111 protein-coding genes (2 of these 111 running past the window's edge) are annotated in these 111,010 nt (G+C 69.8%); 43 read left to right on the top strand and 68 right to left on the bottom strand.

Features of this window, described 5'->3' with window-relative positions:
• The 3 genes in view from ACU6RU_RS12805 to ACU6RU_RS12795 are tightly spaced (each overlapping or abutting the next) and all read right to left on the bottom strand, a layout consistent with a single transcriptional unit that may run on beyond the window.
• Positions 1–1,281, bottom strand: the beginning of a protein-coding gene (locus tag ACU6RU_RS12805; protein WP_446726727.1) for an ATP-binding protein. It extends 2,079 nt beyond the left edge of the window; 1,281 of the gene's 3,360 nt are visible here — the first part of the coding sequence; its start codon is at positions 1,279–1,281; its stop codon lies off the left edge, out of view.
• Positions 1,278–2,027 carry a DUF4194 domain-containing protein gene (locus tag ACU6RU_RS12800; RefSeq protein WP_446726726.1) on the bottom strand — a complete coding sequence of 250 codons (750 nt, stop codon included), beginning with the start codon at positions 2,025–2,027 and terminating at the stop codon, positions 1,278–1,280. Before ACU6RU_RS12800 ends, ACU6RU_RS12805 begins: the two co-directional genes overlap by 4 nt.
• Positions 2,020–3,492 carry a DUF3375 domain-containing protein gene (locus tag ACU6RU_RS12795; RefSeq protein WP_446726725.1) on the bottom strand — a complete coding sequence of 491 codons (1,473 nt, stop codon included), beginning with the start codon at positions 3,490–3,492 and terminating at the stop codon, positions 2,020–2,022. Before ACU6RU_RS12795 ends, ACU6RU_RS12800 begins: the two co-directional genes overlap by 8 nt.
• 318 nt (positions 3,493–3,810) lie before the next feature.
• On the opposite strand from ACU6RU_RS12795, the gene ACU6RU_RS12790 reads away from it, so the two are divergent.
• A complete protein-coding gene (locus ACU6RU_RS12790) occupies positions 3,811–4,698 on the top strand; it encodes a hypothetical protein (RefSeq protein ID WP_446726724.1) in 888 nt (295 codons plus the stop codon).
• A 312-nt stretch (positions 4,699–5,010) separates the two neighbouring features.
• Here ACU6RU_RS12790 and ACU6RU_RS12785 read toward each other — a convergent pair whose 3' ends face one another.
• Positions 5,011–5,664 carry a hypothetical protein gene (locus ACU6RU_RS12785; RefSeq protein WP_147374375.1) on the bottom strand — a complete coding sequence of 218 codons (654 nt, stop codon included), beginning with the start codon at positions 5,662–5,664 and terminating at the stop codon, positions 5,011–5,013.
• Positions 5,665–6,482: 818 nt separating this feature from the next.
• Here ACU6RU_RS12785 and ACU6RU_RS12780 point away from each other — a divergent pair.
• Positions 6,483–6,674: a hypothetical protein gene (locus ACU6RU_RS12780; protein ID WP_120263896.1), complete on the top strand. Its 192-nt coding sequence runs from the start codon at positions 6,483–6,485 to the stop codon at positions 6,672–6,674.
• Between the two features lie 24 nt (positions 6,675–6,698).
• On the opposite strand, the gene ACU6RU_RS12775 is transcribed toward ACU6RU_RS12780, so the two are convergent.
• From ACU6RU_RS12775 to ACU6RU_RS12755, 5 genes are all read right to left on the bottom strand, one after another.
• Positions 6,699–7,190 carry a GNAT family N-acetyltransferase gene (locus ACU6RU_RS12775; RefSeq protein WP_446726723.1) on the bottom strand — a complete coding sequence of 164 codons (492 nt, stop codon included), beginning with the start codon at positions 7,188–7,190 and terminating at the stop codon, positions 6,699–6,701.
• Positions 7,191–7,364: 174 nt separating this feature from the next.
• Complete coding sequence (locus ACU6RU_RS12770; RefSeq protein ID WP_446726722.1) at positions 7,365–8,036, bottom strand: HAD hydrolase-like protein; 672 nt, start codon at positions 8,034–8,036, stop codon at positions 7,365–7,367.
• A gap of 10 nt (positions 8,037–8,046) precedes the next feature.
• Positions 8,047–8,751, bottom strand: a complete 705-nt coding sequence (locus ACU6RU_RS12765) for an ABC transporter ATP-binding protein (protein WP_446726721.1) — start codon at positions 8,749–8,751, stop codon at positions 8,047–8,049.
• Positions 8,748–9,890: an ABC transporter permease gene (locus tag ACU6RU_RS12760; RefSeq protein WP_446726798.1), complete on the bottom strand. Its 1,143-nt coding sequence runs from the start codon at positions 9,888–9,890 to the stop codon at positions 8,748–8,750. Before ACU6RU_RS12760 ends, ACU6RU_RS12765 begins: the two co-directional genes overlap by 4 nt.
• A 90-nt stretch (positions 9,891–9,980) precedes the next feature.
• The gene (locus ACU6RU_RS12755; protein WP_446726720.1) at positions 9,981–10,562 is read right to left on the bottom strand and encodes a TetR/AcrR family transcriptional regulator; all 582 of its coding nucleotides are present in this window, start codon (positions 10,560–10,562) and stop codon (positions 9,981–9,983) included.
• Between the two features lie 90 nt (positions 10,563–10,652).
• Between ACU6RU_RS12755 and ACU6RU_RS12750 the strand changes: the two genes are divergently transcribed.
• A complete protein-coding gene (locus tag ACU6RU_RS12750) occupies positions 10,653–11,525 on the top strand; it encodes an aldo/keto reductase (RefSeq protein WP_446726719.1) in 873 nt (290 codons plus the stop codon).
• Between the two features lie 33 nt (positions 11,526–11,558).
• Here ACU6RU_RS12750 and nucS read toward each other — a convergent pair whose 3' ends face one another.
• The 3 genes from nucS to ACU6RU_RS12735 all read right to left on the bottom strand — a co-directional run bounded on the left by nucS (position 11,559) and on the right by ACU6RU_RS12735 (position 13,689).
• Positions 11,559–12,257, bottom strand: coding sequence for an endonuclease NucS (gene nucS, locus ACU6RU_RS12745; RefSeq protein WP_289330551.1), 699 nt, complete (start codon positions 12,255–12,257; stop codon positions 11,559–11,561).
• A 9-nt stretch (positions 12,258–12,266) separates the two neighbouring features.
• On the bottom strand, positions 12,267–12,572 hold the full coding sequence (locus tag ACU6RU_RS12740; RefSeq protein ID WP_446726718.1) for a GNAT family N-acetyltransferase: 306 nt from the start codon (positions 12,570–12,572) through the stop codon (positions 12,267–12,269).
• Between the two features lie 343 nt (positions 12,573–12,915).
• The gene (locus ACU6RU_RS12735; RefSeq protein WP_446726717.1) at positions 12,916–13,689 is read right to left on the bottom strand and encodes a CPBP family intramembrane glutamic endopeptidase; all 774 of its coding nucleotides are present in this window, start codon (positions 13,687–13,689) and stop codon (positions 12,916–12,918) included.
• Positions 13,690–13,753: 64 nt separating this feature from the next.
• On the opposite strand from ACU6RU_RS12735, the gene ACU6RU_RS12730 reads away from it, so the two are divergent.
• Entirely contained in the window at positions 13,754–14,344 is a 591-nt protein-coding gene (locus tag ACU6RU_RS12730; RefSeq protein ID WP_446726716.1) for a TetR/AcrR family transcriptional regulator, read from the top strand.
• 447 nt (positions 14,345–14,791) lie between these two features.
• On the opposite strand, the gene ACU6RU_RS12725 is transcribed toward ACU6RU_RS12730, so the two are convergent.
• Complete coding sequence (locus tag ACU6RU_RS12725) at positions 14,792–15,166, bottom strand: HIT family protein (RefSeq protein ID WP_289330555.1); 375 nt, start codon at positions 15,164–15,166, stop codon at positions 14,792–14,794.
• A 129-nt stretch (positions 15,167–15,295) separates the two neighbouring features.
• Positions 15,296–16,555 carry an MFS transporter gene (locus ACU6RU_RS12720; RefSeq protein ID WP_446726715.1) on the bottom strand — a complete coding sequence of 420 codons (1,260 nt, stop codon included), beginning with the start codon at positions 16,553–16,555 and terminating at the stop codon, positions 15,296–15,298.
• A 56-nt stretch (positions 16,556–16,611) separates the two neighbouring features.
• Here ACU6RU_RS12720 and ACU6RU_RS12715 point away from each other — a divergent pair, with 56 nt between their 5' ends.
• The 7 genes from ACU6RU_RS12715 (at position 16,612) to mnhG (ending at position 23,917) form a co-directional block, all read left to right on the top strand.
• Positions 16,612–17,670, top strand: coding sequence for a LacI family DNA-binding transcriptional regulator (locus ACU6RU_RS12715; protein WP_446726714.1), 1,059 nt, complete (start codon positions 16,612–16,614; stop codon positions 17,668–17,670).
• A 72-nt stretch (positions 17,671–17,742) separates the two neighbouring features.
• Entirely contained in the window at positions 17,743–20,655 is a 2,913-nt protein-coding gene (locus tag ACU6RU_RS12710) for a Na+/H+ antiporter subunit A (protein ID WP_446726713.1), read from the top strand.
• On the top strand, positions 20,652–21,173 hold the full coding sequence (locus tag ACU6RU_RS12705) for a Na(+)/H(+) antiporter subunit C (protein WP_120263884.1): 522 nt from the start codon (positions 20,652–20,654) through the stop codon (positions 21,171–21,173). Before ACU6RU_RS12710 ends, ACU6RU_RS12705 begins: the two co-directional genes overlap by 4 nt.
• On the top strand, positions 21,170–22,735 hold the full coding sequence (locus tag ACU6RU_RS12700) for a Na+/H+ antiporter subunit D (protein WP_120263883.1): 1,566 nt from the start codon (positions 21,170–21,172) through the stop codon (positions 22,733–22,735). Before ACU6RU_RS12705 ends, ACU6RU_RS12700 begins: the two co-directional genes overlap by 4 nt.
• Before the next feature lie 2 nt (positions 22,736–22,737).
• Positions 22,738–23,301 (top strand): Na+/H+ antiporter subunit E, encoded by a 564-nt coding sequence (locus ACU6RU_RS12695; protein ID WP_434543673.1) that lies wholly within the window; start codon positions 22,738–22,740, stop codon positions 23,299–23,301.
• Complete coding sequence (locus ACU6RU_RS12690) at positions 23,298–23,570, top strand: monovalent cation/H+ antiporter complex subunit F (RefSeq protein WP_112615609.1); 273 nt, start codon at positions 23,298–23,300, stop codon at positions 23,568–23,570. Before ACU6RU_RS12695 ends, ACU6RU_RS12690 begins: the two co-directional genes overlap by 4 nt.
• Positions 23,567–23,917, top strand: a complete 351-nt coding sequence (gene mnhG, locus ACU6RU_RS12685) for a monovalent cation/H(+) antiporter subunit G (protein ID WP_446726712.1) — start codon at positions 23,567–23,569, stop codon at positions 23,915–23,917. The genes ACU6RU_RS12690 and mnhG overlap by 4 nt, the downstream gene beginning before the upstream one ends.
• Before the next feature lie 16 nt (positions 23,918–23,933).
• On the opposite strand, the gene ACU6RU_RS12680 is transcribed toward mnhG, so the two are convergent.
• A complete protein-coding gene (locus ACU6RU_RS12680; protein ID WP_446726711.1) occupies positions 23,934–24,518 on the bottom strand; it encodes a TetR/AcrR family transcriptional regulator in 585 nt (194 codons plus the stop codon).
• Positions 24,519–24,525: 7 nt separating this feature from the next.
• A complete protein-coding gene (locus tag ACU6RU_RS12675; protein ID WP_289330560.1) occupies positions 24,526–25,065 on the bottom strand; it encodes a hypothetical protein in 540 nt (179 codons plus the stop codon).
• Positions 25,066–25,173: 108 nt separating this feature from the next.
• Here ACU6RU_RS12675 and ACU6RU_RS12670 point away from each other — a divergent pair, with 108 nt between their 5' ends.
• The gene (locus tag ACU6RU_RS12670) at positions 25,174–26,472 is read left to right on the top strand and encodes a PP2C family protein-serine/threonine phosphatase (RefSeq protein WP_446726710.1); all 1,299 of its coding nucleotides are present in this window, start codon (positions 25,174–25,176) and stop codon (positions 26,470–26,472) included.
• Between the two features lie 15 nt (positions 26,473–26,487).
• Here the strand turns inward: ACU6RU_RS12670 and ACU6RU_RS12665 are convergent, their stop codons facing one another.
• Together ACU6RU_RS12665 and ACU6RU_RS12660 are read right to left on the bottom strand one after the other, a co-directional pair.
• Positions 26,488–27,501 (bottom strand): glycoside hydrolase family 6 protein, encoded by a 1,014-nt coding sequence (locus ACU6RU_RS12665; RefSeq protein WP_446726709.1) that lies wholly within the window; start codon positions 27,499–27,501, stop codon positions 26,488–26,490.
• A gap of 162 nt (positions 27,502–27,663) precedes the next feature.
• Positions 27,664–28,332, bottom strand: a complete 669-nt coding sequence (locus tag ACU6RU_RS12660; protein ID WP_120263875.1) for a GntR family transcriptional regulator — start codon at positions 28,330–28,332, stop codon at positions 27,664–27,666.
• A 73-nt stretch (positions 28,333–28,405) separates the two neighbouring features.
• Between ACU6RU_RS12660 and ACU6RU_RS12655 the strand changes: the two genes are divergently transcribed.
• Positions 28,406–29,554, top strand: a complete 1,149-nt coding sequence (locus ACU6RU_RS12655; RefSeq protein WP_289330564.1) for a mandelate racemase/muconate lactonizing enzyme family protein — start codon at positions 28,406–28,408, stop codon at positions 29,552–29,554.
• A gap of 24 nt (positions 29,555–29,578) precedes the next feature.
• Here the strand turns inward: ACU6RU_RS12655 and ACU6RU_RS12650 are convergent, their stop codons facing one another.
• From ACU6RU_RS12650 to ACU6RU_RS12615, 8 genes are all read right to left on the bottom strand, one after another.
• Entirely contained in the window at positions 29,579–30,244 is a 666-nt protein-coding gene (locus ACU6RU_RS12650; protein WP_446726708.1) for an HAD family hydrolase, read from the bottom strand.
• A gap of 57 nt (positions 30,245–30,301) precedes the next feature.
• On the bottom strand, positions 30,302–32,245 hold the full coding sequence (locus ACU6RU_RS12645; RefSeq protein ID WP_446726707.1) for a YhgE/Pip family protein: 1,944 nt from the start codon (positions 32,243–32,245) through the stop codon (positions 30,302–30,304).
• Complete coding sequence (locus ACU6RU_RS12640; RefSeq protein ID WP_120263871.1) at positions 32,242–32,907, bottom strand: hypothetical protein; 666 nt, start codon at positions 32,905–32,907, stop codon at positions 32,242–32,244. The genes ACU6RU_RS12645 and ACU6RU_RS12640 overlap by 4 nt, the downstream gene beginning before the upstream one ends.
• A complete protein-coding gene (locus ACU6RU_RS12635) occupies positions 32,907–33,545 on the bottom strand; it encodes a TetR/AcrR family transcriptional regulator (protein WP_120263870.1) in 639 nt (212 codons plus the stop codon). The genes ACU6RU_RS12640 and ACU6RU_RS12635 overlap by 1 nt, the downstream gene beginning before the upstream one ends.
• A gap of 60 nt (positions 33,546–33,605) precedes the next feature.
• Positions 33,606–35,039 (bottom strand): argininosuccinate synthase, encoded by a 1,434-nt coding sequence (gene argG, locus ACU6RU_RS12630; RefSeq protein ID WP_446726706.1) that lies wholly within the window; start codon positions 35,037–35,039, stop codon positions 33,606–33,608.
• A 156-nt stretch (positions 35,040–35,195) separates the two neighbouring features.
• Positions 35,196–36,047: a MetQ/NlpA family ABC transporter substrate-binding protein gene (locus ACU6RU_RS12625; protein ID WP_446726705.1), complete on the bottom strand. Its 852-nt coding sequence runs from the start codon at positions 36,045–36,047 to the stop codon at positions 35,196–35,198.
• A 95-nt stretch (positions 36,048–36,142) separates the two neighbouring features.
• The gene (locus tag ACU6RU_RS12620) at positions 36,143–36,886 is read right to left on the bottom strand and encodes a methionine ABC transporter permease (protein WP_446726704.1); all 744 of its coding nucleotides are present in this window, start codon (positions 36,884–36,886) and stop codon (positions 36,143–36,145) included.
• On the bottom strand, positions 36,883–37,869 hold the full coding sequence (locus ACU6RU_RS12615; protein ID WP_289330571.1) for a methionine ABC transporter ATP-binding protein: 987 nt from the start codon (positions 37,867–37,869) through the stop codon (positions 36,883–36,885). The genes ACU6RU_RS12620 and ACU6RU_RS12615 overlap by 4 nt, the downstream gene beginning before the upstream one ends.
• A 275-nt stretch (positions 37,870–38,144) precedes the next feature.
• On the opposite strand from ACU6RU_RS12615, the gene ACU6RU_RS12610 reads away from it, so the two are divergent.
• The gene (locus ACU6RU_RS12610) at positions 38,145–39,353 is read left to right on the top strand and encodes an MFS transporter (RefSeq protein WP_446726703.1); all 1,209 of its coding nucleotides are present in this window, start codon (positions 38,145–38,147) and stop codon (positions 39,351–39,353) included.
• A 44-nt stretch (positions 39,354–39,397) separates the two neighbouring features.
• Here the strand turns inward: ACU6RU_RS12610 and ACU6RU_RS12605 are convergent, their stop codons facing one another.
• Together ACU6RU_RS12605 and ACU6RU_RS12600 are read right to left on the bottom strand one after the other, a co-directional pair.
• A complete protein-coding gene (locus ACU6RU_RS12605) occupies positions 39,398–40,270 on the bottom strand; it encodes a helix-turn-helix transcriptional regulator (RefSeq protein ID WP_446726702.1) in 873 nt (290 codons plus the stop codon).
• A 175-nt stretch (positions 40,271–40,445) separates the two neighbouring features.
• Positions 40,446–41,114 carry a peptidylprolyl isomerase gene (locus ACU6RU_RS12600; RefSeq protein ID WP_120263864.1) on the bottom strand — a complete coding sequence of 223 codons (669 nt, stop codon included), beginning with the start codon at positions 41,112–41,114 and terminating at the stop codon, positions 40,446–40,448.
• A gap of 158 nt (positions 41,115–41,272) precedes the next feature.
• Between ACU6RU_RS12600 and ACU6RU_RS12595 the strand changes: the two genes are divergently transcribed.
• Entirely contained in the window at positions 41,273–41,719 is a 447-nt protein-coding gene (locus ACU6RU_RS12595) for a hypothetical protein (RefSeq protein ID WP_120264470.1), read from the top strand.
• Here the strand turns inward: ACU6RU_RS12595 and ACU6RU_RS12590 are convergent.
• From ACU6RU_RS12590 to ACU6RU_RS12580, 3 genes are all read right to left on the bottom strand, one after another.
• On the bottom strand, positions 41,664–42,371 hold the full coding sequence (locus ACU6RU_RS12590) for a phosphatase PAP2 family protein (protein WP_446726701.1): 708 nt from the start codon (positions 42,369–42,371) through the stop codon (positions 41,664–41,666). The genes ACU6RU_RS12595 and ACU6RU_RS12590 overlap by 56 nt on opposite strands.
• Positions 42,372–42,452: 81 nt before the next feature.
• Entirely contained in the window at positions 42,453–43,136 is a 684-nt protein-coding gene (locus ACU6RU_RS12585) for a hypothetical protein (protein ID WP_289330575.1), read from the bottom strand.
• Positions 43,133–44,041, bottom strand: coding sequence for a helix-turn-helix transcriptional regulator (locus tag ACU6RU_RS12580; RefSeq protein WP_446726700.1), 909 nt, complete (start codon positions 44,039–44,041; stop codon positions 43,133–43,135). The genes ACU6RU_RS12585 and ACU6RU_RS12580 overlap by 4 nt, the downstream gene beginning before the upstream one ends.
• 85 nt (positions 44,042–44,126) lie before the next feature.
• Here ACU6RU_RS12580 and ACU6RU_RS12575 point away from each other — a divergent pair, with 85 nt between their 5' ends.
• Positions 44,127–44,981, top strand: coding sequence for an aldo/keto reductase (locus ACU6RU_RS12575; protein WP_301114749.1), 855 nt, complete (start codon positions 44,127–44,129; stop codon positions 44,979–44,981).
• Between the two features lie 264 nt (positions 44,982–45,245).
• Here ACU6RU_RS12575 and ACU6RU_RS12570 read toward each other — a convergent pair whose 3' ends face one another.
• From ACU6RU_RS12570 to ACU6RU_RS12560, 3 genes are all read right to left on the bottom strand, one after another.
• Entirely contained in the window at positions 45,246–45,569 is a 324-nt protein-coding gene (locus tag ACU6RU_RS12570; protein ID WP_446726699.1) for a hypothetical protein, read from the bottom strand.
• 202 nt (positions 45,570–45,771) lie between these two features.
• Complete coding sequence (locus ACU6RU_RS12565; protein ID WP_446726698.1) at positions 45,772–47,574, bottom strand: alpha/beta fold hydrolase; 1,803 nt, start codon at positions 47,572–47,574, stop codon at positions 45,772–45,774.
• Positions 47,571–48,170, bottom strand: a complete 600-nt coding sequence (locus ACU6RU_RS12560; RefSeq protein WP_446726697.1) for a TetR/AcrR family transcriptional regulator — start codon at positions 48,168–48,170, stop codon at positions 47,571–47,573. Before ACU6RU_RS12560 ends, ACU6RU_RS12565 begins: the two co-directional genes overlap by 4 nt.
• Positions 48,171–48,525: 355 nt before the next feature.
• On the opposite strand from ACU6RU_RS12560, the gene ACU6RU_RS12555 reads away from it, so the two are divergent.
• Positions 48,526–49,017, top strand: a complete 492-nt coding sequence (locus tag ACU6RU_RS12555; protein ID WP_446726696.1) for an FBP domain-containing protein — start codon at positions 48,526–48,528, stop codon at positions 49,015–49,017.
• Between the two features lie 44 nt (positions 49,018–49,061).
• On the opposite strand, the gene ACU6RU_RS12550 is transcribed toward ACU6RU_RS12555, so the two are convergent.
• Entirely contained in the window at positions 49,062–49,325 is a 264-nt protein-coding gene (locus ACU6RU_RS12550) for a helix-turn-helix domain-containing protein (RefSeq protein ID WP_120264468.1), read from the bottom strand.
• A gap of 58 nt (positions 49,326–49,383) precedes the next feature.
• Between ACU6RU_RS12550 and map the strand changes: the two genes are divergently transcribed.
• A complete protein-coding gene (gene map / locus ACU6RU_RS12545) occupies positions 49,384–50,154 on the top strand; it encodes a type I methionyl aminopeptidase (protein ID WP_446726695.1) in 771 nt (256 codons plus the stop codon).
• Here map and ACU6RU_RS12540 read toward each other — a convergent pair.
• A complete protein-coding gene (locus ACU6RU_RS12540) occupies positions 50,138–50,854 on the bottom strand; it encodes a Pr6Pr family membrane protein (RefSeq protein WP_446726694.1) in 717 nt (238 codons plus the stop codon). The genes map and ACU6RU_RS12540 overlap by 17 nt on opposite strands.
• A 181-nt stretch (positions 50,855–51,035) precedes the next feature.
• Here ACU6RU_RS12540 and ACU6RU_RS12535 point away from each other — a divergent pair, with 181 nt between their 5' ends.
• Positions 51,036–51,782, top strand: a complete 747-nt coding sequence (locus ACU6RU_RS12535) for a GNAT family N-acetyltransferase (protein WP_446726693.1) — start codon at positions 51,036–51,038, stop codon at positions 51,780–51,782.
• A 145-nt stretch (positions 51,783–51,927) separates the two neighbouring features.
• Positions 51,928–53,307: an HNH endonuclease gene (locus tag ACU6RU_RS12530; RefSeq protein ID WP_446726692.1), complete on the top strand. Its 1,380-nt coding sequence runs from the start codon at positions 51,928–51,930 to the stop codon at positions 53,305–53,307.
• A 287-nt stretch (positions 53,308–53,594) separates the two neighbouring features.
• Here ACU6RU_RS12530 and ACU6RU_RS12525 read toward each other — a convergent pair whose 3' ends face one another.
• The gene (locus ACU6RU_RS12525) at positions 53,595–54,227 is read right to left on the bottom strand and encodes a LysE family translocator (protein WP_289330583.1); all 633 of its coding nucleotides are present in this window, start codon (positions 54,225–54,227) and stop codon (positions 53,595–53,597) included.
• Positions 54,228–54,252: 25 nt separating this feature from the next.
• Positions 54,253–55,260, bottom strand: coding sequence for a LacI family DNA-binding transcriptional regulator (locus tag ACU6RU_RS12520; RefSeq protein ID WP_289330584.1), 1,008 nt, complete (start codon positions 55,258–55,260; stop codon positions 54,253–54,255).
• 178 nt (positions 55,261–55,438) lie between these two features.
• Here ACU6RU_RS12520 and mmsA point away from each other — a divergent pair, with 178 nt between their 5' ends.
• The 8 genes from mmsA (at position 55,439) to ACU6RU_RS12480 (ending at position 65,454) form a co-directional block, all read left to right on the top strand.
• Entirely contained in the window at positions 55,439–56,962 is a 1,524-nt protein-coding gene (gene mmsA / locus ACU6RU_RS12515) for a multiple monosaccharide ABC transporter ATP-binding protein (RefSeq protein WP_446726797.1), read from the top strand.
• On the top strand, positions 56,959–58,302 hold the full coding sequence (gene mmsB / locus ACU6RU_RS12510) for a multiple monosaccharide ABC transporter permease (protein WP_120263850.1): 1,344 nt from the start codon (positions 56,959–56,961) through the stop codon (positions 58,300–58,302). Before mmsA ends, mmsB begins: the two co-directional genes overlap by 4 nt.
• A gap of 50 nt (positions 58,303–58,352) precedes the next feature.
• Positions 58,353–59,471 (top strand): substrate-binding domain-containing protein, encoded by a 1,119-nt coding sequence (locus ACU6RU_RS12505; protein ID WP_446726691.1) that lies wholly within the window; start codon positions 58,353–58,355, stop codon positions 59,469–59,471.
• A 180-nt stretch (positions 59,472–59,651) separates the two neighbouring features.
• Positions 59,652–60,665, top strand: a complete 1,014-nt coding sequence (locus tag ACU6RU_RS12500) for an amino acid ABC transporter permease (protein ID WP_289330587.1) — start codon at positions 59,652–59,654, stop codon at positions 60,663–60,665.
• Complete coding sequence (locus ACU6RU_RS12495; RefSeq protein WP_120263847.1) at positions 60,662–61,429, top strand: amino acid ABC transporter ATP-binding protein; 768 nt, start codon at positions 60,662–60,664, stop codon at positions 61,427–61,429. Before ACU6RU_RS12500 ends, ACU6RU_RS12495 begins: the two co-directional genes overlap by 4 nt.
• A 51-nt stretch (positions 61,430–61,480) precedes the next feature.
• Entirely contained in the window at positions 61,481–62,473 is a 993-nt protein-coding gene (locus ACU6RU_RS12490; RefSeq protein ID WP_446726690.1) for an ABC transporter substrate-binding protein, read from the top strand.
• 47 nt (positions 62,474–62,520) lie between these two features.
• Positions 62,521–63,627, top strand: a complete 1,107-nt coding sequence (locus tag ACU6RU_RS12485) for a GNAT family N-acetyltransferase (protein WP_446726689.1) — start codon at positions 62,521–62,523, stop codon at positions 63,625–63,627.
• Between the two features lie 192 nt (positions 63,628–63,819).
• Positions 63,820–65,454, top strand: coding sequence for a molybdopterin-dependent oxidoreductase (locus ACU6RU_RS12480; protein ID WP_446726688.1), 1,635 nt, complete (start codon positions 63,820–63,822; stop codon positions 65,452–65,454).
• Positions 65,455–65,555: 101 nt separating this feature from the next.
• Here the strand turns inward: ACU6RU_RS12480 and ACU6RU_RS12475 are convergent, their stop codons facing one another.
• The 5 genes from ACU6RU_RS12475 to ACU6RU_RS12455 all read right to left on the bottom strand — a co-directional run bounded on the left by ACU6RU_RS12475 (position 65,556) and on the right by ACU6RU_RS12455 (position 71,957).
• Entirely contained in the window at positions 65,556–67,454 is a 1,899-nt protein-coding gene (locus ACU6RU_RS12475) for an FAD/NAD(P)-binding protein (RefSeq protein ID WP_446726687.1), read from the bottom strand.
• Positions 67,451–68,776 (bottom strand): NtaA/DmoA family FMN-dependent monooxygenase, encoded by a 1,326-nt coding sequence (locus ACU6RU_RS12470; RefSeq protein WP_446726686.1) that lies wholly within the window; start codon positions 68,774–68,776, stop codon positions 67,451–67,453. The genes ACU6RU_RS12475 and ACU6RU_RS12470 overlap by 4 nt, the downstream gene beginning before the upstream one ends.
• A complete protein-coding gene (locus tag ACU6RU_RS12465) occupies positions 68,773–69,975 on the bottom strand; it encodes an LLM class flavin-dependent oxidoreductase (protein ID WP_446726685.1) in 1,203 nt (400 codons plus the stop codon). Before ACU6RU_RS12465 ends, ACU6RU_RS12470 begins: the two co-directional genes overlap by 4 nt.
• 102 nt (positions 69,976–70,077) lie before the next feature.
• The gene (locus tag ACU6RU_RS12460; protein ID WP_446726684.1) at positions 70,078–70,641 is read right to left on the bottom strand and encodes a dihydrofolate reductase family protein; all 564 of its coding nucleotides are present in this window, start codon (positions 70,639–70,641) and stop codon (positions 70,078–70,080) included.
• On the bottom strand, positions 70,638–71,957 hold the full coding sequence (locus ACU6RU_RS12455; RefSeq protein ID WP_446726683.1) for a hypothetical protein: 1,320 nt from the start codon (positions 71,955–71,957) through the stop codon (positions 70,638–70,640). Before ACU6RU_RS12455 ends, ACU6RU_RS12460 begins: the two co-directional genes overlap by 4 nt.
• A gap of 107 nt (positions 71,958–72,064) precedes the next feature.
• On the opposite strand from ACU6RU_RS12455, the gene ACU6RU_RS12450 reads away from it, so the two are divergent.
• Entirely contained in the window at positions 72,065–72,853 is a 789-nt protein-coding gene (locus ACU6RU_RS12450) for an inositol monophosphatase family protein (RefSeq protein ID WP_446726682.1), read from the top strand.
• Here the strand turns inward: ACU6RU_RS12450 and ACU6RU_RS12445 are convergent.
• Positions 72,843–73,823, bottom strand: a complete 981-nt coding sequence (locus tag ACU6RU_RS12445; protein ID WP_120263839.1) for a cation transporter — start codon at positions 73,821–73,823, stop codon at positions 72,843–72,845. The genes ACU6RU_RS12450 and ACU6RU_RS12445 overlap by 11 nt on opposite strands.
• Positions 73,820–74,317 (bottom strand): transporter substrate-binding domain-containing protein, encoded by a 498-nt coding sequence (locus tag ACU6RU_RS12440; RefSeq protein WP_289330597.1) that lies wholly within the window; start codon positions 74,315–74,317, stop codon positions 73,820–73,822. The genes ACU6RU_RS12445 and ACU6RU_RS12440 overlap by 4 nt, the downstream gene beginning before the upstream one ends.
• A 142-nt stretch (positions 74,318–74,459) precedes the next feature.
• On the opposite strand from ACU6RU_RS12440, the gene ACU6RU_RS12435 reads away from it, so the two are divergent.
• Together ACU6RU_RS12435 and ACU6RU_RS12430 are read left to right on the top strand one after the other, a co-directional pair.
• Positions 74,460–75,746 carry an adenylosuccinate synthase gene (locus ACU6RU_RS12435; protein WP_120263838.1) on the top strand — a complete coding sequence of 429 codons (1,287 nt, stop codon included), beginning with the start codon at positions 74,460–74,462 and terminating at the stop codon, positions 75,744–75,746.
• Between the two features lies 1 nt (position 75,747).
• Complete coding sequence (locus ACU6RU_RS12430) at positions 75,748–76,923, top strand: lactonase family protein (RefSeq protein WP_446726681.1); 1,176 nt, start codon at positions 75,748–75,750, stop codon at positions 76,921–76,923.
• A 34-nt stretch (positions 76,924–76,957) separates the two neighbouring features.
• Here ACU6RU_RS12430 and ACU6RU_RS12425 read toward each other — a convergent pair whose 3' ends face one another.
• Positions 76,958–78,106 carry an AI-2E family transporter gene (locus ACU6RU_RS12425; RefSeq protein WP_120264463.1) on the bottom strand — a complete coding sequence of 383 codons (1,149 nt, stop codon included), beginning with the start codon at positions 78,104–78,106 and terminating at the stop codon, positions 76,958–76,960.
• Positions 78,107–78,194: 88 nt separating this feature from the next.
• On the opposite strand from ACU6RU_RS12425, the gene ACU6RU_RS12420 reads away from it, so the two are divergent.
• Positions 78,195–78,491, top strand: coding sequence for a chorismate mutase (locus ACU6RU_RS12420; protein WP_120263837.1), 297 nt, complete (start codon positions 78,195–78,197; stop codon positions 78,489–78,491).
• Between the two features lie 3 nt (positions 78,492–78,494).
• Here ACU6RU_RS12420 and ACU6RU_RS12415 read toward each other — a convergent pair whose 3' ends face one another.
• The gene (locus ACU6RU_RS12415) at positions 78,495–79,019 is read right to left on the bottom strand and encodes a TetR/AcrR family transcriptional regulator (RefSeq protein ID WP_446726680.1); all 525 of its coding nucleotides are present in this window, start codon (positions 79,017–79,019) and stop codon (positions 78,495–78,497) included.
• Positions 79,003–79,659, bottom strand: coding sequence for a GNAT family N-acetyltransferase (locus tag ACU6RU_RS12410; protein WP_220700906.1), 657 nt, complete (start codon positions 79,657–79,659; stop codon positions 79,003–79,005). Before ACU6RU_RS12410 ends, ACU6RU_RS12415 begins: the two co-directional genes overlap by 17 nt.
• A 374-nt stretch (positions 79,660–80,033) precedes the next feature.
• Between ACU6RU_RS12410 and ACU6RU_RS12405 the strand changes: the two genes are divergently transcribed.
• From ACU6RU_RS12405 to ACU6RU_RS12395, 3 genes are all read left to right on the top strand, one after another.
• Entirely contained in the window at positions 80,034–81,332 is a 1,299-nt protein-coding gene (locus tag ACU6RU_RS12405; RefSeq protein WP_120263835.1) for a quaternary amine ABC transporter ATP-binding protein, read from the top strand.
• The gene (locus ACU6RU_RS12400; protein WP_120263834.1) at positions 81,332–82,255 is read left to right on the top strand and encodes an ABC transporter permease; all 924 of its coding nucleotides are present in this window, start codon (positions 81,332–81,334) and stop codon (positions 82,253–82,255) included. The genes ACU6RU_RS12405 and ACU6RU_RS12400 overlap by 1 nt, the downstream gene beginning before the upstream one ends.
• Positions 82,256–82,326: 71 nt before the next feature.
• Complete coding sequence (locus ACU6RU_RS12395) at positions 82,327–83,238, top strand: glycine betaine ABC transporter substrate-binding protein (RefSeq protein ID WP_120263833.1); 912 nt, start codon at positions 82,327–82,329, stop codon at positions 83,236–83,238.
• Positions 83,239–83,288: 50 nt separating this feature from the next.
• On the opposite strand, the gene ACU6RU_RS12390 is transcribed toward ACU6RU_RS12395, so the two are convergent.
• The 5 genes from ACU6RU_RS12390 to ACU6RU_RS12370 form a co-directional block, all read right to left on the bottom strand.
• The gene (locus ACU6RU_RS12390) at positions 83,289–84,023 is read right to left on the bottom strand and encodes a hypothetical protein (RefSeq protein WP_446726679.1); all 735 of its coding nucleotides are present in this window, start codon (positions 84,021–84,023) and stop codon (positions 83,289–83,291) included.
• Between the two features lie 28 nt (positions 84,024–84,051).
• Complete coding sequence (locus ACU6RU_RS12385; protein ID WP_446726678.1) at positions 84,052–84,894, bottom strand: hypothetical protein; 843 nt, start codon at positions 84,892–84,894, stop codon at positions 84,052–84,054.
• A gap of 70 nt (positions 84,895–84,964) precedes the next feature.
• Positions 84,965–85,123 (bottom strand): hypothetical protein, encoded by a 159-nt coding sequence (locus tag ACU6RU_RS12380; RefSeq protein WP_183045387.1) that lies wholly within the window; start codon positions 85,121–85,123, stop codon positions 84,965–84,967.
• Positions 85,124–85,130: 7 nt separating this feature from the next.
• Positions 85,131–87,452 (bottom strand): phosphoribosylformylglycinamidine synthase subunit PurL, encoded by a 2,322-nt coding sequence (gene purL, locus ACU6RU_RS12375; protein WP_259455289.1) that lies wholly within the window; start codon positions 87,450–87,452, stop codon positions 85,131–85,133.
• A gap of 138 nt (positions 87,453–87,590) precedes the next feature.
• The gene (locus tag ACU6RU_RS12370) at positions 87,591–89,345 is read right to left on the bottom strand and encodes an alkaline phosphatase family protein (RefSeq protein ID WP_446726677.1); all 1,755 of its coding nucleotides are present in this window, start codon (positions 89,343–89,345) and stop codon (positions 87,591–87,593) included.
• A gap of 47 nt (positions 89,346–89,392) precedes the next feature.
• Between ACU6RU_RS12370 and ACU6RU_RS12365 the strand changes: the two genes are divergently transcribed.
• The gene (locus ACU6RU_RS12365; RefSeq protein ID WP_289330602.1) at positions 89,393–90,043 is read left to right on the top strand and encodes a hypothetical protein; all 651 of its coding nucleotides are present in this window, start codon (positions 89,393–89,395) and stop codon (positions 90,041–90,043) included.
• On the opposite strand, the gene ACU6RU_RS12360 is transcribed toward ACU6RU_RS12365, so the two are convergent.
• The 3 genes from ACU6RU_RS12360 to ACU6RU_RS12350 are packed head-to-tail and all read right to left on the bottom strand — an operon-like array spanning position 89,979 to position 91,421.
• Complete coding sequence (locus tag ACU6RU_RS12360) at positions 89,979–90,566, bottom strand: DUF1349 domain-containing protein (RefSeq protein ID WP_446726676.1); 588 nt, start codon at positions 90,564–90,566, stop codon at positions 89,979–89,981. The genes ACU6RU_RS12365 and ACU6RU_RS12360 overlap by 65 nt on opposite strands.
• A 15-nt stretch (positions 90,567–90,581) precedes the next feature.
• Positions 90,582–90,974 (bottom strand): ester cyclase, encoded by a 393-nt coding sequence (locus tag ACU6RU_RS12355; protein ID WP_120263828.1) that lies wholly within the window; start codon positions 90,972–90,974, stop codon positions 90,582–90,584.
• A 24-nt stretch (positions 90,975–90,998) separates the two neighbouring features.
• Positions 90,999–91,421, bottom strand: coding sequence for a VOC family protein (locus ACU6RU_RS12350; protein ID WP_289330604.1), 423 nt, complete (start codon positions 91,419–91,421; stop codon positions 90,999–91,001).
• Positions 91,422–91,516: 95 nt separating this feature from the next.
• On the opposite strand from ACU6RU_RS12350, the gene ACU6RU_RS12345 reads away from it, so the two are divergent.
• On the top strand, positions 91,517–92,719 hold the full coding sequence (locus ACU6RU_RS12345; RefSeq protein ID WP_289330605.1) for a hypothetical protein: 1,203 nt from the start codon (positions 91,517–91,519) through the stop codon (positions 92,717–92,719).
• Positions 92,720–92,826: 107 nt separating this feature from the next.
• On the top strand, positions 92,827–93,651 hold the full coding sequence (locus tag ACU6RU_RS12340) for a response regulator transcription factor (protein WP_446726675.1): 825 nt from the start codon (positions 92,827–92,829) through the stop codon (positions 93,649–93,651).
• Positions 93,652–93,660: 9 nt separating this feature from the next.
• Here ACU6RU_RS12340 and ACU6RU_RS12335 read toward each other — a convergent pair whose 3' ends face one another.
• From ACU6RU_RS12335 to ACU6RU_RS12300, 8 genes are all read right to left on the bottom strand, one after another.
• Positions 93,661–94,185: a GNAT family N-acetyltransferase gene (locus tag ACU6RU_RS12335; RefSeq protein ID WP_446726674.1), complete on the bottom strand. Its 525-nt coding sequence runs from the start codon at positions 94,183–94,185 to the stop codon at positions 93,661–93,663.
• A gap of 23 nt (positions 94,186–94,208) precedes the next feature.
• Complete coding sequence (locus ACU6RU_RS12330) at positions 94,209–94,883, bottom strand: response regulator (RefSeq protein WP_120263824.1); 675 nt, start codon at positions 94,881–94,883, stop codon at positions 94,209–94,211.
• Positions 94,880–97,399 carry an ATP-binding protein gene (locus ACU6RU_RS12325; RefSeq protein WP_446726673.1) on the bottom strand — a complete coding sequence of 840 codons (2,520 nt, stop codon included), beginning with the start codon at positions 97,397–97,399 and terminating at the stop codon, positions 94,880–94,882. The genes ACU6RU_RS12330 and ACU6RU_RS12325 overlap by 4 nt, the downstream gene beginning before the upstream one ends.
• Before the next feature lie 173 nt (positions 97,400–97,572).
• Positions 97,573–98,181, bottom strand: coding sequence for a potassium-transporting ATPase subunit KdpC (gene kdpC / locus ACU6RU_RS12320; RefSeq protein WP_289330610.1), 609 nt, complete (start codon positions 98,179–98,181; stop codon positions 97,573–97,575).
• A gap of 20 nt (positions 98,182–98,201) precedes the next feature.
• Entirely contained in the window at positions 98,202–100,379 is a 2,178-nt protein-coding gene (gene kdpB, locus ACU6RU_RS12315; protein WP_446726672.1) for a potassium-transporting ATPase subunit KdpB, read from the bottom strand.
• Positions 100,379–102,061 carry a potassium-transporting ATPase subunit KdpA gene (kdpA, locus tag ACU6RU_RS12310; protein WP_446726671.1) on the bottom strand — a complete coding sequence of 561 codons (1,683 nt, stop codon included), beginning with the start codon at positions 102,059–102,061 and terminating at the stop codon, positions 100,379–100,381. Before kdpA ends, kdpB begins: the two co-directional genes overlap by 1 nt.
• Before the next feature lies 1 nt (position 102,062).
• Positions 102,063–102,149 carry a K(+)-transporting ATPase subunit F gene (gene kdpF / locus ACU6RU_RS12305; protein ID WP_064955215.1) on the bottom strand — a complete coding sequence of 29 codons (87 nt, stop codon included), beginning with the start codon at positions 102,147–102,149 and terminating at the stop codon, positions 102,063–102,065.
• Between the two features lie 194 nt (positions 102,150–102,343).
• Positions 102,344–102,559, bottom strand: a complete 216-nt coding sequence (locus ACU6RU_RS12300; RefSeq protein WP_120263819.1) for a hypothetical protein — start codon at positions 102,557–102,559, stop codon at positions 102,344–102,346.
• Positions 102,560–102,632: 73 nt separating this feature from the next.
• On the opposite strand from ACU6RU_RS12300, the gene ACU6RU_RS12295 reads away from it, so the two are divergent.
• The 4 genes from ACU6RU_RS12295 to ACU6RU_RS12280 all read left to right on the top strand — a co-directional run bounded on the left by ACU6RU_RS12295 (position 102,633) and on the right by ACU6RU_RS12280 (position 105,576).
• Positions 102,633–102,968 carry a TraR/DksA family transcriptional regulator gene (locus ACU6RU_RS12295; protein WP_103841693.1) on the top strand — a complete coding sequence of 112 codons (336 nt, stop codon included), beginning with the start codon at positions 102,633–102,635 and terminating at the stop codon, positions 102,966–102,968.
• Between the two features lie 163 nt (positions 102,969–103,131).
• Positions 103,132–103,497: an ArsR/SmtB family transcription factor gene (locus ACU6RU_RS12290; protein WP_120263818.1), complete on the top strand. Its 366-nt coding sequence runs from the start codon at positions 103,132–103,134 to the stop codon at positions 103,495–103,497.
• A 62-nt stretch (positions 103,498–103,559) separates the two neighbouring features.
• Entirely contained in the window at positions 103,560–104,537 is a 978-nt protein-coding gene (locus ACU6RU_RS12285; protein WP_446726670.1) for an SRPBCC family protein, read from the top strand.
• Between the two features lie 4 nt (positions 104,538–104,541).
• Positions 104,542–105,576: a DUF1266 domain-containing protein gene (locus ACU6RU_RS12280; protein ID WP_446726669.1), complete on the top strand. Its 1,035-nt coding sequence runs from the start codon at positions 104,542–104,544 to the stop codon at positions 105,574–105,576.
• A 39-nt stretch (positions 105,577–105,615) separates the two neighbouring features.
• Here ACU6RU_RS12280 and sufU read toward each other — a convergent pair whose 3' ends face one another.
• Both sufU and ACU6RU_RS12270 read right to left on the bottom strand, forming a co-directional pair.
• The gene (gene sufU, locus ACU6RU_RS12275; protein ID WP_446726668.1) at positions 105,616–106,074 is read right to left on the bottom strand and encodes a Fe-S cluster assembly sulfur transfer protein SufU; all 459 of its coding nucleotides are present in this window, start codon (positions 106,072–106,074) and stop codon (positions 105,616–105,618) included.
• Entirely contained in the window at positions 106,071–107,399 is a 1,329-nt protein-coding gene (locus ACU6RU_RS12270) for an aminotransferase class V-fold PLP-dependent enzyme (RefSeq protein WP_446726667.1), read from the bottom strand. The genes sufU and ACU6RU_RS12270 overlap by 4 nt, the downstream gene beginning before the upstream one ends.
• Positions 107,400–107,561: 162 nt before the next feature.
• Here ACU6RU_RS12270 and ACU6RU_RS12265 point away from each other — a divergent pair, with 162 nt between their 5' ends.
• On the top strand, positions 107,562–108,503 hold the full coding sequence (locus tag ACU6RU_RS12265; protein ID WP_446726666.1) for a hypothetical protein: 942 nt from the start codon (positions 107,562–107,564) through the stop codon (positions 108,501–108,503).
• Positions 108,504–108,639: 136 nt separating this feature from the next.
• On the opposite strand, the gene ACU6RU_RS12260 is transcribed toward ACU6RU_RS12265, so the two are convergent.
• Together ACU6RU_RS12260 and ACU6RU_RS12255 are read right to left on the bottom strand one after the other, a co-directional pair.
• Positions 108,640–110,703, bottom strand: a complete 2,064-nt coding sequence (locus ACU6RU_RS12260) for an APC family permease (protein ID WP_446726665.1) — start codon at positions 110,701–110,703, stop codon at positions 108,640–108,642.
• A gap of 82 nt (positions 110,704–110,785) precedes the next feature.
• A protein-coding gene (locus ACU6RU_RS12255; RefSeq protein WP_446726664.1) for a hypothetical protein crosses the window boundary here: on the bottom strand, positions 110,786–111,010 show its 3' end. The gene runs 531 nt beyond the window's last position; the window shows 225 of its 756 coding nt (coding positions 532–756); the start codon falls outside the window, past its right edge — the gene reads right to left on this strand; its stop codon occupies positions 110,786–110,788.

Genomic DNA, 111,010 nt, shown 5'->3' with positions numbered 1-111,010 from the left:
GGAGTCGGCGAGCTCTGCGCGGGCGCGGGAGATGAACGCCGTGAACTCGTCGCGGTTCGACAGTTCGACGCCCAGACTCTTGACGGCGGTGTCGAACACCTCGCGGTGTCGCCGGACGTCGGCGAGCCGTCGCTCCACCTCGCGCAGTTCGCGCTGCGCCGTGGCCAGGCGATCGCCGCCGGAGAGCCGGAGCACGTCGATCAGGCCGTCGCGTTCGGCCTCGGCGCCGTCTGCGAGAGCACGCTTCTCACGCAGCGTGACCTCGGCCGCGGTCTTGCGCTCGCGCAGCTCGGTCTCGACCTCGCGCAGCATCCCCAGGCGTCTGTCCGCGCGCCAGAGTGTGGCGAGTGAACCGGCATCCGAGAAGGAGCCGACCTCGTCGATCAGGTTCACGCGCTCGGTCGCGGCGGCCATCTTCGCCCGCAACTGCGGGATGGGCGTGAGCGCGGTGACCTGCTGCCGGGCCGTCAGCATGCGCATGCGGGTGCTCTCGAGTCCGTCGAAGTGCGCGACGACGGCGTCGGCGGTCTCCATCGTCTCGGGCTCTTCGAGCACGAGACGCTTATAGAGGTCGTCGACGGTCGTGATCTGCTGTCCCGCCTGAATACGGGCGAGCAGGCTCACCGCCTTCGCTCCGGCCCCCGCGGCGCCGATGCCCAGCACGGCGTGAAGGCGGGCAGAGAATTCACGGTCGGTCCCGACGGGATCCAGACCGACGCCGCGCACGGCGGCATCCGACAGACGCTGCGCGGCGGCCGTCTCGAGTGCCCGCAGGTCGAAGTCACGATCCGTCGTCGCCCGCACGCGCACGGTGTCTTCGAGTACGCGCGCACCCGCGGGGATGTACCACGCGCGAACTGCCGTGAAGCGGGAGCCGTCGTGATCGATCCACGTCATCGCGACCGCGGTCCACGTGTCTTCGCCGTCGCCGCGGAGAACGGTCATCTTCGTGCCGTCCTCGGTGCGTGACTCGTCGATCTTGCCGCGGCCGTACGAGAGGATGTTGCGCTGCTCCGAGCCACGCGGACGCCCCGTGACGCCGCCGTTCGAGGCGCCGTTGAAGGGCGTGGTGTGGGGCATCATGAGCGCGATGTACGCATCCATCAGCGTCGACTTGCCCGACCCCGAACCACCGCACAAGAGCGTGGCTCCGGGCGAGAAGCGCACCCGGTGAGCCCCGTCGTATCCACCCCAGTTGATGAGCTGAAGGTCTTCGGCGAGCCACTGCTGGCCGCGGGATGCCGCCGGGATGAGCCCGAACAGCGTCTCGAGCATCGTCATAGCTCTTCCTCCTGGGGCTCGTCGTCTGCCTCGTCGTCGTCGTCGTTCTCGTCACCGCGGACGGCTGCGCCGGCGTCGTTCCGTTCCGGCCGGTCGCGTAGCCAATCGCGCAGCTCGCGCAGCTTCTCGGCGCTGAGCACGATCTCCACCAGCGGACTGATGCGGAAGCGGCCCGTCGTCTCCTCGTCGACGATGCCGTCACGGGAGAGGCGGTCCATCGCCTTGCGGATCAGTCGCTGTCGTTTGGCGGTGTCGCCGTCGGCATCCGCGAAATAGCTCATCACGGTCTGTTCGACGTCCTCGATGTCGACCCGGGCAGCCGGCTCACCCGCCGCCGACTCCCGCTGGTACACCGTGCGCAGGTGCACCAGGACGAGGGTCTCCGATCGCGTGTATGCCGCATCGCGAAGCAGGATCGGAACATCGAGCTCGTCAGAGCGGACCTGTTGCTTATAGGCGACGCCGCGATCATGGTCGATCACGAGCCGCACGAAGAGGTCGTTCAGGCGCGACTCGATGAGCTGCTGATTGTCGAGGACGGTCGTCCACTCTTCGCGGTTGCGGTCGGCGAGCACGAAGCGGCGTTGCAGCAGGTGGACGAGCGCACGGCGCACGGCGGGATCGAGGACCCCGCGATCGCCGGGGAAGAGCTCGCCGAGATCGTCTTCCATCGGTGCGGGCTCGACGAATGCGCCGTCGCCCGGGGCCTCGTCTTGGGCTGCGCCGAGGGTGGCGGTGTCAGTCATCGTCGGACTCCTTCGAGGTGCGGGCGGTCACGGATCCGAAGGCGAAGCGCCGGGTGGTTCCGTCGGGGCGACGCGCCTCGACCACCGAAAGGTCTTCGCCCTCGCGCATGCCGTTGCGGTGGGCGATCTCGAGAAGGCCCACCAGGTCGACCGGGCGGCGGACGTCGTCGTCCGCGGCGAGGAAGGCCTCACCCAGGTCGAACTCCTCGCCGAGTCCGGCGACGAGAGCCTCGAGCTCCGCATAGCGCGGACCGCCCCAGGCCCGCGTATCGGCATCCAGCATCTCCGCGTCTTCGTCGGACGCTGTCAGCGGTGCCGGCGCACGCGGTGGGCGGATGTCGGTCGTCGACTGCCGCAGGTGGCGGATGTCGGCCGTCGGCAGGCTGCGGATCATGTCGACGGGTGCCTCGGATGACGTGCTGTGCGTCCAGGCCTGCAGACCGGCCATGACATCGCGCAGCAGGTCGTCGACGTGGCGATCACGGATGGGGTCATGCGTGCGCACCTGCCCCGTGATGACCCGCGACGCGCGCCGCTGCGCGGTCAGGACCTCTTCGACGCCGAGCTCGACCCGTCGGCCGATCGCGTCGAGCTCGGCTCGCTGCTCGGCATCCATCAGGCGCGAGAAGGGTTGTGTGAGCAGCGTGTGCAGCTGGTCGGTGAGGCTGTCGATGCGCTCGGGATCGCCGATCAGTCGGAGTGCACCGGCGAAGGCCCGGCCCTCGGGGGTGGACTGCATGACGTACTGCCCGCGCTGCAGGTACTCGCGCAGCACCTCGCCGGTGGGCCGCACGTCGCGCCGGAGGTCGGCGATGACATCGCGCTGCATGGCCTTGATCGACTCGGCGACACGCGTGAAGTCGGCGGGGAGTTCTCGGGCCAGGTGCAGCACGTTCTCGGCCTCTTCGAGAAGCTGCTCATCATCGATGGGTTCGGACTCGCCGACCTGGAGGCGTGCGATCTCGGCGTCGAGGGCGTCGCGTTCGCGGATGAGGCGGGCGAGGCGCACCTCAGGGTCGGTTTCGGCGTGGTCGGAGAGCCGCTCGACGGCTTCCAGGAGCGTGCGGACGCGGGAGTTCGAGACGCGGGTGCGTCCGCCGGTGGTGCGTCCGGTGATTTCCAGCGCGCCCACCGCGTGGGCCGTCAGCCGGTAGACCTCGACGTCGCCGTCGATCTGGGGGACGAGCCATCCCACCCGCACCCAGTAGCGACAGATCTCGCGCGCCGTGCCCGCCGGTAGTTCGCGTTCGTTCTCGTCGTATCCGGCCCCACGCAGCTCGTCGAGGATCTCGGCGACCTCGGCATGCGCATCCGAGATCTCGACGGACGGCCGGTCGACGGAGAAGACGAGGGAGAGCGTCGCGACCACGAAGGGCGCGTAGCGGCCGTGGAGGAGGTCGAGCGTGGGGGTGCGGAACGCCGACAACGCACGCACATATGCGGCCTCAGCGCGAGAACTTCCCATTCATACAACAGTATCCGGCGCGCCGACACCTAGCTGTCGCGTCAGATCCCGTCGAGCGTGGGCGGGAGAGCGAACACGAGCTCGTCGATCTCCTGAGTTTGGCGACGAAGACAGATCGAGGCTTGACCTTCAAAGAACCGGTTGGAGTCGGACCTTCGTCGTACCCCCGGGGCGGGCCCGAAAGGTGGTGCCGTCATAACCCTTCCTCTGACCGAAAACCAGCATGGATCAGACGCGTGTTGGGCGCTGACCCGTGCGATTACTCCGCGCCCTCGCGTCCGCGTGCGCGTGGCCGTGGTCGACGCCTATGGCGACACCTTGAACAGTTACATCGACCGGGCTGTGGGCAAGCACGCACCCGCGCAGCCGTGGGCGATCTACCTTGCGGGCGCTGATCAGCGCTTCCGATTCCTCGCGTTCGACCTCGACGCGCACGGAGACGCTGCAGCGCCCCTGCGCGATCTCGACGTACTCACGGGATACCTCGCGGACGCTGGCATCCCGTTCCTGGTCTGCGCGTCCGGTCCTGCCGGCGGCCGACACATCTGGATCGGCCTGGCCGACTCGATCGACGCCGACACCGTGGCCACGCTCAACCGTCTCGTCAAGCACCTCTGCCCGAGCCTCGACCTCTCACCGCTTTCCAACCCCCGCACCGGCTGCGTGCGCCCTCCAGGAGCGCCCCACCGCGATGGAGGGGCATCCGTGCCACTCACCGGCTCCCTCGACGTCCTGACGGCCCCCCGGACCTCTGCCGCCGCGATTCGTGACCTCACCAGCCACCTGGCGGCCCTCGTCGACGACGCCGAGCCGGCAGACTCCGACCGGGCACGCCCCAGCGGCCCTATCCCGGTCGACGCCCACCGCCGCCTGTACCTGCCAGGCCAGCGCCGCGAGCTCCCCGCCGTCAGCGCTGCGGCCCTCCGGGAGCTCCCGGCCGGCGCCGATGCCTCAGCGCAGCTGTGCCGCGTTCTCGTCGGCGCGGCCGCCGCCAGGTGGCACCACGCCGACGTCGCCGCGCTCGTCGACGACGCAGCCGGCCTCGAGCACGTGCGCACACGCGCGACCCCCCCGCGGCCGCGCCCCGCGTCGACGAGGCGTACAGGCCGCGATCCTCGCCCGGCAATGGGACAAGGCCGTACGGTACGTCGCTACCAGCGCACGTCAGATCGGCCTGCACACAGTGGGGAGGGCCGAGCTCGTTGATCGGCAGTCGAGCCGGCGTTGCCGGCACAGCATGGACCGTGGCGCCGCGCTATTGCGCGCCTGGCTCTTGCCCGTGAAGTCTCAGGATGACCGAGCTTTCAGAGTCAGCCTGCGCGTAGATCACGAATTCCCGATCTTGAGCGTGAGCTGTGGCCCACCTGAGCACATCATGGAAGCTACCGGCGTGCTCGAGCAGCCATTCGTCGCTGGCCCCGTCCCGCGACCAGAAGTCAACTCGATAGATCGGCCCGCCCACGACCTGCGACGCGTAGCGAGGGTCCACGCTTCGTGCTTTCAAAGAGCTCATGCGACTCAGATGGTCTTCCAAACGGTCTTAGTCTGGGAGCCGACCGTCGACAGCTGCCCCCCGACCTCGAAGTACCAGGTCGCGGTTGCCCTCCAGAACCCGGTTCCGCGGCCACCATTTTCTCCCTGCTTGGGTGTGTAGAACGTCTTACCCGTCCCATTGACGACCACGTTCTGCGTTAGTGAGCTGGATGCTCGGCTGGAGAACGACAAGTTCGAGGTGTTGTTGGCAGAGTTCGAGGGGGCGAAGTAGAGCGAGCCAGCATGCTTGATGTCTACAGTCGCAGGTGCGTTGCCAGTGCCACTGCACCAGATCTCCGTCTTGAAGATGGCGCCACCAGCTCCGGCCGAGTAATGAGGATCGCGGACGGCATTCGTGCTCGTCGTTCCCGCGCAGGTGACGCTGAAGCCAGTGGCACCTGCCCGCGTGATGGAGACTTCGAAATTGCCGTCGGCGTCGGCGGGGGTGACTACGGTCGTCTCGAGGGATTCGAGCGACGTGTCCATTCCCCGCTGTTCGTGGATCTGCTGGACCTCGTGCTCGATGGTGTCTTCGTCGATTCCCGATGCCGCCGTCGCCGCTCCTGCGGGGAGGCTCAGGGCGATCGCTGCCGAGACTGCGACCGCGAGAATTGTCCTAGATCTTGTTGCGATTCTCATGCGTCCTTCTTTTCCATCTCCAGGCATCGAACGTCTTTGGCTCAATGATGCTCATTGTGCCAAAATGCTCGTTCAGCCGTAAGTAGAAATTCGTGGTCTAGTCTGGTAGCCGCCATGTGTAGGAGGTCTTGGCTGGTCGCTCGGCGGCTTCCTTGTTCGTGGCCGAGGGCCTCACCACGCACCGCCGCACCGTCGGCGAGGCCACCCGCAACGGCAATGCCCGGGCGCACGAGATCGGCGGAAGCGAGAGTCGCACCAGCAAGAAAACCTGGCGCTACCCCACCGCCCTCGACGCGGCGTACTTCACCCCGCTCGCCGCATGGGCTACAGCCTCAGCGACGTCAAGCAGATCGTCACCGCCGCTACGACCGACTGGTAAACCCCACTATTGCTACTACTGCCGGTGTTACCTCCATCCGCGCTCCCCGGGGGTAACACCGGTGGGCCCGCGTCGACGACCCGTGCCTCAGTCGACGGCGCTCCGCGCCGCGGCAGTCCCCAAGCGCCACCAAATACCCCCAGTTGGTGGGGCATGGTGCGGCCGCTCCCCCCCCGCCCCCAATGTGCACAGCCCAGCTGTCGCGGGGCTGGCCTGCACACAGTGGGGACGGCCGAGCTCGTCGACGAACCGGCGGAGGGCAGGGCCGAGCTCTGCGAGCTCGGTGGTCGAGCCGGCGTTGCCGGCACAGCATGGGCCGCTACGCGGCCCGTTTTTTCGCCGTGAAGCCTTCAGCACTACGTGCCTTCACGGCAAAACAACAAAGGGAGAGAGAACACAGACATGGGCAACCAAGCACTCATCTCTGATCGTCGGGATCATGCTGACGAGCGTCGGTGACATCAGTTTCTGGCGCAGCGTCGTCACCGCGGCTGAGTCGACCGCGTCCTACGAGTCGAGTGCGGCGGTCTTGTGGCCCGTCGGGCTGGTGTCGATCGGCGCTGGGGTCCTCTCGCTCACTGCCACCGCGCTCGTGAAAGCCCTCGCAGGACCGCGCATACTCAGGAAGTGACCGGCCCGTCATCGAGCTGTCAGGTCAGACCCCGTCGAGCGTGGGCGGTAGAGCGAACACGAGCTCGTCGATCTCTGCGCCACGGGCGGGTGCGTAGGCGCGCTGTCGGCGGATCTCGCTGAAGCCGTTCTTGGTGAGAACGGCGATGGATGCCGCGTTGTCCGCGGCGACTCGTGCATAGAGCGGACGCTCGGCCTCGCGGGCGATGAGCAGCCGCAGCGCGGCGGAGGCGACGCCGCGACCTCGCGCGTGGCGGGTGATCCAGAAGGTGACCTCGCGGTCGCCGTCGACGGTGAAGGCCGCGGCGGTTCCGGCGAAGCCGCCGTCGTCGGTCACGACGAGCATCGAGACCCGGTCGTCGGCGCGGTGGCGCTCGAGCCACGCATCGAACGCAGCACGGTCGGAGGGGTCGTCGGTGGTGAACGCGGCCTGCGAGACGGCATCCGGGTCGCGCATCATCTCGAAGACGGCATCCGCGTCGTCGTCTTCGAAGGGGCGGAGATCCACGTGAGTCACACCGGCACGCTACGCGGATGAAATCCGTCTCATTTACGGGTATCGGTGCGGCGCGAGAATCAGTACAGTTGTCCCGTCACGCATCGCGTGACGTATCCGGGGGGATCCGTCGACGCCCGGGCGCTGCATTTCTGGCACGCAGCCCGGGCGTCGAATGGGGGAGTTCCCCGATGCTCACTCTGCAGGCAGCAGCTGCGCCCGCAGGTCGTCGATGTCGGCCGCCACGGCGATCGCGCCGTCGGCCTCGTCTGGCGTGCTGAAGCCCCACGACACGAAGATGACCGGCACGTCGTTCGCGGCGCCGCCTTCGACGTCGTGGTGGCGGTCTCCGATGAGGACGGGCCGCGAGACGTCGACGCCGTCGGCGGTCAGGCGCCGGAGAGCCTCCGCCACGATGTCCGACTTCGAGCTCAGCGTCTTCTCGTCGCTCGTCGCCCCGACGATCTCACGCAGCCGGCGCGCGAGACCGAAGTGCTCCATGAGCGCCCGCACCTGGATCTCGGGCTTGGAGCTCGCCGTCGACTGCGGCACGCCCGCCTCATCCAGCTCGACCATGAGGTCGGCGACGCCGGGGTAGAGGCGTGCTCCCGTCGTGTAGCCGTCGGCCTTGCCGAGCACGCGGTAGAACGACACCGCCTCGGTCGCCTTCTCCGGCGACATCCCGAGGTTCGTCTGGAAAGACTCGTGCATCGGCGGGCCGATCCAGTGGATGAGCTCGTCGTGCGTCGGTGCCGGGTGGCCGAAGTGGGCGAGCGTGATCGTGAGGCGGCGGAGGATGCCCTCGGAAGCGTCGACGACCGTGCCGTCGATGTCCCACAGGACGCAGGAGAACGGCGATCGGGTCATAGGTCCCACCCTATGTGCGCGATGACACGGAGTACGGCGTGAGGGTGCCGTCGACCATCTCCAGAACGCGGTCGCAGTGCTCGAGGACGTCATGGTCGTGGGTCACCATGACGACGGCCACATCGGAGCGATGCGCCTGATCGGCGAGAAGCTGAACGACCTCGTGACTGCGCGCGCGGTCGAGCGCCGCGGTCGGTTCGTCCACGAGCAGAAGCGCCGGGGAGTTGACGAGCGCGCGGGCGATGCCGACCCGCTGCCGCTCACCGCCGGAGAGCTGACCGGGGCGGTGGTTCGCCCGATGGCTCATGCCGACCGCCTCGAGGAGCGCTGCGGGGTCGACCGAGGAGTTGCCGGCGATCCGTCCCGCGAGGCGGAGCTGATCGGCCGCGGAGAGGGCGGGGATGAGGTTGCCCGACTGGAACACGAAGCCGATCGTGTTGCGGCGGAAACGCGCGGCCGCGTTGTTGCCCAACGTCGCGAGGTCGGTGCCCTTCACCCGAACGGTGCCCGAGTCGGCGGTCGTCAGGGCGCCGGCCACCGCGAGCAGCGACGACTTGCCCGAGCCGGACGGTCCGACGATGGCCACGAACTCGCCGGAGGGCACGGTGAGCGAGACGCCGTCGAGGGCGCGGATGCGGGTGTCGCCGTCTCCTCGTTCGAGGGTGACATCGCGGATGTCGAGAGCGGCGGTACGTGTGCGGGTGGTGGTGGTCATCGCTGTCCTCCGAGGGCGGTGAGGGGGTCGACGCGGGAGATGCGGAGCACCGCCGCGGCGGCGCCGATGAGGCCGAGCACGATGGTCAGTACGCTGGCGATCGCGATCGGTCCCGCTTCGAGGTCGAAGGGCATCGCGTCGGGCATGAGGGCGCCGAGTCCGACACCGGCGCCGATGCCGATCGCCGTGAACCCGACGAGAAGGATGGCGGCCTGGGCCATGCTGTCGCGCAGGAGGTATGCCCGGGAGGCGCCGACGGCGCGCAGGATCGCGATCTCGCCGGTGCGCTGGATCGTCCACACCGTGAAGAACGCGCCGACGACGAGCGCGCAGATGGCGTAGAGGAACACCTGGATCATCATCAGGGTGAGGGTCTCGGCCTCGTATCCGGGGGAGGCGTTGAACGCTTCGGTGCGCGACATCGACATCGTGCCGGCGGCCGCGTCGATGGCCGTGAGGTCGGTCGCTGCGGGCGCTTCGAGCGCGACCACGCTGGAGTATTCGTAGTCGAGAGTCGCGATCTGGTCGGCCGTCGGGGCTCCGGGCTGCGCGGTGTTGGACGCGATCAGACGCCAGGTGTCGATCGGAAGGTAGGCGACGTCGACGTGCCCGAAGGTCGCTTGACCCTCGGTGAAGCCGACGACGGTGAGCTCGAGTCCGATGCGGTCGAGCGTGACGACGGTGCCGAGCTCGACGCCCTCGCCCTCTAGAGACTCGGAGACGACGATGCCGCCGAGCTCATCGCTCACCGAGGCGCCGCTCGACACGGACGGGTCGAGGAAGCCCCCCGGCTCGATGCCGAAGAGGGTGAGGTCGATCTGCTCGTCGTCGCCGGTCGTGCCGTTGACGATGCTGACGCCCATGGGCTCCGCCTCGTCGACACCGTCGGCGCCGCGCCAGGTGTCGAGCTGCTCGCCGTCGACCAGCGAACGGCTGAAGGCGTTGTCGGTGATCGTGCCTTCGTCGAAGGCGAAGGCGGTGGCGCGCATCGACTTGAGGCCGGAGACTCCGTCATTCACAAGACCGGAAGAGAGGCCCGAGAGCAGCACGACGAGCACGGCGATCAGAGCGATCACGACACCCATCAGTGTGAACCGGCCTCGGGCGAACCGCAGTTCGCGCACAGCGAGGAACATCATCACGTCCTAAGGGGAGGAAGGTGGCGGGCGCCACCGAACCGACACACTGTCGGCATCTTCCTGACAGTGTGTCACTAACTTCGGACGAGGTCAAATGTCGCCGTGCACGCCTCCATCGAGAACCGCGATCACGCCCGCGATCACATCGTCGGCATCGGCCCCGTGTTCGACGAGCTGCATGCCGGCGTTGATCACTCCCTGCACGAGAGCCGCCTGGGTCGCGGCATCCGGAATCCGGAGCTCTTCGAGAAGGTGGCGAAGCGGCGCGGTGAGCGCGTCGTGCATCGCCATGATCGCCTCGACGTTCTTCGGCGAGATGTCGGTCTGTTGCAGTCCTGTGGCGAGCGTGTGCTTTCCGTCGGCCGTCATCCGGATCGTCGCGGTGACGTAGGCGTGGAGGCGATCGCGGCCCGGTCCGGCGACATCCATCGCGGTCTGGAGCTCGGCACCCCACTCGTCGAACGCCTGCATCGCGATCGCGGCGAGGAGGTCGTCCTTCGACGGGAAGTACTCGTAGAAGCTCGAGCGGGAGAGCCCGGCCCTCTCGCAGACGGATCGGGGCGTGATCGCGGCGACGCCGGCCTCTGCGATGATCGCCTTCGCCGAGGCGAGGAGCGCCTCATGTTGCGCGACGCGGTGTTCCGCGACGGTCGGGGCGGTGATCTTCGGCACGGCCCCATTATGGTTCTCGTCGATAAGACCCGCCCGGCCCGGTCGCCGTGTGGCGGGAATGTCTCGCCCGCTTCGCGCGCTGACATCTCCATGACGACATCCAGCACGTCCTCAGCCCGCGCTTCCGGAACTTTCCGCATCGGCGGCGACCTCGAGGTCAACCGCCTCGGCTACGGCACGATGCAGCTCACCGGCCCCGGCGTCTGGGGCCCACCGAAGGACCACGACGAGGCGATCCGCGTTCTCAAGCGCGCCGTCGACCTCGGCGTGAACTTCTTCGACACCGCCGACTCGTACGGCCCCTACGTCGCAGAGGAGCTCCTCAAGGAGGCCCTCCACCCCTACGGCGACGACGTCGTGATCGCCACGAAGGCGGGGCTCACGCGCACCGGACCCGACGAATGGCCGCCGCTCGGACGCCCCGAGTACCTCCGTCAGGAAGCCGAGATGAGCCTCCGCCGCCTCGGTCTGGAGCGCATCGACCTCTTCCAGCTGCACCGCATCGACCCGCAGGTTCCGCTCGAGGACCAGGTCGGCGAACTGAAGAAGCTCCAGGACGAAGGCAAGATCCGCCACATCGGGCTCTCCGAGGTCACTGTCGATCAGGTGAAGGCGGCGCAGCAGATCGCGACGATCGTCTCGGTGCAGAACCTCTACAACCTGCAGAAGCGGGATGCCGAAGAGCTGCTCGATTGGTCGACGGAGCAGGGCATCGGCTTCATTCCGTGGTTCCCGCTCGCCACCGGCGGTCTCACCGGCGCAGACTCGCCTCTCAGCGAGCTCGCCGAGCGCAAGCAGGCATCCCCGGCCCAGATCGCGCTCGCCTGGCTGCTGAAGCGCTCGCCGGTGATGCTGCCGATCCCCGGCACCTCCAGCGTCGCCCACCTCGAGGACAACCTCCGCGGCGCCGAGATCGAGCTCACCGACGACGAGTTCGACGAGCTCTCGAAGCTCGGAGCCTGACGGGCTCGGGCTGAGAGGCTCGGGCGCGCCGCGTCAGAACAAGCGCGGCGCGCCCGACTCGATGCCCTTCATGGCGTCATAGTCGAGCGTGACGCAGCGGATGCCGCGATCGGTGGCGAGCACCTTCGCCTGCGGCTTGATCTCCTGCGCCGCGAAGACCCCCGTGACGGGCGCAAGATGCGGGTCGCGGCCGAGCAGCTCGAGGTAGCGCGTCAGCTGCTCGACACCGTCGATGTCACCGCGGCGTTTCACTTCGACGGCGATCGTGCCACCGGCGGGATCGCGCAGCAGCAGATCGACCGGACCGATCGCCGTCGGGAACTCGCGGCGGACGAGCGTCAGATCTTCGCCGATGACCTCGACCTGTTCCGCGAGCAGACGCTGCAAGTCGGCCTCGACGCCGTCCTTGATGAGACCGGGGTCGACCCCCAGCTCGTGAGACGAGTCGTGTATCACCTCGTAGAGGCGCACGACGAGGGTGTCGCCCGACTTCGCGTGCGTCACCCGCCACTGCTCGACGACCTGCTCCTCGACATCCGGGTCATCCTCGGGCGTCTCGACCGTGAGCGTGCAGGGCGGGCTCATCCAGTTCAGCGGCTTGTACGAGCCGCCGTCGGAGTGCACCAGCAGGCTGCCGTCGCCTTTGTGCACCAGCAGCCGGGTAGCCAGCGGAAGGTGAGCATTGAGGCGCCCCGTGTACTGAACGGAGCAGCGGGCGATGACGAGACGCACCCGTCGAGCCTAAGCGCTATCGCCGGGCGTCGTCGGCCTCGGCCCTCGTTCGAGCGGTGTCGTGGTCGGCGGGCCGTGGACGGAGAGCTCGTAGATGATCTCCAGACCATCCTCGTCATCCCACTGCTCGCCTCGCTCGACGAACCCGTAACCGTCGATCAGGGCTCGGGACGCGCCGTTGTCGGGACTGATCGTCGCGCGTACGGTTCGCACGTCGGGGTGGGTGCGAGCAACGTCCAGAAGGATCTCGAGCGCCTGCCTCGCATATCCGCGGCGACGCAGCGCGGGGTCGACCCGATAGCCGACCTCGACCATTCCGCTCTCATCAGGCGGCCGTGGAAGCCGGCGACGCCGACGGCCGCGCCGAGGTGGGGATCGATGATGAGCCGGGTGATCCACGGAGCGTCACCGGGCGCGTTCCTGACCTGCGCGCTGCGGTACCGCCAGAGCCAGTCGCATTCCGGGCCTGTGAGGAACGGGTTGGCGTAGATCGGCTCGAGGCCCGCTGAGTCGCCCGAACCGAGGGCATGGAGCACCTGGTCGGGGACCATGTCGAGGTGGACGGCGGTGCCGGGGTCCGGGTGATGCCAGGGCTGTGTGGAGATCGTCATTGCGGATGATCCTGGCAGAGCAACGCCGCGGGCGCGCGCCCGCGTGTTCAGCCGAGATGCGCGGCGACGGTCGGGATGAGAATCGGCGCGTTCACGGCTGCGTGGAGCACCATGCAGGCGACGAGGTTGCGGCGCCAGAGGTACAGCACGTAGATCGCTACGGTCCCGCTCGCGTGGTACAGCAACCACTCGGGACCGAAGGTGAGCAGATGCGGCAGGACGAAGAAAGGAAGCGTCGTGGCGACGGCGACCCACCGACGTCCGGTCAGCTCGGTCAACCGTTCGAGCGGATAGCCGCGGTACAGGATCTCTTCGCAGACGGCGGCGCTCAGGATCATCGCGACGACCGCCAGGATCGGGAGCGCTGCGATGGTGGCGGAGCCGGAGTCGGGCGCGCTCTGCGGGCGGATCAGCTGTGCGAGCCAGCTCCACGCCATGGCGCCGCCGAAGAGGATGAGCGCCCACTCGAGGTCTTTGCCGGTAGGCCGCACGATGCGCAGCGACGGCAGCCTGCGCCGTTCGACACCGAACACCCACGCGAGGACGAGCGCCGTCGCGAGCGTGTTCCAGAAGATCGCGGCCGCCGGCCCGGCGAGACCGATCGCTGCGAGCGGGGGACGCGGGTCGACTCCCGCCGCGCGCAGGACCTGTGGCAGCCACATCGGCGACCACGCGAGACCGATGCCGACCAGGACGGTCGTCCAGGCGAGCGCGCGGGGGCGCGGCGGTTGCGGTCGCGGCTGGGGCTTCGGCTGGGGTCGGGGCTTTGCCGGCGTTTTTGCGTCGGCCGGTGCCGCGGCGGGGTTCGATTCCGATTCCACGAAATCAGAGTAGCGACTCTAGAGTGATCGCTCTAGTAATGATTCGAGGGCTATGGTGGCTCCCGTGCCACGCCGTCGCGATCCCGAACGCTTCGAGGAGCGGCGTGCGCTGATCCTGGATGCCGCGGCGGCCGAGTTCGCGGCATCCGGATACGCGGCCGCCACCACCGCATCGATCTACCGTCGCGCCGGAGTGTCGTCGGGCACGCTGTTCCACTACTTCCCGACGAAGCTCGACCTCCTCCTCGGGGTACTGGAGCTGGGGCGCGCAGAGACGGTCCGAGCGCTCGCGGAGATTGCGGAGGCTGCCGCGGGCACGGACGCCGTACTGGCCTACGCCGCGCACGTCGAGGCGGAGCTCGCCGATGAGCTGTACCCCGGTCTGGTCCGCGCAATCGGCGACGTCGAGCGGCTCGAACCCGTGCGCGCAGCTCTCGCGGCCGAGACCGCGGCGATCGACGACTTCCTTGCGCGGAACCTCGTCCGCGCGCTCGACGAGGACCCCGCGACGTGCGCCGGCCAGGCCCGCGCGATCCGCTGGCTGCTCGATGGTGCGGCAGCCGACGCGCTCGCCGCGCCCGTCCCGCCCGGATCTCTCGTCGACGCGGTCCGCGCCCTGCTCGATGGCATGGGGGTGCTGCGGCCGAGGTCTTGAGCTGGCCGCGCCCCCAATCCGCGGGTTGTCCCGTCCTGCGTGGGTTGTGCCGTCGTCCGCCGGTTGTCCCGTCGTCAGGTTCAACTGCCGTTGAAGCCCCCGCAGGCCGTCGGCGAGCACGGTTGAGCCTGTCGGCGGGACGGCGCAGCTCCGAAAGCGGCCCGCAGCATCACATTGCAGGGGGCTCGGCCGTCTGCCTGGTCTGCCGCGTCGGCATGAGCCTCGGAGCTCGGGCATCAGCGGTGCCGTCACCAGGCTCAGCGGACGCGAGGGCGCCGCAGGCCGTCAGCGAGCACGGCTGAGCCTGTCGACGGGACAGGGTCGCTCCGCTCACGCGACCCCCGCGCGTCGTCGCGCCCGGATCCTCCGTCCTCTCGACAGGCTGCGCGGCTGTCGCGGCATCGTAAACCGACCCTGAGAACGGGCCGAGCCTGTCGACGGGACCCGTCAGTAGTGGCCCCTGCCGATCACGGCGTGCCGCACCCCGCCGCGCGGATCGGCGACGTCGTCGGCGAACCGGGGAATGACGTGGATGTGAGCGTGGAAAACCGTCTGCCCCGCGGCGACACCGTCGTTGAACCCGACGTTGTAGCCATCGGGGTGGTGACTCTCGTCGAGCTGCAGCTTGATCAGGCTGATGAGGCGCATCGCGTCGCGGAGCTCGTCCGCGGTCGCGTCGAACCAGCTCGCGATCGGCCGCTTCGGAATGACGAGCGTGTGCCCGGGCGACACCGGGTTGGCGTCGCGTATCGCGAAGACGAGATCGGCCTCGGCGACCCGGTCCGCCACGGGCACCATCTCGAACACCGAGCGCGACGTCATCCGTCCACTCAACCGGATCGGCGGTGAAGCTGCCAGCCCACCCGGCCGCACGGTCAACCGAGGTCCCAGTTCGGCCGGGAAAGGCGGCGGGATACCCGGCCCAAGTGGGACCTCGCGGCGCGGGACGGGTCAGTGGCGGCCGGCGCCGACCTTCGCTCCGGGAAGGGGCTTCGCCGCGGACGAGGCGAGGCCCGAGGCTGCGACGAGCACCACCAGGATGAACAGCGTCGGCAGCAGGCCGATGTGGTCGCTGATGAACCCGAGGACGGGTGGCCCGCACAGGAACGCGACGTAACCGATGGTCGCTGCGGCGCTCACTCGCGCGGCCGCGCGGGCCGGGTCGTCGGCGGCGGCCGACATGCCGAGCGGGAAGCCGAGCGACGCCCCGATGCCCCACAGTGCGGCGCCGACGAAGACGAGCGGCAGGTTCGGGGCCAGGATGAACAGCAGGATGCCGGCTGTCGCGGCCACCGCGAGCACGCGCAGCGTCGCGACGCGGCCGAAGCGGTCGACGAGGGGTCCACCGAAGACGCGGACGACGGTCATCGACACGCTGAAGACGGTGAGGGCCGCGGCGCCGATGGCGGCGGTTCCGCCCTCGTGCTCGACCACGCCGAGCGCTAGCCAGTCGTTGGCGCCGCCCTCGGCGAAGGCCATGCCCAGCATGATGATGCCGAGGGTGTAGGTCCGCGGCTCGCGCCAGGCCGACAGCGAGACCGCGAGGCGCTGACGCCAGCCGGGCGCGGGGCCGTCGACGGATGCCGCCTCCGGCGATGCGGTGTCGGCGGCGACGGCATCGGTGACCGCGCGACGCGGCACGTTCGCGATCGCGACGATCGCGAGCACGACGATGAATGCGGCGATGGTGACGGCGTGGACGGCGACACCGATGCGCAGGCTCGCGGCAATGGCGCCGAGCCCGGCGCCGATCACGGTTCCGAAGCTGAAGAACGCGTGAAACAGCGGCAGGATCGTCTTGCCCGACTGCGTCTCGATGGCGGCGCCGTCGACGTTCATCATGACGTCGAGGCATCCGTTGCCGAACCCGAAGAGCGCGAGGCCGACGATGAGCATCGCGTACGACTGGAAGAAGCCGCTGCCGAGCCCGAGGATCGCCAGCCCGATCGACAGGACGATCAGCACGCCGAACATGCCGGTGCGCGTACCGAGCCGCGCGATGATGACCGAGCTGGCCGAGAGCCCGAGGATCGAGGCGATCCCCATCGCGAGCAGGGCGAGGCCGATCTCGCGGTTCTCGATGCCGAGGTCCGCTTTGATCGTCGGCACGCGCGCCGCCCAGGTGGCGATGCTCAGGCCGCTCGCGGCGAAGATCGCGAAGACGGCGTTGCGCCAGCGCAGGTAAACGGAACGGGAGAGCACGTCGGTCACGGGGTCAGCGTACCGAATCGATTCGATGTCGCACCACGGCCAGGTACGATCAGGGCGTGAACGCTCGTCGGCCCACCATCTCGGATGTCGCGCACGCGGCCGGGGTCTCGCCGTCGACGGCATCCGTCGTCTTCAGCGGCAAGACTCCCGTCAGCGACGCGACCCGGGCGAAGGTCCTCGCAGCCGCCGCCGAGCTCGGATACCTCGGCCCTGATCCGCGCGCGGCGTCGCTCCGGCGTGGCCGCAGCGGCATCATCGGCGTCGTCAGCGGCGGGCGGCTCGGGAGCGTCTTCGGCGATCCCGTCATGCGCACCACGATGGACGCGCTCGCCGACGCGGTCGCCCCGATCGGTGCCGGATTGCTGCTGCTGCGCGAGGGCAGTGTCGTCGCGGGCGAGCCGACGCTCATGACGGCGCCCATCGACGCGGCCGTGCTGATCGGATGCAGCGCGCTGCTGCGCGATCACCTCGCGAGCGTTCGCGCCCGCGGCATCCCGGTCGTCGTCATCGAGGGCGATGGGGGAGAGGGGGTGCCCCGCATCGCGCTCGACAACCGCGAGGCCCAGCGCCTGGCCGCGGAGCACGTGCAGGGCCTCGGTCATACGAACGTCGTCGCGGTGACGATGCCGGTGCGCTGGGGGTCGGAGTCGGGCTGGCTCTCGCACGACGACGAGCGCACGGCGTCGGTCGATGTGGTGGCCGACCGGCTCGCCGGATTCCGCGATGTGTTCCCGGATGCTGCCGCCTACGCAGCCGTCGACAGCTCGATCGACGCCGGTGCCGCGGTCGGTCGCGCCCTCTTCGCGGGCGGCGAACCCCACCCGACGGCCATCGTCGCGCAGAGCGACCTGCTCGCCGTGGGCGTGCTCCGCGCGGCAGAGGAAGCCGGACTGCGCGTACCCGACGATGTCAGCATCACGGGATTCGACGGCATCGTCGTCGATGGACTCGCGCCCTACGAGCTCACCACCCTCGTGCAGCCCGCGTGGCAGAAGGGACGGGCCGCAGGCGAAGCCGTGGCCGCGCTGCTCGGAGGCGACACGCCCGACTCGCAGTGGTTCACCAGTACGTTCCGTCTCGGGAACACGACCGGGCCCGTGGCTGTCAAGTATTAGTTCGCGGGGAGCGGACCGTCATCCTGTCGGTAAGATGGATGACACGACCCCCCCACGCCCAGAGGAGGCCTTTTGCTGATCTTCCTCGGTGCGTTCGCGGTTCTTCCGTTGGTTCTGCCGTGGTTGATCAAGCGGATCGGCGCCCGCGCATTCTTCGTCGCGGCCCTGCTGCCCATTGCCGCATTCATCGATGCCGCCCGGCGTGGCCCTGAGGTTCTGAGCGGCGGCATTCCGTTCGAGTCATACGCCTGGATCCCTCAGCTCGACATCGCCCTGTCGATGCGGATGGACACACTGGCATGGATCATGACCCTCATCGTGACCGGTGTCGGCGCGCTCGTGATGATCTACTGCCGCTGGTACTTCGACGGCAAGAAGGTGGGCGTCGGGCAGTTCGCCGCCGTGCTGCTGGCCTTCGCGGGTGCCATGTACGGTCTCGTCCTCACCGACGACATCGTCGTGCTGGTGATGTTCTGGGAGATCACCAGTGTTCTGTCGTATCTGCTGATCGGCTTCTACAACGCTCGTGGTGCGAGCCGTCGCGCGGCGCTGCAGGCCCTGCTCGTCACGACCCTCGGCGGTCTCGTGATGTTGATCGGCGTCGTGATGCTGGTCGTCCTCTACGGCACGACGAGCCTCAGCACGATCGTCGCCTCACCGGCGCCCGAGGGGGCCCTCCTCAACATCGCGATCGCGCTGACCCTCGTCGGCGCGCTGAGCAAGTCGGCCATCTTCCCCTTCCACTTCTGGCTGCCCGGTGCGATGGCAGCCCCCACGCCCGTCAGTGCCTATCTGCACGCGGCTGCGATGGTGAAGGCCGGCATCTACCTCATCGCCCGCCTCGCGCCTGCGTTCGCGCACGAAGACCCCTGGCGCCCCATGGTCATCGGCCTCGGCGTGTTCACGATGCTGCTCGGCGGTCTGCAGGCTCTGCGCGAGTCCGACCTCAAGCGCATCCTCGCGTTCGGGACGGTGAGCCAGCTCGGCATGCTGACGGTCGTGCTCGGCTATGGAGAGCGCAACTCCGCCCTCGCGGGACTGGCCCTGCTCGTCGGTCATGCCCTCTTCAAGTCGTCGTTGTTCCTGGTCGTCGGCGTCATCGACCGGCAGCTGTCGACCCGCGACATCCGTGAGCTCTCGGGAGTGGGCCGACAGGCGCCCACCCTCGCGGTCTTCTCGATCATCGCGATCGGCTCGATGGTCGGCGTCGCGCCGACAGTGGGCTTCGTCGCGAAAGAGGCGGCGCTCACGTCGCTGCTCGAGGGCGGCACCGACCCCGTCGCGCTCGCGCCGCTGATCGGCATCTTGCTCGGCTCCCTTCTCACCACGGCCTACGGCGCCCGCTTCGTGTGGGGCGCGTTCTTCACGAAGAAGGATGCCGCCGGCGAGACCCTTCCCCGCACCGAATGGCCCGACCCCCCGATCGGCTTCCTCGCGGCGCCGGTGCTGCTGAGCGGCCTGACGATCGTCGGCGGCGTCGCGGCTCCCTTGCTCGACGCCGCGTTCTCGGGCTACGCCGACACGATGCCCGAGGTGGCGGGCGCCGACGGCTACGACTACCACCTGGCTCTGTGGCACGGTCTCGAACCCGCCCTGTTCCTGTCGGTCGGCAGCATCCTCGCCGGTCTCGTGCTGTTCTGGTTCGTCGGGCGGCGCGACGGCACGCAGCGTCGCTGGCTCCCCTTCACCGCCGTCGACGCCTACAACGGAACGGTTCGCGCGATCGTGCGGACCTCGGTCTGGACGACGTCGCTCACCCAGCGCGGGTCGCTCCCGGTCTACGTGGGGACGATCTTCGTCGTGTTCGTCGCGGCCGAGGGAACGGCGCTGATCGCGCACGGCGGCTGGCAGGCCGACCTCGCCGCCTGGCACTCGCCGATGCAGGTCTTCGTCGCACCCGTCATGATCATCGCGGGCATCATCGCCGTGCGCGCCCGCAAGCGCTACACCGGCGTCGTGCTCGTGTCGGTGACGGGACTCGGCATGGTCGCGCTCTTCGCGTCGGCGGGCGCACCCGACCTCGCGCTGACGCAGATCCTGGTCGAGACAGTGACGCTCATCGCCTTCGCCCTGGTGCTGCGCCGCATCCCGTCGCGGATGGGCGACCACAACGCCTCGGTCTGGCCGATCGGGCGCGCGCTGCTCGGCATCGGCGTCGGCGCGACGATGGCGCTCGTGGCGATCGTCGCGACCAGCGCGCGGGTCGCCGAGCCGATCTCCACCGCCTTCCCCGAGCTCGCCTACGAGATCGGTCACGGAAAGAACGTCGTCAACGTCACCCTGGTCGATCTGCGCGGGTGGGACACGATGGGCGAGCTGTCGGTGCTGATCCTGGCGGCGACCGGCGTGGCCTCGCTCGTCTTCGTGACGCACCGCTCCGACACGCTCTCGCGCGCGATCTCGTCGCTGCCCACCGGGGCTCTGCGCACCCGCCGTCCGCTCGTCGAGACGTCGGAGGGGCCGCGTCCCCGCGCAGGGTCGGGATCGTCGCGCCAGGCCTGGCTCGTGGGCGGGCAGAAGCTTCGACCCGAGACGCGTTCGATCATGCTCGAGGTGATCGTCCGCATCCTGTTCCACACGATCATCGTCGTCTCGCTGTACCTGCTGTTCGCCGGCCACAACCTGCCCGGCGGCGGGTTCGCCGGTGGACTCGTCGCGGGCATGGCGCTCGTCATGCGATACGTCGCGGGCGGACCGTACGAGCTCGGCGCTGCGGCACCGACGGATGCCGGGCGGCTGCTGGGCGTCGGGATGGCCCTCGCGGTCGGCACCGCGGTCGTGCCGCTCTTCTTCGGCGCACCGGCTCTCACGAGCACATTCTGGGAAGCCGAGCTGCCCGTCCTCGGCCATGTCGAGTTCGTCACCTCGACGATCTTCGACGTCGGTGTGTACCTCGTCGTCATCGGGCTCGTCCTCGACGTGCTCCGCTCACTGGGCGCTGAAGTCGACCGTCAGCGCAAGGAACGAGAGGAGCTCGCCCGATGAACGTCTCGCTGGTCCTGATCATCATCATGGGCGTGCTCTTCGCCGCCGGCGTGTACGCGATGCTCGAGCGCAGCCTCACCCGCGTGCTGATCGGCTTCCTGCTGCTCGGCAATGCGGCGAACCTGTTCCTCCTCATCGTCATGGGGGCGCCCGGCATCGCCCCGTTCTACGGGTCCGCCGACGACCCCGCCGAGTTCAGCGACCCGCTGCCCCAGGCGCTCACGCTCACCGCGATCGTCATCACCTTCGCCGTGTCGGCGTTCCTGCTCGCCCTGATCTACCGGTCGTGGCAGCTCGGCCAGGCAGACACGGTCGAGGACGACGAGGCCGATCTCGCCGTGCGCGATCGCGTCGCAGAGGACGACGAGGCGATGGAGCAGGAGATCACCGACGAGGACGACGACGCCACGACCGACTTCGTCGGCGACCAGACCTCGCCCATCACCGTGCTGCACTCGCGCGACTTCGACGCGCTGCGCGACGACGCGCCCACCGATCGCCCCGGAGGAGACCGATGAGCGCCCTGGTTCCCCTCCTCGTGACGCTGCCCCTGCTGGGGGCCGCCGTCGCCCTGATCTTCGGCCGCCGCCGCCGCATCCAGGTCGGTGTCTCGATCGTCACCCTCACCGCGACGCTCGTGATCGCCGCAGTGCTCCTGAACGTCATCAACGCCACCGGGGTGCCCATCGCGGTGTCGGTCGGCGGGTGGCCGATTCCGTTCGGCATCGTGCTCTACGTCGACCGGCTGGCCGCGCTGCTGGTGGTCGTCTCGAGCGTCGTTCTGCTCGCGGTGCTGCTCTTCTCGGTCGGCCAGGGTGCCGCCGACGGCGACGACGAGACGCCGGTCTCGATCTTTCACCCGTCGTACCTCATCCTCTCCGCGGGAATCTTCAACGCGTTCATCGCCGGCGACCTGTTCAACCTGTACGTCGGGTTCGAGATCCTGCTCGTCGCCTCGTACGTGCTCATCACCCTCGGTTCGACCGAGTCGCGCATCCGCACCGGCGTCGTCTACATCGTGGTCTCGCTCGTGTCGTCGATCCTGTTCCTGTCGGCGATTGCTGCGATCTACGGCGCGCTGGGCACGGTGAACATGGTGCAGCTGTCGCAGCGGATGACCGAGCTGCCTCAAGAGACGCAGCTCGTCCTGCATCTGATGCTGCTGCTCGCGTTCAGCATCAAGGCTGCCGTCTTCCCGCTGTCGTTCTGGCTGCCCGACTCGTACCCGACCGCCCCCGCTCCGGTCACCGCGGTGTTCGCGGGACTGCTGACGAAGGTCGGCGTCTACGCGATCATCCGCACCGAGACCGAGATCTTCCAGGACAACGACGTCAATACGCTGCTGCTGATCGTCGCCCTCGCGACGATGATCGTCGGGGTGCTGGGCGCGGTCGCGCAGGCCGAGCTCAAACGCATCCTGTCGTTCACCCTCGTGAGCCATATCGGCTACATGATCTTCGGCCTCGCCATCGCGACGCCGGCGGCCGTCGGTGCGACGATCTACTACATCGTCCACCACATCGTCGTGCAGACGACCCTCTTCCTCGCGGTGGGACTCGTCGAGCGCCGAGCGGGGTCGACCTCGATCCTGAAGGTCAAGGGCCTCATGCGGGCCGCCCCGTTGCTGGCGGTGCTCTACTTCATCCCGGCGATCAACCTCGGGGGCCTGCCGCCGTTCTCGGGCTTCATCGGCAAGTACGCCCTCTTCGACGCGGCCGCCGACGAAGGCAGCCCGCTCATGTACGTGCTGATCGTCGCGGGCATCATCACCTCGCTCCTCACCCTCTACGCGCTGATGCGCGCGTGGAACCTCTCGTTCTGGCGCGAGAAGGACGAGGCCGGCGAGGGCGAGAGTGAGACCGACTCGCGCATCGCGTACCTCGGGGATGCGGAGGGTGCCGATGTGCAGACCGAGAAGCGTGTCATCCCGCGCATCATGACCACGGCGACCGCCGGAATGGTCGCTGTCACGGTCGCCCTGACGGTGTTCGCCGGGCCGCTGTACGACCTGTGCGCCGCCATCGGAGAATCTCTCCTGCAGCCGGTCACGATCAGTCAGCTCGAGCAGGAGGTGCAGTGATGATGGGCGAGGCGAAGCGCAGCGCCGCGACGGCACTGTGGCGACAGCTGCCCTTCTTCGTCTGGCTGGTCGCCCTGTGGATGCTGCTGTGGGGTCAGTTCACCGTGCTCGCGGCCCTGACCGGCATCGTGGTGGCACTGTTCGTCACACGTGTGTTCCGGCTGCCCCCGGTCGAGCTGTCGGGGCGGGTGAACCTGTGGTGGGGCGTGGTCTTCTTCCTCGAGTTCCTCCTGTCTCTCGTCAAGGGATCGCTGCTGGTCGCGTGGCAGGTCGTCGACCCGCGGCGGCAGCCGGGCGCTGCGATCATCGCCGTGCCGCTCCGCACCGACGACGACCTGATCATGACGCACGTGGCGGTGACGGCATCCCTCATCCCCGGCTCGCTCATCATCGACATCGACCGCGACCGTCGCATCCTCTACGTGCACGCCATCGGCATCCGCTCGCAGGAGCAGCTCGAGAACCAGCGACGCGAGATCCAGCACTGGGAAGAGCGCATCGTCCGCGCCGTCGGATCGAAGGAGCAGGCTCACCAGCTGTCGGACCTGCGGAGGGAGCGCTCGTGACCTGGCTCATCGTCCTCATCTCGGCCGTGTTCGCCGTGTCGGCCCTGCTGACGCTGTGGCGCATCATCGTGGGCCCGTCGATCCTCGACCGCGCGGTCGCATCGGATGTCCTGCTGACCCTCGTGATCTGCGCACTCGGCGCCGAGATGGCGATCAACCATCACACCCGTACCCTGCCCGTGCTGCTGATCGTCGCCGCGGTCGGCGTGTTCGGTTCGATCTCGATCGCGCGGTTCGTCGCGCGGAAGGACAACACGGACGCATCATGAGCATCACCGACATCATCGCTCTCGTGCTCGTCCTCATCGGGGCGCTCCTCTGCCTCACCGCCGCGATCGGCCTGCTGCGTTTCCGCGACGTGCCGACCCGTCTGCACGCCGCCACGAAGCCGCAGGTTCTCGGCTTCATCCTGATCTGCATCGCCGTCGGAGTCTCGCTGCAGTCGTGGCCGGTCGTCGCCTTCCTCATTCCGGTGGCGCTGATCCAGCTCGCCACCGCGCCGCTGTCGGCGCACATGGTCGGTCGACAGGCGTACCGGAACAAGAAGCTCGACCGCGCTTCGCTCTTCGTCGACGAGTTCGCCGACGCCCCGGCGCCGAGCGACACCCGCGACTGACGCCTCGGACCGGGCCCTAGCCCGCGAGCGAGTCGAGGTGGCGCGACAGCACCTGCTCGGCTTCGACAGCGGCGTCGCTCGACGAGGTCCAGACGAGGTGCAGCGCCAGCCCGTCGAGGAGAGCGTGCAGACGTTGCGATTCGAGGTGCGGGTCGAGGTCGCGTGCGAGCTCGGCGGCCTCGGTGAGGTCGTCGATGACGGCGCCGCAGACGCGACGGACACCCTCGTGCAGCTCGCGGGCGTGGCCCTGTAGGTCGTTATCGGTGAGGGCGAGCCGGCTCAGCTGAAGCTGGACCAGAAGCTCGGTGCGTCGCACATCGTCGAGCGGCAGCAGCTCGCGCATCGCTTGCATCGCGCGCTCGCGGCCGTGGCCTGTGACGGCGAGCAGGCGGGTCGCGACGTCCTGCTGCAGGCGTTCGAAGCAGAACCGGCGCAGTTCGTCCTGGGTCGGGAACGCTCGTCGCAAGGATGCCGTCGCGATTCCGGCCTCGTCGGCCACCCGCCGAACCGACAGCGCCCCCACGCCATCGCGCGCGAGGACACGGAAGGCGGCTGCGGCGATCTCGTCGTTACGGTCGTTGTGGTCGATGAGGCGCGGCATGACCTCATCATCCCGCAGCGGCGGGAGCTCGTTTGGGCCACACGGAGTAGCTGATGGCCCACAGCAGGTCGATGCCCACGATCAGGCCGAGGATCGGGAAGAAGCCGAGCAGCTCCGCGGTGCGCTCGGCGTCGCCGACCAGCAGGATGAGCCCGCCGAGGATCGCCGCCGCGATCGCGGATGCGAGCAGCGTGCGCGGGACGTCCTTCCAGCAGGCGACGGCATACGCGGCGCCGTAGAGAACCGGACGCGGTTCGGCGCCTCGGAAGCGCGTGGCGACCTTCGCGTCCGCCCACGCGATCATGCGGTGGCCGTATGCCACCGAGATGCCGATGTAGAGCGCGGCGAGGCCGTGGTGCCACGACGCCGTTCCGCCCCCCAGCAGGTCGACGGCGACGAGGAGCAGCAGGATCAGGTCGATCAGAGGTGCGGCCAGCAGCAGTGCGGCGCCGAGCTTCGGTCGATTGTAGGCGTAGCGGGCGACGAGGCCCGCGACGATCGCGACCCAGAATCCCACCTCGCAGGCGATGATGGCGGCCAGGATCATGGTCGAGTCCTCTCGAGTGGGGGATGTCGCTATGTTAGCACGCGCGTGCTAGCAAAAATCGCGTGACTCGGTGACCCGGAGCGGGCCTGAGTCGTATTGACTGGAGGCATGACGCACGCCCCGCCTGACACCCGGGTCTCCCTTGCGGAGACGGCGCCGGTGGTCGTGGCGACCGTGCACCGGTCATGGGAGAACCCCGCACGGCAAGCCATCGTCGCCGCGTTCGTCGTCGGAGCGGCCATCGCGAGCGCGGCCGTGCCCTGGCTCCCGGTGACGGACCCGACGAGGATGCGGCAGGGAGCCGCTCTCGCGGTCGTGCTGCTGGTCCTGGGCGCTCTGATGGCGCGGTGGCCCGTGCTGCGGCGCGCGGAGCTGCTCATCCCTATCGGCGACTTCGTCGCGATCGGCCTGCTGCGTTTCGGCACGGGCGACACGCAATCCGTGTTCCTCGCGATCGTCGTGCTCCCGGTGATCTGGATCGCCGCCGGGCCCGGGCGCTGGCGCATCCTCGTCCCCCTCGTCGGCGTGTGCGTCACGCTGCTGCTGCCGCTCGTGCTCGCGCCGGGCCAGGCGCTCACCGCGAGCGAGCTCGTCCGGCTGATCATCGCCGTGCTCGTCTACGCGGCAGCGGGCGCCGTCGTCAACGAGCTGTCGCGCCGCTCGCTGCAGAAGCTCACCGCGTCGCAGTGGCACCGGCGTCTGGCCGAGGCCGAGGTGTCGCAGGCCGCGGTCGTGCAACGGTCGTTGCAGCCGGTCGACGGCTCGGACCTCCCGCCGCGCTTCCGCGTCGCCGGGGTCTGCGTGCCGGCCCGGACGGTCGGCGGTGATTTCTACGACTGGTACGCCACGCCCGACGGCGGCACGGCCTTCACTCTCGGCGACGTCATGGGCAAGGGCGTCGGCCCCGGGATGATCGCCGCCGCGGTCCGCACGGTCATCCGCAGCAACGTCGACGATCCCGACCCCGCCGCAGCTCTGCGCCGCGCCGCCGTCGGCCTGAACACGGGACCCACCGACACGATCGGCACCCAGTTCACGACGTGCTTCCATCCGCGGATCAGCCCGGATGGGATGCTGCGCTGGGTCGATGCCGGGCATGGCCTCACGATCGTCCGCAGCGCCGGCGGCACGAGCGTCTTCCTCCGTTCAGGTCAGCTCCCTATCGGTGTCGGCACCGGATGGAGTAGCGATGAGGTCGCGCTGCGGCCCGGCGACAGCGTCATCAGCGTCAGCGATGGCGTCCTCGACCTCTTCGGCGGGTCTTTGGACTCGATCGACCGCTACCGCGACTTCGTCACCGGTCGGGACGACATCGACGTCGTGGTCAGCGAGCTCGCCGCCCGTGCCACACAGAGCGAGCAGGAGGATGACGTCACGGTGATCGCGGTCACCTGGGGTGCGGCCTGAGGCCGCCACCGATGCTCAGAACGCGCGGTTGCGCACCAGCTCGAGCGCGGCCTCCTCGTACCAGCTGCCCGCCGCGGGCCCGCCGTTGCAGGTTCCGTCACTCTCTCCGGGTCGTTTGATCCAGAGCAGGGCGTCGAGCCCGGAGCCGTCCGTGCCGACGCTCGGCGGGGTGCCGAGACCGACTCCGGTGGGGTTGCACCACGTGCCCTGCCATCCGCGGCCGTTGCGCGACGTGTCGATGACGTACCGCGGGGCCCCGCCCAGAAGCGCACGCAGACGCTCCGCGTACCGTTGCTCGTCGGCGGTCGGCGAGAAGTTCGACACGTTGGTGGAGAACCCTCGGCCATCGAGCACCCCGGCGTCGCGCAACCGCTGGGCCATCGTCTCGGGCGGTATCCAGTTCGCGTTCCCCGCGTCGATGTACGCGGCGACGCCGGCGGCAGTGAGGGCGCGGACCGCGTCGCGGATCAGCGTCGTCCGGGGTCCCTGGCCTGCGCAGTCACCGAGCATCGCCAGGGCGTCGGGTTCAACGATCACGGCAGCGGCCGTCCCGCGCAGCGTCTGCGCGATGAGCTGCGCCCAGCCCGCATAGCGCTCGACCGTGAGGCCGCCTTGGGAGTAGGCGGCACAGTCCCGAGCCGGGATCGCGTACATGACGAACGTCGCCACCTTGTTCTGCGCGGCCGCCGCGGCGGTCTCCGCCCGGAGCACCTGCACAAGCTCGGCATCGCTGTACCACTCACCGAGCCAGGTCGCGGTGGGTCTGCTCGCGATCACGTCGAAGGCGTCGGCCACCGCCGTGCGCCCTTGAGCCCGCGCGTCCGCCGCGGCCCGGGCCGCGGCCGAATCGGTGGGCAGCGCCGCCCCGCGCGCGAGCGGGTTCGGGCCGGCGGCAGGCGTGACCGCTGGTTCCGCGGCCCGATGAGCCTCGGTGTGAGCGCTCGCGGGCGCCGCATGCGCGACTCCGGCGGCGACCGCGAGAGCGAACACCGCGGCGAGTGCCGATGGGATCCGTGGAACGCTGCGCATGATCGACCCTCCTTTCGACGGTGCCCCGAGAGTACCGGGATGAGGTGCGTTCGTCAGCGGCCTTGCGCGACCTCCGCTCGGATGATGTCGGCCTTACGGTGCGCCGGGTCCTCGCTCCCGCCGGTCAGCCTCTCGCCCGATCACGCCCGCCCGGTCCACGGGTCACGGATGACGTGAGGCCGAGGGGTCTCCGAAGTGCGTGCGGATGTGCTCGCTGATGGCGCGTCGGCCCGCGTCCTGGTCGCCTGCGATCAGGGCGTCGAGCAGTACGCGGTGCTGCGCACCCACGGCGTGAGGATCGGCGTAGTACGAGGCATCGCGGCGGAAGTAGGCGCGGACGCGAGGCTGGATCGTCCGCCAGATCTGCAGGCAGTGCTGTTGCCCCGAGAGGACGACGATGGCCTCGTGGAATCGGGCGTCCTCGTCGGCGAGCCTTCCCAGGTCGCCGGCGCCCGCCGCGTCGTCCATGCTCGCGACGATGGCGGCCAGCGCTGCGGCATCCTCGTCCGTGCACACCTCCATCGCCTTCGCGAAGGCGAAGCGCTCGAGGGCCAGGCGAACGGGCACGAGGACGTTCTCGATCTCCTCCTGTGACACCCCGAGCACCTCGGTGCCGCGATAGGGGTAGGAGACGACGAGCCCCTCCTGTTCGAGCTGCCGCAGCGCCTCGCGGATGGGTGCGCGGCTGGTGCCGAGCTGACTCGCGAGCTCGAGCTCGGTGAGCCGATGACCGGGTTCGAGATCTCCCGACGTGATGGCTTCCCGCAGCACCTCGGCCACCTGCTCGCGACGCGAAGCGGTGGGGATCGGCGGAAGGGATGGGGTGGGCACCAGGCAACGGTAGCAATTACGATGGTTGTCGACAATCGACAACCATCGCGTCAGTGGTGAGAGAGGCGAACCCATGAAGATCACGGAGATCAAGACGTGTGGACTCCGCGGAGCGACCCCGGAGGGCGGATGGACGCATGAGCACGGTCCCGACGACGTCATCCACACCCTGATCGCCATTCACACCGACGAGGGCGTGATCGGTGTCGGCAGCTGCTACTCGAGCGAGTCTCTCGTGCGGGCGGCTCTCGAACTCCTCTCGCCGCTCCTGGTCGGCGCGGACCCCCGCGAGCCGGAGCGGGTGAGTCAGACCCTGAACGCGCACACATTCTGGATGGGGAGAGGCGGCGCGGTCGCGCACGCGATCAGCGGCATCGACATCGCCCTGTGGGACATCCTGGGTCAGGTGGCAGGGCTGCCGGTCGGGAAGCTGCTGGGCGGCGTCTACCGATCGAGGGTGCGTCCTTACGCGTCGTTGCTGGTGGACGACCCGGCTCCGCTGCGCGACAAGCTGCACGAGATCGCCGCCGGCGGGTTCACCGCGTTCAAGATCGGCTGGGGCGGGTTCGGGCGTCGTGACAGCCGATACGACGAGGATGTCGTCGCCGCGGCGCGCGACGCGATCGGGGCGGATGCCCTGCTCGCCGTTGACGCGGGTGGCTCGGACGGATTCTGGGCGGGGCGCTCGGCATGGGCGATCCGCACCTCGGCGATGCTCGCCGACCACGATGTCGCGTGGTTCGAGGAAGCACTCGCGCCCGACGATATCGAAGGGTACAGCGCTCTCCGCGCGCGATCCGGCGTGCCGATCGCCGGCGGGGAGGTTCTCACGCGGCGGCAGGACTTCGCGCGATGCCTGCGGGCCGGAGCGTTCGACATCGTGCAGCCCGACACGACGAAGAGCGGCGGGCTCAGCGAATCGCGCCGCGTCGCTTGGCTGGCGGAGGAGTTCGGCGTGCAGCTCATCCCGCACGGGTGGAACACAGCGGTCGGGCTGAGCGCGGATCTGCATCTCGCGTCCGCCGTCGCCGGCACCGACCTCGTGGAGTATCGCACGGGCTCCGCCTACATCGACGGGCTGCTGGAGGCGCCTCCCCAGCTCGACGCCGATGGCATGCTCACGGTGCCCGACGCCCCCGGCCTCGGCATCCGGCTCTCGCAGGAATCCCTCGATCGGTGGGGCACGCGACCCGATCTGCTGCGGCCGAGCGCGGGCCGGTGAGCCGCGGGTCACGTTGCCGGTGCGTCAGGTTGTCGGGGCGTCGAGGATGATCGCGCGCATCCCGGCGCTCGTCGCTCCGTCCGCGCCGACGCTGCTGTCCTCGATTGCGAGACAGCGCGCGGCAGGGACCGCGACGAGGGATGCCGCGCGGCGGTAGAGGTCGGGATACGGCTTCGGGCGGTCGCGCGGCGTCCATCCCACCAGCGGCACCCCCGTCAGCAGGGGGAGCGCGCAGGAGACGGTGTACTGCAGCCGCTCCTGCGCGCTGTTGCTGACGACGGCGAGCGGGATCCTGGCGTCGATGAGCTCGCGGGCGAGGGCGTAGATCGGATCGATGGGCTGCAGGCTCTCATCGAACGCCGATCGCAGGCGGCGCCAGTACTCGCGATACACGACCTCCGTCGGAGGCAGCGAGGGATTCGTCGGCCGGAGCGTGGCGAGGCGCTGCTCGAAGCTCAGCCCGTCCGTGGCCGCACCCGGAGCCGGGCTCAGGGCGAGCTCGTCTGCGAGGGCGCGCCACACGCGGTCGCAGATCGGCTCGGAGTCGACGAGGGTGCCGTCGCAGTCGAAAAGCACCGCATCGACCTTCTGCCGACGGACGCGATCGAGCACGGACGCGGCCACGTCGTCGATGCCCGTCCCATCTGAGGTCAGGCGCCCACGCGCGGTTTCAGTGCGGGCCTTGGCCATGCCACCACTCCTTCGAAGAAATGTCGATTGTCGACATTCTACCGAGGCGGCTGGAGCTCACCCGATGAGGCTCGGCTGCAGGTCGCGCAGGGTGCGTCCGTGCGTCATCCGGGCCACGCCGATCGCGGCGAGCACCAGTGCGCCCACCATCCACGTGAACAGCACCGCGAGGTCGAGGCTCACCCGACTGAGGTCGCCGCCGTACATCCACTGCCGCATGCCGTCGACGACGTAACCCATCGGCAGAACGTGGTGCAGGGCCGCGAGAGGTGCCGGCAGGGTCTGCCAGGGGAACGTGCCGCCCGCCGTGACGAGCTGGAGCACCATCAGCACGAGACCGATGAACTGTCCCACCGACCCCAACCACACGTTGAGCGCGAGGATGATCGCGGCGTAGGTGAACGACGCGGTGATGAGCATCCCCAGGGTCCCTACGGGGCTCGAGAAGTTGAACCCGAGCGCGATCGACAGCACGCCGAAGAGGACGATCATGCCGATGCCGCCGAGCATCGCGGGAGTCAGCCACCCCGCGAGGGTCACGCGCAGCGGCGACCGCAGCGCGGTCACGGCTCGGCGCGACACCGGCTTGACGATGAGGAACAGCGCGTAGATGCCGATCCACCCGGCGAGGGCCGCGAAGAAGGGGGCCAAGCCCGCGCCGTAGTCACCGGCCTTCGCGATGTTCCCGGAATCGACCGCGACCGGGTCGGCGATCGTCTGCGCCTGCTGGTCGCGCAGCTCGGGCGACGAATCGGGCAGCTGGGCGACACCCGAGCTCAACCCGTCGCGCAGTGTCACGAGCCCGCCGTCGAGGGTGCCGAGTCCCGTCGCGAGTTGACGTGCGCCATCGTCGAGCTGAGCCGCACCGGTCGCGGCCTCGTCGGTCGCGGCGGCGAGCTGACCGGCGCCCGACGAGACGGATGCCGCGCCGTCGGCCGCCTGCGCTGCTCCACTCGCGAGCTGCGCCGCGCCCGAGCTCACCTGCGCGGCGCCTGCGGCCAGCCGGTCGATCTGACCGGTGGCCTCGTCGACGCGCGTCACGCCCGACTGCAGGCGCTCGCCGATCGGGTCGAGGCGGGCGAGGACCTCCGCGATCTGCGCCTGGTCGAGCCCGCGGTCTGCGAGCAGCGCGGCGATATCGGTGCGCACCTGCGGAAGCTGACCCGCTGCGTCGTCGACGACCGACCGCACGCGGTCGGCGTAGCCGGCGAGCTCGGCGGTGCCGTCCGAAACTTGAGCCGCGCCGGAAGCCAGATCGGACGAGCCCTGAGCGAGTGTGCGCGTGCCGTCCGCGAGCTGCGACGCGCCACCGGCGAGCTGGTTCGCCCCGTCGCGCAGCTGCGCGGCGCCGCTCGAGAGTCGCCCGGTGCCGTCGGCGAGCTGGTTCGCGCCGTCGAGGGCCTGACCCGCACCGTCGACGAGCTGATTCGCGCCGTCGGTGGCGTTCTGCAGCTGCACGCGGATGTCCGCGATGCCGGTGAGCAGGCGCGACGCGGCCTCACGCCCCACGAGCTCGGCGACCGATGAGCGGATCCGTTCGACCGCCTGCGAACCGATCGATGAAGCGAGGTAGTTGTTCGCGTCGTTGGTGGCGAGCACGAGAGTCGCCTGTCGCGGCTCATCCCCCGCTGCGCTCGTCAGGGCGAGCGAGAAGTCTTCGGGGAGGGTGACGGAGAAGTCGACCTCGCCGGTGCGCAGCGCTTCCTGCGCGTCGGCGGCATCCATCTGCTTCCAGCCGAAGTCGCGGCCGTCGACGAGCTTGTCGGCCACCTCGGTGCCGTAGTTGACCGTCCCGCCGCCGTCGCTCGCGGGGGCGCCCGCGTCGAGGTCGACCAGGGCGACCGGGATGTCGGCGAACTTGCCGTAGGGGTCCTGGTTGGCCCACAGGTAGAGGCCGCCGTACAGGACCGGAACGAGCATGAGCGCGATCAGGGCGACCACCGACATCCGGGTGGCCGTCAGCCGTCGCAGCTCGGCGCTGATCAGAGCGGGGATCTTCATCGGGAGGCCTTCGGACGGGTGCCGCGCAGTCGGATGCCGCTGGGCACCAGCCGTCGGTGCGGCGCGAGGGGATCTGTTTCGGTGAGGAGGGTCGCGGCCGCTTGGCCTGCGATCACGAGCACGGCCAGGCCGCGACCGGCGAACTCGCGGGCGAGCGTCCACCAGGCGTGCGGGTCGCCGCCGTGACGGTCGGGCGAGACGAGCACGATGCCCTCGACCCCCGGGCGCAGGACCGCGAGCTCGAGCAGCATCCGGATGCGGTCGGTCGCGGGCACATCGCCGATGGGGACGCGTGAGTACGAGCGGAGGTCGTGCTCGTCGAGCCATCGCCGAGCCGAGATCGGGTCGGCGAGGCGGCCGGCGAACATCAGCTCTTCGCCGACGACGCCGACCGTGGAGATGTTCGGAGGCGGGTCGCTGACGTCGGGGGCGTCGATGAGCGCGGTCTTGTGTCGCAGGGTGCGTGACGCGCGGGCGCCGTCGAGCAGCACGGTTCCGCCGTCGGGGCGCATCCGTCCGCTCGCGATGAGGCCCAGCACGGTCGGGCGCTGCTCGGTCTCGGCGATCGCGAGCGTGGCGCGGCCGGTGCGGAACGACAGGCTCGTGGGCGGAAGGGCCAGGTCTTTGCGGCCCTTCGCCACGTCGCGCAGTTCGACGCGCATCAGGACGCCGCTCCCACGACGTCCGAGTGGGCGTCGATGAGGGCGGCGGCGTCGCGCCACGAGAGCCCGGCGATCGAGAGCACCGCCCTGACGACGAGCGAATGCGCCTCGGGCGACGATGCGTCGAGGCGGACGATGACCGTTCGGGCGGTCTCCTCGATGAGGCGGGCGAGGGTCGGGGCGGCGACATCCGTGCGGAGGGTGCCCTCGTCCTGCCCACGACGCACCAGATTCATCAGCGCGCGGCGGAGCGGGGCGAGCGCGGCGGCGGAGTCTTCCACGTGCCGCTCGTCGAGGGCGACGGCCGCGGCGACCTGCACGTGCGACGCCTCGCCCCAGAGCCGACCCGTCAAGCGGGCGAGCGCGACAGGCACGGACTCGGTGTCGAGTCGCAGCCCCGGGTCGGTCGCGATCGCGTTGAAGCGCTGCGCCCCCGACGCGACGAGCTCGCGCACGAGCGCGTCGCGATCGTCGAAATGGCCGTAGAGCGCGCGACGGCTGAGGCCGGCGGCCCGGGCGATCGCGTCGACGGAAGCGCTCGGGTCGAGCGCCAGCGTGCGCGCGGCGGCGGAGAGGAGTCCGGCGCGGTTCGCGGCGGCATCCTTCCGCGGACGACGGGGGGAGACGGTGTCGGTCACCCGTCGATGATACGAACTTGCACACGTATGTGCAAGTAAGGCTGCGGCAGTGCGGTCGTGTCAGTCGGCGCCGAAGTCGAACGAGGCGGACTCGCCCGCGGCATCCACTCGATCGGCCAGATCCTGGTCGGTCTGCTCGACGTTGCCGGTGATCTCAGCCGCACCGCCGCGCTCGAGGTCGCCCACGAGCTCGGCCGTCGGACCCCCGATGAGGCCGATGCCGGCGTAGTGCTCGAGCCGCGAGCGCGAGTCGGCGATGTCGAGGTTGCGCATCGTGAGCTGACCGATGCGGTCGGTCGGGCCGAAGGCCGAATCGCCGACGCGCTCCATCGAGAGCTTCTCGGGCGAGTACGACAGGTTGCGGCTCTCGGTGTTCAGGATGGTGTAATCCTCGCCGCGGCGCAGGCGCAGCGTGACGGTGCCGCTGATCGCGGAGCCGACCCAGCGCTGGATCGACTCGCGCAGCATGAACGACTGCGGCTCGAGCCAGCGGCCCTCGTACATGAGGCGTCCGAGGCGGCGACCCTGCTCGTGGTAAGTGGCGAGGGTGTCTTCGTTCAGGATGCCGTTGACCAGCCGCTCGTACGCGATGAACAGCAGGGCCATGCCCGGCGCCTCGTAGATGCCGCGGCTCTTCGCCTCGATGATGCGGTTCTCGATCTGGTCGCTCATGCCGAGGCCGTGGCGGCCGCCGATCGCGTTCGCCTCCATCACGAGCTGGACGATGTCGGAGTACTCGACGCCGTTGACGGCGACGGGACGTCCGGCTTCGAAGGTGACCGAGACGTCCTCGGTCTCGATCTCGACGGCCGGGTCCCAGAAGCGCACACCCATGATCGGCTCGACGATCTCGAGCGAGACGTCGAGGTGCTCGAGGGTCTTGGCCTCGTGAGTGGCGCCCCAGATGTTGGCGTCGGTCGAATAGGCCTTCTCGACCGAATCGCGGTACGGGAAGCCGTGCGCGACGAGCCATTCGCTCATCTCGGTGCGGCCGCCCAGCTCGGTGACGAAGTCGGCGTCGAGCCACGGCTTGTAGATGCGCAGCGCCGGGTTGGCGAGCAAGCCGTAGCGGTAGAACCGCTCGATGTCGTTGCCCTTGTACGTGGAGCCGTCGCCCCAGATGTCGACGCCGTCCTCCTTCATGGCGCGCACGAGCATCGTGCCGGTTACGGCACGGCCGATCGGCGTCGTGTTGAAGTAGGTGCGACCGCCCGAACGGATGTGGAACGCGCCGCAGGCGAGGGCGACGAGGCCCTCCTCGACCATCATCGGCTTGCAGTCGATCAGACGCGAGCCCTCGGCGCCGTACTGCAGCGCGCGGCCGGGGATCGACGCGATGTCGTCTTCGTCGTACTGACCGAGGTCGCCGGTGTAGGTGAAGGGGACGGCGCCCTTGTCACGCATCCACGCGACCGCGACGGAGGTGTCGAGACCCCCCGAGAAGGCGATGCCGACGCGCTCGCCGACGGGCAGGGACTGGAGGACCTTCGACATGGGGACAATCCTACTGAGCGGGGGCGTGCCCGTTGTGCCCCGAGCGGGGCGGGGGGAGGACGGACGTGCGCGAACTCCTCAGATCCGGCGGGATCGGCCGCGGTTGGGCCGGGAGGGGGGGAGCGGGCGGCCGGATCTGAGGAGTTGCTGCAGGCGTCAGCCCTTCGTGACGGGGACGACGAGGCCGCCCCAGGTCTCGTTCTCGAAGTCTGCGGTCTCGGATGAGGTCAGCAGCTCGTACAGCGCGACGATCCGGGGGTCGTCCTTCAGGTCGGGACGCGTGGCCAGCACGTTGTAGTACGGGCTGCCCTCGCCCTCGGTGAGGATCGCCTGGTCGGCGGTGAGGCCCGCGGGAAGCGCGAAGCTGATCGTGACGAACGCCGCATCGACGTCCGGCACGGCCTGCGGCAGCGTCGCGTTCTCGATCTCCTGGAACTCGAAGTCGCGCGGGTTGTCGGTGATGCCGGTCAGGTCGACGACGTCGTCGGAGACCTCGATCAGACCCTCCTGCGCGAGCAGCTTGAGCGCACGGCCCTCGTTCGTCGGGTCGTTGGGGATCGCGATGGTCGCGCCGTCGTCGAGATCGTCGAGGCTGTCGACCTTGCTGGAGTAGAACGCGGCCGAAGGCAGGTAGGCCTCGCCGACGCTGATGAGGTCGGAGCCGGTGTTGGTGTTGAAGTTCTCGAGGAACGTCGAGTTCTGGAACAGGTTCGCGTCGATCGAACCGTCGACGAGCGCGGTGTTGGGCGTGTTGTAGTCGGTGAACGGGACGAACTCGATCGTCAGCCCCAGCTCCGCGGCGCCGTTCTCGGCGATGTGGTTGAGGATGTCGCCGGCAGGCGTCTGCAGCGCGCCGACCTTGAGCGTGCCGAGGCCGTCACCCTCTGCGCCGCCCGACTCGGATGCCGGCGAGCCCGCGCATCCCGCCAGGATGAGGGCCGCGGAGGCGACGGCGGCCAGGACGAGCGGGGTGCGGGCGATGCGGATGCCACGGATGCTGCGGGACATGGAGGGTTCCTCTCGGGAAGACGGTGCGTTGCGGATGTGTGTCGCGTTGCGGGGTGACGGGGCGGGTCGTGCGGTGCCGAGGCCGGGCGCCCGGGTCAGGCGCGGCCGCGGGCGTCGGCCCGCTGCATCCGGGCGCTCGATGCGGTTCTGCGGGTGCGTGGCGTGCGCCGGGCGAGGCGCCGGGCGCCCCAGCTCGCGAGGCCCTGCAGCACCATGACGATCGCGAAGATCACGACGATGACGCTGACGATGTGGATCCAGCTGTACTGCTGGTAGCCGTAGCGGATCGCGACGTCGCCGAGCCCGCCTCCGGCGACGGTGCCGACCATCGCCGAGAAGTTGATGATCGAGGTGACGGTCGTCGACAGGCCGAGCAGCATCGCGGGGGCCGCCTCGGGCAGCAGCACCTTCGTCACGAGCTGCCAGCGGCTCGCTCCGAGGGATGCCGCGACCTCCAGCAAGCCGTCGTCCACCTCCTTGATCGCGATCTCGACCATGCGGGCGAAGAACGGGATGGCGACGACCGACAGCGGCACGATCGCCGCGGTCGGTCCGATGAAGGTTCCGACGATGAGGCGGGTGAAGGGGATCAGCGCGACCATCAGGATGATGAACGGCACCGATCGGCCGAGGTTGACGATGAAGTCGAGCACGCGGTTGACGACGATGCCGACCCGTCGTGAGCCGAACGGGGTCGCGAGGAAGCGTCCCTGCTCGGTGCCGACGAGCACGACGCCGAGCGGCAGGCCGATGACGATCGTCGCGAGCAGCGCGACGCCCACCATGTAGAGCGTCTGGCCGCTGGCGACCAGCAGCAGATTGAGCAGTTGCTCGTTCACGCGGCATCCCCTCCCTGCAGGACGTCGACGATGAGACCCTGGCCGTGCAGGTCGGCGATGACGGCGGATGCCGCGGCCGCGGGCACCTCGAGCCGGGTGCGGCCGGCCTGCGTGCCGGCGATCTGCTCGACGAGCGCGCCGAGGAGGGACACGTCGACGTCGTGATCGCGGGCGATCCTCGCGATGACAGGACGATCCGCGGTGCCCCCGGCGAAGGTGATGTCGATGACCGTCGCGCTCGGATCGGCCCCGGCGGGGATCGGCCCGAGCGGGAAGAGCTGCGAGGTGAGCCGCGAGCCGGGCGTGCGGATGACGTCGGTCAGGCGACCGCTCTCGACGATGCGCCCGTGCTCGAGGAGGGCTGCCGAATCGCACGTCGACTTCACGACATCCATCTCGTGGGTGATGAGGAGCACGGTCAGCCCGAGCTCCGCGTTGATGCGGCGGTAGAGGTCGAGGATCGACGTCGTCGTCTCGGGGTCGAGGGCGCTCGTCGCCTCGTCGGAGAGCAGCACGCTCGGGCCGCTCGCGAGGGCGCGGGCGATGCCGACGCGCTGCTGCTGCCCGCCCGACAGCTCGTGCACGGCGGCGTCGCCCCGGTGACCGAGGCCGACGAGGTCGAGCATCTCCTGCGCGCGGTCGCGCCGCCGGGCCCGGGGGCTGCCGTCGAGTTCGAGGGCGAGCTCGACGTTGCCGCGCACCGACCGGCTGCCGAGGAGGTTGAAGCGCTGGAACACCATGCCGATCCGGCGGCGTGCCGTGCGCAGGCTGTTCGGGTCGAGGGCGGTCAGATCGACCCCATCGACGACCACCCGGCCTGTATCCGGGCGCTCGATGAGATTGACCATGCGGGCGAGCGTGCTCTTTCCCGCGCCGGACTGGCCGACGATGCCGTAGATCTCCCCGGAGGGGATCTGCAGTGAGACGTCGTCGACGGCGGTCAATCCGCCGTAGCTCTTCGATACGTGCTCGAGCGCGATCACGGTCGGGCCTTTCGGAGGTCATCGCCGTCGGGTCGTCGGCGTCACCCCCGAGTTTCGCGTTCGCGCGCACCTCGACGAATTCTCGTTACCCCAGATGTCGTCGACGGTTGCGCGAGAACGCACCGCCGCCGCGAGAACGCACCCTGAACGGTGCGTTCTCGCGGCAAGGGTGCGTTCTCGGGGCCGCGCCGCCACACGCGGGCACCGGCCGGACGGTCGGATGCCGCGGACGTTCGGTCGGGCGCCGAGCCGGAGGAGCGAGGAGCATCGGAAGCATGACCTCGACCACACCCATCCCGCTGACCCACGAGAACGCCGCGCCCATGAGATATGGCGGCCTCATCGTCGTCATGCTCATGGGCTTCCTCGTGGTCACCGCGGAGTTCCTCCCCAACGGCGTGCTCACCGAGATGGCCGCGGGTCTCGGGGTGACGCCCGGGCAGGCGGGTCAGACGGTGACGGTCACCGCGCTCGCCGGGCTCATCGTGGCCCCGACGGTCGGCCTCGTCTTCCCCCGCATGGATCGACGGACTCTGCTTGTGTGGGCCGCGGCGGCGGCATCCGTGTCGAGCATCGTCGTCGCGCTCTCACCGCACCTCATTACGATCCTCGTCGCACGCTTCTTCCTCGGCGCCTCGATCAGCGCCTTCTGGTCGATGTCGATCACGGTCGCCGCCCGCCTCGCGGGCCCAGACCGCATCGGTCGGGCGATGATGTTCACCTCCGCTGGAGTGTCGCTCGCGACCGTGGCCGGTGTGCCGCTCGGCGTGCTCCTGAGCGAGGCCCTCGACTGGCGCATCGCGTTCGCCGTCGTGGGGGTGGCGACGGCTGCCGTCGCGTTGGCCGTGCGCCTCACCCTGCCTGCCGTGCCGGCCGCGGCGACGTCCAGTCTGCGGCTGCTCGTCGACTCGCTCCGGCGCACCGGTGTCGCAGCGGGCATGATCGGCCATGTCCTGGTGGTGCTGGGACACTTCCTGGCGTACACCTTCATCCGGCTGGCGCTGGAGCGGGTTCCGGATGTCGGCGCCGAGACGATCGTGCTGTTGCTGGCGGTGTTCGGCGCGGGCGGGCTCATCGGGAACCTCGCGATCGGGTTGCTCGTCGACCGCGCGTTCCGCGTGCTCGCCGTGACGGCGCCCGTCGTCATCGCCGCCGCGATCGCTCTCCTGGTGCTGCTGCCCGGGTCGATTCCGGTCGTCATCGTCGCCGTGTTCGCGTGGGGGTTCTTCTTCGCGTCGTGGCTCATCATCGTGAACACGTGGGCGGGTCACCGGATGCCCGACCGGCTCGAGGCCGGCGGCAGCCTCACCGTGACCGGCTTCCAGCTCGCGATCATGCTCGCGGCGGGCCTCGGCGGGCTGCTGGTCGATCTCGCCGGTGTCGTCGCCGTCGATATCGTGGCCCTGTCGCTGCTCACGGTCGGCGCGGTGCTGTTCGGCTGGGTCGTCCGGACCCACGAGGCCGACCGGATGCGGCACGCCTGACGAGACGTCGACCGGCCGGGTGCCTCGCGGGGGCGGCGTGGTCGTCAGCGCAACGCCGCCGCCGACGCCCGGGCGCGCCACAGCGAGGGCGCCATCCCGGTGTGGCGGCGGAAAGCGCGGCTGAAGCCTTCGTCCGAGCCGTAGCCCAGGGCGCGTGAGGTCTCCGAGACGGACGCACCCGACTCGAGCATGTCCTTGGCGTGCTGCATCCGGATCTCGGCGACGTAGCCCGCGGGAGAGCGTCCGTAAGCGCGCCGGAACCGTGCGGCGAACACTGTCCGCGACATGGCGCTGAGGCTCGCGAGCTGGTCGATGGTCCAGTCGTGACCGGGGTCGGCGGCGACGGCCTCGGCGGCGCGGCTGAGGAACGGGTCGACTGTCGGTGCGGGCCAGGCCGAGGCGCCGGCGGTGTGCGCCGCCCACGCCCGGATGGCCGAGAGCAGCACGGTCTTGACCATCATCCGGCAGATCACCGCGTCGCCGGATCGCGCCGAGGTGGTACCCGCGCCGAGGTGGCTGACGAGTGCGGCCGCCGCAGGCTCGAGTGCGACGAAACCGTCGACGAAGACGAACGGAGGCAGCGGCGTCACGGCAGCGAGCGAGACGTCGGCCGGGACGACGGTGAGTTGCGCGCCCGACTGCGAGGTCAGTGAGATCGGACGACATCCGAGGCTCACGAAGGCGTCGCCGGCGAGGAGCGTTCGCGCCCCGGAAGCGGCGGCGGCATCGCCCGAGAGCCCGGCGACCGTGCAGCTCGTGCCGGATGCGGGATCCCCGGTGATCTCGCCCGATCGCACATAGACCAGCGTGGCTTCGCCGGTGCCGAGGTGCAGCGACCCGTCGGGGGCGAGGTGCGTTCGGCGGGCCGTGCCCGGACGGATCTCGAGGGATGCCAGGGCCTGCTCGAGCGCGATCACGCTTCCGACAACGCCATCCCCCGCGGCCCCATTCCGCCGCGCGTCCCCGGGCGCCCCCGCGCGCTCGCGCGCGAGAACGCACCGGCGCCGCGAGCACGCACCCGGCGCGGTGCGCTCTCGCCGAGAGGGTGCGTCCTCGCCCCGCCGCCCGCCGCCGCCGCCGCCCGCCTCGGGCTCAGCCGAGCGTGACGCCGGTGATCGTGACCGGAGTCGCGGGCGCGCCGTCGGCAGCGCCGCCCTCGGCACCGGCCGCGGCCACCTCGCGCACGACGGCGAGGCCCGCCTCGTCGAGCGTGCCGAAGACGGTGTACTTGGCGGGCAGCGGGGTGTCCTCGTACACGAGGAAGAACTGCGAGCCGTTCGTGTTCGGTCCGGCGTTGGCCATCGCGACCGTTCCGGCCGGGTAGGTCTCGCTGCCGTCGAGCTCGTCGGCGTAGTTGTATCCGGGGCCACCGCGGCCGGTTCCCGACGGGTCGCCGCACTGCAGCACGAAGATCCCCGAGGTGGTGAGGCGGTGGCAGGGCGAGTCGTTGTAGTACCCCTGCTCGGCGAGCGACACGAAGCTGCCCACCGTGCAGGGCGTGCGCTCGGCATCCAGGGTCATGGGGATGTCGCCGGCCGACGTCTGCAGGACGGCCGACACCTGACCCGTCACCTCCGACTCGGCGGGCGGGAGCTGCACGTCGCGCACGCCGCCAGCAGCCTCGACGTAGGCGCAGGCGCCCTCCGGGACGGTCTCGGCGGTCGGCATCGTGTCGGGCTCGGCTGGCGTGGGCGACGATGCGCATCCGGCGAGAGCGAGAGCCGACAGGACGAGGAGGGCGGAACCGAGGCGAGCGCGCATGATCAGAGCCTACGGTCTCGGATGCCGCCTGCCGGGCACCGGAATCGACGCGATTCGGTAGCGGGAGCGAGGCCCGGATGCCGGACCTGGCCAGCACGCGCTGCGAGTGGCACGATCGGACCGTGATGCTCGCGTCGCGGGCCGCGGAAGGGGTGGCGATGGGTGACAACACGGCGGGCGGTGCCGGGTTCTCCGACGAGGAGAAGGCCGCGATGAAGCAGCGGGCCGAGGAGCTGCGTTCGACGAAGGGGCTGAAGGGCGCCGCGAAGCTCGCGAAGGAGCTCGAGGCGTGCATGGAGGCGATCGACGCGCTCGCGGGGATCGACGGCGAGGTCGCCCGCATGGTCCACCGGATCGTCTCGGAGGAGGCATCCGACCTCGACCCGAAGACGTTCTACGGATTCCCCGCCTATGCGCGCGCCGGCAAGGTCGTCATCTTCGTGCAGCCCAAGTCGAAGTTCGACACCCGCTATCCGACGCTGAACTTCGACGAGACGGCCTCGCTCGATGACGGGGCGATGTGGCCGACGTCGTTCGCGATCGTCGAGGTCACTCCCGAGGTCGAGCGTCGCGTGCGGGATCTGGTTCGCGCTGCGATCGACTGAGCTCCGATCGACTGAGCCCCGGGGTCGGCGAGAGCGGGATCGCCCGCGGCTCTCGCGTCGCCGCGATCGCGACGACCGTCAGCAGGGCGGGCACGGCGAGGCCGAGCAACGAGCCGGCAGCGACGTCGTGCAGATAGTGGGCGCCCTCGAACAACCGTCCCGAGAGGACGATGAGTGCTGCGGCAACGGCCGTCCACGTCGCCCATGCCCGGCGCGCGGCGACAGCGATGACCCAGACCGCCCCCATCGCGAGCACGGCGTGGTTCGAGGGGAAGGCGTAGTCCGTGGGGTCGCAGACGGTCAGCGCGGTCCAGCGGGTGCACGGGCGGGCCTGCATGAGCGCCACCTTGACCATCTCGCTGGTGGCGTAGGCGATGACCACTCCGCCGGCCGCGGCGATCGAGATGATGCGGCGTCGCGAGCCGCCCCGCAGTGCGACCGCCAGTGATACGACCGTGCCGACGGCGAGGAGCGCCAGGAAGCCGTCCGAGAGGTAGGCGGTCGCCGGCAGCGCGAGTCCGACGGTCATCGCCTCGCGCGTCACCAGGACGCTGAGGCTCGCGCCCCACCAGGGAATGACCAGCGCGGCCGTTGCGACCAGGGCGACAGCGGACACAGGCAGTATCGAGGAACGGGGTACGGCGGTGCTCACCTCAGCCACGCTAGGAAACGCCGCGTCGCGCGGCATCCGCTTTCAGGCGGTCTCGCATCCTCCCCGAGGTGTATTCCTCGCTCAGGAGAGCAGCGCCTCCGCTCGCAGGGTGAGCGCGATCGCGACGAGCGTCGACAGCAGTCCGGAGGCCAGCAGCAGACCCGGATGCGCGAGCCCGATCACGATCTGGCGCGTACGCGGCGCATCGGCGAGGAAGTGCTCGGGGATGCGGTGGCGCGTGGGCACCGCTGACCAGCCCCGCAATCGCACGAGGTAGCCCGCATAGCGGATGATCAGCACGCAGTACAGCAGGACGGTCACCGGCGGAACGATGCGCGCGAAGAGGTCGGCTGCGGTGAGCCAGGCCGTCTCGATGTTCGTGCCGCTCTCGTCGGCGAGCTGAACGGCGATCGCGCCGCCGATCACGACCGAGCCCAACCAGAACACGAAAGCGCTGAAGAGAGCGAGGAAGCGTGCGAAGAAGTGGGTCAGGATCGACGGTTCGTACTCCAGGTGCGATCTCGGGGTCTGCGACAGCACGATGAGCGTCGCTACCAGCGGCGGAAGCGCCGCGGTGAGGGTGAGGGTCGCGCGCAGCCAGTGCGGTCCGCCGAGGAGGTCGCACACGATGAGCAGGACCACCACGGCCATCATCCACACCAGGCCGAGCGCTGTCGGGTGCGAGGTCACGAACGAGGGATGATGCTCCTCCAGCCGGGCCCCGGCTCGCTCGACGAGGCGCCGTCCCCGATCATTCGTCGTCACGGGTGGATGCTATCGCCGGTGACGCCCGGTGACGGCGACGTGGTGGCGTCGGAAGCCTTCGATGTGGCGCTCCAGCTTGCAAGGAGACGGAGGCGGTCGGCTGTTTCCGATCCTGGTTCGGCGCCGTAGATGATCAGGTTCTGACCGGGGTCGGCCGGCAGCGGAATGGATTCGAATGTCAGGCGGAGATCGCCGACGACGGGATGCCGGATGGATTTGACGCCGGCGTCGTGAGTGCGGACGTCATGGGATCGCCACAGTGCCCGGAACTCGGGGCTGTCGCGGTTGAGGTCGTCGATGAGGTGTTGCAGGTCTCGGTTCAGCGGATCGGTGCCGAGTTCACGCCGCAGGTTCGCGACCAGATTCGCCGCGGCGGTGCCCCACTCGATGAAGAACTCTTGCGCGCCCGGGTTGAGGAACGTGTAGCGCGCGATGTTCGGGGTGTCGTTCGGTGCATCGTCGTAGAGGGGCGAGTAGGTCGCGCGTCCGAGGGTGTTCGCGGCGATGAGGTCGCGGGTGACGGTCCCCACGAACGCGGGTGATTCGCCGCTGAGGCCGTCGAGGATGCGCTGCACGGCGGGTCGCACGAGAGACCGAATGGGGCGCGAGACGGTTCGCAGAGAGGCGGTGGTGCCGGTCAGGTGGAACAGGTGATCGCGTTCAGTGCGCGTGAGTTGCAGCGCGCGGGCGACGGCGTCGAGCACGGACTCGGAAACGAGGCCCACCGCTCCGCGTTCGAGCTTGGTGTAGTAGTCGACGCTCACCCCGGCGAGGATCGCCACTTCTTCCCGCCGAAGTCCCGCGACCCGACGGTTCCCGCCATACGCGGGGAGCTTGGCTTGCTCGGGCGTGATCCGTGCCCGCCGCGACACGAGGAACTCGCGTAACTCGCTTCCGGTATCCATGTTCCGAGGCTACGACCGGCCCGGAACATGAGGGTGGTTCTGGGAGGGCCTGTATCGCCCCGCGCCCCGGCCTTTGACTGACCTCATGGCCACCATCCCCAACGTCACGCTGAACAATGGCGTCGAGATGCCCTCGCTGGGCTTCGGCGTCTACCAGATCCCCGCCGAAGACACCGAGCGCGCCGTCATCGACGCGATCCACGCGGGTTACCGCCTGATCGACACCGCAGCCAGCTACGGCAACGAGGAAGCTGTCGGCCGCGGCATCGCCGCCAGCGGCATCCCCCGGGAAGAACTCTTCATCACGACGAAGCTCTGGATCCAGAAACGCGGCGAGCACGGCACCTTCGAAGCGTTCGAAGCCTCGATGATCAAGCTCGGCCTCGACTACCTCGACCTGTACCTGATCCATCAGCCCTTCGGTGACTATTACGGCGAATGGCGAGCCATGGAACAGCTGCACCACGACAGCCGTGTTCGCGCGATCGGTGTCTCCAACTTCGCTCCCGACCGGCTCGTCGACCTCATCCAGTTCAGCGATACCGTGCCCGCGGTGAATCAGATGGAGACGAACCCCTTCCATCAGCAGTCCGACTACCGGGAACTTCTCACCAGCGAAGGTGTCGTGCTCCAAGCGTGGGCGCCTTTCGCAGAAGGGAGGAACGGCCTGTTCACCAATCCGGTGCTGACCGAGATCGGTGAGCAGTACGACAGATCACCCGCGCAGGTCGTCCTGCGCTGGTTGCTCCAGCGCGGCGTCGCGTCGCTCGCGAAGTCGGTCAAGCCCGAACGAATGCGGCAGAACATCGACGTCCTCAGCTTCGATCTCGCCGCCGAGGACATGGAGCGCATTGCGACACTCGACGCCGGTCAGTCGCAGTTCTTCTCCCACGCCGACCCCGAGATGGTCCGCTGGCTCGCCGGACGCGCCGAGCGCTGAGAACGATCTGTCAGACCCGTTCGGCTTGGAGGAGTGTCTGCAGCAGTGATCGTGCTCGTGCGTGTCTGCTGCGAGCGAACCGGCGTGGTCCTTCACCAACTGAGCGACCCGCTCGTCGTTCGTCACAGCGGGTTCAGGCGCCCCCGTCAATGCAACTCTCCCGTGCAGTCGGTGTCACTGCCGACACCACCGTCGCCGGGGAGGATGTACTCGTCCGCGCCAGCGAAGATCACATTCTGCGCCGCCCCGAAGAATGGCGCGAAGTCACCGGCTCTCGACGTAGTTCATCTCGCCGTTGAAGAGCTCGATCGAGCAGGAGACCTCACGGCCGGTGTCGGTGACGTACGAGATGGGGATCTCGAAATCGGGGATCATTCGCGGGTCGGTGCCGGCTGTGGACGCGAGTGCGATCCCCGGGAGGGCGAGCACGGGCACCGCCACCCACGACAGGCGACGGACACGCCGTCGCCGCGTCGCGTGAACACGAGCCGCGACCCCCACGCGCTCGATTTCAGCTGCGACCATTCCGTCCGTTGATGCGCGGTGCGGGGCACTTGCCCGCAGCAGGTCATCGATCGATGTGTCCATGGCGTCCTCCTAGATGCTCACCACGTACATGGCCGGCACTCGTCCGAACGTTGCACGACAGCGGAAAGTCAGAGCAGAAGGAGTCGAGCAGGCTGGTGGTGTCGCCCGGTGGCCGCGCGACGGCACCGTCAGAGCGTAGAGCCACCAATACCCAGCGAGTGGAAGTGAGGCCCCCGTACCGCCAACGAGCCCGGCCGGCACTTCAGCGTTTCCGCAGGTGCGCGACGAGCTCCCCGGCGTGGGTCAGCTGCGGGTGGTGCCCGGCATGCGCGATCTCGATCATCTCGACGTTCGGCTGTGAGCGCAGTCGGTCGATCATGGCCGACGTCAGCGGGTCGTTGCTGCCCGTGATGATCCGGACGGGGCCATCGAAGCGGAGGAGTGCCGCGACCAGTTCACCGCGCCACTGCTGCGACCGCGCACGGCCGAGATGGTCGGCGACCGAAGCAGCGGAACGGCGGCGAAGATCCGTCGCACTGGAGACGAGCACCGCGGCGCTGGTCGTCGATCCCGTCAGCCGGCGCGAGAGCCGACTCGGCGTCACGTGTTTCAGATAGGCGCGCGACAACCATTTCGGGAGGGACGCTGTTCCCTTCGCCTCCTGCAAGAAGAACGGCGCCACGAGCGTCAGCGATGACACGCCAGCACGCCAACGGTCCGCTGCGACGACCGCAGCAGCCGCGCCGATCGAGTGGCCCACGATATGGGTGTCGCGCCCCGCGAGGACTGCGGGCAGCCATCGCTCCCAATCGTCGATCCCGGAGCCGCCGCTGAGGCCCAGCCCCGGGAGATCTACCGCGCGAGCGCCGATGGTGCGCGCCACCTCGGCCCACGTGTCGGCGTTGAGGGGGAGACCGGGGAAGATCACCCGAGGGGAGTCCGGCGCTCCGAGCTCGAACGTCCGCGTGCGGTCGTAGACGGTGAATCGCCGGTCGGCGGAAACCGCCTGGCCGAAGCGGCCCGCCGCAAGATGGTCGACCCACCGCTCGAGAGAAGACCCGACGTCGGGCATCCGGATGCTGTGCCGCGCCGCGAGATGCTTCGCCGAGTCGGTTGGGTAGTGGTCGGAGGAGAGGAACGTCAGAGTCTCGGGATCGACGCCGCTGATGCTGCGCGGGAGCTTCTTGATGATCGACGTCGGAACGCGCAGTCGTGGGACGCGCGCACCGAGGTGGCGACCGGCGTCCGTGAGCAGGTCCGCGAGAGGCGGCGTGTCGTCGTCGAGCACCCAGTACGACTGCCCGCTCGCCGCAGCATCGACAGCCGCGGCAGCCATGAACGCGGCCAGATAGTCGACGGTCACAACCGGAAGGAACGTCTCGCTGTCGCCGGGCAGCGCGGCCGAGATGCCATCCCAGAGCTGCCTGATCGTCGTTGCGAGGCCGATCAGCTGATCCGATTCCCCTGTCACGCTGTCGCCGATAACACTGGAGGGGTTCACGACCGTCCACGGGATGCCGTGGTCGTTGGCGCGAGCCTGGAAGATCGCGTCCGGTTCCACCTTCGAAGCCTCGTACGCGCCGAGTTCCCGATAGATGGTGGTGCGGTGGTCGTCGCTCCATGGCACCGACGACGGGTCCTGCCCCCCGACGCGGTAGCCCGAGATGTGCACGATCCGGCGGAGACCGGAGATCTCGGCACCAAGGTCGACCACCTTCTCGACGATGCCGACGTTCGCTCGTCGCGCCTCATCCGCGCTCATCCCGAAGCGATACGACCCGGCGCAGTTGTGGATCTCGGTCACGTCGGCAAGTGACGACGCGCCGGCGGAGACGATCTGGTCCGAGTCGAAGTCGACGATCGCCGTGCGGATGCCGCTCGTCACACCTCTCGCAGTGAGCCACTGCCCGACCCGGGCCGCTGATCCGGCGCTCCGCACGCCTGCGGTGACCGTTGCCCCCGCTGCTGCCAGGGTGGCCGTGAGGTGTCTTCCGATCAAGCCGGATGCCCCGAGGACGAGCGCATGGCGAGGGGCCGGGACGAGAGCCGGTCCGGCGGCCGTCACCGCGCGACCGCAGTCGACCGAAGGCGCTGATCGATGAGCTGGCTCACGATGTCAGCGGCCGCGGCGAGGGGCTCAGTGCTTCGCAAAGCCCGGGCCACGATGACAGCTCCCTCGATGGTCGACACGATGACGGTCGCGAGCGAACGAGCCGCGTCGGCGCCGAGTCCGCCGTTCTCGAGAAGGCGTGCAACGGGAGTGATCCAGGATTCGAAGGCGGTTGCGCACGCCTGACGCAGCCGGTCGCTGTTGGCGCCCATCTCCAGGGTGACGACGGAGACCGGGCACCCGAGCTGGAAGTCGCTCTCCACGACGATCGACGCGAGGGCTTCGATCGTCGATCGTGCGGCGGCTGCGGGGCCACCGGCTGTCGCCGCAGCTTCAGCGATGAGAGTTTCGAACTGCGCCCTGGCGAGGTCGACCGCTGCTGCCCCGAGCGCTTCCTTACCCTCCGGGAAGTGGAAGTAGACCGATCCGCGGGGCGCGCCCGCGTGGTCGATCACGGCGTTGAGACCGGTTCCGCTGTAACCGTTGGTCTGAATGAGCTCGAGCATCGAAGCTGCGAGTCGGGCCTTGGTGAGGTCTCCTTTGGATGGCATACGTTCAATATAGACCGATCTACATATTTTGGTGTGCGCACCGCGGATGAGCCGGCGACTCCCCAGCGGGTAAGGAGTAGCCTGGGCGTGTGAGTACCGTCCGTCTGCCGATGCCCTCTGGGCGTGAGGGGGTCTCCGGCGCGCACAGCGCCGGCGGCACAGGCGCGGCATCCTTCGTCTTCCTCGCCGGTTGATCCGGCGCGCGTCGCGTCGACCCATGTCCGCGATGCGCTCTCCCGGTCCCGGGCGACGACTCCGTCGTTCCGGGATGATCCGCTCACGACCGTCCGCTCGCCGTTTCTTCCTGGCGTGATGCGACGGTGGTGCGCGAACGCGTACTCAGACAGGACCCTTCATGTTCGCTCTCACCGCGAAGTCCATTCGCTCCTCCTTCGTCAACGTCTCGCTCCGCGAGCGCAACTCGCTCGTCGTCCCCGCCGACCTCGGCGACGTCGACTGGTCGACCCGTGACTACTACGGGTGGCGCGACCCCAAGACCCCGCTGCTCGGCTTCGTCGTCGCCGAGGTCGACGGGCAGGCCGTCGGCCTGCAGCTGCGACAGGCCGACCAGGCCACGCGCACCCGTCCGCAGTGCTCGTGGTGCTGCGACGTCACCCTCCCCAACGAGGTTGTCTTCTTCGCCGCGAAGCGGGCGGGCAAGGCCGGTCGCGCGGGCAACACCGTCGGGACGCTGCTGTGCTCGGGGTTCGAGTGCTCGCGGAACGTCCGCCGCCTCGACCCGCCGCCCTACCTCGGGTTCGATGCCGCAGCAGCGCGCGATCGCCGTATCGCGATGCTGCAAACCAACGTCGACGCGTTCTTCCGCGACCTGCGCGACGGGGCCTGACCTGCGCGACGGGACTTGCGCGACGGCCACGCCGCTCCCGCAGTTCAGGCCGTCGTCGCGATGTCCGCAAGCATCGCGTCGGCGGCCAGCGTGTCGAGCGAGAGCCCGAGGCTCGTGGCGACAGCGGCGACGGTCGCGAACGACGGGGTCGCGAGGCGACCGGTCTCGATCTTCCGCAGCGTCTCGGGCGATACCCCGGCGGCCGCGGCGACGTCCGTGATCGACCTGTCTCCCCGCGCTCGCCGGAGGTGTGCGCCGAGGCGACGGCCGCGCTCGACGGCTTCGGGCGTGAGCGCGCGACGGACCATCATGCGCTCATCGTACCGGTATAGTTTGACCGGTATTTTTATACCGGAGGAGCCAGCGATGATCGAGATCTTCAGACCGCGCGAGGTGGACCGCGCCCGCGAGACGGGAGCCATCGTCGGCGGCATCCTCCGCGACATCCGTTCCCGGGTGCAGGTGGGCACGAACCTGCTCGAGATCGACGAGTGGACGCGCGAGCTCATCGCCGAGAGTGGCGCGGAATCCTGCTACGTCGACTACGCCCCGTCTTTCGGGCGGGGTCCCTTCGGTCACTACATCTGCACGGCCGTCAACGATGCGGTGCTGCACGGGATGCCGCACGACTACCGCCTCGCCGACGGCGACCTCCTCACCCTCGACCTCGCCGTCATCAAGGATGGTCTCGCCGCCGATGCGGCGATCAGCTTCGTTGTCGGCGGTCGGCGTCCGGAGGGGGCGGTGGCTCTGATCGACGCGACCGAGCGTGCCCTCGCGGCCGGGATCGAGGTCGCACGCGCGGGCAACCGGGTGGGCGACATCTCGCGCGCGATCGGCAACGTGCTCTCTGGTGCCGGGTACTCCATCAACACGGAGTTCGGCGGACACAGCATCGGGTCGGTGATGCACGGCGACCTCCACATCCCCAACACCGGGAGGCCCGGGCGGGGCTACATCCTGCGACCGGGGCTGCTCATCGCGATCGAGCCGTGGGTCATGGAAGACACGAACGTGCTCGTGACCGATGCGGACGGCTGGACGCTCCGCAGTTCGACCGGATGCCTCACCGCGCACACCGAGCACACGATCGCCATCACCGACGGGGCGGCGGAGATCCTCACTCTGCCGCGATGACCTGAGCCGGCAGGGCGCGGGCGCGACGTCGGGTGACCCATACGGTGCCGAAGCCGACGACGACGAAGGCGATCGCGATGACCACGACATACGCCGCGACCATGCCCCAGCCTCCCGGGTTGTCGGGGTTCAGGAACGGATAGGGGTACCAGTGGGGCTCGCCCGTCGTGGGGTTCGTGACCAGCGGCCCACGGATCAGCGTGTAGGCGACCCAGAGCAGCGGGAAGGCGATCACGACCCACACGACCTGCCAGCGGACCGCGCGGCGCCGGGTGCCGATCAGAAGATCGAGCACGAGGAAGATCGGGCCGATCAGGTGCAGCACCTCGTTCGACCACGGCACCGGCTCGGATCCCTGCGGAAGCGTGATCCCGCGCAGGAGTGCGTTGTAGACGACCCCGGTGATGACCATGTACGTCGTCGCACAGGCGAGCGCGGCGGAGAGCCCCAGCGACGATCGCGCCTCGGCGGGGCGAGTGAGCGAGCGGACTCCCGCCGTCGCGAGGACCACCGCAGCGATGACGTTCGAGAGGATCGTGAAGAAGCTGAAGAAGTTCGCGAACACCGTCGCGACGTCGCCGCCGGTCTCGGCCGTCCGCGTGAGCGACACCGTGAGTTGGGTGATGACGGCGGCGAGGATGACGATCGCCATTGCCAACCGCAGAAGCGACCACACCGTCGCCTGCCTCGAGGTCTGCACGAGGGCACACTATCGCTCGCGGCGCCCACGTGAACGCATGTGGCGGCGGTGCGGGATGTCGCGTTGGGTCGCGGCTAGCGTCGCGATGCGGTGTCGGCGGGCATGGATACGCGCTTCTGTGCGTTGGGCCTGACGGCGACCGCGACGAATGCGACCCGCGGTGCGCGAGAGGACGAATCTGATGACCATCACCACCCCTCCTGTTCTGGGAGACTCCGACGTTCGCGACAACGCCGCGTGGCATTCGCTGACCGGGGCGCACGCGCACCTCGCCATCGGCGACGACCTCGTCCGCCGGTATCCCGACGACGTCGCCGGCTTCGTGGGCGTGCGCACGTGGGACGACCCCGCGGTGTGGGATTCGCTCGCGAGCGTGGTGGGCTCGGGCAACGAGTTCAGCATCAGCACGCCCCTGCGCGCGGATGCGACCGGCGCCGGCGCCGGCAGCGCCGAGCCGGAACTGCCCGAGGGCTGGGCCCGCACGTTCGGTGGAGCAGGAGTGCAGCTCGTCGAGACGGACCGTCTGCGCCCGCGGCCGGATGACGAGGCGATCGAGCTCGGAGAGGCGGATGTCGCCGACATGCTCGCACTCGTCGAGCGCAACCGGCCCGGTCCCTTCCGCCCGCGCACCTACCTTCTCGGCCGGTACATCGGCATTCGGCGCGACGGCCGGTTGATCGCTATGGCTGGCGAACGGTTGCAGCCGGGCGAGTGGACCGAGATCAGCGCGGTCGCGACGGACGAGGCGTACCGCAGGCAGGGGCTGGCGTCGCGGCTGGTGCTGGATGTGGCCTTCCATATCCAGCAGCGAGGTGGCCGTGCGATGATGCATGCCGCGGCGTCGAACGTCAATGCGATCGCCGGCTACGAGAAGCTCGGATTCGAGCTGCGGCAACGGACGAACTTCACGGGCGTGCAGGTTCCCTGACCCGGCGGGTCTCGTGACTGGGCGGGTCTCGGGCTCAGCGCGTCTCGTAACCCGGTGATTCCTCCCCAGGGAGTGGCTTGATCGAGTTTTGCAGTTCGCATCTTTGTTCGACGGTAATGTCTGACCCGACTGCCACAATAGGAACATGTCAGCGAACATGGGTGGTGGTGCGGGTGGGCTCGTCGGCTCGCCGCACGGCCCTGCGATCGCGGCATACCGTGAGGCGCTCGCGCTGGTGCATCACGCGGATATCGCATCGGTGCGGGCCCTGGCCGAGTTGGGGCGGTCAGCGCTTCGTGAGGCGCGCCGCGACGGGGTGCGTGGGATGGCGTCGGACATGGAACTGCGGTCGGTCGCGGCCGAAGCGGCCGGGCTGGCGCGGCGCAGCGACCGGCGGCTGCAGGCCGACATCGACCACGCGTTGACGATCGTCGATGACTACCCGGCCGTGTTCGCGGCGTGGGAGCAGCGGCGGATCACCCGTGACCACGTCGAGGTGGTCGTGAAAGCGGCGACCGGGCTGCCGGGCGAGGTGCGGGGAGAGTTCGAGACCGCCGCGATCGCGATATGCGAGCGCGACATCGCCACCCGGGTCACACCCGCCCTGCGCGCCCTGGCAGAACGGCTCCACGAACGCACCTTCACCGATCGGCACCGAGAAGCCGCCGCGGGGCGGTGCGTGCGGGTCCTGCACGGGGTGGATGGAATGTCCGACGTCATCGCGACCGTCCCGACCGTCATCGCGGTGGGGATACTCGACCGACTCACCCAGATGGGCCAATCCGTGAAAGACGCCCGGGCAGAAGGTGCCGCCGCGGGCGGAGCCGATGCCGCGGGCACGGATGAACCGTCTGACACGCGAACGATGGATCAGCTGCGCGCCGACATCCTCGGCGACCTCGTCCTCAGCGGAGCACCCGTGGTCGACCCCACCCACGGGACCGACCGGGCCGGCGGGCTCGGAGCGATCCGCGCACGCGTGCAGGTCGCCGTCACGGCCGAGACTCTGATGGGTTCGGACGAGCACCCGGCTGAGACGGTGAGTGCCGGGTTGATCGATTCCGACACCGCCCGGCAGCTCGCCGGACAGGTCTCCGAGTGGGACCGACTCTTCATCGATCCCGTCACCCGCACCCCGGTCGAGATCGACACATACCGGCCCACCACGGCGATGAAGAAGCTCCTCACCGCCCGTGACCAGCACTGCCGGTTCCCCGGATGCCGCCGGGCCGCGATCCGTTGTGAACTCGACCACACCATCGACTACGCCCTCGGCGGCCACACCCACATCTACAACCTCGCCCACCTCTGCCAACGACACCACTCCATGAAGCAATTCACCCGGTGGGAAGTACGACAGGTCGGCGGCGGGGTCCTCGAATGGACCTCACCCCTGGGGCGGGTCTACCGCGAAGACGCACCTGTGCCCGCGGTCTGCTTCACCACCGAAACCGCCGACACCGACGATCCACCACCGGGCGGTCGAACTGCCGGAGCACCGCCACACGAACCGCCACCCTTCTGAGGGCTGCTGGGCGTGTGCGGTGCGGCGATGCTCGCATCCCTCTGACATGCGCGCGGACGCTATGCGAGGGTCGAGGGGAGGAAAGGGTCGCGTCGAGATGAATGACCGGATTGCTGACGGGCTGCGTGCCCGGGATCGGGAGACCCTGGTTCCCCGATCCAGGCGGTGGCTCGCTGTCGCGGCATTCGCGGGCGTTGTTTCCCTCGTTCCCGCGAGCCTCGTCGACTGCAGCGCTCTTCCTGCTCGACGTCCTGACGTAGCGGGACCCGTCCGCGTGCGGTGCGTCGTCAGCTCTTCGCGCCAGCGAATGCCAGTGTGCCCCCGAGGCCGATCATCATGACGCCGCCCGTCCCGGCGAGCGTCGACATGCGCCGCGGCGAGGTGGCGAACCACGCACGAGCGGTACCCGCCGCCAGAGCCCACATGCTGTCGCACACGACGGCGAGCACCTGGAAGAGGAGGCCGAGCGCGAGGAGCTGCATCCAGATCGGTCCGGCGCCGGGGGCGACGAACTGCGGCAGCACCGCCACGAAGAACGCGATCGTCTTCGGGTTGGTCATACCGACGACGAACCCCTGAGTGAGCAGACGCGTCGGCGAGGTCCGTTCGTTCCCCGACCCGTGGATGCTCGCGCGGCGATGGCGGATCGCCTGCACGCCCAACCACACCAGGTAGGCGGCTCCCGCGATCTTGATCACGGTGAACGCGGCGACCGACGACGCGACGATCGCGCCGACGCCGAACGCCACCGCGATCACGGCGGGCACGGTGCCGAGAGCATTGCCGACGACGCTGAGCACCCCAGCGCGACGCCCCAACGCGATCGACCGCCCGATGACGAACAGCACGCTCGGTCCAGGGATCACGATGATGACGACCGCGGTGAGCAGAAAAGCCAGCAGGTTCTCGAACGGGATCACGAGCGAACGCTACTCCGTCGATGTTTCAGTCATGCGGCGGACGCTCGCCCGACCCGCGCTGCACCAGCGACGTCGCGATCTCGACGCGTCGCGGCGGTGCCGTCGGGCGATCGATCCGATCGATGGCCAGCAGCGCGGCTGCGCGCCCGAGCGCGTGCGCATCGTGCGCGACGACGGAGATCCCCAGCATCTCGGCGAGCTCGAAATCATCGAAGCCGATCAGTGCGCACGGCGACTCGAGGTCGCGCAGCGCCTGCAACGTCGCTGTCGTCGCCCGGTTGTTCCCCGTCACGATCGCGGTCGGCGGATCGCTCGAGCGCATCAGCTCGACGACGGCGTCACGCGTGCTCGCCGTCGGGTCGTCGCCGAGGACCAACCAGCGGTCGGTCTCGCTCACCCCGACCTCCGCGAGCGCGTCGCGGTATCCGGCCAACCGCTCGCGAACCGTGTGCACCGAGGCGGGATTCGCGACGAACGCGATCCGGCGATGCCCGCGAGCGGTCAGCGACCGCACGGCCTCGGCCATCCCGGCGCGGTTGGTGAGCAGGACCGTGTCGGAGAGCAGGTTCTCGAGCGGTCGGTCGACGCCGACGATCGGTGTGCCGAAGTGCCGCTCCGCTTCGAGATACGACTGATCGTCGGCGACGGGGATCAGCAGCAGCGCGCGCACGCCCTGCGACAGCACAGCATCCACCACGCGGCGCTCCGTCTCAGGCGAATCATCCGTCGTCGCCAGCAGCATCGTGTACCCGTGCTGCGCCAGCTCGTACTCGATACCGCCGGCCACGGTGAAGTAGAAAGGGTTCTGAATATCGCCGATCACGAACCCCACGGTGTTGGTCACCCCGCCGCGGCGCAGATCCCGCGCGACGCGGTTCGGGCGGAATCGCAGACGTTCGGCGGCATCCATCACCCGCGCGCGTGTGTCTGCCCGCACCTGGTCCGACCCATGGAACACGCGCGAGACGGTCTTCGCGCTCACCCCGGCGAGCCGGGCGACGTCCTGGATCGTTGCCCGCGTCGGATTCGGCATCCCCGCTCCCTCCGATGACAACGATAGACATTCTATCTGCGGGGCGATGCTTCACACATCGCGGGGCGGGGCGTAGAGTGACGTCGCTCGATGACAACGTTGACATCCGATGAGCTGGGGCAGAGGAGCTTTGGTGATCGAATCAGAATCCGGCGAGCCCGGGCGGGCCCTGCTCGAGATGCGCTCCATCACGAAACGGTTCCCCGGCGTCATCGCCCTCGCCGACGTGTCGCTCACGGTGCAGGCCGGTGAGATCCACGCGATCTGCGGCGAGAACGGCGCCGGTAAATCGACCCTCATGAAAGTGCTCTCGGGTGTCTACCCGTACGGGACCTACGAAGGCGACATCGTCTTCGACGGGCAGACCGCCCAGTTCCGCGACATCCGGGCGAGCGAGGATGCCGGCATCGCGATCATCCATCAGGAGCTCGCGCTCATCCCCGAACTCTCGATCGCGGAGAACATCTTCGTCGGCAACGAGATCGCCCGATTCGGGCGCATCGACTGGGACGCCTCGCGAGCCCGGGCGCGCGAACTGCTCGAACGGGTCGGCCTCCGGGACGACCCGGCTACGCCCATCAAACAGCTCGGTGTCGGCAAGCAGCAGCTCGTCGAGATCGCGAAGGCCCTCTCGAAGAACGTCAAGCTGCTCATCCTCGACGAGCCGACCGCCGCGTTGAACGAGAACGATTCGCAGCACCTGCTCGGCCTCATCACCGATCTGCGCGACCGCGGCGTCACCTCGATCATCATCAGTCACAAGCTCAACGAGATCGCCCAGATCGCCGACTCGATCACGATCATCCGCGACGGCCGGACGATCGAGACGCTCGACGTCCACGCGGGCGACGTCGACGAGGACCGCATCATCCGCGGCATGGTGGGACGCTCGCTCGAGAACCGGTTCCCGCCGCGCGACGTGAGAATCGGCGAGGTCTTCTTCGAGGTTCGCGACTGGACGGTGCGGCATCCGCTCAACGCCGACCGCCTGGTCGCGAAATCGTCGCACCTCACCGTCCGCCGCGGCGAGGTCGTCGGGCTCGCCGGACTCATGGGCGCCGGCCGCACCGAACTCGCGATGAGCCTGTTCGGCCGCTCGTACGGCTTCTACGAAGGCGGCCAGATCCTGATCGACGGCAAGCCCGTCACGCTCAAGGACGTGCCCGCGGCGATCTCGCACGGTCTCGCCTACGTCAGCGAGGACCGCAAGGTGCTCGGGCTCAATCTGCTCGATCCGATCCGACGGTCAGTGGTCTCGGCGAAGCTGCGGAAGATCGCGCCACACGGTGTGCTGCGCAAAGACGAGGAGAGAGCGGTCGCCGACGACTACCGGGGGAGGCTGCGCATCAAGACGTCGAACGTCGACAACGGCGTCTCGAAACTCTCGGGTGGCAACCAGCAGAAGGTCGTGCTCGCCAAATGGATGTTCACCGACCCCGACTTGCTCATCCTCGACGAGCCCACCCGCGGCATCGACGTCGGGGCGAAGTACGAGATCTATTCGATCATCAACGACCTCGCCGCGCAGGGAAAAGGCGTGCTGCTCATCTCGAGCGAGCTGCCGGAGCTTCTGGGCATGGCCGACCGCATCTACACGGTCTTCGAGGGTCGCATCACCGACGAGATCGACGCGCGCGGAGCCACACCCGAAGAACTGATGCGGAGCATGACCGCAGACCGTGGAAAGAAAGTGACCGCATGACTCAGCCCGACACCGCCCCCGTCCGCACCGGCGGGCTGGCCGACATCCGCAAAGCGTTCGGCAGCGGACAATCCACTCTGCGGCAGTTCGGCATCCTCGGATCGCTCGTGCTGATCATCCTCGTGTTCCAGATCTGGACGAACGGTCTGACCCTGTCGTCGGGCAACCTCATCAACGCGATCAACCAGAACTCCTACATCCTGATCCTCGCGATCGGCATGGTGATGGTCATCATCATGGGGCACATCGACCTGTCGGTCGGGTCGGTCGCCGCCTTCACCGGCATCGTGGTGGCGAAATCAATGGCCGACTGGAACCTCCCATCGTCGCTCGCGATCGTGCTCGGCCTCGTCGTCGGCGTGCTCATCGGCGCGTGGCAGGGATTCTGGGTCGCCTACATCGGCGTGCCGGCGTTCATCGTCACCCTCGCGGGGATGCTGATCTTCCGGGGGCTGAACCAGATCGTCGGGCAGTCGACCACGCTCGCCGTACCCGCCGACTTCCAGGTGATCGGCGCGGGGTACCTGCCCGAGCTCCCCTTCATCCCGCTGCCGTTCAACGTGCTGACGCTCGCGCTCGGCGTCCTCGGAGCGCTGTGGATCGTCGTCAACGAGATCCGCCTGCGCCGGCGCCAGGCCAAGACCGGCGCCGAATCCGCCCCGCTGTGGGTCTCGATCCTCAAGGTCGTCGTCGTGGGTGGCGTCATCCTCATCGCCGCGTACTTGTTCGCCACGGGGCGGCCGGGCACCGGTTTCCCGATCTCGGGCGTCATCCTCGTCGCCCTCGTCATCCTGTACTCGTTCATCACCAACAACACGACCTTCGGCCGACGCATCTACGCGGTCGGCGGCAACCGTCTCGCCGCGACGCTCTCAGGGGTGAAGGACCGCCGCGTCGACTTCTTCGTGATGATGAACATGTCGGTGCTGGCCTCGCTCGCGGGCATGATCTTCGTCGCCCGCTCGGGTGCCTCCGGGCCGCAGGACGGCAACGGGTGGGAGCTCGACGCGATCGCGGCCGTGTTCATCGGCGGCGCCGCGGTCTCGGGCGGCATCGGAACGGTCATCGGCGCCATCATCGGTGGACTCGTGATGGCCTTCCTCAACAACGGCCTGCAGCTCGTCGGCACCGGCGCCGACCTCGTGTCGGTCATCAAGGGCCTCGTGCTGCTGTTCGCCGTCGGCATCGACGTGCTGAGCAAGGCGACCGGGCGCCCGTCGATCATCGGCCTCTGGTCGGCGCGACGCCGTGCCCGAGCCGACGTCCCCACACCTCCGACTGTCTTGCCGACCGCCGGAACCAATGAGACCAGTCAGCCCGTCGATGCCGGTCGTCGATGACGACACCGCTCGCTGATGGCTCTCCGCACCGAAGAAAAGAGATGAATGCAATGAAGAAGATCGCTCTCGCCGTCACCGCACTCGCGGTCGCGGCGCTGGCCCTGTCGGCGTGCTCCAATGCGCGCACCGACGCGGGCGCCGGCGGCGACGCCTCCGCTGCGGCGGGCTTCGCGTCCGACGCGACGATCGGCGTCGCTCTGCCCGACAAGACCAGCGAGAACTGGGTGCTCGCGGGCGACCTGTTCACGAAGGACCTCGAGGCCGCCGGCTTCAAGGCCGACGTGCAGTACGCGCCGGCATCCAACACGGTCGCCGAACAGCAGAACCAGATCTCCGCGATGATCACCAACGGTGCGAAGGTCATCGTCATCGGCGCGAAGGACGGCAAGCAGCTCGGGACCCAGCTGCAGCAGGCCGCCGACGCCGGCGTGATGATCATCGCCTACGACCGGCTGCTCGAGAACAGCGAGAACGTCGACTACTACGTCGCGTTCGACAACTTCAAGGTCGGGCAGCTGCAGGGGCAGGCGCTGCTCGACGGGCTCGAGGCTCGGTCGGGCCATGGCGCGCCGTGGAACATCGAGTTGTTCTCGGGGTCGCCCGACGACGCGAACTCTGCTGTGTTCTTCAACGGTGCGATGGACGTGCTGCAGCCGAAGATCGATGACGGCACGCTCGTCGTGAAGTCGGGCCAGACCGAGATCGCGCAGACCGCGACTCAGGGCTGGAAGGCCGAGAACGCTCAGAGCCGCATGGACTCGATCCTCACCTCGACCTACAGCAGCGACACGCTCGACGGTGTGCTCTCACCGAACGACACCCTGGCCCGAGCCATCCTCACCTCGGTGAAGCAGGCCGGGAAGGATGTCGCGACCTTCACGGTCACCGGTCAGGACTCCGAGGTCGAGTCGGTGAAGTCGATCATGGCCGGCGAGCAGTACTCGACCATCAACAAGGACACCGCCCTGCTCGTCGAGCAGACGGTCAAGATGATCGGCCAGCTGCAGCAGGGCGAGGATGCCGATGTCAACGACACCGAGCAGTACGACAACGGCGTGAAGGTCGTTCCCGCGTACCTGCTCGAGCCCGTGATCGTCACGAAGGAGAACGCCGCCGAGGCGTACGCCAACGTCCCGAGCCTCCTCGAGATCGTGACGGCGGCGCAGTAACCCGTAAACGCTCTCAGAACCGGCCCCCAGCTCTCTCGCTGGGGGCCGGTTCTCTGTGTTACGCCGTATCTCCGTGCGTGTCGCCGTGTGAGCAGACGCCACGACACCGGTGTCTTCGGCGGCCTACTGTCGTGCGATCCGCAGCAGTCGCTGCATCCGCGCCGTTCCGAGGAGACCCGAATGACCGACACCGTCTCGCGCGTCGACCCCGCCGTCGGCGATCCTGCGCCCGCCACGCGGCGCGTCGACCTCGGCGACATCCCCGTCGTCCGCACGCGGCATTGGTTCCGCTGGGCGATCGCGGCGATCATCGTGTTCGTCGTCGCGCAGTTCCTGTGGTCGCTCGTGACGAACGAGAACTACGAGTGGGACTACTTCGCGCAGTACTTCTTCTCCGACCCGGTACTGCAGGGCCTCGGCCTCACCCTCGTATACACGGGGGTGTCGGCGACCATCGGGTTCCTCCTCGGCACGGTGCTCGCCCTCGCGCGGCTGGCGAAGTCGCCGCTGCTGAACGCCGCGGCGTGGAGCTTCATCTGGTTCTTCCGCTCGGTCCCCCTCGTCGTGCAGCTGGTCGTCTGGTACAACCTCGGCTACCTGTATCCGACGCTCGGACTCGGCACCCCGTTCACGACCGACTTCTGGATCGTGGAGTTCCCCACCGTCCAGCTCATCAGCGCGTTCGCGGCAGGGGTGCTCGGCCTGAGCCTGCACCAGGCGGCGTACTCCGCCGAGATCATCCGCGGCGGCCTGCTCTCGGTCGACCAGGGCCAGCTCGAGGCGGCCGCGGCGCTCGGCATCCCGCCGCGTCGCCGGCTCAGCCGCATCGTGCTGCCGCAGGCCATGCGATCGATCATCCCCAACGCCACCAACGAGGTGATCGGTCTCGTGAAGGGCACCTCGGTGCTGTTCGTCATCGCGATCCCCGAGCTGTTCTACGCGGTGCAGGTGATCTACAACCGCAACAGTCGCGTCATCCCGCTGCTGCTCGTCGCGGTCGTCTGGTACACGATCATCACCACAGTGCTCAGCATCCTGCAGTACTACATCGAGCGTCACTACGCGCGGGGATCGGTGCGGGTACTGCCGCCCACCCCCGTGCAGCGAGCGCGCCACTGGGTCGCCGTGCAGTGGGCCCGCCTCGGCGACGATGCGCCGGCACCCCGTCCCCTCGCCCACGGAGGAGAGTCATGACCATCGGTCTCGTCGAGATCCACAACGTCCACAAGAGCTACGGGGGCATCGAGGTGCTCGGCGGCATCGACCTCACGGTGCAGCCGGGCGAGATCGTCGCGATCCTCGGCGCCAGCGGCTCGGGCAAGTCGACGCTGCTGCGCACCATCAACCACCTCGAGACGGTCGACCGTGGATCGGTCACGGTCGACGGCGAGTTCATCGGCTACGAGCAGCGCAACGGCAAGCTCTACGAGCTGCGAGAGAAGGCCGTGCTCGAGCGGCGTACCCAGATCGGGATCGTCTTCCAGAACTTCAACCTCTTCCCTCACCTCACGGCGCTCGAGAACGTCACCGAGGCGCCCATCGCCCTCGGCCGGCTGTCGAAGGACGACGCCCGCGAGCTCGCGATCGGCCTGCTCGACCGCGTCGGGCTCGGTGACAAGGCCGGCCACTACCCGCGTCAGCTCTCGGGCGGTCAGCAGCAACGCGTCGCGATCGCCCGCGCCCTGGCCCTGAAGCCCAAGGTGATCCTGTTCGACGAGCCGACGAGCGCACTCGACCCCGAGCTCGTCGGCGAGGTGCTCGACGTCATCCGCGACCTCGCGCAGCTCGGCACGACGCTCATCATCGTCACCCACGAGATCGGCTTCGCCCGAGAGGTCGCCGACCGCGTCGTCTTCCTCGACGGTGGCCGGATCATCGAGCAGGGCCCGCCGACCGAGGTGCTCGTCGCGCCGAAGCACCCGCGCGTGCAGGAGTTCCTCGCCAAGGTCCTCGCCTGACCTTCGCCGTCCCGTTCCGCCCCACCACACCCTTCGAGAAAGACCCACAGCATGGCCATCAGCAAGAAGCAGAGCATCGCCGCCGGACTCGGCGTCGTCGCGGTCGCGGCGATCGTCGGCGGCATCGTCACCGCCGTGAACCTCAACCGACCCGCCGAGGCCGAGGCTGCGGCGCCCGCGGCCACCACGGCGAACGTCGCGACCGACGACATCCACTGGGTGCACCTCGACGAGCCCGTCGCCGATGCCGTCGCGGCCCTCGAGGCGAGCGGCTTCGAGCCTGTCGAAGAGGGGAAGCTCACCGTCGCCCACTCCGCTTACCTGCCGCCGCTCGGCTACATCCCCGAGGGTGAGACCGGCGCCGCGGGCACCGAGCCGAACATCGGCTCGCTGATCGCCGAGGCGCTCGGCCTCGAGTACAACCCGGTGGTCGTGGCGTGGGCCGACTGGCCCCTCGGCATCCAGTCGGGCAAGTACGACCTCATCACCTCGAACGTCACCGTCACCGAAGAGCGCAAGGAGCTCTACGACTTCGCGAGCTACCGCGAAGACCTGCTCGGCTTCTACGTCCGTGCCGACAGCGACATCGAGAAGATCGAGGAGGCCGCCGACATCTCGGGTCTGAGAATCGTCGTCGGCTCGGGCACGAACCAGGAGCAGGTGCTGCTCGCCTGGAACGACGAGCTCGAGGCGGCCGGCGAGGCCCCGGCCGAGCTGCAGTACTACGACGACAACGCCGCAGCCGTCCTCGCGCTGCAGTCCGGACGCGTCGACGCCACCTTCGGACCCAACGCCACCTCGGCCTGGTCGGCGCGCGAGACCGGTGACACCAAGCTCGTCGGCCTCGTGCCGGGAGGCTGGCCGCAGACCGCCAACATCGCCGCGGCGACCGCGAAGGCCAACGGCCTCGTCGAGCCGGTGTCGATCGCGATCAACGCCATCATCGAGGGCGGCCAGTACGCCGAGGTCCTCGAAACCTGGGGGCTCGAGTCGGAACGCGTCGAGAAGAGCGAGATCAACCCTCCCGGCCTTCCGGCGTCGTGAATGGGTATGCGTCGTGAACGGGTCTCGGTGAGAGGTAGCGTCACATCGTGACATCGACCGCGACAGCCCTCACCATCCGGCTCGTCCGCACCGAGGAGTTCGCTCGGGCGGGCGAGCTGACCGCCCGTGCCTACCGGCACAGCTACGGCGAGCTCTCGGAGCACTACCTCGCCTCGCTGCGCGACGTCGCCACACGCGTGCAGAGCGGCGACGTGTGGGTGGCGGTGGATGGCGGCGGGCGCGCGGATGCCGCCGCAGATACCGCTGCCGAGGGCGACATCCTCGGAACCGTGTGGGTCGCTCGGCCGAATCGGCCGCTCGCCGGCATCGCCCGGCCGGGGGAGACCGATTTCCGACAGCTCGCCGTCGCACCCGAGGCGCGCGGCCGCGGCGTCGGCGAGGCGCTCGCCCGGCACGTCATCGAGCTGGCCCGCGAGCGCGGGTCGCACCGCGTCGTCATGAACAGCGGGCCCGAGATGACCGCCGCGCACGCGCTCTACGCCAAGCTCGGTTTCTCGCGCCTGCCCGAACGCGAGGGACGAATCGAGGTCGAGCCGGGCCGTTTCGTCGAGCTGCGCGCGTTCGGCTACGACCTCGAGCCGGAGCCCTCGGCCCCGACCGGCACCGCCTCGACCGGCACCCCCGCGGGCGGCTCGGCGCCGACGTGGCTCCTCGAGCACATCGACTACGACGACTCCCGTGCGGTCGCCCTCCGCGCCGAGATGGACCGCGAGGTCGGCCCGCGATACGCCGACCGCTTCGACGAGGCCGACCCCGAAGCCGCCGCCCGATCCGCCCGCGCTTTCGCCCTCGACCCCGAGACGATCGTGGCGACGGTGCTCGTGACGGATGCCGCGGGCGAGGCGCTCGGTCACGGTGCGCTGCGCGACCTCGAGCACGACGGCATCCGCGACCTCGAGATCAAGCGCGTGTACGTGCACCCGCGGGCTCGCGGGCTCGGCGCGAGCCGTGCTCTCATCGCCGAGCTCGAACGCATCGCGCGCGACCGCGGCGCCGCGCGCGTCATCCTGCAGACCGGCGACCGCCAGCATGACGCCGTCGTGCTGTACGAGCGCCTCGGGTACACGCCGATCCCGATCTACGCCCCCTACACCGAGTACACGTTCTCCCGCTGCTTCACCAAGCCCCTGTAGATTCCCGCCGAGCACGCACCGTCTCCCCGAACACGCACGCTAAGCGGTGCGTTCTCGGCGCAACGATGCGTTCTCGCCGGCATCATCCGGGCCGGCGCTGCATCATCCGGGCCGGAATTCCATCCGTTGCGGGCTCGGCGACGAAGACACTATGCACGGTAGGAGTGATCTGCCGATCGAGAGGCGACAGCGATGGCGAAATCGACCGCATCCGCGAACGAGGCGAAGACCCGGCGCGGGGTCTGGGCCTTGTCGAGCGCGCTCGCCGGCATCGTCAGCGCTGCCGCCTTCCTCGCCGTAGCCGAGCTGGTCGCGCTCCTCGTCGCGCGTGAGAGCAGCCCGATCCTCGCCGTGGGCGCCTTCGTCATCGATATCGTGCCGCAGCCGCTCAAGGAGTTCGCGATCGCGACGTTCGGCTCGGCCGACAAGATCGTCCTGCTCGGCAGCCTCGCGCTCGCCGTCGTGGTCGCCGCCGCGATCGCCGGCATCCTGCAGTTCTTCGCCCGGCCGTTCGGGGTCATCGTCATCGCCCTCGCCGGGGTGATCTCGACGGCCGCCATCGTCACTCGCACCGGAGCCAGCCCGCTCGCCTTCGTGCCGCCCGTGATCGGGACGCTGGCCGGAGTGATCATCCTCGTCTTCCTCATCACGCGCCTCCGGCGCTGGGCGGGCGCAGCGGGCGCCGCGGATGTCGCGGCTGCCGCGGATGCCGTCAACCCGACCACCCCGGCGTACCCGGCCGCTGAGCAGCGCGGGCTCGGTCGGCGATCGTTCCTGGTCGCCACGGGAGGCGTGGGCCTCGCCGCCGTCATCGTCGGAGTCGGCGCCCGCCTGCTCAATGCGACGTCGGCTTCGGTCGACGCGCTCCGCCGTGAGCTGCGCATCCCGGAGCCGCGGTCGACCGTCACGATCCCCGACGGCGCCGAGCTGGATGTCGAGGGGATCTCGCCCCTCATCACCCCGAACGCCGACTTCTACCGCGTCGACACGGCCCTCACGGTGCCGTCGGTCGACCCGACCACGTGGCGTCTCGTCATCGACGGCATGGTCGATCAGCGCGTCGAGCTGAGCTTCGACGATCTCGTCGGCATGGGGCTCGACGAGTACGCCGTGACGCTCACGTGCGTCTCGAACGAGGTCGGCGGTGGCCTGGTGGGCAACGCCATCTGGCAGGGCATCCCGATCCGCGACATCCTGCGCATGGCGGGCCCGCAGTCGGGCGCCGACATGGTTCTGTCCAAGAGTGTCGACGGGTACACGGCATCCACCCCCCTCAAGGCCCTGACCGACGACTCGCGCGACGCGATCTTCGCCGTCAAGATGAACGGCGAGCCGTTGCCCCTCGAGCACGGCTTCCCGGTGCGCATGGTGGTCCCCGGGCTGTACGGCTACGTCTCGGCGACGAAGTGGGTCACCGAGCTCAAGGTCACCACGTTCGAGGCCGACGAGGCCTACTGGACCCCGCGTGGGTACGCAGCCGAAGCGCCGATCAAGTTCTCGTCCCGCATCGACACCCCGCGCACGGGCACACCGGTCGCCGCGGGCACCGTCGCCATCGCCGGCATGGCCTGGGCTCAGACAGTCGGGATCGACCGCGTCGAGGTGCGGATCGACGACGGCGACTGGCAGGCTGCGACGCTCTCCAACCCGATCAACGCCGATACCTGGGTCCAGTGGATGCTGGAGTGGCAGGCCGACGCCGGCACTCATTACGTCGAGGTGCGAGCCGTCAACAAGGACGGCGACACGCAGGTCGAGGAGCGCGCCCCGATCGCGCCCGACGGTTCGAGCGGTTGGCAGCGCGTGCTGGTGACGGTCTCCGCCTGACCGGCTCCCCACGCCTGTCGACTCGCCAGGAAGTGCGGATGCTGCCCCCCGCGCACTCGCCATTCGTGGCGAGTCGACGAAGGGGAAGGGGGAGCAGGGGGCTACGCGAGGCGAGCGAGCGGCGTAGTGGCGCCGAGGACCGCGTCGACGATCGCTCCTGCCGTGCGGTCGGTCTGGCGGATCGAGAGCGCGTTCGATCCCGGGCGGGTGAAAGCACCGCTCTCGGGCAGCGACGTGAACGGGCCGAGCGCGAAGGCGGATGCCGTCGGTGAGCCGTCCCGCCGCAGTACCCGGCCGTCGGCATCGGTGAGCACGCGTACCTCCGCCCCCTGCTGGCGGGCCAGCGCTCGCAGCACGCGGTTCTCGCTCACGGCGGCTCCCGGCCCGGGCAGCCACGCGTCGACGAGGCTGCCCGCGACGGTCTCGCCCGGGACGCGACGGCTGGAGGCGACGAAGCCGCGCTCCGGATCGATGCGGACCTCGATCTCGGGCCCGAGGAAGCGAACGATCCCGGCATCGGCGAGGGCCACGAGCTCCTTGAGCCGGTGCGGGGGCGGGCCGCTTGCGACGTAGCTGAAGAAGGTGTGCCACCGGACCGGCAGCGATCGTGTGCGCGAGTGCTCGTTCCACCGATCGGCGGGGATCTCGGCAAGCGCGAGGAACGACAGCAGCGCTGCGAGGAAGACGCCCTGCGCGGCGCTGCGTTCCGGGGCCGTACGCAGATGCAGGTCGGTGACGATGTGCGCGCGCACCCGCTCGTGCGCGTCGTCGCCGCCGGCAAAGGCCGCCGCGGCGAACGGCCGGTCGAGCGACGCGACGTCGAACCGGTCGAGCGGATCGGGCACCGCCGCCGCGATCGCGGCGAGCAGGGCGGGGTCGTCCCACGCGTGCGACTGCAGCAGCGCACGGAAGGTCGGCCAATCGCCGACGACGCGGTCGGGGTGTCCCGTGAACAGCTCGCGGTAGTGCCCGTGGAGCAGCTCCGCGGCGATGAGTGGCCAGACATCGGCCTCGAAGTCGATGACACCGGGGCGGGCCACAAGCTCGGCGATCGCCGCGGGCGTCAGCACCTCGCGTTGGGATGCCTCGCCGCGCAGCGCCGACGACACCTTCGAACGGTAGGGAACGCCCCGCCGCGATCCGAGGTGCAGACGCGGCTCGCGTCCCGACGGCACGTACCGCAACCCGTCGCCCTTCTCGACGAAGCGGCCGCCGCGGCCTTGGGTGAGCAGGACGACGAGGTCGACCGCGGCGAGTCCCATGCCGCGCACGATGACGTCGTCGCCGGCCCCGAGCTGCGAGAGGTCGGCGTCGGCGGTAAAGGCGGGCGGCACATAGTGCAGCCGCGCGCGGCGCGCCCCGGCGATGAGGCCGGCGGTGACGGCATCCGGTTCACGACCGGTGTGACCGAGCGCGAAGACGACACCGTCGGCGTCGATCTCGAGCCCGCTCGCCAGGGTCACGCGGTTCTCCGGGCTCACGCTCGCCACCGTGTCGCGGCGCCAGCGCACCGTGACGCCGGCAGGGGCCTCGGCGACCGTGCGCCGGTAGAACCACTCCAGGTAGTAGCTGTGCAGTCGCCGCGTGGGAAAGCTCTCGCCGTGCAGCCCGCGCGCCTCGGCCGCGGCGACCTCGTCGTCGATCTCGATGCCCCGGCCGGTCGCGGCCAGCTCGCCGCTGCGCCAGAGCTCGGCCCATTCGATGAGCGAGGGTCCCGGCCGGATCGGACCGTCGATGACGCAGCTCTCGTCGGTGAAGACCGTCACGTCGCGCGCCATCGAGTTGAGCTTCAGCAGCGGCGACTGCGCCCGCCGCCAGATGCGACCGGCCCCCGGAGGATGCGGGTCGACCAGCTCGACATGCAGGCGCGGCGCGCCGACCGCGCGCGCATCCGCCGCATCCCCTGCGCCCGCCGCGGCGCCGAACCGCGCGACGATCCGCTCGAGGAGCATGATCGCGCGCGGGCCGGCGCCGACGAAGACCAGCCGGTGGACGCTCACGCCGGTACGGATGCGGGTGCCGGAACCACGGCCGGCAGCCCGAGCAGGTCGCGCAGCGTCGCTCCCTCGTCGTACGAGTCGCGGTACGACCCGCGCTCCTGCAGGAGGGGGACGACGCGCGTGGCGAACTCGTCGAGGCCGTGCGGGGTGAGGTGCCCGACGACGGTGAATCCGTCGGTCGCCCGCTCCTGCACGTAGCGGTCGATCTCGCCCGCGATGTGCTCGGGGGTGCCCACGAATGTGTGCTTGGCCGTCAGCCGGATGACGAGCTCGCGCACGCTCAGCCCCTCGGCCTCGGACAGCTCCCGCAGCGACGCGATCCGCGCCTGCACGGCCTTGTGGCGATTGGCCCAGCCGCGTGCGGTCTCCGAGCCGGTGTCGGGCTCGACGTCGGGCAGCGGGCCGTCGGGGTCGTAGCCGCTGAGGTCGCGGCCCCAGACCTGCTCGAGGTAGGTCAACGCCTGCTCGGGCCGCACCTGCTGCAGGGCGATCTCACGCGATCGTTCGCGCGCCTCGGCATCCGTGTCGCCGATGACGAACGTCGCCGCGGGCAGGATCTTCAGCGAGTCCTCGTCGCGCCCCCACGCGGCCAGGCGCCCCTTGACGTCGTCGTAGAACACGCGGGCCGCATCGAAGTCCTGGTGCAGCGAGAAGATGACTTCGGCGTGCTCGGCTCCGAAGTCGCGTCCGTCGGCGGAGTCACCGGCCTGTACGATCACGGGGCGCCCCTGCGGCGAGCGGGGCACGTCGAAGAGGGCGTCGACGTCGAACTGCGGGCCGGAGTGGCGGATGCGGCGGGGCAGCGCTTCGCCCTCGTCCCACGAGTCCCAGAGCTTCTTCGACAGGGCGGCGAACTCTCTCGCGCGCTCGTAGCGGTCGGCGTGGTCGAGGAACCCGCCGCGGCGGAAGTTCGCGCCGTGGAAGGCGTCGGAGCTCGTCACGGCGTTCCATCCGGCGCGGCCGTCCGAGAGGTGGTCGAGTGTCGCGAGCTGACGGGCGAGCTCGTACGGCTCGTTGAACGTCGTGCTCAGGGTGCCGACGAGACCGACGTGGTCGGTGACGGCGGTCAGCGCCGCCAGGATCGCGAGGGTGTTCGGGCGGCCCAGCACGTCGAGCTCGTGCACGCGGCCCTTGTGCTCGCGGAGGCGCAGGCCCTCGGCGAGGAACACGTAGTCGAAGAAGCCGCGCTCGGCCGAGCGCGCGAAGTACTCGAATGCGGCGAAGTCGATCTGGCTGCCCGAGGCGGGGTCGGTCCACACCGTGGTGCTGTTGACGCCGGGGAAGTGTGCGGCCAGGCGGATCTGGCGGGGCGAGCGGCTCACAGGGCGACCTTCTCTCGTGTCGGGGCGGACTCGTTGGCGGAGTCGTGCGCGGGGCCGGCGTACCTGCTCGCGGGACGCGGCAGGCCGAGCCGGCCGCGCAAGGTGGCGGCGTCGTCGTCGCGCAGCACACGGGTCGCGCGCAGCAGCGGGGCGAGACGCTCGGCGATCGCGACGACGTCGTCGGGCTGACGTGCCGGCCGCAGCCGCACACCGTCGACGCCGGTCTCGGCGAGGGCCCGGATGTGCTCGGCGACCTCGGTCGGCGTGCCGGCGACGACCCGCGCGTCCGAGCGGAACTCGCCTCCGACGAGGTCGTCGAGCCGCGCGAGCGCGTCGCGTGCAGCCGCACTCGTCTCCTCGACGAGCACGATCACGTCGGCGAACACGCGCAGGCGCTCGCCAGAGCGGCGCAGCTCGGCGGCGGCTCCGTCGAGCTCGGCGAGGATGCCGGTCGCGGCGGCCGCATCGTGGGGCGTGACGAACACGACGTCGGCGTGCTCGGCGGCGAGGCGGAAGGGCACGGTCTGGTGCGCGAGCACCGAGATGATGGGGCGGCCCTGGGGCGAGCGGGGCACGATCGAGGCCCCGGTGATCGAGAAGAACTCGCCCGCGACGTCGATGTTGTGGATGCGGTCGGCGTCGACGAAGCGGCCGCTCGCGGCATCCCGGATGATCGCATCGTCCTGCCACGAGTCCCACAGGCGCCCGAGCGCGTCGGCGACCTCGCCCGCCTCGCGGAACCCGGTCTCGAGATCGATCTCGTCGCGCCGCCCGAAGTTCGCGCGCTCCGCGGCCGACCCGCCGACGACGAGCCTCACGCCCGCGCGGCCGCGGCTCGCGAAGTCGAGCGTCTGGATGCCGGTGGCCACGTGGAACGGCTCGGTGTGCGTCGTCGTGACCGTCGGGATCAGGCCGATCCGGTGCGTGAGCGGCGCGAGCGCGGAGGCCAGCAGCACCGCGTCGATACGCCCGTGCAGCCGCCCGGGGTCGGGGTCGTTCGCGTCTTCCAAGCGGTCGGTCAGCGAGAGCGCGTCCTCGATGGTCGCGAGAGTCACGCCCGCCCCGTCGAGGAGTCGCACCTGGTCGGCCCAGTGACGGGATGTGGTGAACGCGCGCGGCGAGAGCCCGGACGCGCGCCACGCGGCGGGGTGCCAGCCGGCCCGCTCGAGAGCGACGGCGAGATGGATGCGGTGAGACATGAGCCCACTGTCGACCTCGCCCCGAGCGCTGCCAAGGCCGCCCGTCATCCGGCGACACCTGTCGTAACCGGGGTTCGCGTCGCGCGCTCAGATCACATCAGGTCAGGCGCTGCGCAGCCGGTACCGCGTCGCCACAGCCCCCGAGCGGAATGCTGTGCGGTCGACCGCTTCGAGCTCGATCTGCCCGTGCAGGCCCGCGAGCAGCGTCGGCCCCCGTCCCGCGACGACGGGCTGCACGACGAACTCGAACTCGTCGATGAGGCCGAGGTCCGCCAGGGCGGTGGGCAGCATGACGCCGCCGACCCAGAGCCCGGCGCCCGGCTCGGCCTTCAGCGCTCGGACGGCGGTCTCCAGGTCGCCCGAGATGAGCTCGGCGTTCCAGTCGGGATCGCCAAGGGTCGACGACGCGACGAACTTCCGGGCGCCGTCGATGGCCTCGGCGAATCTGATCTCGGCGTCATCCATCCACTCGGGCCACTCGCCCGAGGCGGGCCGTCGCCAGGCGGCGGCCATCATCTCGTACGTCACGCGGCCGAGCAGCAACGCGTCGACCCCGGCCATCTGCGCCGTCCAGTAGCCCATCGATTCTTGGTCGGGCGGCAGCCCCGCCTCATGGTGGCAGCACCCGTCGAGCGTCACATTGATCGAGTACCGCAGAGGTCTCATGCCGCATCCCGTCTGCGGCGGATGACGCCGCGACGCCAGTCTGGACCCGCGGGCATCGATATGCGAGGGGTCCAGGCCAGGAGGACGGCGAAGACGACACGTGTCGCGAGCAGGACCCCCCAGATGGCCTCGGCCGAGCCGGAACGTGTGACGGCGAGCAGCGTCAGCCCCGACCCACCGACCGCCCCGTACGCGATCACGAGGGCGGGCAGCCCAGCCGCTGTCGACAGCGCGATCTTGCGGTAGGAGTACAGGACACCTGCCCACGGTTCGATGAGCAGTTGCACGGACATCATCGCGACGATCAGCCAGCCGAGCTGGTCGAAGACCGGCAGAGCCAGGCGCGAGATCGTCAGCGCCACCGCGATCGCCGCGAGCAGGACGAGACAGTTCGCCTGCACCGTCGACAGGCGCATGGCCCGCCCGCGCCCGAGCCCGCGCCCGCCGCCTCCCCCGCGCTCGGCGATGACGAATCTTGCCCCGACCACGCCGAACTGCTTCAGCGGGACGATGACGGAGCGCATCACCGCCACCGACAGCGCGACCACCGCACCGTCGGCGGGGGAGTGCGCAGTGGCCACCATGATCGCTGCCGTGAAGGTCACCAGGAAGACCAGTCCGTCGACCGACGCGGCCGCGCGCTCGCCGAGTGACCGGATGACGGCGACGGGATGCGCGAGAGCCTCACGCGCCGCCGACGCCACCATGCGCCACGAGATCATGTCCGCTCGCGCGAGCTGTGATCCGCGCACCAGCACTCCCAGGATCGACGCGACCGACGTCGTGGCGCCGACGGCAGCCACAGCCGCGAGCGGTGGGACGCCGAGCGCGACGACGACGGCCGCGACGGCGGCTTTCGCGAGCGTTCCGGTGACCGCGGTGATCAGGTTGGTGCCGTCGCGGTGCTGCGCCTGGAACGCGCCGTTGAAGACGAAGCCGATCGGCGTGAGCACCGTCGCCGGGATGGTGGCGATCCAGTAGACGGCGAAGTACCCGCCCGCGTCCGAGCGCGAGACGACCGGACTGAGGAGCGCGATCGCGATCGAGGCCAGCAGCAGAAGCATCGCCGCCCCCACTGCCCCCGTCAGCTCGCCCTCGAGGGAGCGTCCCGCCGTGCGCGCGCGGATGGTGGTGACCACGAAACCCGATGCCACGACCGTCACAATCGCGGCGGTGGAGCCTCCCAGGCCGATCGCCGCCTGGACCTCGTCGGAATAGGCGATCGCCATGACGAGCAGGATGACGACGCTGCCGATCCCCGGCAGGAACATCGCGGATGCCGCCAGCGCGGCACGCCCCAGGTAGTCGCGCCTCACAACTCGATACTGTCAGCAACCCGATTGGCCTGCCCAGCGCCGTTGAGGCTTGCTCTGCCGGTTCCGGCAGGTTCTCGTCGTCTCTGGCTGCCGATAGCGTCGGGCGGGTGGATCTCCAGCGCGCAGCAGACCTGGCCATCGCCCTCGCCCGTGAAGCCGGCGACGTCGCCGTCGCGGAGCGGACGACCGCCCGCATCGACGCGAAGGGCGACGGCGCCGACCTCGTGACGCACGTCGATCGCGAGACAGAGCGGCGGATCGTCGAGGCCCTGCGGCGCGCGTATCCGGAGCACGCGATCCTCGGCGAGGAGGGCGGCGAGCAGGGCAGCGACGAGGGCGAGTACCGCTGGCTCATCGACCCGCTCGACGGCACGCACAACTACGTGCTGGGGCTCGATGTCTACGGCGTCTGCATCACGCTCTGCCAGCGCGACCGTCCGGTGATGGCGGTCGTCCACGACTCACCGCGGCGCCGCACGTTCTGGGCCATCGAGGGGAGCGGGGCATTCACCGCCGGCGACTCCGACGAATCCGGATCCACCGCACCGCGCCTCGTCATCGAGGGGGCGGGTGCGCTCGCTCACGAGACCGTCGCCTTCACACAGGGTTACGACGTCGGCCATGACGACCCGCGTCGCAACGAGCTGTTCGATCGCCTCGAGCGCGGCACGAAGCGGGTCCTGCGCAGCTGGGCTCCGTCGTCGGACTGGGCGCTGCTCGTGACGGGCGGGCTCGGCGCCCTCGTGGCCTACCGCAACGAGATCTGGGACCTCGTCGGCGGCGCGCTCATCGCGACCGAGGCGGGAGCGGCATCCTGGACCTCGGCCGACGGCGACCTCGTCATCGTCGGCCGACCGGATGTCGTCACGGCGTTGCGCGAGCTCGTCACTCGCTGACCGGCACGACGATCGGCAGCTCGCGCACCGGCACCAGCACGATGTCCTGCACCTTCCAGTCGAGCTCGACGCAGCCTTCGCGCGCCGCTTCCAGCTCGTCGAGGGTCGGCATCCGACCGTCGCGCGGCACGACGAACGACTCGACGTGGAACACGTGTCCCTCGTCACGCACCCGGCTGCCCGCCGCCGACACCCACGGGAGGCTCGCGAGGTAGGCGTCGATCTCGCCCGCGAGCGGATGAGGCTCAGCATCGTCGAACGTCGTCGCTCGCGCGTCCATGAGGTCGATGATCGCGGCCCGCAGGTTCTTCAGCCCGTCGCGCAGGATGCCCGCCGCGATGAAGAGCGCCGCCGCCGCGTCGAGCCACCACAGCCCGAGGCCGATGCCCGTGACGCCCACGATGGACCCGACCGCGGTCATCCAGTCGGCCTTGTTCATGTCGGCATCCGCGTAGAGCACCTTGTTGTGCAGCTCGCGCGCCAGCGTGATCTTCGCGCGCCCGAGCAGGACAGGCGGCACGGCCGTCAGCGCCATGACCCCGATCATCAGCCACCCGAGCCAGATCGACGCGCCGAACAGCTCGACCGTGCCGATCGTCGGGTGCTCGCCGCTCAGCAGCCCGATGCCCGACTCCACGATCAGGTAGGTGCCCATCGTGGTCAGGGCGACGGCCGCCACCAGGTGACCGACTCCGACCGAGCGGTGATAGCCGTACGGATGCCGCAGCGTCGGCCGTCGCCGGTTGACGCGGATCGCGATGAGGAACGCCAGCGGCGGGATGAACGACAGCAGGTCCTCGATCCACGCCGCCTTCATCGCCTGCGAGTTGCCGAGCACGAGGAAGACGAGGGTCACGGTGACCGCCAGGAACCCGATCGTGATCCATTCGAGCCGCACCGCGCGGCGAAGCACCTCGACCTGACGTTCCGGCAGCTCGGTCTGTCCGAACCGCACCTCCGACCGGTTCACAGCTCTCCCGCTCTCGCCCGCTCCGAGAGGAAGGTCTCGAGGCGCGACAGGAACGCGTTCTCGCCGAGCGGCACGAGCATGACGACCTTGAGCGTGCTGCCGTCCTTCGCGGTCGCCTCCGCGTACGGGCGTGTGACACCCGCCTTGTCTGTCCACGGGGTCTGGTCGGTGATGCCGCCCGCGATGAGATCGAGCCCGCCGTTCTCGAGTTCGCGCACGAGCGCCTCCTCCGACCCGACGGTCCATTCCACGTCGGCGTCGAGCGAGTCGGCGAAGGCTCGGATCGCATCGGGCTCGCTGCCCTGCGGTTCTTCGCCGTCGACCTGCACCCATTCGCCGTCGGGGGATACCCCGGCCCGAAGCGTCCCTCCCTCGACCGAGGTGAGCGTGCCCGACGGGTCGGTCGGTATCGACAGCCCGCACCCCGCGAGTGCGAACGACGACGTCAGTAGCAACAGGACCGCGCCGACCGCTGTGGCGAGCCGGTGGTGCATGAGACCCTCCTCCATAGGCGTCTGGTGTGGGTATGCGATCTGCATCCCCACTCTGGCGCGCGTGTTGCGATCGCCGTAAGGGGGTTGCGCCCGTGTCGATAGGATGGGGTGCAATCCCTCCTCGACAGAAAGGGAGATCCGCATGCCGGGAATCGTCATCGTCGGCGTCCAGTGGGGCGACGAGGGCAAGGGCAAGGCCACCGACCTGTTGGGCGATCGCACCGACTGGGTCGTCAAGTTCAACGGCGGCAACAACGCCGGGCACACCGTCGTCATCGGTGACGAGAAGTACGCCCTGCACCTGCTGCCGAGCGGCATCCTCTCGCCGGGCGTCAACGCCGTCATCGGCAACGGCGTCGTCGTCGACCTCGAGGTGCTCTTCGCCGAGCTCGAGGCGCTGTCGGCGCGCGGGCTCGACATCTCGCGCCTCAAGGTCAGCGCCAACGCGCACCTCATCACGCAGTACCACCGCACGCTCGACAAGGTGACCGAGCGCTTCCTCGGCAAGCGCCAGATCGGCACCACCGGTCGCGGCATCGGACCGGCCTACGCCGACAAGATCAACCGCGTCGGCATCCGCGTGCAAGACCTCTTCGACGAGAACATCCTGCGCCAGAAGGTCGAGGGAGCCCTCGACCAGAAGAACCACCTGCTGGTCAAGGTGTTCAACCGCCGTGCGATCACCGCCGACGAGATCGTCGAAGACCTGCTCTCGTACGCCGAGCGTCTGCGGCCCATGGTGTGCGACACGGGCCTGCTGCTGAGCAACGCGCTCGACAACGGCGACGTCGTCGTCTTCGAGGGCGGGCAGGCGACCATGCTCGACGTCGACCACGGCACCTACCCCTTCGTCACGTCGTCGTCGGCGACGGCCGGCGGCGCCGCCACCGGTGCGGGCGTCGGACCCAACCGTCTCGACCGCATCGTCGGCATCGTCAAGGCGTACACGACGCGCGTCGGGTCGGGCCCGTTCCCGACCGAGCTGTTCGACGAGAACGGCGACTTCCTCCGGTCGCGCGGATTCGAGTTCGGCACGACGACCGGCCGCCCCCGCCGTGTCGGCTGGTACGACGCCCCGATCACGCGGTACGCGACGCGGATCAACGGCATCACCGACCTCGTGCTCACCAAGCTCGACATCCTCACCGGGCTCGACCGCATCCCGGTGTGCGTCGCATACGACGTCGACGGCGAGCGGTTCGACGAGGTGCCGGTCAACCAGTCCGACTTCCACCACGCCAAGCCGGTGCTCGAGTACTTCCCCGGTTGGAAGGAAGACATCTCGACGGCGCGCACGTTCGACGACCTCCCCATCGCCGCCCAGGAGTACGTGCTGGCGCTCGAGAAGATGAGCGGCACGCGCATCTCGGTGATCGGTGTCGGGCCCGCCCGCGACGCCGTCATCGTCCGCCACGACCTCGTCGACTGACGTGCGGCTGCTGCTCGGCGGCTACACCACCGACATGGGCGGCGATGCCGCGGGCATCGGCCTGGTCCACGCCGGCGACCCCGACGGCCCGACCGCGGACGGCCAGCTCTCGTTGCGCACCGAGGTCGTGGCCGCGTCGTCGCCGTCGTGGCTCGCCCGCCATCCGCGTCTGGACGTCGTCTACGCCGCGCTCGAGTTCCGCGGTGAGGTGCAGGCCTACCGGCGCACGGGTCCCGACGCGTGGATGCCGCTCGGGCGCCCGGTCGCCGCCGGTGAGGCCGTGTGTCACGTCGCCGTCGCCCCCGACGGAGCCTCGCTCGTCGCCAGCTGCTGGAGCGACGGCCGCGTCGTCCGCATGAGCATCGACGACGCCGGCGTCCCGTCGGCTCCGGTGATCGCGCCCGCCGCGGTCGACCCCTACGGACCCGTTGCTTCGGCGGAGCCGGCCGCGGACGACCTCGATCTCGCCGCTGCCGCGCGGGCTCTGCGCGAGGCCGCCGGTCCCGAGTTCGCCCATCTGGTGCCCGGCTCGGACGCGCCCGCCGCGCCGCATCCCGGTCCGGATCAGGAATCCGAGGCCGCACGCCCGTCTCGGTCGCACCAGGCGCGTCACCTGCCGGGCGGTCTGATCGTGACGACCGACATGGGGCTCGACCTCGTGCGGTTCTGGCGTGACAGTCCGCGCGGGCTCCGGCTCGTCGGGCAGGTCACGCTGCCGCTCGGCAGCGGACCGCGTCACACCCTCTGGCATCCGAGCGGTCACCTGTACGTCCTCACGGAACTATCTCGCGAGGTGTTCGTGCTCGGCGCAGATCGCGCCGGGGAATGGCGGATGCTGTCGGCGACAGGCCTCATCGGTTCCCTCGACGACGACACGGCTGCTGAGATCGCCATGACGCCCGACGGTGAGACCGTCTACGCGGGCATCCGCGGCAGCAACACCCTCGGGGTGCTGCGCGTTCGCGGCACCGGTGACCGGCTCGAGCAACTCGCCCTCGTCGATGCCGGCGTCGATTGGCCGCGCCACCACGTCGTCGTCCGAGACACCCTGCTCGTCGCCGGGCAGCTCTCGGGCGAGGTGGTGTCGATGACGCGCGACCCGCGAACCGGGGTGCCGGGGCGCGTGCGTCACCGCGTCGCAGCCCCCAGCCCGACCTGCATCCTGCCGGTGGCGTGATTCCCGGTCCCGCGAACGGGGGCCGCTATCAGAGTCAGTGCGGCAGTTTCTTCGCGTCCTGACGCGGAATGACGATCTGGTTGATGATCAGCAGGATCGACGCCGTGACGGGGATCGCGACGAGCGCGCCCAGCAGACCCAACAGGGTGCCGCCGACGAGAGCCCCGATGACCACGAGCGATCCGGGAACCGAGACGGTGCGGTTCATGACGCGCGGGGTGAGGACGTATGCCTCGACCTGCATGTACAGCAGGTACGCGGCCGCGAAGATGATCGCCGGCAACGGCGCGGTGGGATTCGTCAGCAGCGTGATGACGGATGCCCCGACCCAGAAGATCACCGTTCCCACGAGCGGGATCAGCGTGATCGCGAACGCGAGCACAGCCATCAGGGCCGCGAACGGCACCCCGAGGATGGTCAGCAGGATGAAGCCGAAGGTCGCGTTCATGAGGGCGAGCACGACCATGCCCGACAGGTAGCCGCCGATCGACTCGGTGATCTGCCGGGTCATGTCGGCGACGGTCGAGCGGGAGCGTGCGGGCGAGATGCGCACCAGCGCGTTCTTCATGCGGGGGAGCGACGCCAGGAAGTACAGGCTGAGCACGAGCACGATGATCGACCCCGAGATGGCGGTCACGACGTTCACGCCGACCTGCAGCAGCCCGCCGCCGATCGCGGCGATGTTCGACGGGTTGGTGACGAAGCTCTGCACCTCGTTCAGCACGTCGCTCAGGCTGTCGCCGAACGTGTTCTCGAGCCAGCGCACCGTATCGCTGCGCAGCATGTCGTTGACGATCGACGGCACATCCTTGGCGAACTGTTCGACCTGGCGCACCACCGGTGGCAGGACGACCCACAGGATGCCGGCGATGATGAGCGCGAGCGCGGCGAACGTGATGACGATGCCCCAGGCGCGCGGGATGCCGCGGCGCACGAGGAACCGCACCACCGGGTCGAGCGCCAGCGCGACGAACAACGCGATCGCGACGTAGATGAGGACCGTCGACAGGCTCGAGATCGCCAGCCCCAGAACGATCGCCGCGAGGGCGCCCAGAGCGAGGAAGAAGCCGGCCGCGAACGGGCGGGACAGCGCTCCCCAGAGGGGCTGATCACGCGTGGCCGCTGCGGACACCGGGGCGGTGGGGGCCGCGGGGGCCGGGGTGCTCGGGCGAGGCTTCGTCATGGTCACACTCTAGGGGCGCGGCTTACAGCGCCGCGGTGGGATCGCGCTCGCCCGTCGAGCAGATAGGGTCGGCGGGGGAGGAGCCACCATGACCGACGCCACGACCGAACTCCATCGCCTGCGCGCGAGCATCGACAACATCGACGCCGCGCTCGTGTTCATGCTGGCGGAGCGGTTCCGCTGCACGAAGCAGGTCGGCGAGCTCAAGGCGACTCACGGCATGCCGGCATCCGATCCCGGTCGCGAAGAACGGCAGGTCGCCCGCCTGCGGCGCCTCGCCGAGGAGGCCGACCTCGACCCCGAGTTCGCGGAGAAGTGGTTCGGATTCGTCGTCGCCGAGGTCATCCGCCACCACCGCATCGCGGCGGAGGACATCGCGGACTGAGCCTCAGTCACCCGCTGCCGCGAGCTGCCGGATCGATCGTTCGATGCCGGCGCGCTGACCGGCGTCGAGATCGAGGAACCCCGTCGCGCGGCTCACCCACAGTCCGAGCGCCGCCGCCACGGCGGTCAGCTGTGCGGGCGTCGCGCCTTCCGGCTGCAGCCAGTGCCCCCGGATGCCCTGCCATCCGTCGTGCATCCGTCGCCCGCCGAGGGTCTCGACCGCCAGCCGCAGTTCGGCGGGTGTCGCATCTCCTTCGAGCATGCCGGCGACGAAAGCAGCGAGCCGGTGCGGAGGATCGTCGGGCGCTCCGGCGAGATGGGATGCCGCTGACTCCGCCCAGCCGTCGATCAGTCGCCCCGCGACGGCCTCGAGGATCAGCTGCCGCGTGGCGAAGTGGTAGACGATGCCGCTCTTTGTCAGCCCGGTCCGTGCCGCGAGGTCGTCGAAGGTGACCGAATCCGCGCCCGAGTCTGCGAACAGCTCGACGGCCGCGTCGACGATGAGCTCGCGATTACTGGGACGCACCATCTGCTCCGCTCGACTCCGCGTGGCCGCCGCGCCACATGGCCAGGGGTCCGGCCCCGTCGGGCCAGGGGACCCTCGTCAGGGGCACGAAGCCGTGCCGACGATAGAGCGCGGTCGTGCGGGCGTTAGACGATTCCAGGTACGCGGGCGAGCCGTCGGCGTCGACGACCTCGAGTCGTGACGCGAGCAGTGTTCTGCCGATGCCGCCGCCGGTAGCGTCCGGCGCGACGCCGACCGCCTTGAGGTACCAGTGCGGCACGGCCGGCCGGTGCGCGTCGATCGCGTCCGAGACGCGAAGAGCCCGGGCCAGACCGCCGAGGCCGATCGCCCGCACGTACTCCGGCAGGGCGGCCGTGCGCATCCCGGTCTCGCCGGGGGCGGACCACACCGCGACGCCGAGGAGCCTGCCGGTGTCGGGATCGCGCACACCGTCGACCGTGCCGTTCTGCAACGGACCACCGAGGAGGACGGCGCGGAACAGGCGGTGGCGCGCGCGTTCGTCGTCGCCGCGTTCCTGCAGGAGGGCCCGCGTCGGGGCGTCTTCGGCGAACGCGCGGGTCAGCAGATCAGCCGCCGCGTCGATCTCTCCGCGAGCGACGGGTGTGACGGTGCGGGTCGTCGGGGGGATAGGCGTGCGAGTCATGGACAAACTGTACGTGTACTACACATACAGTTACCTGAGAAAGACCACCGGTTTGCCTGCGCGGGCGCGCGCGTTTACCGGAAGTGCCGATCAGGGGTCAAATCGTCGGTTCGATTTGCGACCTCCCCGGGAACGTGAAACGTTGGATGCGGCCCACAGCGGGCCCCTACCCGACCAGTCCGCGGTCGTTGGTGGCAGTCCCTGTGGGTGCCAGACCGGCGAGCGTATGGTCGGCGGCCTGTGCTCGTGGGTCCGACATCCGCAGCCGAGACGCCGTCGCAAGACGCGCCGAGAGGCCGCCACCCGGGCGTAACCGATGCAGCCTGCACCGGCTGCCGAGGTGACCTGTGACCAGTCCGTCTTCTTCGGGGGAAATGACCTCCCCCGCGCTGGAAGCCAAGAATCTGTACAAGGTCTTCGGGCGCAACCCGAAGTCCGTCGTCGAGAAGCTGCGGGCCGGAGCCCAGCGCAACGAGATCGCCGACGCCGGAACCGCCGCCGTCATCGACGCCTCGTTCACCGTGCAGCCGGGTGAGATCTTCGTCATCATGGGCCTCTCCGGCTCGGGCAAGTCGACGCTCATCCGCATGCTCAACGGCCTGCACGACGCCACCGCCGGAACGATCACCGTGAAGGGCGACTCGATCACCGATGTCGCGCCCGCCCGGTTGCGCAGCATCCGTCGCGAGCGCATCGCGATGGTCTTCCAGCACTTCGCCCTGCTGCCGCACCGCACCGTCGCCGCGAACGTGGCCTACCCGCTCGAGCTGCGGGGTGTCGGCAAGGCCGAGCGCCTGGCCAAGGCCGAGGAGATCCTCGCGCTCGTCGGCCTCGAAGGCTGGGGCGACAAGCTGCCCTCGGCCCTCTCCGGCGGAATGCAGCAGCGTGTCGGCATCGCCCGCGCGCTCGCCGCCGACAGCGACATCCTGCTCATGGACGAGGCCTTCAGCGCGCTCGACCCGCTCATCCGACGCGAGATGCAGGAGCAGCTGCTCGAACTGCAGCAGAAGCTGCAGAAGACCATCATCTTCATCACGCACGACCTCAACGAGGCGATGTTCCTCGGCGACCGCATCGCCGTCATGCGCGACGGTCGCATCGTGCAGATCGGCACGCCCGAAGACATCCTGACCGACCCGGCGAACGACTACGTCGAGCAGTTCGTCCAGGACGTCGACCGTGCCCGCGTCCTCACGGCCGCGAACGTCATGGAGCGCCCGCGGCCCGTCGTCGCGGAATCGGCAGGACCCCGCGTTGCCCTCAAGCAGATGCGGGATGCCTTCATGTCGGCGGCCTACGTCGTCGGCCGCGACCGCAAACTCCTCGGTGTCGTCACCGATCGCGACGCGGTCAAGCTGGTCCGTCGCGGCGAGTCGGCGCTCTCATCGGTCATCAAGCCGGCCCCGCAGACCGTCAGCCAGGACGAGGTGCTCATGAACCTCTTCGTCCCGGCCGTCGAGTCGCCGCTGCCGCTCGCCGTCACCGATGCAGACGGACGCCTCGTCGGCGTCATCCCGCGCATCACCCTCCTCGCCGCCCTCGGCCCCGGCCCCGGCGCGACGGAGGAGATCACGATCCCCCTGCAGCCGATGCCGCAGGCCGCGATCGACGAAGTGCTCGCGGAGGCGACCGCCGTCGACGGTGCCGCCCTCCAGAACGGGGAGGTGCGCTGATGGATGGTTTCCGTATTCCGCTCGGCCAGTGGGCCGAGGTCGCGGTCGACTGGATCCGCGACAACGTCTCGTGGCTGCTCGGCGCGATCTCCACCGCCGTCGGCTGGCTCGTCGGTTCGCTCGCCGACCTGCTGCTGAGCGCCCCGATCGTCGTCGTCATCGTCGTCGCCGCGCTGCTCGGCTGGTTCCTGCGGTCGTGGAAGTTCGCGATCGGCACGGCTATCTCGTTCGCGATCATCCTCGGCGTGGGGCAGTGGGTCACGGCGATGCAGACGCTCGCGCTCGTGCTCATCGCGACGATCATCGCCGTCGTCATCGCCGTGCCCCTCGGCATCCTCGCCGCCCGCAGCGACCGCTTCAGCGCGGTCATCAAGCCCGTGCTCGACCTGATGCAGGCGATGCCCGGGTTCGTGTACCTGATCCCCGCGATCGTGTTCTTCAGCATCGGCTTCGTGCCGGGTCTGGTCGCCACCGTGATCTTCGCGCTGCCCCCGGGCGTGCGTCTGACCGAGCTCGGCATCCGCAGCGTCGACTCCGAGACCGTCGAGGCCGGGCACGCGTTCGGCGCGACGCCGGGCCAGATCCTGCGCGGCGTCCAGCTGCCCCTCGCGATGCCGACGATCATGACCGGCGTCAACCAGGTGATCATGCTCGCGCTCTCGATGGCCGTCATCGCCGGAATCGCCGGCGCCCCCGGCCTCGGCAAGGAGATCGTCCAGGCGATGTCGACCGTCAACATCGGCACCGGTGTCGAAGCGGGGCTCAGCGTCGTCATCCTCGCGATCTACCTCGACCGCCTCACGTCCGCTCTCGGCGACATGAAGGGCCAGAAGGGGTCGGTCCTCGGCGCGATCGGTCGTCGTCGCACGGCGGCAGCCGCCGCGACCGCCGCGGAGAAGCGCGAGCTCGCCCCGGCCGCCTGAGCCGCGGCACCCGAACGTATCCTCCCTGCACCACCCATACGGAACGAATGAATCCATACGGAAGGCACACGATGAACAAGCGACACCTCACCGGGATCGTGGCGCTCGGCGCCGCGGCATCCCTCGCCCTCGCCGGATGCGCGAGCGGTAACCAGGCCGAAGGCGGCTCTGGCGAGAACGGCGACAGCAAGGGCACCATCACGCTGGGCTACCTGCCCTCGTGGACCGACGGCCTCAGCACCGCATACCTGCTCGAGAACCAGCTCGAGCAGCTCGGCTACACCGTCGAGATGCAGGAGCTCACCGAGGCGGGGCCGCTCTACGCCGGTCTCGCGCAGGGTGACGTCGACATCTACCCGTCGGCATGGCCCGAACTGACCCACGCCTCGTACATGGAGCGCTACGGCGACCAGATCGACGACCTCGGCGCCTACTACGACAACGCCAAGCTCACGATCGCGGTGCCCGAGTACGTCGACATCACCTCGATCGAAGACCTCGCCGCCAACGCCGACCGCTTCGGCGGCCAGATCTACGGCATCGAGCCGGGCGCAGGCCTCACGAAGCAGACGCAGGAGTCGATGATCCCCGAGTACGGCCTCGACGGCACGTACGAGCTCGTCACCTCGTCGACCGCCGCGATGCTCACCGAGCTCGACACGGCGATCGCCGCGCAGCGCGACATCGTCGTGACGTCGTGGCGTCCGTTCTGGGCCAACGAGCGCTACGGCCTCAAGGACCTCGAAGACCCGCGCGGCGCGATGGGCGACACCGAGGCCCTGCACTTCCTCGCGACGTCCGGCTTCGCCGACGAGCACCCCGAGGCGGCCGAGCTGATCGGCAAGATCAAGCTGGACGACGAGCAGTACGCCGCGCTCGAGGACATGGTCGTCAACCAGTACGGCGAGGGCAAGGAAGCCGAGGCGATCACCGCTTGGCTCGAGGAGTACGGCAGCCAGGTCGACGGCCTGCAGACCAGCTGACCCCCTGACGGAGACGAAACCCCCGGGAGCCATCCCGGGGGTTTCGTGCGTCAGGACGCCGTCGGGGGGAGCTGCAGCGCGGCCTTCTCGGCTAGGCGCTCCATCGCGGCATCCGACACCGCGATGAGCCCGTCGAGCTCGGCTCGAACGCGCTCGTACGCCGTCCGGCGCTCGGCGGGCGTGGCAGCTTCGTCCACCGCGACGTTGAGCAGACGCTTGGCCGTGTCGAGTCGACGGCGCTCCGGCTCGCTGAAAGCTCGATCGCGCTGACGGCGGGCATCGCGTTCCGCGACGTCGAACGCGACCTCGGCGTCGGTGAGCGCATCGCGGTAGGCCGTCAGGTCGGCGGCACCGATGCGGACTGACGTCGTCGGCGGTCGTAGGCCGTCGGCGACCTTCTTCGCACGCAGGAAGGCGGCGGTGAGCGGCTGTCGCCCGTCGCTCATGGCCGGGAAGGCGATGAGCTTCGCGACGTCGAGTTCGTACTCGAGCCAGCGGTGCGTCAGGTCGTCATGGGCGTGGAAAAGCTGTTGCAGGCGAGCGCCGGTGCTCAGTTGTTCGTCGTCCGCGGCGACCGGCGTCGCGTCGCCGGCGCGGACCGCGCCCGATCGCATGATGCTCTTCGCTTCGGCCTTCGCGCGGATGATCTCGAGACGGCGCTTATGCCGTCGACGCGCAGACTGCTCGAGAGCCTTCGCCGCGCCGCCGGCGGCGGGTCCGATGATGAAGATCAGCCACCAGTAGCTGCCGGCGAACTCCCACAGCCCGGGCCAGAATCCATCCACCCCGCCATGCTAGCCCTGCGCGGTGGCGTCACTCGGGCCGGTCGGGACGAGACGGCCGGTCGGGACGAGACGGCCGGTCGCGCCGCATCCGGTTCCACATCTCGGTCGAGCGCGTGATCGCGCGCTGCGCATTGTCGAGGAGGTCTTGCGCGACCTCCGCCCAGTCGGGTGAACGGTCGTCGGGCTCGGGAAGCTCGCGCGGCGTGCCCTGCCAGGCGGCGCGCTCAGCGGCATCGAAGGCGTGGGTTGCCCGACGGACCGCCTCGCGGTACGCGCTGTAATCGGCCGGCGCCATGCGCGCATCGCGTGAGGCCGGACGCAGCCACGATGCCTGCTGGTGCTCGCGGAGGAAGAGATCCATCGGAGGCCAGCGCGCATCGAGCATCATCGGGAACCCGATCGCCTTCGCAGCATCGGTCTCGTAGTCCATCCAGCGAGCCAGGAGCGCGTCGTGCTCGGCCATCAGCCTGGCCAGCGGCATCCGGTCGATCTCCTTGCGCGATGCCGGCATCATCGCGCGCGCCGCCTGCACGCCCGCGCGGCGCGCCTTCAGCTCCGCGACGGCGGCGCGCGCCTGACGCTCCGCGACCTGCAGCCGACGTCGTGCTTCCGGAACCGCGCCCGCCGTCGCGCGAGGGGTCGCCTTCTCGGCCTGTGCGCGCATCAGCTCGGCGCGGGCAACCTTGAGCTGCGCGCGGGCGTGCGTGACGCCCTGCTGTGCGCGGCGGAGGTCGAGCTGCGCGGCATCGAGCTCGAGACGGCGCTGCGAAGGGCGTCTGCGGCGCAGGCCAGCCCAGCCGAGGGCGCCCGCGCTGGCTCCCGCCGGCGCGATCCACCACCATTCGGCCGCGAGCGCGAGGATCGGATCCACTCCTTCAGCCTACGCACCTCGCCGCACCCGCGTCTTCGGGCATACCCGCTCTGCGCGCCCCTGAGCCGTATCAGCCGAAGAGCAGTGCGAAGACGGTCGAGCCGCCGCCCACGACGATCAGCGAGATGATCGCGACCCACGCGGTCACGCGCATGCGACGCGAGCGCCCCCGGGCGAACCCGGCGTACTCGTCGTCTTCGCCCTGCGGCGTCAGGTCACGCCCGCTCATGACACGCTCACGACGTCGGCACCTCGTCGACGATCTCGCCGAAGGCGGCCGGCAGGGTCGCGCGCGACGTGGCACGGATCTCAGCCACGGGCACCGAGAACAGACCCTGGATGTCGAGCACGGACTCGACACCCTCGGCGGCATCCGTCACGCCGATACGGATGACGGGGTAGTTGCGGCCCTCGCAGAGGCCGCGGAACTTCACGTCCTCCTCGCGCGGGACCGAGACGATGACGCGACCGGTCGACTCGCTGAACAGCGCCGTCGCCACGTCGACGCCATCGCGCTCGACGATCTCGCTGAGCCAGACGCGGGCGCCGACACCGAAACGGGTGGTCGCCTCGGCGAGGGCCTGGCCGAGGCCGCCCGTCGACAGATCGTGCGCGGAAGAGACGAGGCCCTGCTGTGAGGCGGCCTGGATGAGGCCGGCCAGACGCTTCTCGGCGGCGAGGTCGACTCTCGGGGGACGCCCGCCGAGGTGGCCGTGGATCGTGTCGGCCCAGGCCGAGCCGTCGAGCTCCTCGGCGGTCGTGCCGAGCAGGTAGATGTTCTCGCCGGCATCCTGCCAGCCCGACGGGATGCGGCGGGCGACGTCGTCGACGATGCCGAGCACACCCACGACGGGAGTCGGGAAGATCGGCTGGTCGCCGGTCTGGTTGTAGAACGACACGTTGCCGCCGGTGACCGGCACGCCGAGCTCGAGGCAGGCGTCGGAGAGTCCGTCGACGGCCTGGCCGAACTGCCACATGACCTCGGGGTTCTCGGGGCTGCCGAAGTTGAGGCAGTCGGTCACCGCGGTCGGGGTGGCGCCCGTGACGGCGACGTTGCGGTACGCCTCGGCGAGGGCCAGCTGCGCGCCCGCGTACGGGTCGAGCTGGCAGTAGCGCCCGTTGCAGTCGGTCGCGATCGCGAAGCCCAGGCCCGACTCCTCGTCGACGCGGATCATTCCGGCGTCGTCGGGGAAGCTGAGCGCGGTGTTGCCGAGCACGTAATAGTCGTACTGGTTCGTGATCCACGACGTGTCGGCGAGGTTCGGGCTCGCCACGAGCTGCAGGAACTGCTCGCGCAGGGCGCCGCCGTCGGTGGCGCGGGGGAGGGATGCCGCCGAGTCGGCCTGCAGCCCGTCGATCCAGGTCGGGTAGGCGACCGGCCGGTCGTAGACCGGGCCGTCGACCGCGACGGTCGAGGGGTCGACGTCGACGATCTGCTCGCCGTGCCAGAAGATCTGCAGGCGGCCGTCGCCGGTCACCTCGCCGAGCACGCTCGTCTCGACATCCCACTTGCCGACCACGGCGAGGAAGGCGTCGAGCTTCTCGGGGGCGACGATCGCCATCATCCGCTCCTGGCTCTCGCTCATGAGGATCTCCTCGGGCGTGAGCGATGGGTCGCGCAGCAGCACGTTCTCGAGGTCGACCCGCATGCCCGATCCGCCGTTGGCGGCGAGCTCGCTCGTGGCGCACGAGATGCCGGCGGCGCCGAGGTCTTGGATGGCCTCGACGAGCTCGCCCGCGTACAGCTCGAGGCAGCACTCGATGAGCACCTTCTCGGCGAACGGGTCGCCGACCTGCACCGCGGGGCGCTTGGTCGGCCCGCCGTCGGCGAAGGTGTCGGAGGCGAGGATCGATGCGCCGCCGATGCCGTCGCCGCCCGTGCGGGCGCCGAACAGCACGACCTTGTTGCCCGCGCCGGTGGCGTTGGCGAGCTTGATGTCCTCGTGGCGCATGACGCCCACCGCGAGGGCGTTCACGAGCGGGTTGCCCTGGTAGACCGAGTCGAAGACCGTCTCGCCGCCGATGTTCGGCAGGCCCAGGCAGTTGCCGTAGAACGAGATGCCGCTGACGACGCCGTGCACCACGCGCGCGGTGTCGGGGTGGTCGATGGCGCCGAAGCGCAGCTGGTCCATGACGGCGACGGGCCGCGCGCCCATCGAGATGATGTCGCGGACGATGCCGCCGACGCCGGTCGCGGCGCCCTGGAACGGCTCGATGTAGCTCGGGTGGTTGTGCGACTCGACCTTGAAGGTCACCGCCCAGCCCTCGCCGACGTCGACGACGCCCGCGTTCTGGCCCATGCCCACCATGAGGCGGGTCTTCATCTCGTCGGAGACCTTCTGGCCGAAGCGGCGCAGGTAGTTCTTGCTCGACTTGTAGGAGCAGTGCTCGCTCCACATGACCGAGTACATCGCCAGCTCACCCGAGGTGGGGCGGCGGCCGAGGATCTCGCGGATCTTGGCGTACTCGTCGGGCTTGAGGCCCAGGGCTCCGTAGGGCTGCTCACGCTCCGGAGTAGCGGTGGCGTTCTCGACGGTATCTGCGACAGGGGTGCTCACGCGGCTGGACTCCAGGACTCGGGATGCCGGACGCGATCAGTCTAGTTGGCGCGCAGAACCGTCGAGTCGCCAGAAAACGCGGATGCGGGAGGTCCGGCATCCGCGCTTTGCGGCGACTCGACGGCTCGGGCCGGTGTGTCAGGGGGTGTTGTACGCGCCGAAGAGGCCCGTGCCGTGCTCGACGAGCGCGTCGTATGCCTCGCCGTACGTCGCGGGCAGGGTGCTGCCGGGGTCGAAGCGCGACGTCAGCAGCCCGAGCAGTCCTCGCGCCGGCGGGGTGAGCGGCCGCTTGTGGTGCTTCTCGTCGGGGGCCTTCGCCGTCCCCTTCTCGGGGTTCGGCGGGGCATAGAGCGACTGCGGCTGCGGCCAGGTGTAGGGCTGACGCGGCGTCGTGAGGTTGACCGCGTTGAAGATCGGGTTCGCGGTCTCGTCGCGGACGTTGAGCGGCCGCAGCCCGTGCAGACGACACAGCGTGTTGATCACCGAGCCGTGGTGCATCTCGTCGTGGATCACGGTTCCGGCCGCGGTGTACGCGCTCACCACGATGGCCGGCACCCGCAGACCGAGGCGGTCGAAGGCGAACCCCATCTCGCCGGGGCCGCTCGCGTCGGGCGGTGGCGCGGCCGGTGGGGCGACGTGGTCGAAGGTGCCGCCGTGCTCGTCGAAGGTGATGACGAGCGCGGTGTTCATCGCGTTCGAACCGGATGCCGACGCGCTCGTGCGGATCGCGTCGTACACGTCCTGCGCGAGCTTGTCGCCGGCGCGCACGTCGCTGTCGGCGCTGTTGGTGATGCGGATGCGGCTGCCGTCGGGCAGCTCGAGCTCGCCCTCGCGGGTCGCGCCCCACGGCGGGTGCATGTCGTTGTGGTTGAACACCATGCGCGGCTCGATGAAGGCGTAGTCGGGCAGCTCGCCGTTCGCGGCATCCTCGTAGAACTGCTCCATGACGCGGAAATTGGTCTTCCAGTACCGCTCGAGCACGGGCGCGTGGAGCATGCCGGTCAGCGACACGAGCTGCGTCGCGTCGTAGTAGACACGCCACGACAGGCCGGCGTCTTCGAGGCGGTTGAAGATCGTCGGCGCCGCGGGCGCGTCGATCCACTTGTCGTAGTTGTCGCCGGTGTGGTTGACGACGTAGCCGTGCGAGGTGGAGGCATGGAAGAAGCTGCGGTTGGAGAAGGTCTGCGACGGCACCCCGGCGAACCAGCGGTCGTAGACGGCGAACTCGCGGGCGAGCGTCGAGATCACCGGCAGCATCTCGGGCGAGAAGCCGCCCATGGCCGTCGTGTACTCGTCGACGGTGGGCTCGCGCTTCTTCGCGAGGCGGTAGTTGACGATGTAGTCGTGCACGAACCCGTCGTTGCGCGGCGCGCTCCCCGCGGCGGGCGCGTTGTACGGCGGCTGCAGCCCATTGCGGGCGATGTCGGCGTTGGCGGGCGGGTCGATCGTCCCGAACAGCTGCGTGTTGACGTGCGGGTAGGTCTCGCCCGGGTCGGGCTGCGGCTGCTGCATGATGTGGTCGGTCGCGCCCGTGTAGACGTGCGCGGGCACGACCGTGCCGTCGGGAGCGGTGTTGGCGTAGTCGCCCTGCAGGATGCCGTCGAAGTCGGCCGCACTCTTCTCGTCGGCCGTGTAGAGGTGGCCGAGGAGGTTGTCGAAGCTGCGGTTCTCGAACATGAGCACCACGACGTGGTCGAAGCCGGCGACGTTCCGCGCGGCGAGGGGCGCGAACTCGGGCGGATGGGCGGTCATCGCCGCCGTCACCGCGGCACCGGCCGAGCCCCCGACCGCAAGGCCCGCAGCCCCGAGGCCCGCACGGCGGAGGAAGTCGCGACGCGACGGTCGGCGGCTCGCCCAAGAGGCGTCGGTCTCGTTGCGATCGGCGTCGGTCACGCTGCTCCCCTCGCTCGGCGCTCGGCGATCAGGCTACTCTCACACCCATGGATGACGGCCTGCGTTTCGATCGGGGTGCCCGCTACGGGGCGGCGATCGTCGCGGCGACGTTCGCGACGTACCTCGCCGTCGCGTCGGACTTCTCGGCGATCGTGCAGGCCGAGATGTACGCCGGCACCATCACGAACGACATGCCGTACGTCGACACGTTCCAGTTCGTTCTCGTCGTCGCGACCCTCGTCGCCGCGTTCGCGCTGCTGCCCACCTCGCCGATGCGTCGCGTCGGCGGGGTGACGCTCGCCTGCGTCGCCCTCTTCCTGTGGGCGACGTTCGGGCTGCTGCGCGGAGCCGGTCACCTCGCGCACCTCGACCCGCTGTGGGCGGTCGTGCTCAACCAGGGGTTCATCGCGCTGCTCGCCGGCGTGGGCGGCTGGGTGGTCGCGCGGGGGCGGCATCCGTTGTCATGGGTCGTCATGGTCGTCGCGCTGGTGCCGCCGATCGTCGGTCCGCGGTTGGTCGAGGCGAACGTCACGAGCGGCGGCTACGCGTTGGCGATGCAGGGCATCGTGATCGTCGGCGGGCTCGCCGCGGCGTGGGGCGCGGCCGGCATCGACTGGTGGGTGCGCCGGCGGCTCAGTGGTCGGGATGCAGCGACGGGTCGGCAGCCACGCTCCGCCACGACACGAATCGAACCGTGAGCCCGGCGCGCGTCGGCGCGCAGCAGAACGGTCCGGCAGCGACCTCCGCCGCCGGGTCGAGCGGCGCCACCCGGACGAGGCGCCAGTCCTCGTCGTCGACGCGGGCTCTGATCGTGACGGCGTCGCCCGACCGGCTCGCGCGCACCGTGACGACTCGGCCCGCCCAGTCGGCGACGCGGGAGAGCGACCAGTCAGACATCCCGCGGGTCACGACCGCGCCCAGGCTGTCGGTGCCGTCGCTGTGCTCGACGCCGGCTTTGATCCACGTCTCGTCGTCGACGCGCAGGAAGACGCCCGCCTGATCGAACTGCGCCGAGAAGTCGAGCACGAACGCGACCTCGACCGCGGTGCCCTGTGCCATCGGCGCGAGCAGGGCGTGCTCGTCGTCGTGCACGAACCCGTACGACGTCACGCGCCAGGCATCGCTTCCCTCGTGCGCCGTGACGAGCAGGTCGTGGCCGTCGAGCGTCGCGGCGGCGGGCTCGTTGGTCCACGATCCGGCGGACCAGGCGATGTCGGTCATGGGGTTCCTCTCGGGTCAGTCGCGCAGCTGGGCCAGCAGCGCGGCGTGATCGGTCGTGCCGGCGAGCTCGACGATGCGCCCTCCCGCCACCCGCAGGAACCCGAACTCCGCCACATTGACGTGGCGGCGGGTGGGTCGGATGCCGCGGAACGGGCCGGTGTGCGTGCCGCTCGCGCGCACGTGCGCGGCGATGCGGTCGTCCTCGACGACGAGCTGGATGCGGCGCACCTGCCAGTCAGGGAAGGCGTCGAGCACCTCGACGACGTCGGCCATCCACGCGTCGGCGCCGGCCGGCAGGTGCGCTCGCCGGACCTCTGGGTCGATGAAGGAGCGGATGGCGTCGAGGTCGTGGCGGTTGCAGGCCTCGAGGTACTCGGCGTACCAGGCGTGCATCTCCCACGGTTCCATCCGCCCATTATCGGCGGTGCGGTGTCAGCTGCCCGCGCGACGATCAGGCAGGGGTGATTCGTCCGCCGCGACGACCTCGACCTTGAAGCCCGCCGCGTTCTCGAGCCAGCCGGCGTAGTGCTGGGGGCCGCCGGCGTGCGGGTAACGCTCCTGGTACAGCGGCATCCAACCTGCGGACGGGGCGTCGGCCATGATCGCGTCGACCTCGGCGGGGGAGCCGCCGCGGAAGGCCAGGTGGTTCAGGCCCGGGCGCCGACGGTCGTGCTCGGTGCCGGCCGTGTTCGGGGAGGTGGTGAGCGTCAGGTACGCCCCGCCCGCGGCCCACGACTCGCCCTGCGGCCACGTGCTCTCGAGGTCGAAGCCGACCCGCCGAAGCAACCAGCCCCATTCCCGGCGGGCGGACTCGATGTCGCTGACCCAGAGCTCGACATGATGGAAACCTGCCATGGCTCCCAGTCTCGTGCAGCAGCTCGGCATCCTTCTCCGGCGGTGGCTATGCTGCGGCGGGAGTGTCCGACCGTCCCCGGTGTGAAAGGTGTCCCATGACCGGCCCGAGAGATGTGACCGATCAGCCGGCTGGTTCCGTCAGCGATTGGGGGTCGTATCGGCTCGACCTCACCGGTCCCGACAGTCATGTCCTCACGATCCAACCCGGACGAGGAGACCTCTCGCTCGGGCCCGCCGACGGGAAGCCGGTCGACCTGCAGATCGGGCCGGACGACGCGATCGACTGGTCGGCGTTCGATCCCTTCGCGACACCTGCAGGTTCTCCGTGGCCCAGACACATCGTCTATCGCGGTAACGACGCCGGCTTCTTCGCCTGGGCACGGCGGCGCCCGATCGAGAACTTCTCGTGGACGCCCGAGTTCGCCGACGACCGCGACGTGGATGCCGCGGGTTCCGACATCCACAGCCTGTTCCTCCGTCTGGGCGAGCTGCGCGGATCGTTGCGTCTGACGATGCCGGCGGTCTACCACCTCAGCGTCGCGGGCGACCTCGCCCGGCTGCGGACGGACGGGGCGCTTCCGCGATCGCTCTCGCTGCTGCCGGCGCTCGGCCGCGCGACGGGGGAGCCGGTCGTCGTCCCCGACCTGGGTCCGTTACGAGACGTCGAGTCGGTGACGCTGTCGGGCGCTCCGCTCGGTCGTCCGATCTCGCTGACGGCGCTCCGGCAGTTCACCCGGATCGAGAGCCTGTCGCTGCACGGGAGCTTCACCGACTGGGAAGCGCTGGGCGAGCTCGACGCGCTCCGCGGTCTCGAGATCCGCTTCGTGCCGAACCTCGACGGGATGCCGTCGCTCGACACGTGGCCGTCGCTCGAGCGGTTCATCGCATTCAACGTCGACGAGGCGGGCGGAAAGGTCCTCCGCTCGCAGATGCGTGCGCGCGCGAAGACGCGACCGTGGGACGACTACGCATCGGTCGTGAAGCTGCGAAAGCCCGAGTGGTGGCAGCAGGAGTACGGCCGCCCGTTCGCGGGCTGGGACGCCCGACGAGCGAAGATCGCCAATGCCGCCTACGACGCCGCGCTCGCGTCGCTCGCCGCGTCGCAGGACCTCGGCGAGGCTCGCGCCGCGATCGTCGCCTTCGTCGAACGCTTCAACAGTGTGCCCGGCATCGAGACGACCGAACGCGAGGACGTCGGCGACGCGGTGCTGCAGCTGCAGACCCAGGCGCGTCCCATCGCGCTGGGCGTCACCGCGGAGGACGCGCTGAGCTGGTTCGACGAGACGCGAGACTTCTGACGGAGGCGGGTGCGACTTCGGGAGGAGCGTCCGACCTTCGGATGATCTCGTGCCGGAGCGGGCGAATCCGCTGCGAGCGAGCCGCGCCGGTGGCATAGCCTCGCCCCATGACACCCCTCGTTTCGCGGTTCCTCGCGCCGATCACCGGGCTCCTCGCGCTCGCGCTCTGGCTCGCGGTGGCGGGGCTGGATCGCCTCGACGTCGTACTCGTGCGCGACGACACCTTCGCGACATCCGTTTACGGCCTCGCGGTCATGGTCGGCTTCGCTGCCGCCATGGCGCTGGCCGGCGTTCGTCCGACCTGGTCCGCGGTGCTGCTGGTTACCCTGCTCATCGTGCAGCTGTTGTTCTGGCCGGCTCGCTTCAGTCAGGTGAGCTGGGTCGGCTATGCGCTGCTGCTGCCCCTGCCCGCGTTCCTTTCGCGGAGCACCCCTCCCGAGCGCCGTCGCCTCGTGCTGGCGTGGGTCCTCGTATGCGCGGTCGCTGTCGGTGCGTTGTTGACCGTTCCCGCGCTCTCGATCTCCGGCCGGTGGGGAACCGTCAGCGGCAAGGACTTCGCCGGTGGCATCGACGCCATCGCGCTCTGTACGACGCTCAGCGTTATGGGCGCGTGGCTCGGGTGGCGTCTGGGGCGGCCGCGCCTGACGCCTGCGGACCGCCGCCCCACTGCGAAGCGCCCGGCCGACGAAGCTGCGACGGCGTCCCTCCCGCTCTCGCACCGTGAGCGCGAGGTGTTCGATCTCGTCGCCCGGGGCCGGTCCAATGCGGAGGTAGCTGCCAACGCCTTCATCAGCGAGGCGACGGTGAAGTCGCATGTCGGCAGCATCCTGAAGAAGCTCGGACTGTCGTCACGGAGCGAGCTCATCGCGTTCGCGTGGTCCAACCGCTTTCTCGAACCTGCCGTCGGCGCTGACCGCTCAGGCTCCGACTGACGCGGCCGCTTACAGCTCCGCAGTCATCTGCACGCGAGGGCCGAGGGCGTCGAGGCCCATGCGGTTCTCGGTCTCGACGAGCATCAGCTCGAAGCCCGAACGAGGCTCGGTGACGGCGAAGCCGAGGCGCGCGTAGAACGGGGCATTCCAGGGCACGTCGGCGAACGTGCGCAGCGACATCCGGTCGTGCCCGCGGTCGCGGGCGTACGCCATCGCCGCCTCGACGAGCTTGCGGCCGTACCCGCGGCGGCCGTGCGCGGGCGACATCGACAATTGTTCGAGGTGGGCATGACCATCGAGCTCGAGCACATGGACGAATCCGGCGATCACGCTCTCGCCGGCCTCCTCGCCCTCACCGCCAGAGACATCCGCGACGAGCAGGAAGCCCGGTTCCGCGGCGCGCTCCGCACCGGTCGGGGCGGGCCACCAGGTCGGCGGGTCGAGCAGGTCGCGCAGCAGCGCGTCGGCATCGTTCTCGATCTGCTCGAGGAGGCTCAGCTCGTCAGGTCTGGGCGGGCGGATGTCGAGGGGCACGGCCCGATCGTACCCAGCAGCATTCAGTCGACGATGAGCCGGTAGCCCATGCCCGACTCCGTGATGAGGTGCTCGGGGCGGGCCGGGTCGGCCTCGAGCTTCTTGCGCAGCTGCGAGACGTAGAGCCGCAGGTAGCCGGTGTCGTTGACCTGCTCGGTGCCCCACAGCTCCTTCAGCAGATCCTGCCGGGTCACGAGCGCTCCCGGGCTGCGCGCGAGGAAGTCGAGCATCCGCCACTCGGTCGGAGTGAGGTGCACGCGCTCGCCGCCGCGGGTGACGGTCTTGGCGGCCCGGTCGATCTCGACATCCGCGAACCGCACGACGGCGACGGATGCGGCACCGCCGGCCCGCCGGGTCAGCGCGCGCAGTCTCGCGAGCAGCTCGTCGATCTGGAAGGGCTTGGTGACGTAGTCGTCGGCCCCCGCGTCGAGCGCCGCGACCTTGTCGGCCGACCCCGTGCGCCCCGACACGACGATGATGGGCACGGCGCTCCACCCCCGCACGGCCTCGATCACGGCGACGCCGTCGAGGCGCGGCATCCCGAGATCGAGCACGATCACGTCGGGGTGCTCGGATGCCGCGGCGGCGATCGCGGCGGCGCCGTCGCCCGCCGAGACGACGTCGTACCCGTGCGCGGCGAGCGTGATGCGCAGCGCCCGCACGAGCTGCGGGTCGTCGTCGGCGAGGAGGACCTTCACGCCTCGATCCTGCCCTCTTGCGCGGCCGACGACGCCAGCGGCAGCTCGATCACCATGGTCAGGCCGCCCCCGGGAGTCTGCTCGGGCATCAGCTGACCCTGCATCCCCTCGGTGAAACCCCGCGACAGCGCGAGCCCCAGCCCGAGCCCGGTCGTGTTGTCGGTGTCGCCGAGTCGCTGGAAGGGAGCGAACACATCGCCGTGACGTTCGAGCGGGATGCCGGGACCGTGGTCGATCACGCGGATCTGCGCCCGCCCGCCCAGCGAGCTCGTGCTGATGCGCACCGGCGTGTCTGCCGGTGAGTGACGGTGCGCGTTCGCCAGCACGTTCACGATCACCCGCTGCAACAGCACCGGATCGGCGAGTACGGGATCGATCGCCTCGTCGAGGGCCAGCTCGACGGCAGCCGGGCCCAGACCGAGTTCGTCGACGGCGGCGAGCACGGCGTCGGCGGTGTCGACCGGCTGCAGCGCGACCGCGAGGGCACCGGCCTCGATGCGGCTGACGTCGAGCAGATCGGTGACGAGCGAGGTCAGGGTGCCCAGGCTCTCGTCGGCGGTGGCGAGGAGCTCGTCGCGGTCGGATTCGTCGAGCGCCGGGCCCGCCGCCCGGAGCCCGCCGAGGGCCGCGACGGCGGCGGCGAGGGGACGCCTCAGGTCGTGGCTCGCCGCCGAGAGGAGGGCGCTGCGCACCCGGTCGGTCTCCGCCAGCACCGAGGCCGACCTCGCGGCCCGCTGCAGGTCGGCCTGCTCGAGGGCGGCGGCGAGCTGCGCGACGACGACATCCAGCAGCCGGCGTTCCGAGCCGTCGAGCTGCTCCGACTCGCTGCCGTGCAGCTCGAGCACGGCCTCGCGTCCGACGTTGACGCGCAGGTGGCGGTCGTCACGCACGGGCTCGCCGTCGGCGGCGATCACGGTTCCGTCCGCGGCGATCAGGCGGGCTCCCGACATCCCGAACGCCTCGCGCGCCCGGGCGACGAGCGCGGGGATCGAGCCGTCGCCGCGCAGGACGCTGCCCGCGACCGCGGCGAGCAGCTCGGCCTCGGCGGCGGCGCGTCGTGCGGCGCGGGTGCCCCGGGCAGCCCGGTCGACGATCACGCTCACGAGCAGGGCGATCACGACGTAGAGCGCGAGCGCCCAGGTGTGCAGAGGGTCGGCGACCGTCACCGTGTAGAGGGGTGCGACGAAGAAGAAGTCGAGCGTCACCCCCGACATCACCGCCGCGAAGACCGCGGGCCACAGGCCCCCCACGAGCGCGACCACCACGACCAGCAGCTGATACGCCAGCACGTCGCTCGTGATCGACTCGGGACTCCGCAGTGCGACGAGCAGCCAGGTCAGCAGCGGGCCGCCGGTCAGCGCCACCACGAATCCGAGCATCCGGCGGCGCACACTCAGCGCGCCACCGGCCACGCGGGGCAGCGTGAAGCGACCGCCGGCGGCGGCGTGGGTCACGACGTGCACGTCAATGTCGCCCGATTCGCGGATCACGGTGGCACCGATGCCCGGGCCGCTGAGGGCCGCCGCGAGCCGGCCGCGACGGCTCACGCCGACGACGAGCTGCGACGCGTTGACCGACCGGGCGAACTCGACGAGGGCGGCGGGGATGTCGTCACCGACCACCTGGTGGTAGCTGCCGCCGAGCGATTCGACGAGGGCCCGCTGAGCGGCGAGGGCGGCCGGGTCGGCGGTGCGCAGCCCGTCTTGGCCCGACACGTGGACGGCCAGCAGCTCGCCGCCGGCCGAGCGGTCGACGATACGCGCGCCGCGCCGGATGAGCGTCTCACCCTCGGGGCCGCCGGTGAGCGCCACGACGACGCGCTCGCGCGCCTGCCAGGTGCCCCGGATGCCGTGCTCGGCGCGGTAGTCCTGCAGGGCGCTATCGACCTCGTCGGCCAGCCACAGCAGCGCGAGCTCGCGCAGGGCGGTGAGGTTCCCCAGCCGGAAGTAGTTCGACAGGGCGGCGTCGATCCGCTCGGCGGGGTAGACGAGGCCGGCGGCCAGTCGGTCGCGCAGTGACGGCGGCGCGAGATCGACGAGCTCGATCGGGTCGGCCGAGCGCACGACGGCATCCGGCACCGTCTCGCGCTGCGCGACGCCGGTGATCTGCTCGACGACGTCGCCCAGCGACTCGATGTGCTGGACGTTGACGGTCGTGATGACGTCGATGCCGGCATCCCGCAGCTCTTCGACATCCTGCCAGCGCTTCTCGTTGCGCGACCCGCCGACGTTGGTGTGGGCGAGCTCGTCGACGAGCGCGACGCGCGGAGCTCGGGCGAGGACGGCCTCGAGGTCCATCTCGTCGAGGGTGACGCCGCGGTGCTCGAGGCGCCGCCGCGGAACGATCGGCAGGCCCGCGGCCATCGCCGCTGTCGCGGCCCGGCCGTGGGTCTCGACGATCGCGACGACGACGTCGACTCCGGCATCCTGCAGCCGGCGACCTTCCTCGAGCATCTCGTAGGTCTTGCCGACACCGGGCGCCGCGCCCAGCAGCACCCGCAGTCGTCCCCGCTTCACGGCATCACCCTAGTTCTCCCGGGTCCGGATCGCCCGGATCGCCCGGCGCCCTCGCACCCTCGAGCCGCGATGCAAGGGATCGGGCGCGACACCCCGTCGAACGGCATCCCGCCTCGGCGCGGCGCCCCGCATCCCTTGCATCCGCGCTCGCCCGCCCTCGGGATCGGATGCCGTCACCGTGCGACACCGTCCAGCGCCAGGTTCAGTTCGACGACATTCACTCGCGGCTCGCCCAGAAACCCCAGGTCGCGGGCCGTCGTGTGCGCGGCGACGAGGTCGCGCACCTCCGCCGCCGAGAGCCCGCGCTCGGCCGCGACCCGTGCGACCTGCAGCTCGGCGTATGCCGGCGAGATGTGCGGGTCGAGGCCCGAGGCCGACGCGGTGACGGCATCCGCGGGGACGTCGGCGACGTCGACGCCCTCGCGGTCGGCGATCGTCGCCCGCCGCTCCTCGACCGCGGCGACGAGGTCGGCGTTGTTCGGGCCGAGGTTCGATCCGCTCGACGCCGCGGCGTCGTAGCCGTCGCCGGCCGCCGAGGGGCGTGGCTGGAAGTACTGCGGCAGCGCCTCGCCGTCGGCATCCGCGAACGACTGGCCGATGAGCGACGAGCCGACGACCTGGCCCTCGGCGTCGCGCAGCAGCGACCCGTTCGCCTGCGCCGGCAGCGCGAGACCGATCAGCGAGATGAGCAGGGTGTACCCGACTCCGAGCACGAGGGTGAGAACGATCATCGCGCGGACGGCGACGGCGGAGGTGCGCAGCGAGGCGCGAGCGGTGGACATGACAGGTCTCCAGACGGGGCTCAGAAGCCCGGGATGAGGCTGACGACGAGGTCGATCAGCTTGATGCCGACGAACGGTGCGATGACGCCGCCGAGCCCGTACACGACGAGATTGCGGCTCAGGATCGACGAGGCGCTCGCCGCGCGGTAGGCCACTCCCCGCAGCGCGAGCGGGATGAGCACGATGATGACGATCGCGTTGAACACGATCGCGCTCGTGACGGCGGATGCCGGCGACGACAGCTGCATGATGTTGAGCGCGGCGAGCCCCGGGAACACGCCCACGAACATCGCCGGGATGATCGCGAAGTACTTGGCGATGTCGTTCGCGAGCGAGAACGTCGTGAGCGCCCCGCGCGTGATGAGCAGCTGCTTTCCGATGCGGACGATGTCGATGAGCTTGGTCGGATCCGAGTCGAGGTCGACCATGTTGCCGGCCTCCTTCGCCGCCGACGTGCCCGTGTTCATCGCCACGCCGACGTCGGCCTGCGCCAGAGCCGGAGCGTCGTTCGTGCCGTCACCGGTCATCGCGACGAGGTGGCCGCCTTCCTGCTCCTTGCGGATCAGGGCGAGCTTGTCTTCGGGTGTCGCCTCGGCGAGGAAGTCGTCGACACCCGCCTCTCTCGCGATCGCGGCAGCGGTCAGCGGGTTGTCGCCCGTGATCATGACGGTGCGGATGCCCATCGAGCGCAGCTCCTCGAAGCGGTCGCGCAGCCCGTCCTTGACGACATCCTTCAGGTGGATGACGCCGAGCAGGGTTCCGGTTCCCGACGCGTCGAGGGTCGCGACGGCCAGCGGTGTGCCGCCGGACTGCGCGATCGCGTCGGCGTGGTGCAGCAGCTCTGCGCGGGCCTCGGTTGAGACCGGTCGCGCCGACGCGTCGAGCCAGGCGAGCACCGACCCCGACGCGCCCTTGCGCACCTGCGTGCCGTCGGGCAGGTCGACGCCGCTCATGCGCGTTTGTGCCGTGAAGGCCACCGCGACGGCGTCGCGAGGGAGCTCGGCGACGACATGCTGCGAGGCCGCGAGCTCGACGACCGAGGTGCCCTCGGGCGTCGGGTCGGATAGCGACGAGAGGGATGCCGCGCGGGCGAGGTCGGTCGCGTCGACGCCGGTCATCGCGACGAACTCCGACGCGCGCCGGTTGCCGTAGGTGATCGTGCCGGTCTTGTCGAGCAGCAGGGTCGTCACATCGCCGGCCGCCTCGACGGCACGACCCGACATCGCCAGGACGTTCCGCTGCACGAGGCGGTCCATGCCCGCGATGCCGATGGCCGACAGCAGCGCGCCGATCGTGGTGGGGATCAGGCAGACCAGCAGTGCGACGAGCACCGGGATGCTGACGGGGGAGGCGCTGTACGACGCGATCGGATTCATCGCCAGCACGACCACGACGAAGACGATCGACAGGCTCGCGAGCAGGATGTTGAGGGCGATCTCGTTTGGTGTGCGCTGCCGCGCAGCGCCCTCGACGAGGGCGATCATGCGGTCGACGAACGTCTCGCCGGGCTTCGACGTGATCCTCACGACGATGCGGTCGGAGAGCACCCGGGTGCCGCCCGTGACGGCGCTGCGGTCGCCGCCGGACTCCCGGACGACGGGAGCAGACTCGCCCGTGATCGCCGATTCGTCGACCGTTGCGATCCCGTCGACGATGTCTCCGTCGCCCGGGATGAGCTCGCCCGCTTCGACGAGGACGACATCTCCGAGCCGGAGGTCGGCCGAGGGCACTTCCTCGGTCGCGGCGCCGCGGGCTGCGGCATCCGTCCGCTCGTCGTACGAGACGACCCGGCGCGCGGTCGTGGTCGTCCGCGTCTTGCGCAGCGCCTGTGCCTGCGCCTTGCCGCGGCCCTCGGCGACCGACTCCGCCACGTTCGCGAAGAACACCGTGAGCCACAGCCAGACCGCGATGCCCCACGTGAACCCGGCCGGCACGTCCGTGCCGCCCGAGGTCTCGGGGCCGCCCAGGAACGGCTGCGCGATCGCGATCGCCGTCGTGAGGGCCGCGCCGACCCAGACGAGGAACATCACGGGGTTCCGCCATTGCGCGGCGGGGTTGAGCTTGCGCAGGGCGCCGGGGAGGGCGGCGCCGACCTGCGCGAAGCTGAAGGCGCTGCGCCGACGGGGCGCGGGGGTGGCGTCCGGGTCCGCGGACGACGGACCGGATGAGGGCCGGGTTTCGGTCAGGGAGGCAGACATCAGGAGAGTCCTTCGGCGAGGGGGCCCAGGGTGAGGACCGGGAAGTAGGTGAGCGCGGTGATGATGACGACGACGCCCGCGAGCAGACCCGCGAACTGCGGGCGATGCGTCGGCAGGGTGCCGGCGCTCGACGGGACCGCGTCTTGGGCGGCCAACGATCCAGCGAGAGCGAGGACGAGCACGATCGGGACGAACCGGCCGAGCAGCATCGCGACGCCGAGCGCCGTGTTGAGCCATGGGGTGTTGGCCGTGAGGCCGGCGAAGGCCGAGCCGTTGTTGTTCGCCGCGGAGGTGAACGCATAGAGGATCTCGCTCAGGCCGTGGACCCCCGGGTTCCAGATCGAGGTGCCCTCGACGTCGGCGCGGACGGCCGGGACGGCGAAGCTCAGTGCCGTGCCGGCGAGCACGAGCGTCGGCGTCACGAGGATGTACAGACTCGCGAGCTTGATCTCGCGGGGCCCGATTTTCTTGCCGAGGTATTCGGGCGTGCGTCCGATCAGCAGGCCGCCGACGAACACCGCGAGGATCGCGAGCACCAGCATCCCGTACAGCCCCGAACCGACGCCGCCGGGAGCGATCTCGCCGAGCATCATGTTCAGCATCGGCATCATGCCTCCGAGTGGCGTGAAGCTGTCGTGCATCGCGTTGACCGCGCCCGTCGACGTGAGCGTGGAAGCGCCGCCGAACAGCGCCGACGCGGCGACGCCGAACCGCGTCTCCTTGCCCTCCATCGCGGCGCCCGCGAGCTGCGTCGCCGCGCCGCCGCCGGACGCCTCGGCCCAGGATCCGAGGGCGATCGAGGCGAGGAAGATCCCGCCCATGACCGCGACGATCGTGTATCCCTGGCGATCGTCGCCGACGATGCGGCCGAAGGCGCGCGGCATGGCGAACGGGATGACGAGGAGCAGCAGGATCTCGAACAGGCTCGTCCACGGCGTCGGGTTCTCGAACGGGTGCGCGGAGTTCGCGTTGAAGAACCCGCCGCCGTTCGTGCCGAGCAGCTTGATGGCCTCCTGGCTCGCGACCGGCCCGCCCGGGATCGACTGCGCCCCGCCGGCGACGGTCTGCACGTCGGTGAACCCGGCGAAGTTCTGGATGACGCCGCCCGCGAGCAGCACGACGGCCGCGACGATCGCCATCGGGAGGAGGATGCGGCCGAGCCCGCGCACGAGGTCGACCCAGAAGTTGCCGATCGTGCCGGAGCGGCGGTAGGCGAAGCCACGGACGAGGGCGATGGCGACGGCGATCCCGACCGCCGCCGAGACGAAGTTCTGCACGGCGAGACCCGCGAACTGCACGGTGTAGCCGAGCGTCGCCTCGGGCGAGTACGACTGCCAGTTGGTGTTGGTCACGAACGAGATGGCGGTGTTGAACGCGAGGTGCTCGCTCGGTGCGGGCAGGCCGAGGCTGAACGGCAGAAGCGGCTGGATCCGCTGTAGCCCGTAGACGACCACGACGCCGACCAGGGAGAACAGCAGCACGCCGCGGGCGTAGGCCTGCCAGGTTTGCTCGGTGCGCGGGTCGACGCCGATCAGGCGGTAGACGCCCCGTTCGACGGCGAGGTCGCGCGGCGATGTGTAGACGCGGGCGATGTAGTCGCCGACGGGCCGGTACAGCAGGACGAGGATGAGGACGAGGGTCGCGATCTGCAGCGACGCGAACCCGATCTGCGCGGCATCCACGTCAGAACCGTTCGGGCCGCACGAGGGCGACGACGAGGTAGACGATGGCGGCGACGGCCAGCACCGCCGCGAGGAGCGAGAAGACCATCACAGCTTCTCGACCCCCCGGGCGATGAGGCCGGCGACGGCGAAGAGCGCGAGGATCGCGGCGAGATAGATGAGGTCGAGCACGAGATCAGATGCAACACCCCGTCGGACGCCGCATCCGTCGTCCTCACGGAATTCATACGGCCTCGCGCCCGCTCCTCACGCCGCCCTCACGGTCGTGCGGGATTCCAGGGATCAGGGCGCGAGGGGCGAGGACTCGTCGTCGATGACCCCGATGCCGACGGCGTGGTGGCTCGGCTCCTCGTCCTTCTTCTCGGGAGCCTTGGGCTCTTCGCCCGGCTCCTTCGCGACGCTGGGCTCTTCGAGCTCCTCCGTCGACGGTGTCTCGTCGGGTGCGTGCTCGGCGCCCTCGTCGGCGTGCTCAGCCTCGTTGTCGTGGTGATCGGTCATGTCGTACTCCCTTCCGCCCCCAGCGTGCGCCGATCGGGGCTTCGATGTCACCGGCTTGACGTAGGGTCGCGGGATGGACCCGGAAGCGCGACTGCACGAGCGTAAGCGCGAGCTCACCGTGCAGCTCGACCGGCTGGATGCCGACGACGACAGCCTCCGCCACGACCGTGCCGACGCGACAGCCGATGACGAGCACGACCCCGAGGGTTCAACACTGTCGGGGGAGTGGCAGCGGGTCGAGGCCCTGCGCCGCGCGGCGCGGGCCGAGCTCGCCGAGGTCGAAGCCTCGCTCGCCCGCGTCGCCGCCGGAACCTATGGCGTTTGCGCGAGCTGCGGCCGCGACATCCCGGTCGAGCGCCTCGAGGTGCGCCCGCACGCGACGATGTGCGTCGCGTGCGCTTCGCGCTAGCCGCGCGGGTAGGTGCCCGCGTCGCCCGCGTCCGAGCGAACTTCGGAGAATCACGCGAGATTCGGACGGATGCGGCATCCTGGTCCGACTTTCGCGCCGATCTCCGAAGTTCGATCGGCCAGGGCATTGACACCGACCGACCCGAGCCCTAACGTACAACCAAATGGTTGCACGAAACGAACCCCGGCCGAGCGAGCGGAGCGAGCTGAGCGATGACGACATCGACCGCCTCTTCCACGCGCTCGCGACGGCGACGCGTCGCGACATCCTCCGCCGGACGATCGAGCACGAGCAGTCGGTGTCGGCGCTCGCAGCCGACTACGACATGTCGTTCGCCGCGGTGCAGAAGCACGTCGGCGTGCTCGAGACCGCCGGCCTCATCGTCAAGCGAGCCGAGGGGCGCGAGCGGCTCGTGCGCGCCGACCCCGCCATGATCGCCCGCGCCCGTGCGCTCCTCGCCCGCTACGAAGACCTCTGGCGGGCCCGCGTCGACCGCCTCGACGCGCTGCTCGCCGAGCCCGAAGACTGACCCCGCAAACCCACAGAACCGCACCACACCGCACGCGCACCATCTGTTCGAAGGAGAATCCGATGCCCGTCACCGACATCACCACCGATGCCGACAACCTCACGATGACGCTCGTGGCGGATGTCGCCGCGCCCGTCGACCGCCTCTGGCGGGCGTTCACGCAGCCCGCGCAGCTCGAGCGCTTCTGGGGCCCTCCCGGCTGGCCCGCGACGTTCACGCGGTTCGACTTCACCCCGGGCGGACGCGCGCAGTACGCCATGTCGAGCCCGCAGGGCGAGAAGTCTCGGGGCACCTGGGAGTTCATCGCCATCGACGAGGGCCGCAGCTTCGAGGTTCTCGACGCCTTCGCCGACGAGAACGGCGAGCCGATGGAGCAGTTCCCGGCGATGCGGATGGTGTTCTCCTTCGATGCGACCGACACGGGCTCGCGGCTGACGAACGTCACCTACTTCACCTCGGCCGAGGGCCTCGAGCAGGTCATCGCCATGGGCGCGATCGAGGGCTCGCGCCTCGCGATGGGACAGCTCGACGCTGTCGTGCAAGACCTCCGCGCTTTCGCGCAGGGCCAGGGCACCCGCGTCGAGCTGCTCGACGACACCCACGCGCGCATCACGCGCTTCATCGACGGTCCGCGCGAGCTCGTGTGGCGTGCGCATCACGAGACCGAGCTGCTGAAGAAGTGGATGCTGGGTCCCGACGGCTGGACCATGACGGTCGCCGAACCCGCCACGGATGTCGGCAGCACCTACCGCTACGCGTGGGAGCAGGACGGCGCTCCCGAGACGGCGTTCGGATTCGAGGGCGAACTGCTGCAGCTCGACGCGCCCCGGCGCGAGGTCACGACCGAGCGGATGTCGGGAGCCGACGGCCCCGGCACGATCAACGATCTGCAGCTGTACGAAGAAGACGGCGCCACCCTCCTCACGCTCCTCGTTGAGTACCCCGACAAGGAGACGCGCGACATGATTCTCGCTACCGGCATGGCCGACGGCATGGAGGACTCGTACGCCCGTCTCGAGACGGAGGTACTGACAAAATGATGGGGTGACCGAACCCGTGATCGCCCTGCAGAATCATCCCGGCGACGTGGAGTTCCCCGTCCGCCCGCGGCGGCGGTACACGCGGATGCTGGACGCGCGGCGCAAGGCCGACCCCAAAGCCATGGGCAAGCGAGCCCTGCCCGTGACGGCGATCGCGGTGCCGATCGGCATCCTGGGCTTGGTGCTGTCCTACGTGTTGGTGGGCAGCGAGGATTTCGGGAACAACCTGTTCGGTCTCTTCCTGGGGATGTGCGCGGGCCTGCTCGTGGCGTCGATCGTCCTCGCCGCGCGCGACGCCCGCGCTCCGCGAGATGCGCAGCGGCAGTACCTCGCCCTCGTGGCGCGGAGCCCGCTCACGCCGCGACAGCAGCAGATCCTCGCCCTCGACGCCGCGAGCGACTTCGCGATGCGCGGCTGGAACTCGTCGCTCGCGTTCACGCCGACCTTCGCCGAGCTGCCGCAGGATCTGCGCTCGAAGCACCGCGACGGCGCCGACGGATCACCGTGGTTCGCGCTTCCGCTGCCGGGCATGCAGCAGCTTCGTGCAGCACTCGACGAGCAGTTCAAGATCGTCTCGCGCTCCGACGCCGAGCTGCTGGTGGCTGACACGCTCGCGCGGGGCGTGCTCTCGACACGGTTCGCCGAAGTCGCGCAGAGCGATGCCGCGGAGCACATGATGTCGCGCATCGCGGCCCTCACCGATCTGCCGGTCTTCGACATCCACGACCTCGCCCGTGGCGACGACGCTCGCCCGCCGCGACTGCTGCTCGCCGCCGACATCGAGCGCGCGATCGGCGGTGTCCGCTACGCGTACGTCGCCGGCTACCTGACGGCCGACGAGGCGTGGTCACTGCTCGAGCCGTTGGCGAGCCGGGCCTTCACCACGTACCGCGACCGCGACGAGTACTGGCGCGAGGTCGTCGTCGCCACGGCGTTCCGCACGGACTCGCTCGAGTCGGTGCAGCGCCAGCGCGAGACGCTCGCCGAGCTGCAGCGGTCGGACTGGCCCGCGGCATCCGTCGCCTGGCCGTCGGCCTGAACGGCGCCTGGCCGTCGGCCTGACCGGCCGCGACGCGGTTCAGGCGCGGCCGAGACCGTCTTCGAGCGCGACCCAGGCGAGCATCGCGCACTTGACGCGAGCCGAGAACTTCGAGACGCCCGACAGCGCCGCGGCGTCGCCGAAGGTCTCCTCGTCGAGGGGGATGGTGCCGCGCGAGCGCAGCGCCTCCCGGAAGCGCTCGATGAGCGCGACCGCGTCGGTCCGCGTCATCCCGTCACCCTCGATCTCCTCTTCGACCAGCGAGGCCAGCATCGAGGCCGAGGCCTGCGAGATCGAGCAGCCGGTGCCCTCCCACGAGACCTCGGTGATGCGGTCGCCGTCGACGGCGACGCGCAGCGTGATCTCGTCGCCGCAGACGGGGTTCTTCTGGTGCGAATCGGCATGCGCCGCGTCGCCGACGTCGTGGAGGGGGTTTCCGACCGGGTGCTTCGAGTGATCGAGGATGAGCTCCTGGTACAGCGAGTCGAGCCCGGTCATGCGTGTGCCCCTTCGGCCTCGTCGGTGACGCCGAAGAAGCCGCGGATGCCGCGCACCGCGTCGAGGAACAGGTCGACGTCGTCTTCGGTGTTGTACAGCGCCGTCGAGGCGCGGACGGATGCCGTCATCCCGAACTGCCGGTGCAGCGGCGCGGCGCAGTGGTGTCCGACCCGCACGGCGATGCCCTGGGCGTCGAGGAACTGGCCCGCGTCGTGCGCGTGCACACCGGCGACGTCGAACGACCACAGGCCGACGCGGTCGGAGCCCGGCGCATCGCCGAGCAGGCGGATGCCGGGGATCTCGCGCAGCCCCGCGCCCATGCGCTCGGCGAGTGCGACCTCGTGCGCGTGGATGTTCGCGGGCCCGACATCCTGCAGGTAGCGGACGGCGGCGGCGAGACCGATGGCGGGTCCGACGGCCTGCGTTCCGGCCTCGAACTTCTGCGGAGCCGGCAGGTACTCGGCGTGGTCGAGCGTGACGGTGGTGATCATCGACCCGCCGGTGAGGAACGGCGGCAGTGCGTCGAGCACCTCGGCGCGGCCGTACAGCCCGCCGATCGCATAGGGGCCGAGCATCTTGTGGCCGCTGAAGACGGCGAGGTCGACGCCGAGCGCGGGGAGGTCGAGCGGCAGGTGCGGCGCCGACTGGCAGGCGTCGAGCACCGTCGTCGCGCCGACCGCTTGGGCGAGCGCGACGATCTCGGCGACCGGGTTGACGATGCCGAGCACGTTCGAGACGTGCGTGAAGGCGACGATCCGGGTGCGTTCGCCGATGATGGCTGCCGCGGCATCCAGGTCGAGCGTGCCGTCGGCCCGTGCGGGGATGTGGCGCAGCACGGCTCCCGTGCGGGCGGCGAGCTCCTGCCAGGGGATGAGGTTGGCGTGGTGCTCGATCGCCGTCGTGACGATCTCGTCGCCCGGGGAAAGCGCGTAGGGCGCTGATGCGGGTGCGCCCCGGCCGAGCGTGGCGTTGCCGATCGCGTAGGCGACGAGGTTGAGGCCCGCGGTCGCGCCGCTGGTCCAGACGAGCTGCTCGGGCTGCGCCCCGACGAAGCCGGCGACCGTGGCGCGGGCATCTTCGAACAGATCGGTCGCTTCGGCCGCGAGAGTGTGCGCGCCGCGGTGGACGGCGGAGTTGGCGTGCGTGAGGAAGTCGCGTTCGGCATCGAGGACCGCGGTGGGCTTCTGACTCGTCGCGGCGGAGTCGAGGTACACGAGCCGGTGCCCGTTGACGTGCTCCGACAGGATCGGGAAGTCGGCGCGCAGCGACACCGCGTCGAGCGGGCTGACGCGCGGCGAAGCGGCGGGAACGGCGGGAGAGCTCACCCCTCTAGGCTACGCCCGCCCGCCGACGCGAGCTCGGGTCGGGTCGAGCTGGATCGGCGAGAACGTACCCCCGCCGCGAGAACGCACCGTGTGGGGTACGCGCTCGCGGCACCGGTACGCGCTCGCTGCGGACGAGCGCGGCGCGCTGGCACGATGAGGGGTATGAGCGACACGACTTCCGGTGAACTGCACGATGCGGCGCGTGACCGCGCGCGGCGCGACCAGCTGACCGCGCACGCCGACGCCGCCCGCGGCCTCGTCGCGCAGCGCGAGCGCGACCTCGCCGAGCTGCAGCAGAAGCTGCGGGTCGAGACCGCCGACGTGCGCCGTCTCGAGCGCTTCTCGCCGGCGCAGGTGTGGGGTCTCCTCCGCGGCGACATCGACGACAAGCTTGCGGTCGAGCGGGCGGAGCAGCAGGCGGCCGAGCATGCCGTCGACGGCGCGACCGAGCGGCTCGCGCACGCCCGGGTCGACCTGGCCCGGATCGAGGACGAGATCGCCGCACTCGGCGACGTGGATGCCGCCTACGCGGCCGCCCTCGCCCGGCGCGAGCACGAACTGCGGGCCGCCGATCCGGATGCCGCGGCCGAGCTCACGCGGCTCGACTCCGAGGCCGGCGTGCTCAGCGCCGAGGCACGGGAGATCGCCGAGGCGCGGTCGGCGCTCGAGCGGTCCCAGGAGGCTCTCGGCGCTGCACAGCAGGCCCTCGACTCCGCGGGAGGCTGGTCGACCTATGACACCTTCTTCGGCGGCGGCATGGTCGCCGACTGGATGAAGCACGACCGCATCGGACGGTCCGCCCGCGCCTTCACGGTCGTGAACCGGGCGCTCGAGACTCTGGCGACCGAACTCGCCGACATCGACGCGCCGCCCCTCGCGGGCGTGCAGATCTCGGAGTCGCTCGCCGTCTTCGACGTGCTGTTCGACAACGTGATCGCGGACTTCATGGTGCGCCAGCGCATCGCCGACGCGCAGGCCGCGGCATCCGATCTTCGCCTGCGTCTCGATGGCCTCGGCGACTACCTCGTCCAGCGGGCGGATGCCGTCGAGACGCGCACCGCCGCCCTCCTCGCCCACCGCGAACGTCTCCTTCTCGACGCCTGACGGACGCCCGGCACCGGGCACGCAGTGCGCGAGAGCCTACCGTTCGCGCGAGAGGGCACCGTGGAGGGTGCGGTGTCGCGGCGAGGGTACGTTCTCGCATCGACCCGGCCCGCGGACGCCCGGCGCGGGCGCGGGCTCAGCGCTCGTCGGGCGAATCAGTGTGGGCCACGAGGCCGTAGGTCGCGGAGGCGCGGCCCGCGCGGTCATCGCCGGGCATGGGGCGCGAGCGCCGGCCGTAGACGATCTCCGACGAATCGAGCAACCAGGGCACAAGGGTGATCTGCACGCCGTGCACCATCATCAGCTGCTGCGCGATGCGGCGTGCGCGTCGGTTGTGCAGGAAGGTCTCCCACCAGTGGCCGACGATGTACTGCGGCAGGTAGACCGTCACGACCGCCGAGCCGTGCTTCTCACGGTATTTGCGGATGAAGGCGGCGAGCGGAGCCGCGTACTGGCGGTACGGCGACTCGATGATGACGAGCGGAACCGGCACCCCGTGCACCTCCCACTCGGTCTGCACGTCCTGCGCGGACTCCTTCGACACCGCCACGTGCACGGCGATCGTCTTGTCGTGCTTGGCCGACAGGGCGTAATCGATGGCCTTCGCGACCGGCTTCTGCAGGCGGTTCACCAGGACGAGGGCGACGTCCCCCGTCGACCCGAAGTGCACGTCGTCGTCCATCGCGATCTCGTGCTCGACGTCGCGGTAGTAGCGGCTCACGCCGACCATGAGGAAAGCCAGGATCGGGATGGCGATGAACACGAGCCACGCGCCGTGGGTGAACTTCGTCACCGTGACGATCAGGAGGACCGCCACGGTGAAGGTCGCTCCGATTCCGTTGATCACGAGACCGCGTCGGGCCTCCGCGCGGTCGGCGGTGGCAGTCGGATGCAGCAGCCGCAGCTCGCGCCTCCAGTGCTTGACCATGCCGACCTGGCCCAGCGAGAACGAGACGAACACGCCGATGATGTACAGCTGGATGAGCGTCGTCAGGTCGGCCTGGAAGACCACGAGCACGAGGATCGCGGCGAGCCCCAGGATGATCATGCCGTTGGAGAAGACGAGACGGTCGCCGCGGGTGTTGAGCGACTTCGGCGCGTATCCGTCGCGGGCCAGCACCGCCCCCAGCAGCGGGAACCCGTTGAACGCGGTGTTCGCGGCCAGCAGCAGCACGCACGCGGTCGCGGCCTGGATGATGAAGAATGGGATCGAGCCCATGCCGAACGTCGCGGCGGCGATCTGCGCCATGAGACTCGGCTGCGGCTGGTTGACGCAATCGAAGCCGACGAGGGCGCACGGATCCTCGGCGTAGTGCACGCCGGTGATGAGGCCGAGTGCCGTCAGCCCCGAGAACAGCAGGATGGCGATCGTGCCCATCATGACGAGGGTCTTCTGCGCGTTCTCGACCTTCGGGGCGCGGAAGGCCGGCACGCCGTTCGACACCGCTTCGACGCCGGTCAGCGCGGAGCAGCCGCTCGAGAACGCCCGCAGGATCAGCAGGATGAGCGCGACCTGGCTGAGGCTCTCGGCTTCCATCGCGAACTGCGCGCTCGACGCCACGGGCGCATCGCCGAGGAACGTGCGGATGAGTCCCGTCGCCACCATGACGCCGACCGAACCGATGAAGATGTAGGTCGGCACGGCGAACGCCGACGAGGCCTCACGCACGCCGCGGAGGTTGACGATGATGATGAGGACGACGAAGCCGACCGCCAACTCGACCCGCCACGGCGCGAGCCCGGGCAGCGCCGAGATGATGTTGTCGACACCGGAGGCTACTGACACCGCCACCGTCAGGATGTAGTCGACCAGCAGCGCGGCCGCGACGACGACGCCCGCCTTCTCGCCGAGGTTCGTGCGTGCGACCTCGTAGTCGCCGCCGCCCGAGGGGTAGGCCTTGATCAGCTGCCGGTAGCTGAGGACGACGACGACGAGCAGGGCCACGACCGCGAGCGCGACCCACGGGCTGAAAGCGAGCATCGCCGTGCCGCCGATCGCCAGGATCATCAGCAGTTCCTGCGGCGCGTAGGCGACCGACGACAGGGCGTCTGAGGCGAAGATCGGCAGCGCCCGGCCCTTGGGCAGGAGCTGCTCGTCGAGCTTCTCGGAGTCGAGCGGATCGCCGATGAGGATGCGCTTGGCGATGGGCGTCGAATCCTCGCCCGGCTCGCGACTGTCAGTGGTCACGGCGGGCGACATTACGCCTGGCGCGGCATCCTGCGCAATCTCGCCGCGCCGAGCGTCACCAGAGTGTTGCCGAACCGCCGCATCCGCTTCGAGATCAGAGCCCGCTGTAGGGGCGACACAGGATGTCGACGAGGCCGAGGCCTTCAGCCGTGTCCGCGAACACGCTGTACGAAAGGTCCTGCACGGTGCCCTCGGGCGAGAGGACATCAGTCCGGTCGATATCGAAGACGAAGCGCAGTTCGCCGTGCTCGGGCATCGGCCATTCGTCATCGGGACCGTTCGAGCGCACCGCATCTGCCGGCGAGCCGATGGCGAGCCC

This window comes from Microbacterium sp. F1-18 (assembly GCF_052921305.1).
This window is presented reverse-complemented; position numbering and strand designations above follow the sequence as displayed.

Bases quoted from the DNA above. Each gene is read 5' to 3' on its own strand.
- ACU6RU_RS12295 (WP_103841693.1), top strand. From the start codon at position 102,633: ATGGACCCGGAAGCGCGACTGCACGAGCGTAAGCGCGAGCTCACCGTG.
- ACU6RU_RS12535 (WP_446726693.1), top strand. From the start codon at position 51,036: ATGACCATCACCACCCCTCCTGTTCTGGGAGACTCCGACGTTCGCGAC.
- ACU6RU_RS12800 (WP_446726726.1), bottom strand. From the start codon at position 2,027: ATGACTGACACCGCCACCCTCGGCGCAGCCCAAGACGAGGCCCCGGGC.
- ACU6RU_RS12340 (WP_446726675.1), top strand. From the start codon at position 92,827: ATGACACCCCTCGTTTCGCGGTTCCTCGCGCCGATCACCGGGCTCCTC.
- ACU6RU_RS12640 (WP_120263871.1), bottom strand. From the start codon at position 32,907: ATGCGCGTCGAACTGCGCGACGTGGCGAAGGGCCGCAAAGACCTGGCC.
- kdpC (WP_289330610.1), bottom strand. From the start codon at position 98,181: ATGTCCACCGCTCGCGCCTCGCTGCGCACCTCCGCCGTCGCCGTCCGC.
- ACU6RU_RS12350 (WP_289330604.1), bottom strand. From the start codon at position 91,421: ATGGCAGGTTTCCATCATGTCGAGCTCTGGGTCAGCGACATCGAGTCC.
- ACU6RU_RS12500 (WP_289330587.1), top strand. From the start codon at position 59,652: ATGACCGACACCGTCTCGCGCGTCGACCCCGCCGTCGGCGATCCTGCG.
- ACU6RU_RS12625 (WP_446726705.1), bottom strand. From the start codon at position 36,047: ATGTCCCGCAGCATCCGTGGCATCCGCATCGCCCGCACCCCGCTCGTC.
- ACU6RU_RS12680 (WP_446726711.1), bottom strand. From the start codon at position 24,518: ATGCCGCGCCTCATCGACCACAACGACCGTAACGACGAGATCGCCGCA.
- kdpB (WP_446726672.1), bottom strand. From the start codon at position 100,379: ATGTCTGCCTCCCTGACCGAAACCCGGCCCTCATCCGGTCCGTCGTCC.
- ACU6RU_RS12695 (WP_434543673.1), top strand. From the start codon at position 22,738: ATGGGCGAGGCGAAGCGCAGCGCCGCGACGGCACTGTGGCGACAGCTG.
- ACU6RU_RS12420 (WP_120263837.1), top strand. From the start codon at position 78,195: ATGACCGACGCCACGACCGAACTCCATCGCCTGCGCGCGAGCATCGAC.
- ACU6RU_RS12265 (WP_446726666.1), top strand. From the start codon at position 107,562: ATGAGCGACACGACTTCCGGTGAACTGCACGATGCGGCGCGTGACCGC.
- ACU6RU_RS12725 (WP_289330555.1), bottom strand. From the start codon at position 15,166: ATGACGTCGCGCTCGGTGTTCGAGATGGTGCCCGTGGCGGACCGGGTC.
- ACU6RU_RS12440 (WP_289330597.1), bottom strand. From the start codon at position 74,317: ATGCACCACCGGCTCGCCACAGCGGTCGGCGCGGTCCTGTTGCTACTG.
- ACU6RU_RS12465 (WP_446726685.1), bottom strand. From the start codon at position 69,975: ATGTCTCACCGCATCCATCTCGCCGTCGCTCTCGAGCGGGCCGGCTGG.
- ACU6RU_RS12770 (WP_446726722.1), bottom strand. From the start codon at position 8,036: ATGACCCGATCGCCGTTCTCCTGCGTCCTGTGGGACATCGACGGCACG.
- ACU6RU_RS12700 (WP_120263883.1), top strand. From the start codon at position 21,170: ATGAGCGCCCTGGTTCCCCTCCTCGTGACGCTGCCCCTGCTGGGGGCC.
- ACU6RU_RS12655 (WP_289330564.1), top strand. From the start codon at position 28,406: ATGAAGATCACGGAGATCAAGACGTGTGGACTCCGCGGAGCGACCCCG.
- ACU6RU_RS12415 (WP_446726680.1), bottom strand. From the start codon at position 79,019: ATGGTGCGTCCCAGTAATCGCGAGCTCATCGTCGACGCGGCCGTCGAG.
- ACU6RU_RS12600 (WP_120263864.1), bottom strand. From the start codon at position 41,114: ATGCGCGCTCGCCTCGGTTCCGCCCTCCTCGTCCTGTCGGCTCTCGCT.
- ACU6RU_RS12345 (WP_289330605.1), top strand. From the start codon at position 91,517: ATGACCGGCCCGAGAGATGTGACCGATCAGCCGGCTGGTTCCGTCAGC.
- ACU6RU_RS12490 (WP_446726690.1), top strand. From the start codon at position 61,481: ATGGCCATCAGCAAGAAGCAGAGCATCGCCGCCGGACTCGGCGTCGTC.
- ACU6RU_RS12575 (WP_301114749.1), top strand. From the start codon at position 44,127: ATGGCCACCATCCCCAACGTCACGCTGAACAATGGCGTCGAGATGCCC.
- mnhG (WP_446726712.1), top strand. From the start codon at position 23,567: ATGAGCATCACCGACATCATCGCTCTCGTGCTCGTCCTCATCGGGGCG.
- ACU6RU_RS12285 (WP_446726670.1), top strand. From the start codon at position 103,560: ATGCCCGTCACCGACATCACCACCGATGCCGACAACCTCACGATGACG.
- ACU6RU_RS12595 (WP_120264470.1), top strand. From the start codon at position 41,273: ATGGGTGACAACACGGCGGGCGGTGCCGGGTTCTCCGACGAGGAGAAG.
- ACU6RU_RS12785 (WP_147374375.1), bottom strand. From the start codon at position 5,664: ATGAGAATCGCAACAAGATCTAGGACAATTCTCGCGGTCGCAGTCTCG.
- ACU6RU_RS12795 (WP_446726725.1), bottom strand. From the start codon at position 3,492: ATGGGAAGTTCTCGCGCTGAGGCCGCATATGTGCGTGCGTTGTCGGCG.
- ACU6RU_RS12395 (WP_120263833.1), top strand. From the start codon at position 82,327: ATGAACAAGCGACACCTCACCGGGATCGTGGCGCTCGGCGCCGCGGCA.
- ACU6RU_RS12705 (WP_120263884.1), top strand. From the start codon at position 20,652: ATGAACGTCTCGCTGGTCCTGATCATCATCATGGGCGTGCTCTTCGCC.
- argG (WP_446726706.1), bottom strand. From the start codon at position 35,039: ATGTCGAAGGTCCTCCAGTCCCTGCCCGTCGGCGAGCGCGTCGGCATC.
- ACU6RU_RS12405 (WP_120263835.1), top strand. From the start codon at position 80,034: ATGACCTCCCCCGCGCTGGAAGCCAAGAATCTGTACAAGGTCTTCGGG.
- ACU6RU_RS12480 (WP_446726688.1), top strand. From the start codon at position 63,820: ATGGCGAAATCGACCGCATCCGCGAACGAGGCGAAGACCCGGCGCGGG.
- ACU6RU_RS12355 (WP_120263828.1), bottom strand. From the start codon at position 90,974: ATGGAACCGTGGGAGATGCACGCCTGGTACGCCGAGTACCTCGAGGCC.
- ACU6RU_RS12365 (WP_289330602.1), top strand. From the start codon at position 89,393: ATGGATGACGGCCTGCGTTTCGATCGGGGTGCCCGCTACGGGGCGGCG.
- ACU6RU_RS12530 (WP_446726692.1), top strand. From the start codon at position 51,928: ATGTCAGCGAACATGGGTGGTGGTGCGGGTGGGCTCGTCGGCTCGCCG.
- ACU6RU_RS12555 (WP_446726696.1), top strand. From the start codon at position 48,526: ATGTTCGCTCTCACCGCGAAGTCCATTCGCTCCTCCTTCGTCAACGTC.
- ACU6RU_RS12410 (WP_220700906.1), bottom strand. From the start codon at position 79,659: ATGACTCGCACGCCTATCCCCCCGACGACCCGCACCGTCACACCCGTC.
- ACU6RU_RS12400 (WP_120263834.1), top strand. From the start codon at position 81,332: ATGGATGGTTTCCGTATTCCGCTCGGCCAGTGGGCCGAGGTCGCGGTC.
- ACU6RU_RS12650 (WP_446726708.1), bottom strand. From the start codon at position 30,244: ATGGCCAAGGCCCGCACTGAAACCGCGCGTGGGCGCCTGACCTCAGAT.
- ACU6RU_RS12435 (WP_120263838.1), top strand. From the start codon at position 74,460: ATGCCGGGAATCGTCATCGTCGGCGTCCAGTGGGGCGACGAGGGCAAG.
- ACU6RU_RS12520 (WP_289330584.1), bottom strand. From the start codon at position 55,260: ATGCCGAATCCGACGCGGGCAACGATCCAGGACGTCGCCCGGCTCGCC.
- ACU6RU_RS12425 (WP_120264463.1), bottom strand. From the start codon at position 78,106: ATGACGAAGCCTCGCCCGAGCACCCCGGCCCCCGCGGCCCCCACCGCC.
- ACU6RU_RS12670 (WP_446726710.1), top strand. From the start codon at position 25,174: ATGACGCACGCCCCGCCTGACACCCGGGTCTCCCTTGCGGAGACGGCG.
- ACU6RU_RS12290 (WP_120263818.1), top strand. From the start codon at position 103,132: ATGGTTGCACGAAACGAACCCCGGCCGAGCGAGCGGAGCGAGCTGAGC.
- map (WP_446726695.1), top strand. From the start codon at position 49,384: ATGATCGAGATCTTCAGACCGCGCGAGGTGGACCGCGCCCGCGAGACG.
- ACU6RU_RS12560 (WP_446726697.1), bottom strand. From the start codon at position 48,170: ATGCCATCCAAAGGAGACCTCACCAAGGCCCGACTCGCAGCTTCGATG.
- mmsB (WP_120263850.1), top strand. From the start codon at position 56,959: ATGACTCAGCCCGACACCGCCCCCGTCCGCACCGGCGGGCTGGCCGAC.
- ACU6RU_RS12460 (WP_446726684.1), bottom strand. From the start codon at position 70,641: ATGAGACCTCTGCGGTACTCGATCAATGTGACGCTCGACGGGTGCTGC.
- ACU6RU_RS12360 (WP_446726676.1), bottom strand. From the start codon at position 90,566: ATGACCGACATCGCCTGGTCCGCCGGATCGTGGACCAACGAGCCCGCC.
- ACU6RU_RS12550 (WP_120264468.1), bottom strand. From the start codon at position 49,325: ATGGTCCGTCGCGCGCTCACGCCCGAAGCCGTCGAGCGCGGCCGTCGC.
- mmsA (WP_446726797.1), top strand. From the start codon at position 55,439: ATGCGCTCCATCACGAAACGGTTCCCCGGCGTCATCGCCCTCGCCGAC.
- ACU6RU_RS12665 (WP_446726709.1), bottom strand. From the start codon at position 27,501: ATGCGCAGCGTTCCACGGATCCCATCGGCACTCGCCGCGGTGTTCGCT.
- ACU6RU_RS12570 (WP_446726699.1), bottom strand. From the start codon at position 45,569: ATGGACACATCGATCGATGACCTGCTGCGGGCAAGTGCCCCGCACCGC.
- ACU6RU_RS12780 (WP_120263896.1), top strand. From the start codon at position 6,483: ATGCTGACGAGCGTCGGTGACATCAGTTTCTGGCGCAGCGTCGTCACC.
- ACU6RU_RS12740 (WP_446726718.1), bottom strand. From the start codon at position 12,572: ATGGTCGAGGTCGGCTATCGGGTCGACCCCGCGCTGCGTCGCCGCGGA.
- ACU6RU_RS12380 (WP_183045387.1), bottom strand. From the start codon at position 85,123: ATGAGCGGGCGTGACCTGACGCCGCAGGGCGAAGACGACGAGTACGCC.
- ACU6RU_RS12610 (WP_446726703.1), top strand. From the start codon at position 38,145: ATGACCTCGACCACACCCATCCCGCTGACCCACGAGAACGCCGCGCCC.
- ACU6RU_RS12260 (WP_446726665.1), bottom strand. From the start codon at position 110,703: ATGTCGCCCGCCGTGACCACTGACAGTCGCGAGCCGGGCGAGGATTCG.
- ACU6RU_RS12760 (WP_446726798.1), bottom strand. From the start codon at position 9,890: ATGATGTTCCTCGCTGTGCGCGAACTGCGGTTCGCCCGAGGCCGGTTC.
- ACU6RU_RS12750 (WP_446726719.1), top strand. From the start codon at position 10,653: ATGACGACATCCAGCACGTCCTCAGCCCGCGCTTCCGGAACTTTCCGC.
- sufU (WP_446726668.1), bottom strand. From the start codon at position 106,074: ATGACCGGGCTCGACTCGCTGTACCAGGAGCTCATCCTCGATCACTCG.
- ACU6RU_RS12300 (WP_120263819.1), bottom strand. From the start codon at position 102,559: ATGACCGATCACCACGACAACGAGGCTGAGCACGCCGACGAGGGCGCC.
- ACU6RU_RS12495 (WP_120263847.1), top strand. From the start codon at position 60,662: ATGACCATCGGTCTCGTCGAGATCCACAACGTCCACAAGAGCTACGGG.
- ACU6RU_RS12580 (WP_446726700.1), bottom strand. From the start codon at position 44,041: ATGGATACCGGAAGCGAGTTACGCGAGTTCCTCGTGTCGCGGCGGGCA.
- ACU6RU_RS12505 (WP_446726691.1), top strand. From the start codon at position 58,353: ATGAAGAAGATCGCTCTCGCCGTCACCGCACTCGCGGTCGCGGCGCTG.
- ACU6RU_RS12675 (WP_289330560.1), bottom strand. From the start codon at position 25,065: ATGATCCTGGCCGCCATCATCGCCTGCGAGGTGGGATTCTGGGTCGCG.
- kdpF (WP_064955215.1), bottom strand. From the start codon at position 102,149: ATGGTCTTCTCGCTCCTCGCGGCGGTGCTGGCCGTCGCCGCCATCGTC.
- ACU6RU_RS12645 (WP_446726707.1), bottom strand. From the start codon at position 32,245: ATGAAGATCCCCGCTCTGATCAGCGCCGAGCTGCGACGGCTGACGGCC.
- ACU6RU_RS12765 (WP_446726721.1), bottom strand. From the start codon at position 8,751: ATGACCACCACCACCCGCACACGTACCGCCGCTCTCGACATCCGCGAT.